Below are 112,175 nucleotides of genomic sequence, written 5' to 3' on the forward strand. Positions count from 1 at the left end.
GCTGCGCGGGAGGTGGTGCCGGGTGGGGTTGTCCAGATTGCGTTGGCCTGTCGGGTCAGGTTGGTTCGGCGGGTGGGATCACTTTCTTGTTGGATGGCCGTGGTGCGTTTTACTTCGGCGGTGAGTTCCCGGTCGGTGAGTGCGGCGATCTCCGGGGCGTAGCCGGACGCGGCTAGGGCGGCCACTTCGGGCGGGGACATCGTTGCCTGTAGCCCCGAAACAGCGATCAGTTCCGGGTGGTCGGCGTGGAGGCGGTGGGCGGCGGCGCTGCGGGCGGCGGCGCGGATCTCTGTCATTCGGAAGCTGAAGCGGATCCGGTCGTCCGGTACCTCCATCCAGGCGCAAACCTTCAGGCACAGCTCGCGGGCGGCGCGTTCGGAACCGTCGTAGCCGGCCGGTACGAAGGTACTGGGCAGCACCGGGCGGCGGCGCAGCGGCTCGACGCCGAAGCGGGCGATCAACCAGTCGAGCGAGTCCTCGATCCACTGCTCCGGTCCACCGGGCAGCAGGACCTTCGGTCCGTAGAGCAGTTCGCGGTCATGTTGCCGACGGCGCCACGCACCGATCAGATTCATACCGAAACTGACGCGGCCGCCCGGATCCGCGTTCCATCAGAAACGGACGGCTACTTCAGCAGGAGCTTGCCGAGGCGGCGGGAGGCGACGTACATGCCGAAGGTGCCCATCGCGGCAAGGTAGAACGCGTGGATGAGCAGGAACCAGCTCACGTTGCCCGTGCTGAAGGCGCGCTCGAGAACGACGCCTTGGTAAAGCGGGGTGATCTCCACCAACCAGCGGATCGCCCCCGGATACGTCTCGACCGGGTAGAACGTTGCCGAGAACAAGAACATCGGCATGATCGTCAGTTGGACGAACTCGAAGTCCTGCCAGCTGCGCATGAACGTGGTCAGCGCCATCCCGGCGCCGGCGAACGCGAACCCGATCAGCACCGCGGCCGGCAGCGCGACAAGCGCCCACCAGGACGAGACCAGCCCCATGATCAGCATGACGACGATGAACATCGCCGAGTAGATCGCCCCGCGCAGCAGCGCCCAGGTGACCTCGCCGGTCGCCACGTCCCACGGCCGCAGCGGCGTCGCGAGGATCGAGTCGTAGAGCTTGGCGTACTTCATCCGGAAGAAGATGTTGTACGTCGAGTCGAAGATCGCGCCGTTCATCGCGGAGCTGGCGAGCATCGCCGGCGCGACGAACGCGGCGTACGCGATCTTCGTCCCGTCGGAGAGCGTGAACGCGCCGACCAGGTGCGCGACGCCGACACCGATCGAGAGCAGGTAGAACACCGGCTCGAAGAAGCCGGAGATGAACACCACCCACGACCGGCGGTAGAGCAGGAAGTTGCGCTCGACGAGGTGCCGTCCGCCACCGAGCCGGACCGGCACGGGGACGACTCGCGCGGCGATGGTCGTCATTTGATCAGCCTCTTCGTGAAGCCGCGAACGGCCAGCCAGGTGCCGGCCAGGAACCAGGCCAGCAGGTAGCCGATGTTGAGCAACGCCAGCCACGGCTTGACCGTGCCGAGGCTCAGGTTGCGGGCCAGATCGACCGCGTGCCAGAGCGGACTCACGTACGCCAGCCACTCGATCCAGTCGGGCAGCTGTGACACCGGAAAGAACGCCCCGGAGAACAGGAACGCCGGGACCACGCCGAACCGGAACACCATCGCGAAGCCGGAGTCGTTCTCCAACGTCGTCGCGAACGCCGCGATCGGGGCCGCGGTGGCCATCCCGACGAGCAGCGCGACCAGCAAACCGAGCGCCCCGAACGGCGACTTCAGCCCGCCGAACAGCGTGATGATCACCAGGAACACCGCGCACGAGGTGAACACCCGGAACGCGATGAACGCGAGCTGCCCGTACACCACGTCGGCCGGCCGCAGCGGCGTCGCGATCATCGAGTAGTAGAACTTCTGCCACTTCAACCCGCTCAGCACCGGGTACGTCGCCTCGCCGACCGCGATCTGCAACGCGGTCGAGGCCAGCAGCCCGGGCGCGATGAACTGCAGGTAGCTGACGCCACCGAGCGCACCGGTCCCGTTGTTGTCCACGAACGACCCGAGCCCGATCCCCATCGCGGCCAGGTAGAGCATCGGCAGCAGGAAGCTGCTGATCATCGTGCCCTGCCAGGTCCGCTTGTAGACGGTCAGCCAGTAGTCGAACATCCGGCGACCGTTCTCCACGGCTACGGCCATCAGTCCACCAACGTCCGGCCGGTCAGCCGGAGGAACACGTCCTCCAGCGTGGAGCGCCGGACCAGCACGGCGGCCGGCTCGAGCCCGCGCTCGTGCACCTGGGCGACCGCACGCTCACCGTCGTCGGTGTAGAGCAGCAACCGGTCGGGCAGCACCTCGATCCGCTGGGCCAGGTCCTCGACCTTGCCGGCCAGCGCGTCGTGGTCCGCGAGCATCACGTCCGGCCCGAACCGGAGCTCGGTCACCTCACGGGTCGAGTAGTCGCGGATCAGGTCGGCCGGAGAGCCCTCGGCCGCGATCAGCCCGCCGTCCATCACCACGAGCCGGTCGCACAGCTGCTCGGCCTCGTCCATGTAGTGGGTGGTGATGATCAGCGTGACGCCGGCCTGTTTGAGCCGGAACAGCTTGTCCCACAGCAGATGCCGCGCCTGCGGGTCGAGGCCGGTGGTCGGCTCGTCGAGCAGCAGCAGGTCGGGTTTGCTGACCAGCGACCGCGCGATCGTCAGCCGGCGCTTCATCCCGCCGGACAGCTCGTCGACCTTGACGTTCGCCTTGTCGGTGAGCGCGACGAACTCCAGCAACTCGTCGGCGCGCAGCCGGCACTCCGCGCGGCTGAGGCCGAAGTACCGCCCGTAGATGGTCAGGTTCTCCCGGACGGACAGCTCGGTGTCGAGCGTGTCGTCCTGCGGGCAGACGCCGAGCCGGCCGCGGATCGCCGGGCCGTCGGTGGCCGGGTCCATGCCGAGGATCCGGAGCGTGCCGCCGCTCGTCGGGGAGACCGCGCCGATCATCCGCATCGTCGAGGACTTGCCCGCGCCGTTCGGCCCGAGGAACCCGAACGCCTCGCCCCGCCACACGTCCAGGTCGATCCCGCGGACCGCCTCGAAGTCGCCGTACGACTTCCGCAGCCCGCGGACGTGCACCAGAGAATCACTCACCTGCCCGACACTAGACGGACCGTCCGACAGTTTCCTCTCCGTTTCCGGAGTACCCGAGCCGCTGCACCGCATAAGCCCGCACCCCGGCCGCCAACCATTCCGGCAACTCCGCGTCGACCGAGGCGATCATCGCCCGCTGATCCGCATTCCTCACCAGCAGATCCGCCAACCCGTAGTAGGTGGAAGGCGTAGCAGGCCAGACCTCCAGCACCCCCAGGTAATGCAGCTCGATCAGCTCCAACCCTTCCGATGAGTCCGGGCTGACACCCCGGTCCCGCGCGGACGCCATGCGCAACAACAAGCGCCGTCCCTCGTCCCCGAGACGCTCGTAGTCCTCCCGCGTCCAGTTGGACGTCTCCCGCACGGCCTTCTCGAAACCCTGGGCGGCCGCGGATCCGTACCGCTCAGCCAACTCGTCCCGCAGCCGATCCCGCGCATCGTTCAACCCCGCGAAGAACTCCTCGTCGGCAACACTCGCGTCCCCCGACAAGCCGGCGATCGTCCGCTCGACCGCACCGAGCACGTCGTCCAACCGCTTCCGCTCGCGCAGCAACTGCTCCCGATGCCCACGCAGCGCGGTCACCTCGTCCTCCTGCTCGTCCAGGATCCGCGCGATCGACGGCAGCGGTACGCCGAGCTCGCGGAGCAGCAGGATCCGCTGCAGCCGGAGCAGCTCGGGACGTCCGTAGTACCGGTAGCCGTTCGCCGCGACGCGCCCCGGCGGCAGCAGACCGATGGCGTCGTAGTGCCGCAGCGTCCGCACCGAGACACCGGCGAGCCGGGCCACCTCGCTGACCGTGCGTTCCACGACACCTCCGGAAATCGGGTTGGAGTATGACGTTACGTCACCCCCTAGCGTCGCCAGCATGGCATTCACGATCCTGCACACCCGGCTCGTCGACCGCGGTACGCCGCTGACCGCGGACTGTCTGCGGGTCGCGGACGGTCGCATCCTCGCGATCGGCGGTCCCGACATCGCGCGACCGGACGACGTACTCGTCGACGGCACCGGTACGACGCTGCTCCCCGGGCTGATCGACGCGCACGTCCACCTGGCGCCGGGCAGCACGCAACTCGCCGCGACGTACGGCGTGACCACCCAGCTCGACATGTTCAGCATGCCCGAGGTGATCGCCGCGGAGACGCCGCGCTCCGCCTTCTTCACGTCGAGCATCGGGGCGACCGCGCCGGGCGGCCACCCGACGATCGCCTTCCCGCCGCTCCCCTATGTCACCGGTCCGGACGACGCGAAGCGGTTCGTTGCCGACCGCATCGCGGAGGGAGCCGACTACCTGAAGCTGATCTACGACGACGGCGCCGGCGCAGGGATGAGCATGCCGACGCTGGACGCGCCGACGGTACAGGCGCTGACCTCCGAGGCTCATGCGCACGGGCTGACGGTCGTGGCTCACGTGTCGACGGCGGCCGCTGCCGTCGAGGCGGTGGAGTGCGGGGTCGACGTACTCGCGCATGCGCCGTCGGATCTCATGTCCCCCGCTGACATCGAGGCGGTCGCCGGTGTGGCCGTCATCGCGACGTTGGGCATCGTCGACGGATTCAACGGGCCGTCCGGGCGGCTGCCGTTGCTGGACGAGCCAGAGCTGATGGCACGGATGCCTGCGCGCTGGCGGCGTGTGCTGGACGGTCAGTCGCGTCGTTGGATGCCACCACAGCCGCCTGACGGTGCGGGGGCTCGGGCGAACACGCTGGCGTTGCTACGGGCCGGCGTACGCATTCTTGCCGGTACGGACGCGCCCAACCCGGGCCTGGTGTTCGGGGCGTCGCTGCACAAGGAACTGGTTCACCTTGTGCGCGCTGGGCTCAGTCCGGCCGACGCGCTCGTTGCTGCGACCAGTGCACCGGCCGAGGTGTTCAAGCTGACAGACCGTGGGCGGCTGACAGTCGGGGCTCGCGCTGACTTGCTACTGGTCGACGGGGACCCACTGGTCGATATCACTGCGACACAACGGATTCGCCAGGTCTGGGTCGGTGGGGAGGCACCGGCTCCGTACGCGGGTACTGCGACAGAGCTCGCCACGATCCACTTCCTCGGCGAGACCACGGAGCGCATTGTGAGCACTCTGAAGAAGTTGTGGCCCGGACTGCCCTCGCCAGAGGACGTGCGGCGGGAGGACGGCGAACTGCTGGGCCGTGTGGTGCCTGTGGCCGGGGGGTGGTTGCCGACGACGGTCTTCGGTGCAGCCCTCGGTCCGGTGAGCGACCGGGACGCCGCGGTCGACGTACTGGAGAAGGAAGGACTCGCGAGTCTGACCGAGACCTGGTGGGCGCGCACGGACGGGCCGGACTGGCACGAGGCAGTACTCATGGAAGCGCAGCCGGATCGCGTCCGGCTGCGCTGGAAGGACCCGCTGCGGGACCAGCCCGCGGCAGGTCAGTGGTACGACGTGATCGACATCGACCTGTCCCGTCAGCCCCTGCCGACGTAGGGCATGCCGGCTGCCATCACGGTCAGCGACGGTACGGCGACGCTCGTCGGGAGCTCCGCGATCCGTACGACGAAGTCCGCCACGATCTTCGGGTCGAACGTCGGCTCGACCGCGATCGAACCGTCCGGCTGGAGCACGCCTTGCTCCATCCGGGCGGTCATCGCGGTCGCGGCGTTCCCGATGTCGATCTGGCAGGCGGTGATGCCGTGCGCCCGGCCCTCCAGCTCGAGGCTCTTGGTCAGTCCGGTGATGGCGTGCTTGCTCGCGGTGTACGCGATCCCCTGCGGCCGCGGTACGTGCGCCGAGATCGACCCGTTGTTGATGATCCGCCCGCCCTTCGGCTGCTGCCGCAACATCAGCGCGTACGCCGCCTGCGCACAGAGGAACGAACCCGTCAGGTTGGTGTCCACCACCCGCCGCCAGTCCTCCTCCGTGACGTCCTCCACGCCCGCGGCCGGCGACCCGGTCCCCGCGTTGTTGACCAACACATCGACCCGCTCGAGCCCCGCGAAGAACCCTCTCACCGCGGCACCGTCCGCAACGTCCAGAACACCCCACCGCACCTCGCCCACGGCGTTGGCCGCCGCCGCGTCAGCGGCTGCTACTGCGGCGGTTTCTTTCAGCTTCTCCTCGGTCCTGCCAGTGACCCAGACCTGAAAGCCTGCCCGCGCGAGCGCCAGCGCCATCTCCCGCCCGAGCCCCGACCCACCTCCGGTCACCACCGCAACCCGCGTCACGAAACGCCCCCTTCTGCCGTCGTAAGCATGAGAGCGATTCTCCTCCACTGCGCAGTGTGACGACCCGGCAACCGAGAGTAAATGAGTGGCGACTCACTTGAAAACCCTGGAAACTCATTTGCGTGTATCACGCAAGCATGTATATGCTTGCAGCATGCAAGTAAACGACGCGTACGCTCCACAGACCCCGATCGAGGGTGTGATGCACGCGTTCACCCGGATCGGGCGCCGGCTGAAGGCCAAGCAACCCGGCGACACGATCGACCACAGCGCGCACGTCGTGCTGTTCGCCCTCCGGTGCAACGGCGCACTGCGGCTGTCCGATCTGGCCGCCCGGCTGGAGCTCGACGCCTCGACCACCAGCCGGCACGTCCGGTCCCTCGAGCAGCTCGGGCTGGTCCGGCGCTCCCCCGACCCCGACGACGGCCGCGCGTTCCGGGTCGAGCTCACCGAGCAGGGTGTCGAGCAGTGGGAGACCAGCGCCCGGCACCGGATGGAGCTGCTGAGCGCCGCGATGGAGGGCTGGTCCGAGGAGGACGTGCAGACCTTCGAACGGCTGATGACCCGCTTCGCGGACGGCGTCGCCGCCCTGACCGAAGCACCGAGCAGCGCCGCCTGGGCCGAGAAGGGGTGGGCCGCGGTCGCACCCCGGCTGCACCAGCCCGCCCGGGCAGAGCGCAGTACCGACACAGACTCCACTGCCGGCGGCGACCCCGACGGCAGCGCGAACCACGACAACAACCTGGAGAGCACCAGATGAGCACCACAGAGCCCGCCACCGCCGGTGGGACTGCACCGACCGACGGTGGTCCCACCTACCTGTCCCACAAGCAGATCCTGGTGATCCTCGGCGGCCTGATGGCCGGGATGTTCCTGGCCGCACTGGACCAGAGCATCGTCGGCACGGCGCTGCCGCGGATCGTCAGCGAGTTCAACAGCCTCGACAAGCTGTCCTGGGTGGTCACGGCGTACCTGCTGACCTCGACCGCCTCGACTCCGCTGTGGGGCAAGATCTCCGACCTGTACGGCCGTCGCCCGCTGTTCATCGCGGCGATCGTCACCTTCCTGGCCGGTTCGGTGCTGTCCGCACTGTCCGGCAACATCGAGCAGCTGATCGGCTTCCGGGCCGTCCAGGGTCTCGGTGCCGGTGGCCTGATGTCACTGGCCTTCGCCACTATCGGCGACGTGATCCCGCCGCGCGAGCGCGGCAAGTACATGGGGTACTTCGGTGCCGTCTTCGGCCTGTCCTCGGTGGCCGGCCCGCTGCTCGGCGGTCTGCTCACCGACGGTCCCGGCTGGCGCTGGATCTTCTGGATCAACCTGCCGATCGGCTTGGTTGCCCTGGGCATCGTCGGTGCCGTGCTCAAGCTGCCGCACGTGAAGCGTTCGCACAAGATCGACTACCTGGGCGCCTCCACGATCGCCGCCGCGGTCACCTCGCTGCTGCTGGCCATCTCCTGGAGCGGTCCGACCAACGGCTGGGGCACCGCCACCACGATCGCGCTGCTGGCCGGGGCCGTCGTCCTCGCCGTCGCGTTCGTGATCATCGAGCTGCGGGTGGCCGAGCCGATCATCCCGATGGACCTGTTCAAGGGCCGGATCTTCTCCGGGTACGCCGGGTACGCGTTCCTGCTCGGTTTCGCGATGTTCGGTGCGCTGATCTTCCTGCCGCTGTACCTGCAGGCGGTCAAGGACCTGTCGCCGACCCGCTCCGGCCTGGCGTTGCTGCCGATGATCGTCGGTATCTTCTCCGCGTCGATCCCGAGCGGCCAGATGATGAGCAAGAGCGGCCGGTACAAGCACTTCCCGATCATCTCCGCGGTCCTGGTCGGCGGTGCGATGGTGCTGCTGTCCACGATCAGCCTGACCACGCCGTACTGGCACCTGGCGATCTTCATGTTCGTGATGGGCGCCGGTCTGGGTCTGTCGATGCAGATCACCGTGACCGCCGCGCAGAACAGCGTTCCCCGGCAGCACATGGGTAGTGCGACCTCGACGATGACCTTCTTCCGCTCGATGGGTGGTGCGATCGGTACCGCGGTCTACGGCGCCGTACTGACCAGCCGGCTGAAGGTCCACCTGGGCGACATCATCCCGAACGCCACGCAGACGATGGTCGACGGACTGGCCAAGGCGGCCAACAGCGTCCAGGCCCTGCACGGGCTGAAGGAGCCGATGAAGGGCTTCGCACTGCACGGGCTGGTCGACGCGATGGACGACGTGTTCCTGGTCTCGCTGCCGTTCCTGGCGATCGCGCTGATCCTCGCGGTCGTCACCCCGGAGCAGCGGCTGGCCGGCCGCAACGACGGCCCGAAGCCCGAGGGCGACGAGTCGCTGGAGGCTTCGGCAGCCGCCGCCATGCACTGACCCAGCACCGACCGAGCACTGACCCTGCACCGATCCGCTTGACCGAACCGATACCAAACCTCGGTTGACCTACCCGACAGCCGTCCTGGAAAGCTTTCCAGGGCGGCTGTTCGGGTTCTGTACACCGTGCGGACCGCCGTCTGACCCTCCCCGGGACTTAGTTTCGTCAGGTACCGAACGACAGGACTGCCGCACGGATGAAGACACTTGACCGGCCGCTGGACGACGACGACCGCGCGATGGCCGACATCGCCGAGGTGCGTGACTGGCGACGCCTGGGCGGACCCCAGACGGGCCAGACCGGCGCCGTGCCCGTACGCCGGCTGATCAAGCGGGTGAAGTCGGCGACCAACTGGAAGCCGTGGCCGATCAACCGCCGGACGGTGATCGACGACCAGCTGGACGGCTGGGGGTTCCTGACCCGGCGGAACACCGAGCTGGCGGTGTACGACGACCAGGTGCTGCCGCACAGCCCGTTCAGCGGCTGGGTCGCGTTCTCGATCGAGGCGTGGGACGTGGACGCTGCGGCCGAGGGGCTCGACGAGCACTGGCCGCAGAAATTCAACCTCGCCTGCCGGCACTGGGGACAGCCCTCGTACGTCGGAGTGGACAGCAAGACCGGGTTCGACGACGACTGGGCGCCCGGTGCCGGGATCGGACGCCGGCACCTGGCCGTCTGGACGCCGCCGGGCGCGGAGATCCACTTGTACAGCAACAGACCGACGCTGAAACCCTTGACCGTGTCGGTGGGTATCAACTATGTGGTCTACCTCAACGAGGAGGGGACATGAGAACAACCGCCCACAGGGACCGCGAGACCCAGCGGGACCTGCTGTTCACCAACGCCGAGGTCCCGGCTCCCAAGGGCGAGCCACACAGCAGCGTCTCGGCCGACTCGCTCACCCGACTCGCCCACCAGCGGCTCTCGGCCACCGGACAGACCGCCACCCAGGCGGCGACGCTGGATCCGAGTATCCGCGCCGGGATGCCGCCGCCGCTGCGGCCCGGCCAGGCGCGGACGCCGGGCACCGGCGAGCGGCGCCCGGGCAACGGCAGCACACCGGGCCTGTCGTCCGGCAAGGACACCCGCGACGGCGGCCGCGGATAGCAGACCGCTCCGCTGGTTGCCGGTGGTTGCCGGTGGTTGTCGTTGGCAACCACCGGATGACCCGCCGCGGATTCTATGGTTTTGATCACAGGCAGCACGTTCGCGACGAAGGGGAAGCACCCCGCATGAAAATCAAGGACAGGCCGCTCGACGCCGATGCGCGCGCGATGGCCGACCTCGCCGAGGTCGAGGACTGGAGCAAGATCGCCGGTCCCGACACCGGCGAGACCGGGTACGAGCTCGTCAAGGCGCTGGTGCAGCGGGTCTCCGGCGAGACCGGCTGGAAGCCGTGGCAGGACGAGCCGGGTACGAACTACGACAACGTCCAGTCCTGGGGTTTCGAGACCTCGCGGGGTACGACGATGATCGTGTTCCCCGGACTGGTGTTCGCGGACGTCCCGGACAGCGGCTGGTCGGCGTACGACCTGCAGCCCGAGGACATCCCGGCCGCCGAGGCCGGCCTGGACGCGCACTGGCCGGAGGCGTTCGCGCTCGGCGTGAAGATCTGGGGCCCGCCGATCTGGGCCAGCGACCGGCGGAACCCGAACTTCGAGGACGAGTTCTGGCCCGGCGCCGGCTTCGACCGCCGGCACCTGTCGATCTGGCCGCGACCGGGCGCCAACATCTTCCTCTACAGCGACCGGCCGACGGCGGATCCGTTGTCCCCGGCTGTCGGGATCAACTACACCGTCTATCTCGACTAGGAGACACCGTGACCAACACGCCAAGCGAGGGCCCGGCGACCACGGGCACCCGGGCGCTCACCCCGGACGAGACCCTGATCGCGACCCGGGTCGAGACCCTCGTCGCGCAGCGGCTGGCAGCCCAGGCGCGGGCGGACGAGCTCCGGCGCCGCTCGCTCGCCGGACGCGCGCGAAGGGTTGCGCCGTACGCCGCCGTGGCCGCCGTCGGCGCCGCCACCGAGCCGGGCCAGCAGGTCCTGTCCGCGGCCGGTGACGCCGCCGTGACTGCCGGCCAGGGAATCGCCGACGCCGGAGTGGCGGTCGGCGACGCCGCTGTATCTGCCGGCGAGGCGGTCGGCGACGCAGCTGTGACCGCAGGCCAGGCCGTCGGCGACGCAGCCGTGACCGCCGGCGAGGCGGTCGGGCACGCAGCCGAGGCTGTCGGGCGGGAAGCGGCCCACATCGGCCAGGAGATCGGTCAGGGCGCCACCGACGCCTACAACGCGAGCGTGCACGGCGTCGAGCAAGCCGCGGGCGCGGTCGCCGATACTGCGACCAGTGCCTGGGACTCCACCGTCCAGGGCGTCCAGGGCGCTGCGTCGGCCGTGTCCGGCTGGGCGGTGGAGACCTGGCATTCGGCGAGTGACGCCGTCACCACGGCCGCGCACGCGGTCGGTTCATGGGCCGCGCAGTATGGCGACCAGATCGCCGCGCACCCCGGTAACGCCGCGGTGACCGCCGGTCTCGGTGCCGCCGCGGTGGTCGCAGCGACCCCAGCGCTCCGGCAGGGGGTCGGCAACGCGATCAAGGCCGTCAGCCGCTGGGCCAGGGACGCGCCGGGCGAGATCGCGCAGAAGGCCCGGTCACTGGCCGTCGGCGCGATGCTGACGTACAACAACCTCCGCGGGATCGATTCGAACCGCGGCGAGTCCGCCAAGGCAACCCACCAGGCGGTCGCCGAAGCCAACCAGATCACCGGTGGCGACCGGCCCCTGCCGAGCGTCGCAGAAGTGCGGGAGGCGCTGGCGGCTCCCGGCAGCGACCCGGCGCTCGCGCCGGCCGGCGGTAAGCAGCCGGAGGCTGCGGTACAAACCGGCCAGGGCACTCAGGGCCAGGGCGCTGCCGAACGCACCGGCGCCGCGGTCGACCCGAAGACCAAGAACGGTCCGGCCCAGGGTCTCTAGCACCGTCGAACCGGCCGTCCCCCAGGGTGGAGGACGGCCGGTTCGTTGTCACTCGGCAGGAGTTGGCCGGACGCGGCGGCGAGGGCGTGGCGGCGGATCGGAGTCGAGGTCGTTGCCGGCCAGGTGGTTGACGATGGCATTGAGGACCGCGGCGGTGGGCACGGCCACCAAGGCGCCGACGATCCCGGCGATGACCACCCCGGCGGCGATCGCGAGGATGACCGCGAGCGGGTGGACGCTGACGGCCCGGCCCATCAGGAACGGCTGCAGGACGTGGGCTTCGAGTTGCTGGACGCCGATCACGACCGCGAGCATCACGATCGCGATGATGGGGCCCTTGGCAACGAGTGCGACGAGGACCGCGACGATGCCGCTGACCAGTGCGCCGACCACCGGGATGAACGCGCCGACGAACACCAGGATGCCGATCGCGCTGACCAGTGGCAGCCCGAGGATCGCGGCGCCGAGCGAGATCCCGATCGCGTCGACCGCGGCGACGATGACAGTGGCTCGGACGAACGCGGTCAGCGACACCCACGCCCGGCGGCCGGACGAGTCGGCCTTCTCCCGGGCGCGCCGCGGGAACAGCCGCACCAGCCATGACCAGATCTGCTCGCCCTGGTAGAGGAAGAAGAACAGGCAGAACAGCGAGATGAACAGCCCGGCCAACAAATGGGTTGCCGTCGTACCGACGGCCGCGGCCTGCTGACCGAGCGCACCGCCGGACGTGAGCTGCTTCTGGGCCTGTTTGTACAGGTTGGTGATGTCCGCGTCGGTCAGGCCGAAGTTGATCCGGGCCAGCTCGCGCAGCTTCTGCACACCTTCGCCGACCTGTTTGGAGAGGTCCTCGAACTGTCCCGCGATCTGCGCGCCGACCAACGTCAGCAGACCCGCGACCACCACGAGTGTCGCGATCACCGTGATGCCCGCAGCGGGACCGCGCGGCACGCGCAGCCGCTGCAGGCCGTTCGTGATCGGTACGAGCAGAGCGGTGAGCAGTGCGCCGACTGTCACCGGTACGAAGACCTCCGACAGGTAGCGCAGCACGTACCCGATGACGCCGACCGCCGCCACGATCACCAGGAACCGCCACGCCCACGCACTGGCGATCTCCATCGCCGGCGTGACGCCGTGGTCGACCCTGGCCGGCCCTGGCGCTACCGCGGACGGACTGACCTCGTCCATTACCTCAGTGTCCGCGACCGGGCTCTCCTCGGTCTCGGTGCTTTCGTCCCGCCCCGCATTGCTCATCCGACCTCCCTGGGGTCATGAGCCTAGTGCCCACGCAGGGCTGATCCATGAATATGCGAGGCCAGGCCTTCGGCTGCCTTCGGGGCGTCGTCGGCGAGCAGGCCGACTGCTGCCAGTACGTAGTCCGTGTCGACGCACACCTCGGCACGTTGCGGTACCAGCCAGCCTTCCTCCTGCGCGTTCGTGCCGATCGCGCCGAGGATCCGGGCCGCCACCTCGGGCGGGTTGTGCCGCAGTACTCCCCCGGATCCGACCAGCAGATCGACCTCGCGCAGATCCTTGCCGGAGCGCTCGATCACCCGTCCGCCAGGCCCGAACACGATCCGCTGCCGTCCCGCATGCCTGCGCAGAGCGACGGTTGCCGCGACAGTCGCGAGCGTCTCGTCGTACCGCCGCTCCTGGTCGCTGTCCGGCAGGTACGACGGGTCCGCGTGGCGCCGTTCCGCGGCCGTCCGCAGGTGCGGGTCATCGGCGAGCCCGGCCTCGACGCCCGCGGCCACCACGGGTACGGCACTCCACCGCATCCCGAGATCGCCTTCGACGGTACGGGTGACGGGATGTGTCGCGACCACCTCGCGGCCGAGGCTCGCGTCCTCCGGGTCGAGCTCGATCACCGAGTGCACGTCGGTCGTCGCACCGCCGATGTCCACGACCGCGACGTCCCCGTGCAGCCCGGCCAGCACCTCGACACCCCGCAGCACGACATCCGGCGTCGCGGCGCGCACCATCCGCGCAAACGCCGGGTCCCGCGACAGGTTCTTCCCGCCGATCACGTGCCGGAGGAACATCTCCCGGATCGCGGCCCGCGCACTGTCCGGCGCGAACACCCCGATCTCCGGTACGACGTTGTCCGCGAGCACATGCGGTACGTCGGCCGCGGTCAACGTCGACGCGATCTCGTCCTGCGCGTCGATGTTGCCCGCGACAACGACCGGCTTCCGCCACTCGTACTTCGCCAGTGTCGTCGCGGCCTGCACCAGGACCTTCGCGTTGCCACCGTCCGTACCGCCGAGCAACAGCACGACATCCGGTCTGTCCTTGCGCAGCTCCTTCTGCGTGGTCGCCGTCAGCCCACCGCTGACCACCGCGACCACGCGACCACCACTGGACAACGCAACCCGCTTACCCGCCTCCGCGGTAACAAGCTCTTCGTTGCCCACGACACCAATCCGCAACCCCCCACCAGCACTGGAACAAGCCAGCACCTCGGCGTTCGGCACGCCCCGGTCCGCCGCTGCCAGTACAGCGCGACACGCGTGCCAGCCGTCCATGACATCGGTGTCGATCGTCGTACGGTGCTCGGCCCGGGCAACCAACTCCCCCGACCCCAGATCGACCGCAACCGCCTTGGTAAACGTCGACCCGAAGTCCACCGCCACCACCAGACTCACCGCACTCCCCCTTCCCACGACGTCATCCGCCCCATCCAACCCACCTCGCCGCCCACCCCGACCACATCGCCGCTCCCGACCAACACCGCCGCGCGCCCTTCCCACGACGTCATCCGCCCCACCCAACCCCACCTCGCCGCCCGTCCCGACCACATCGCCGCTCCCGACCACACCGCCGCGCGCCCGCCAACCCATCCGCCGCTGCCGGCGCTCACAAAACCCGCCCGCCGACCCGCGCAGCGGGTCGGCGGGCGGTTGAGAGGTGGTGTCAGCCGAGGGCGCGTTCCAGGTCTTGGAGCAGGTCGTCGACGGTTTCGATGCCTACGCTGAGCCGGATCAGGTCCGCGGGCACCTCCAGCGGCGTACCGGCGACCGAGGCGTGGGTCATCTTGCCGGGGTGCTCGATCAGCGACTCGACGCCGCCGAGGGACTCGCCCAGCGTGAAGACCTCGGCCTTGTTGCAGATGTCCAGCGCCTGCGCCTCGCCGCCGGCGACCCGGAAGCTGACGATCCCGCCGAACCGCTTCATCTGCTTCGCCGCGGTCTCGTGGCCCGGATGCCCGTCGATCCCCGGGTACAGCACCTGGCTGACCGACTTGTGCCGCTGCAGGAACTCGACCACCTTCTCGGCGTTGTCGCTGTGCCGGTCCATCCGGACGCCGAGCGTCTTGATGCCGCGCAGCACCAGCCACGAGTCGAACGGCCCGGCGACCGCGCCGATCGCGTTCTGGTGGAAGGCGATCTTCTCCGCCAGCTCCGCGTCCCGCACCACCAGCGCACCGCCGACCACGTCGGAGTGCCCGCCCATGTACTTCGTCGTCGAGTGCACGACCACGTCCGCGCCGAGCTCGAGCGGCTGCTGCAGGTACGCCGAGGCGAACGTGTTGTCGACCACGAGCAGGGCCCCGGCGTCGTGCGCGATCTGCGCGACGATCGCGATATCGGCGACGTTCAGCAGCGGGTTGGTCGGCGTCTCCAGCCAGACCACCTTGGTCTTGCCCGGCTGGATCGCGGCCCGGATCGCCTCCGGGTGGGTGACCGCGGCCGGGGTCATCTCGACGCCCCAGTTGCTCAGCACCCGGGAGAACAGCCGGAACGTACCGCCGTACGCGTCGTCGGGGAACACCACGTGGTCGCCAGGCGCGCACACCGACCGGATCAGCGTGTCCTCGGCGGCCAGGCCGCTGGCGAACGCGAAGCCGCGGTTACCCGCCTCGATCGCGGCGAGACACTCCTCCAGCGCCGTCCGGGTCGGGTTCGCCGACCGGGAGTACTCGTAGCCGTTGCGCAGCCCGCCGACGCCGTCCTGCTTGTAGGTGCTGGTCGCGTAGATCGGCGGCACCACCGCACCGGTCGTCGGGTCGGGCTCGTTCCCGGCGTGGATGGCAAGTGTCTCGAAACCGTACTGGCGTTCCTTGTTCACCGGACCAGCGTACGGCCTGGTCTGCTGGAGCCACGCACGCCGTCCACACCCCGGTGACGCAGCGGAACCGGGTTGTCCACAGCTGCGTCGATTCAGGTGGCGGGTGACCCGAGCCAGCACCTAAGTTTGCGCAGAGACGATTTCCGCCAGTGACCGGGCAGGAAGGACGACAAGGCCGGATGAAGACGCAGGACAGGCCGCTCGACCAGGACGACCTGGCGATGGCGGACCTCGCCGAGATTCCGGACTGGACCGCGCTCGCGGGTCCGGACGGCGACGAGTCCGGCCCGGAGGTCGTGCGCGCGCTGGTGTACCGGGTGATGGGTCAGACCAGCTGGCAGCCCTGGCCGCTGCAGCCGGGCGAGATCATCGACGCGGAGATGGTCTCCTGGGGCTTCACCACCCGGCGGGGTACGACGATGATCGTCTTCGACGGGCTGGCCTTCCCGGACTGCCCGGACAGCGGCTGGTCGGCGTACGACATCGGCCCGGACGACATCGCCGCCGCCGAGGCGGGGCTGGACGCGCACTGGCCGGACCACCTGGCGCTCGCGACCCGGCACTGGGGAGAGCCCGACTACGTCGGTGACGACAGCCTCCCGGACTTCGTGGACGGCTGGGAGGTCGGCGCCGGCGCCGGACGGCGTCATCTCGCGGTCTGGCTGCGCGAGGGCGCGGAGTTCCATCTGTACAGCACCAAGCCCAGCAAGGACCCGCTGACGACGGCTGTCGGGGTCAACTACGCGGTCTACATCGACTAGGAGACCCGATGAGTGACACGACGCCACAGCCGTTGAGCCGCCGCGACCAGCGCCGCGCCGAGCGTGCTGCTCGCGGCGCTCAGAGGGCCGCGCGCAAAGAGACCCGGAACGCTGTCCGAACGGGCCGCAAGCAACTGAAGGCGGCCTACTCGATCGCCGCGTCTCACCGACGCCGCATCGACCCGAACATTCGCGCGCAGATCGGTCACGCGAACATGACCGCCGCGGACCTGCAGGTGCTGGCGGCCGCGAGTGTCGACGCACGCTTCGATCCGGGTCAATACGGTCAGCACGCGCGCGGACTGGTCCAGAACGTCCAGACCAGGGTGGCTCGGCGGGGGCCTGCGCCGCGGGGATCCCTCGCCGCTCGGGCCAATCCGATGTCGCGCTGGAACAAGGATCGGCGCGCCGGGACGAAGGCGCTGAAGCAGGCGTTCACCCAGGCGGCGCGAGACGCGAAGAAGATGGACGCGGGCGTACTGGCCGCCATCGGACGCTCGCCGATGAACAGCCTCCAGCTCGCCGCGCTGGCATCGGGCCGGGTCGCCGGCGTCTTCCAGCAGCCGGGCCAAGGCCAGCAACGTCAGGGCCAGCAAGGTCAGGGCCCGCAAGGTCAGGGTCAGCAGCAGGGCGCCGGACGGGTGCAGCAGCCGCAAGGGCAGGCGCAAATGCTCCAGCCCCAGAACGCCACCCGGCAAGCTCCGGCGCCACAGCAGGTGAACCCGCAGATCGAGGCGCTCCAGGCACAGGTCATCGCACTGCAACAGCAGATCATCCAGATGCAGACGCGAGAGATCTCCCTTATGGAGCAGACCCTCCGCCTGCAAACCCCCATGCAGCAAACCCTGCAGTCGCAGGCACAGGTTGTGCAGCAGGCCGGCGAGCAGACCCCGCAGACGCAGACGCCCCAACCCGACCAGACCCGCCAGCAAGCCCCCGCCCTGGACGACAACGTCCGCCTCGACAACCCCATCATCCCCGACCAAAACCCACCCGCCCAGCAGCCAGGCACCAACGACCCCACCCGCACCGAACAAACCCCCGGCGCAACCGAACCCGCCCAGCCCACCCTTGCCGAACCCAACCAGCCCACCGTCGGCGAGGCGCAGACCGGCCAGCCCGCAGTAGGCGAAGCCGCCACCAGTCAGCCCGCAGTCGCCGAACCCGGCCAGCCCACAGTCGGCCAGGCGGAGACCGGCCAGCCCGCGGTCGGCGAAGCCGAGACTGGCCAGCCCGCAGTGGACGAACCCGGCCAGCCCACGGTCGGCGAGGCAGAGACCGGCCAGCCCGCAGTGGGCGAAGCCGCGATCGGTCAGCCCGCAGTCGGCGAAGCCGTGACCGGTGAGGCGGTAGTCGGCGGGAATGAGCCGCAGCCGGTGTCGACCAGGGCGCAGGAGTGGGCTGCTTCGGCGCGGGGCGAGAACGAGTTCAACGGCGAAGCGCCCGAAGCAGGCCAACCAAGAGCCACCACCGCGGAGCCGGCAGCCCAGACCGCAGAACCAGCCGTCACCACCGAAGCACCCGACGCCGCCCAGCCCACCCAAACCCAACAGCCAGAGGTCGCCGGCCAGCAACCACCAACACCCGGCCAGCCCGCAGTCGCCGGACAGCAACCGGCAGCTCCCGGCCAGCCGACCGTCGGCGGACAGCAGCCCCAGGTCAGCGGCCAGCAGCCCCAGGTCAGCGGCCAGCAGCCGCAGGTTGCCGGACAGCGGCCTCAGGTCAGCGGACAGCAGCCCCAGGTCGGCGGGCAGCAGGCTCCTGCGGGTGGGCGGCAGGAAGGGGGCCGGCGGCTGCCGGTGCCTGCTGCGACTGCTGGTGCTGCCGGGGCGAAGTCATCGGCGGATCTGGATACGAAGTTCGCTCAAGACATCGCGTTGGGTGGCCAGTCACCGCTCAACAGCGTGTCGACGCAGCGGGCGGAAGGCGCGGTGGAAGCCGGCACGGACAAGTCCACGACTGGAAAACACACCGGCCAGGCGACGCGGACAACCGACACCCCGTCGAAGGGCTAACACCGCCCCAGCACCGCCTGTCAAGCCCCGCACCACCGCACCACCAGGTGACCTCCGCAGCACCGCACCCACCGCGAGCCGACCGCCCGCACCACCGCCGTACCGCACACCGCCGTACCGCACACCGCCGTACCGCACCACCGCCGTACCCCACCACCGCCGTACCGCACCCACCGCGAGCCGACCGCCCGCATCACCGCCGTACCGCACACCGCCGTACCGCACACCGCCGTACCGCACACCGCCGTACCGCACACCGCCGTACCGCACACCGCCGTACCGCACACCGCCGTACCGCACACCGCCGTACCGCACACCGCCGTACCGCACACCGCCGTACCGCACACCGCCGTACCGCACACCGCCGTACCGCACACCGCCGTACCGCACACCGCCGTACCGCACACCGCCGTACCGCACACCGCGGTACCCCACCACCGCGGTACCCCACCACCGCCGTACCCCACCACCGCCGTACCCCACCACCGCCGTACCCCACCACCGCCGTACCCCACCACCGCCGTACCCCACCACCGCCGTACCGCACCCACCGCGAGCCGACCGCCCGCACCACCGCCGTACCGCACACCGCAGCACGCGCACCCACCGCGAGCCGACCGCCCGCACTCCGCAGTACCGCACCAACTGAACACGGATGCACGGAGAGCGCCGGCCGGGGAGGGTGGCGTTCTGGGTTTTAGAAGTCGATGAGGTGTAGGACGGTTTCTACTGGGGTGCCTTCGGTGAGGTTTTCGGCGTGGCGGATCTGTTTTTTGAGGGGGAGGATGTACGTGCCGTCCTTGGTCGGGAAGACCGAGGTTTGCCAGCTGCTCCCGCCGACCGCCACCGCGACTCGGACCGAGCCGAAGCCTCGGCGCCGGCCCTCGGTCAGGTCGGTGATTTCGTCGCTGATGTCCTCCGGCACCGTCACGAAGTACCACGAGCCCTCGCCCGGCCACAGCCACAGCGGTGCCGTGAACTCGTACCCACTCACTCGGCCGTCGTCACGCATGGGAGCAGTCTGACCGACCCCACCGACACAACCCCAGCTACTCCTGCTTCAACCGCACCGTGAAGATCGGGAGCAGGACGTGTACCAACGGCCCGATCGACAGCGCGTAGACGACAGTGCCGACCCCGATCGACCCGCCCATCAGGAACCCGGTCGCGAGGACGGTCAGCTCGAGTGACGTACGGACCAGCCGGACACTCAGCCCGGTACGCCGTACCAACCCCGTCATCAGCCCGTCGCGCGGCCCCGGCCCGAACTGCGCGCCAATGTACAGCGCGCCGGCCAGCGCATTGAGTACGACGCCCGACAGCATGAACACGATCCGCAGCCACAGTGCGTGTGGGCGATCGACCGTCGCCAGTGTCAGGTCCGTGACCAGCCCGATGACGATCGCGTTGCTGATAGTGCCGAGCCCGGGCCACTGACGCAGCGGGATCCACGCGAGCAGTACGACGAAGCTGACCGCGATCACCACGGTCCCGAAGCTCAGCGAGACGTGCTTCGTGATGCCCGAGTGGAACACGTCCCACGGATCGAGCCCGAGATTGCCCTGAATCATCAGGCCCATCGACGCGCCGTACAGCGACAGGCCCGCGTACAGCTGGACGAGCCGGCGCGGCAGGTGGCCTGCTTTCAGCTGCTGGATCGGGTTGATCGGAGCGAGTTGGCGCGGCGGGGCAGCGGAGGTGGCGGTCACGTACTCCAGTGTCCGGACCAAGTGGCCTGGTATTCGATAGCCAATTACGGGATAGTGGACTGCATGCAAGCGCGCTACCTCCCCGCCAGTACGTTGACCGGCCTGCTCGGCGAGTGGGCCGATGGGACCGGTCCGGCGTACCGGGTCCTGGCCGAGCGGCTCCGGCTGCTCATCGCGGACGGGCGGATCATGCCCGGCTCGCGGCTCCCCAGCGAGCGCGAACTGACCGACGCGCTCGGCGTCAGTCGTACGACGGTGGCGTCGGCGTATCGCGAGCTGCGCGACAGCGGGTACCTGACCAGCCGGCGCGGATCCGGGAGCGTGACCGCGCTGCCCTCGAAGGTCGAGCCCGAACTCGGACGGCACCACGCGCCGGGAATCGACACCGAGGGGCTGTACGACTTCACCTGCGCGGCGCCCTCCGCCGTACCAGGAATCAGTACGGCGGTCGCAACCGCCGCTGAGGCCCTGCCGCTGCACCTTGCGACGCCGGGGTACCACCCGCAGGGCCTGCCGGTACTGCGGGCCGAGATCGCAGCGGCGTACGGCGAGCGCGGGCTGCCGACGTCCGCGGACCAGATCATCGTCACCGCCGGGGCGCTCGCGGCGACGTCGATCGCGGTCCGCGCGCTCACCCAGATCGGCGACCGGGTGCTGACCGAGAGCCCGACGCACCCGAACTCCGTCGACGCGATCCGGCGCAGCGGCTGCCGTGTGGTCGCGGTCCCGATGTCGCCCGGCGGCTGGGACTTACCGTTGCTGGAAGCAACCATCCGGCAGACCGCGCCACGGGCCGCCTGGCTGGTGGTGGACTTCCAGAACCCGACCGGTTTTCTGATGCCGGCGGGTGACCGGCAGCGGCTGGCGCGGGCGTTCGCGCGGGCGCGGACGACGGCGATCGTGGACGAGACGCTGTTCGAGCTGTCGCTGGACGGGCAGGAGATGCCGCCGCCGTTCGCGTCGTACGACCCGGACGGGGTGATCACGGTCGGGTCGGTGAGCAAGTCGTTCTGGGGCGGGCTGCGGATCGGCTGGATGCGCGTGCCGGAGGCGCTGGTCGCCCGGGTACTGGACGCGCGGGCGTCGATGGACCTCGGCGCGCCGGTGCTGGAGCAGCTGGTGGTCGCGGATCTGCTGCGCCGGCGGTCGACGTTGTTGCCGGAGCGCCGGGCCGCGCTGGCTCGCCGGCGGGACGCGCTGGCAGCCGCGGTCTCGGCCGAGCTGCCGTCGTGGCGGTTCCGGCTGCCGTCGGGCGGGCTGTCGTTGTGGTGCGAGCTGCCCGAACCGGTCGGCTCCAGCCTCGTCGGCGTTGCCCAGCGCAACGGCGCCCTGCTCGTCGCCGGCTCCCGCTTCTCCCCCGACGGCGGCCTCGAGTCCTTCATCCGCCTCCCGTTCACCCTCGACGAGGACGCCCTGCGCGACGGCGTACACCGGCTGGCCGAGTCGTACGACTCCCTCACCGTCACCCCCACCCGCCGTAGCGGGGTGATGATCGCGTGATGGCGGGCCACACGTGATCGTGCCGTAAGGGGTGTGGGGAAGGCTCGGTTTACCAGGGGCGTTGAGGGACTATGAGAGTCACACTGCGAGAGGCGTGAGAATGTCGTTCTTCACCCGCAACACCGCCATGGTCGAGCCACAGGCCGCACTGCCCGGCCGGCCCACCCCCGGCTTCGCCGTACCCGACGAGAACATCGTCCTGCACACTCCGCAGACCGCCGCCGCGCCTGAGGGCTTCGAGGAGGTCTGGTTCGGCACGGGCTGTTTCTGGGGTACCGAGGAGATCTTCTGGCAGCAGCCCGGCGTGTACACCACCGCCGTCGGGTACGCGGGCGGTTACACCCCGAACCCGACGTACGAAGAGGTCTGCACCGGCCGCACCGGCCACGCCGAGGCGGTCCGCGTCGTGTACGACCCGACCAAGACCACCTTCACCGACCTGCTGAAGGTCTTCTGGGAGACCCACGACCCGACCCAGGGCATGCGCCAGGGCAACGACCTCGGTTCGCAGTACCGCTCGGCCATCTACTACACCACCGACGCCCAGCGCACCGAGGCCGAACGCACCCGCGACCTCTACGCCCCCGTCATCAAGCCCCGCGGCTACGACGACATCACCACCGAAATAGCCCCCGCCCAAACCTTCTACTACGCCGAGCCCTACCACCAGCAGTACCTCCACAAAAACCCCAACGGCTACCGCTGCCACAGCAACACCGGCGTACCGTTCCCGGCTGACAACTGAGGGCTCTGACGCGAGGAGCCGTCTACTCCCTGGTCTCAGGCGTCGCTTCGGTGAGCAACGCAATCCGCCGGCGGAGCCGCCTGGGCCAGTACCACCGGGCGTACAGGAGTCCCGCAGCCACGGGTGCACCCAACAGCTCCCACGGGGATCCGCCGGCGGCTCCCGCAATGGTCCCGAGCAGTATGGCCGCCGGCACGATGATGAACAGCCAACGAGTCCGGCCGGTGTAGCTCTCGAGATATCGGGACGCGATGCGCAGGGCCGCCGACCGGACCTCGTCATCTTCAGGCGCGGGACCACCCGTTGCAGCGCGCTGGGCGAGGCGGGCCTTCTCAGCCGATATGTCACCTTCTGCGTCCTTCAACCCTCGACGCCACCTGGCGCTCCACCAGCCCATCGCCAATCCGAAGGGGACGCCAGTGACAATGACCCCTACGCCAGCGGCCGTCCAACTCGACCCGTCGTGCTTGATGAAGGCACCCATCGCCACCCCGAACAGGACGCCGCCCAGCACACCTAGAATCCACCCAGGGACCTCGACCGGCTCGCTCCGCATGTGCTGATCATCGGCCAGAGCCAGCCCCGGTGTCCCGCTCTATCGGCGTGGGCGGCGGGCTAGGTGGATGTGGATTTGGGCGTCTAGTTCTACGGTTTCGGGGAGGGCCTGGAGGGTTTGGCGGAAGAGTTGGGCTCGGTCGGTGGGGTGGAGCATTACGTATGCCGAGACCGTGGAGAGTTGTCCGATGTAGTCCTGGGCGGTTGTCGTCACGCGGCGTTCGATCACCGACTGGCGGACATCGGTGAACCACTCGGACTGCTGGAGCTCGGTGCCCGGCCACTGCATCGGGCGATCCGCGGAGGTGCCGTCGGGCGACGGGACGCCGTCGTCGTTCAGGTACGGCGCACGCGCCGCGCGTACTGCCTCCTTGAGGGCGGGGTCGGCCAGCTGGATCGGTACGCCGAACGATGCGAACACACCGCCCGGCCGAACGAGCGCGGCCATCCGGTCCCACCGGCCCTCGGGTTTGGTCCAATGCAGCGCGGCAGCCGCGTACACCAGCTCGTACGACGGCTCGAGCGGCAGGTCCTCGAACGCCGCTTGCACCGTCGTGACGGTTGCCGGCACATGTTTGCGCAACTCCGCGAGCATGGCCGGGTCCGGATCGGTCGCCGTGACCGCGATCCCCGCCTGTGCGAACAGCCGGGTTGCCTTGCCCGTCCCCGCGCCGATCTCGAGGGCAGTCCGGATCGGCCCACCGGCGTACGCGGTCACCAACTCAAGGAGTTCCACGGGGTACCCGGGGCGGAACCGCTCGTACGCCTCTGCCACCGTCCCGAAGCTCAGCGCACGCTCAACCATGCGGGCATCCTGGCACCTTCCACGCCGCACCGCCCGCCATTTACGAGCAACCCGGAACGGACCAGCTGTAGTTGGCGCTCGTGTCTTACGGTGTCCGGGTGAAGAACGATGACCGCCGCCTGCGCCGGTTGGTGGTGGGTGACGTCACCTGGCGTTGGACGGTCCGTCAGCGTGTGGGGCGCACGTACGGCTTGACGCTCGCCCTGTTTCCTGAGGGCACGCAGCGCCGGCTGGTCTTCGTGTTCCGGCCCGGCCCGGACCGCGTCGTCTCGAACACGTACTTCGATGCCGGGGCCTTGATGCGCCTGCCGGATCGCAGCTATCTCAACCTTTTCGAGCCTGGAACTGTTCGCCGGCTCCTGGATGCGGCGACGTCGACGCTTGACCCGTTCGGAAGCGAGCCGGTAACCGAAGTCGACGGTTGGCCGTACTTCGACGCAGTCGTGGACTCAGCCGGCGCATAAGACGCGGTGGCAGGCCGGGATCGATGCGCAACTACCAGGACAATGGCCCCGGGTAGCGTTGCGACCAGGGCGAGTACGCCGTACACGACCGCGACGGTGAAGCCCAGCGAAGCGCCTAGTCCGACAGAGCTGAAGGCCCAGGCGGCCGCGCCCTCGCGCGGACCCCATCCTGCGATGTTCGTCGGCAGCGCCGAGGCCGTCAGTACGACCAATGCCACAGGCAACAACCGGCTCAGCGACAGCGAGGCGCCGGTCGCGCGGACGGCGATCAGGAACACCGCGGCGTGGCCGAGCACGACGAGCGCAGAGGCGAGCAGGATGCCCGGCCCGGCCCGCGGCGCGAGGATCGCGTTGCGCAGGTCGCTGGTGAAGCCGCGTCCGAGCCGCGACGTGAGGCGACGGTGATTCAGGCAGAGCAGTGTGATTGTCAGCGCTGCGGCGACGACGAACGTCACGGTGACCAGCCGAACGATGGCCGGCCACGGCAGCAGGAACAGTGCACCGACCGTCAGCACGAGCTGCACCGCAAATCCCGACGTTCGCTCCCACGCGACCGCTCGCAGGCTTCGGCCCAGGTCGCCGAGCACGCGTCCGTGGCGCACGGCGCGGTGTACGTCGCCCAGCACTCCGCCGGGCAGCGTGGCGTTGAGGAACTGGGACCGGTAGTACGCAGCCACCGCGGTCCGCAGCGGCAACTCGACGCCGAGCCCGCGGGCGACGAGCCTCCACCGCCACGCACAGCACAACGTGGTCAGCGAAGTGATGGCGAACGCAGCAGCGAGCGGCCAACCTGTGGTCAGCCGGAGCCCGTGCACCAACGGGCCCGTCCCCATTCGCCACAGGAGCACAGCGAGGATCGCCGCGCCACCCGCCGCGCGTGCCCAGGTCCAGATCGTTCGGCTGATGGTGGTTCCCATCTCGTAGTCGGGCGTCGTACGAGTAACACCGTCGCCGGCTGAACCGGTGCGACGCTGTTCTCGTATGACCGTCGTACCCATAGATACGGAGGCACTGTGCGTCTGGTTCGGGGTCAGGTGAACAAAGGCACCCTGATCGGTCCGCTCACCGGCTTTGCATGCCTGCTCGCATTACTCGGCGTACTCACGGCGCTCGCCGGCCTCGACGTCGTCGGCTGGGCAGCCGGCCTCGCCTCCGGGGCAGGTCTTGCCGTTCTGCTCGTCCGTGCGATGGCGAATCACTGTCGGGACCGGTTGGCGCCCGCTGACACAGTGACACTGACCCGCGCGGTCCTCGCCTGCGGGGTCGCGGCGCTCACGGCGGCGTCGTTCGGCGGCGAGGCATCGGTGGCGATCCTCGTCGTACTCTCGACGATCGCGCTGGTCCTCGACGGGGTGGACGGTCAGGTCGCTCGGCGTACCGGCACCGCGTCGGCGTTCGGGGCACGGTTCGACATGGAAGTCGACGCGTTCCTCATCATGGTCCTGAGCGTGTACGTCGCCCGTACGACGGGCTGGTGGGTGCTCGCCATCGGCGCGGCCCGGTACGCGTTCGTGGCCGCAAGCTGGGCGTGGCCGTGGCTGCGCGGCTCGCTCCCGCCCCGCTACTGGGCCAAGGTGGTCGCCGCGATCCAGGGCATCACGCTGACCGCCGTGGCAGCCGGTTTCCTGCCCCATGCCGTGACGGTAGTGGTGGTGCTGATCGCGCTGGCACTGCTGACCGAGTCGTTCGGCAACAGTGTCTGGAGGCTGTGGCGGCTGGCCGGAAGCCCGCACTTCACTCGTGCCACCGTGACGTCGGCGCTGGCGGTAGTCCTGGTCTGGGCAGCGCTGATCGTGCCGGATCACACCAGCGGCCTCACATTCCTCCGGATCCCGCTCGAGGGCCTGGTGTTCGTCGTACTCGTCTGCGTCCTGCCGTCGAAACCGGCGCGGATCCTCGCACTGATCAGCGGCTTCCTCCTCGGGGTGCTCATGATCCTGCGGCTGCTCGACCGAGGCTTCTACTTCGCCTTCGACCGCGCCTTCCACCCCGTGTACGACGCGGCGTACGCCGGCTCAGCGCTGGGCCTGCTCGGTGACTCGATCGGCCGCGTTGGAGCGCTCGCCGCCTTCATCGCAGCCGGACTGCTCCTGGTGGCGCTGCTCGTACTGCTGCCGCTGTCGGCGCTGCGGGTGACCCGGCTCGTGGTGAGACACCGGCGGCCGGCGGCCCGGATCGTCGCCGTCCTGGCCGTGATCGCGATCGTGCCGGCGCTGACCGGCGCCGGGCCGCAGCCCGTACGAGCGATCGCCTCGACCTCCGCGGCTCGGCTCGCCACGCAGGTCCGTGACGACCTTCGCGACCAGCGGGAGTTCGCGAAGGCGCTACAGCAGGATGCCTTCCGCGACGTCCCGGGCAACGACTTGCTGACCGATCTGAGAGGCAAGGACGTACTCCTGGTCTTCGTGGAGAGCTACGGGCGCACGGCACTCGACTTCCCCGTGGTCGGGTCGGCGCTCGAGGCCGGGGACCGGCGGCTGCAACAGGCGGGCTTCTCTTCGCGCAGCGGCTACCTCACCTCGCCGACCTTCGGCGGCATCAGCTGGCTGGCGCACTCCACGTTGCAGTCCGGGCTGTGGGTGAACAGCCAGCAGCGGTACGACCACCTCGTCACCCTCGATCGGCTCACTCTCACCGAGGCGTTCGGTCGCGCGGGCTGGCGGACAGTCGCCGACGTACCGTCGAACGACGAGGACTGGCCGGTGGCGAAGACCTACTACCACTACGACATGGTTTACGACCGCCGGAACGTGGGGTATGCCGGGCCGACGTTCAGCTATGCCTCGATGCCTGACCAGTACACCCTGGCCGCACTCCAGCGGCTGGAGTTGGACAAGCCGAACCGCGCTCCCGTCATGGCCGAGGTCGACCTGGTTTCCAGCCACACGCCCTGGGCGCCGCTCCCCCGGCTGGTCGACTGGAACCAGGTGGGCAACGGCTCGATCTTCGACCCGATGCCGGCCGAGGGCGACTCCCCCGAAGACGTGTGGCGACAGCCCGACCGGGTGAAGCCGGCCTATGCACAGTCCATCGCGTACTCGCTCGACGCGCTGACGTCGTTCGTCCAACAGCTCCACGACCGCAATCTGGTACTCGTCGTCCTCGGCGATCACCAGCCCGCCAGCATCGTCTCGGGCAACGGGGCAAGCCACGACGTACCAGTGAGCATCATCGCCGCCGATCCAACCGTCACCAATCGAGCAGCGACCTGGGGCTGGCACCCCGGCCTGCGCCCCACCGCCAACGCCCCGGTCTGGCCCATGGACACCTTCCGCGACCGCTTCCTGACCACCTACAGCCGATAATCTTGGCCGAGTTGTCGGATCGGGGATCGGTGGTTCGTGGTGGGGGTGTAGGGGCGGTCGAGGGGCCGGTCCGTTGAGGAGGAGTTATGGCTGAGTATCTCGTTGCGTTCAACGAGGAGTGGGTGCCGGACCACACGGAGGCGGAGCTGGCGGGGAAGTCTGCTGCGTTGCGGCCCTTGTTGGAGGAGATGCGGGCTGCGGGGGTGCTGATCTTCACGGGTGGCCTGGACCCGGACGCGCCGGTGTACTCGGTGGACGTGTCCAGCGGTGCGCCGCTGTTCACCGACGGCCCGTACGTCGAGTCGAAGGAGCACCTCGGCGGCTTCGCCGTACTGAACGTGCCCGACGACGAAGCCGCGCGCTACTGGGCAGGCAAAATCGCCACCGCCTGCGGCTGGCCCCAGCAGGTACACCAGTTCCGCGTCCCGAAGAAGCATTAGCGATGATGGGCCGGTGCCGATCGCCGCAACGCATGAGCTGACCGCCGAGACGCTGACCGGGCCCGGCCGGGTGATCCTGCTCAACGGGACGTCGAGTTCGGGGAAGACCACGATCGCCCAAGAGCTGATGAACACGCTCGACGGGGTCTGGTACCACCTGAAGATCGACGACTTCCACCGGATCCGGGCCCGCCGCGAGTGGACCGACGAGACGTTCCTGCCGGTCTTCCAACGGACCGTGCTCGGGTTCCACCGTGCCGTCGCAGGGATGGCGTCGGCCGGGAACGACGTGATCGTGCGCGCCGCCGTACAGTTCCCCCTCGTCCACGAGCACGGCGTGTACGACGTGGAAGTGGACTCGGAGGAACTGTCACCGGCCGAAATGCGCCGCGGCCGTCGGCGCTCGTCTCAGCGACGGGCCGCCGACAGCCTTCGAACGGCTCAGAGCCTCCCGTCAGCCGGCTCGGTAGAGGGAGCCGCCCCCGGATATGGCGATTGCGGTACGGCGGCCGCCCACGTTCAGGTTGACGATGAAGGTTGTGCCGGACTGGTGGATCGAGTAGGTGACCGTGCCGGTGGAGCGGACCGGGACCACGAAGGACAGGATCGATGCGGTCTTGCCGGAGCGGGCCAGGAGCAGGGTCGGGGCGGACCGGCGGGTGAAGCTGGTCGGGTATTGCCAGCCCTGGATCGGGTTGGTCTGGGCCTGCTTGATCAGGATCGCGCCGGCCGGCAGCGCCTGCTTGAACGGCACCTGGAACAGGATCGTCCGGGTCGAGTCACCCGGCGCCATCGCCACCGCGGTGGTCCGTGAGTACACCGTCGCGCGCTGGTCCGGCGGCAGGTGCCACAACGTCTGGAACGCCTGCGCAGTACGAGCCGACGCACGGTCCCAGACCACCATCAGATCCGGGTCCTTCAGCACCAGCACCGAGCGGACCCGACTGACGCCACTCGCCGGCGCATCCGCGAGAACGTACGACTCCGACGTGTCCTTCACCGCGTACGACGTCAACCGCGTCACCGGATTCAGCGGCGTCGACATCGGCGTCGTGAGCACACTGTGCGCGCTCGGGCTGACGGCCCATGTCCGGTACGCCCCGGCGTTGTACGCCGCGTACCCGCCGTCCACGATGATGTCCCGCCCGCGCGCCGTGTACGTGATGCTCGTGTGGTCGAGGTGCCCGTGGAACGCCCGCGCCGCGCCGTACCTGATGCTGTACGTCGACTCGCCCGTGAACCCACGCGCCGGATCAGTCCCCCACCCGGTGCGGCCGAACACGTATCCGTTCGAGTAGACCCCGATACGCCACGGCGGCACCGTACCGGACTTACCGAGCGACCCGGCGTACTCCATCGGCGTCCCGCTCCACGGGTACGTCGGCTGAACTTCGGTGTCCCCGAGCTGATGCAGCTTGCCGAGCGAGTTCGTTGCCAGTGCCAACCATTTGGCCAACAGTGCCCGCCTGGTCGAGATCGTCGTACCCGGATCGACGCCGCAGTTCTGCAGTACCGCGATCGCGCGGCCCCAGAGCGAGTAGTTGAACGACGCGTACCCGGTCGACTGTTCGTTGGTCGACCCCTGCGCGTCGATCGAGGTGGTGATCCCGGCCGCGAGGCGCTGCTGGGCAAGGTTCTTGTAATCGGTCCGGCCGAGCGTGCAGCCGACGCCGAACAGCGCGATGCTCTCGTCGGTACCGTGGTTCCATGCCCCGCTCCAGTAGTTCGTGAGGAACCGGGCGTGGCTGAGCAGCGCCGCGTCGACCCACGCGTACGACGCCGGCAAGGCACTGACCTGCAACCCGCTCAGGATCGCCTGGCGGAGACAGATCAGCACGTTCGTGCGGTGCATGGTCGACTCCCACGCGCCGACGTTCGCCTTCCACGAGTACGGATTGTCGCGGTACCAGTCGTACGCGATCGTGTTCACCCGGGCCAGCGCGGTCAGATCACCCTTGCCAGCGGCAACGATCCCCTGCCCGAGCCAGCGCAGCGAGTGGAACCACATGTACCAGCTCGCGTTCTTGTACGGGTTCAGCGACCAGTTGATGTTGCCGCCGCCGGTCCCGACCTTGTACGCCGCATACGGGCCCCAGGCAAACTTGTCGGCGTACAGGTTCGCCAACGGATTGGTTGCCTCGATCCCACTGAACCCGGGACACGCGTAGTGCGGCGCCGCGAGCGCCTGCAGTCGCGCCGTACCGATGTCCGTCGCGGGCGGCGCGGTCGCCGGTACGACGTTGCTCGCACCCGGGACGAACTGCGCCTGTTCAGGATCCGCCGGCGCCGGCACGATCGTGATCCCCGGATTGTCCCGCGGCTCTCCTTCTGCCGTTCCGGCCCCCAGCAACACAACAGCGATGCCCACGGCCAGGACGGCCGTTCCCCTGAATCGCATGAAGTTGTACCTCTCCCCCATCGTCCCCGGACACCCGGCGACGGTCTCCTGAGCGGACAGGCGCACCGCACGCGCGGCACACCGGACCACGGCAGCCCATGGGGGCGGTCGGCTCGCCGAGGTTTGTCTTTCCCCTTGCAAACCTCGATGCAGCGAGACGACCAAAGGTTACGAAGCGCCAGGAGATCCTCCCGGCGCTTCGGTTCAGCTTCAGTTCACTTCAGTTCATTGGTTCAGCCCATCGTTTTCTGGCCGTCGATGGTTTCCCGGATGATGTCGGCGTGGCCGGCGTGCTGGGCGGTTTCGGAGGCGATGTGCAGGAAGGCCATCCGAACGGTCCAGAAGACGCCCGGCGGCTGCCACGGGGCGGCCTGGAGTTCGTACTTGGCGTCCAGGTCGAGGGTGCGGACCAGTTCCTCGGTGGTGGCGGCGACCTTCTCGTACTCCGCGAGTACGTCGGCCAGCGTCTCGCCCTCGACGAACCGGAACTGGTCCTGCCAGGCGGCGATCACCTCCGGCGTGAACTCGGTCGGCGCCGTCTCGCCCTTTCCCTGGGCGAACTCCGCCCAGTGCTGCTCGACCGTCATCACGTGCTTGATCAGCCCGCCGACAGTCAGCTCGCTCTTGGTGCTGCGAGTGGTCGCCTGCTCGTCGGTCAGGCCCTGTGCGGTGTGGCGCAGGAAGCCGCGACGGGTGGCGAGAAGGTCCAGGATGTCCGCCCGCTCACCGGAGACGGTCTGCTCGTTTGTCGTCATGCCCAGACGATAACGGCCAATAGCGGTCAGGTACTGACCTCTACGAAATCCCGTGGCATGAGATCTCCTCCGCGGAGCGACCTCCATCTAGCGTGTCCTAGGGGCGGCGAGCACGTCGCATCCGGTCCGAGCTCTAGGGGGTTCATCGTGGGCATGATCACCACCGGCGACGGTACGGAGATCTTCTACAAGGATTGGGGGACGGGACAGCCGATCGTCTTCAGTCACGGCTGGCCGCTGTCGGCCGACGACTGGGACAACCAACTGTTGTTCTTCCTGTCGAAGGGGTACCGCGTCGTCGCACACGACCGGCGCGGGCACGGGCGGTCGTCGCAGACGGGCGACGGTCACGACATGGATCACTACGCGGACGACCTGAAAGCGGTCGTCGACCATCTGGACCTGCGCGACTGCATCCACGTCGGCCACTCGACCGGTGGTGGCGAGGTCGTGCACTACCTGGCCCGGCACGGCGAGGACCGGGCCGCCAAGGCCGCGTTGCTCTGCGCGGTCCCGCCGCTGATGGTGAAGACCGAAGCGAACCCCGAGGGCCTGCCGAAGGAGGTCTTCGACGGCTTCCAGGCGCAGCTCGCGGCGAACCGCTCCGGCTTCTACCGCGATCTCGCGGCCGGCCCGTTCTACGGGTTCAACCGCCCCGGCGTCGAGTCCTCCGAAGCGACCATCGAGAACTGGTGGCGCCAGGGCATGATGGGCGGCGCCAAGGCGCACTACGACGGCATCGTCGCGTTCTCGCAGACCGACTTCACCGCGGACCTGCAGCAGATCACGCTCCCGGTCCTGGTCGTGCACAGCGAGGACGACCAGATCGTGCCGTACGCCGACTCCGGCCCGAAGGCGGCGGCGCTGCTCAAGAACGGGGTCCTGAAGACGTACAAGGACCTCCCGCACGGCCTGCCCACCACGCACGCCGACGTGGTCAACGCCGACCTGCTGGAGTTCTTCCAGTCCTGACATCCCCCCGTGACGGCTCGCGCACGACCTTGCGCGGGCCGTCACGGCCTGTGCCGAGGTGTTGTGCGGGGACGGTCGGCAGGAGCAGTGTCGATACGCCTAGTTGGACCGGGAACCGGTCCCGGCCCGCTGGTCGTCCCGGGGAGGGATCATGGGCAGACCACGCCTCGTCATCGCTTCCGTCGCTGCCTTCGCAGCCGCCCTCTGCGGCGCCGCGGTCGCTGCCTACGCGGCCCCCGCCACCGAGGTCACGGTCGGGAGCCCGCCGTCGCCGTTCTCGCAGAACAAGCAGAACGAGCCTGCGGTGGCCATCGACGCGCACGATCCGTCGGTCGTCGTCGCCGGCGTGAACGACGAGATCGACATGGAGTCGTGCGCGGCCGGCGACCCCAGCACGTGCCCGTTCACCCCCGGCGTCGGCGTGTCCGGGGTGTACTTCTCGTTCGACAGCGGCCGGAGCTGGACGCAACCGACGTACACCGGCTGGACGGCCCGCGACTGCCTCGGCCCGGCGCCCTGTACGCCGCACGTCGGTCCGATCGGGACCCTGCCCCACTACTACGAGGCCGGGCTGGTCTCCGACGGTGACCCGGGCGTCGCGTTCGGACCGCGCCCTGGCCCGGACGGCACGTTCTCCTGGGCCAACGGCTCCCGTTTGTACTACGCGAACCTGACCGCGAACTTCTCCGCCGTACGGAAACTGGAGACGTTCCGCGGCGCCGAGGCGATCGCGGTGTCGACCGCCGACAACGTCCGCGCCGCGGCGGCCGACAACGCGTCCGCCTGGACCGCTCCGGTGATCATCTCGAGGCAGTCGTCGACGACGTTCTCCGACAAGGAGCAGATCTACGCCGACAACGCGGCGAGCAGCCCGTTCTTCGGGCACGTCTACACCTGCTGGGCGAGCTTCCGCAGCAACAGCCACGGAAACGCCTTCCCCGTACCGCTGATGGTTGGGCGCTCGGCCGACGGCGGCCGTACCTGGACCACCCGTCAGGTCGGGCCTGCCACGAGCAACGGCATGAGCCAGCAGCCCGACGGTTGCACCGTACGCACGGACAGCCAGGGCAACGTCTACGTGTTCGGCGTCGGCGTGCGCAATGGCACGAGCCTGCAGTTGATGTACAAGTCGACCGACGGCGGCGCGCACTTCACTGGCCCGACCGCGGTCGCACCAGTGGTCGAGCCCGGCGTTTTCGACCCGGTCGAGGGCCGTCCGGTGATGGACGGTATCGCCGGCGCCCGCGTCGACCTGGCCGGCGCACCGAGCGTCGACATCGCGAACGGCCGCCCGACCGGCGCCGGCGCGACCAACGAGATCTTCATGACCTGGGCAGACGGCCGCGCCGGCCTGAACCACGAACAGCTGATGCTGACCTGGTCGCGGAACGGCGGCGCCACCTGGGCGGCACCGACTCCGGTCGCACTGACGGCCGGCGATCGCCCGTTCTTCACCGCACCGGCGGTGTCCCCGGACGGCACCGACCTGTACGTCGTCCACAACTCGCTCACGACGCCGTACCGCACCAACACGACGGATCCGCGTGGCCTGATCGGCGAGGTGCTGCACGCGAACGTCGCGGGCGGCACGCCGTCGGGCTGGACCACGCTCGAAACCACCCCCGGTGGCGACCCGCGAGGCAGCAGTGCGAACAGCCTGACCTCGGAGTTCCTCGGTGACTACGTGTACGCCGCGGCGACGAACGACTTCGCTGTCGCCGTCTGGAACGACGCCCACGCCGCGGGCGTCTGCCCGTCGATCAACGCGTACCGGGCCTCGCTCTACACGGCGAGCCCGCTGCCTGCGCCGAACGTGCTCGGCACCTGCCCGGCAACCTTCGGCAACACCGACATCCTCGGTGGCAGCTACCCGGACCCGACGCCCTGATCGGGGCTGTGGAGGGCGCCGCTGCCGGCGCCCTCCACTGGTAAAACGGCTTGCCGGGGCGCTAAAGCTCCAGCAGGCTTGCGGTCATGATCGGGTTGGAGATCCGGCCGTTGCGCGACGACGATCCGCCGGTGATCGCGGCGGCGTTCGAAAAGCTCGGGTGGCCGAAGCCCGAGAGTCAGTACCGGCGGTATCTCGAGGAACAGGCCGCCGGGACGCGGGACGTCCTGGTCGCGACGGTCGACGGGGCCTACGCCGGCTACGTGACGGTGCGCTGGGAATCGCCGTACGAACCGTTTGCCGGCATTCCGGAAATCCAGGACTTCAACGTGCTGCCGAAGCTCCGCCGGCAGGGCATCGGGTCGGCGCTGATGGACGCGGCCGAGGCGCTGGTCGCGGAACGGTCCCCCGTGGTCGGAATCGGGGTCGGGCTGTACCCGGACTACGGGCAGGCGCAGCGGATGTACGTCCGCCGCGGCTACCTGCCCGACGGGCGCGGCCTGATCTACGACGGTCGGCAGGTGCCGCCGATGGAAATGGTCCGCAACGACGACTCCGCAACGCTGATGTTCACCAAGACCTTGAGGTAGCGTCGGTCAGGTGCGTGCCGTCGAGTACTCCGTGACCGGTGAGCCCGATGTCCTGACCCTCGTGGACAGGCCGATACCCGAGCCTGGGCCCGGAGAAGTCCGGGTCCGGATCCGCCGGTCGGGCGTCAACCCGACCGACTGGAAGTCGCGCCGGGGCAGCGCCGCCGGCACGCCGGTCGAGCCCGCCCAGGTACCCAACCAGGATGGCTCCGGCGACGTCGACGCGGTCGGCGAAGGGGTCGACGCGGCGCTCCTCCGACAGCCCGTGTGGATCTGGGAGGCGGCGTACCAGCGGCCCGCGGGTGGTACGGCGCAGGAGTACGCCGTCGTACCGGTGCGCCATGTGGTGCCGTTGCCCGAGTCCGCGTCGTACGACCTCGGGGCTTCGCTCGGCGTACCGTTCCTGACCGCCCACCGCTGCCTGACCGTGACCGAGGACGGGCCGGACCACCTCGGCCCGGGCAAGCTCGCCGGGCGGACCGTACTCGTGGCCGGTGGTGCCGGGGCGGTCGGCAACGCGGCGATCCAGCTGGCGCGGTGGTCGGACGCCACGGTCATCACGACCGTCAGCAGCCCCGAGAAGGGCAACCTCGCCGGGCTGGCCGGTGCGGATCACGTCATCAACTACCGCCAGCAGGACGTGGCCGCCGAGATCCGCGCGATCGTGCCGCACGGCGTGGACACGATCGTCGAGGTGTCGCCCGCGGCGAACGCGGCCATCGACGCCGCGGTGATCGCGACGCACGGCTCGGTGGCGGTCTACGCGACCGACGGCGGCGAAACCATGGAACTGCCGGTCCGGGCCTCGATGATCCCGAACGCCCGCTGGCAGTTCGTCCTGCTCTACACCGCTCCCGACTCCTGGCGCCCCCGAGCCCTCGCCGACGTCTCCGCCGCCGTAGCCGCAGGCGCGGTCCGGATGGGCCCCGAAGCCGGACTCCCCCTGCACCACTACCCCCTCGATCAGGCCGCCGCCGCCCACACGGCCGTCGAACAATCCGTCGTAGGCAAAGTCCTGATCGACGTCACCTGAGCAACTGCTAGGTCAGTTCGTCGCCGTGGCGGTGGAAGACTTTCCAGGTGTCGTTTTCCTTTCGGTAGAGCTGGGTGACGCGGAGGGTGTAGGTGCGGGGCTCGCCGTTCCAGCTGACCGAGGAGTGCTCGTAGCCGATCGTGTAGGCGAAGTCTCCGATCGCGTCCGCGGAGAGCAGTTCGACGTCCGACGAGGTGCAGTCCGAGAAAGCCTTGGCCAGCAGGTCGAACAGGGGGTCGGCCTCGGCCGAGGTCTTGGCGGTCTTCCAGGCCCCGAACACGGTGACGGGGTCCTTCGTCGACCACAGTGCGCGGCGTGGTTCGGCGTCACCGTTGTGCAGCGCGACCTCAGCGGGGCGCCACTCGTCGTCGAACCACTGCAGAAAATCTGTTCGCTCGCTCATACCTACGATGACAGCCCCGCGCGCCCGCCGACGCCAGGGATCGCGTTCCCGCGCGACCGGGAAAACGCTCGACGGACCGGGATCCACGAGACTGCTATCAAGGCACCGGAGATCCACAAGGTGCCGCGCGGGCCGATGGTCGAGCCGGCCACGCCCCCGAGCAGTGCGCCGAGCGGGAACAGCCCCATCAGGACGAAGCGCATCGTCGCGCCCACCCGCCCGAGCAGCCGCGCCGGCACGATCCGCTGCCGCAACGACACGCTCGAGATCGCGTAGACGATCTGGCCGAGTTCTCCCGCCGCGAATCCGATGATCGCGAGCACCACGAACCATCCCGGTTGCGCGAGGGGAACCAGCAACCCGAGTACGCCGGCAACGACCAGCGAACCCCAGATGATCCGCTCCGAACCGAACCGCCGCGCCAGCCGCGGCGTCACCGCCGCCCCGAGCATCGCCGTCGCGGAACCGGCCGCCAGCACCACTCCGATCCACGCCGGCGTCAACCGCAGCGTACGAACCAGGAACACCAGGTTGACCGCCGACGCGATCGCGAACGCGAAGTTGTTGACGGCGCTGGTGACCGCGATCGCGCGCAGCACGGGATGCCGTACGACGTACACCAGGCCCTCGCGGATCTCGTGCCACAGCCCGCGCGATTCCCGCCGTACGACCTCCTCCGGAGCCCGGATCGCCAGCAGGGCGACCGCCGACACAACGAAGGTGACTGCCTGGATCAGTACGACGTTCGCGGCGCCGATCGCGGACACCAGCCACCCGCCGGCGCCCGGGCCCGCCACCTGCCCTGAGGCTCGGATCGTCTCCAGAGCAGCGTTTCCGGCGAGCACCCGCTCCTTGCCGACGACCGACGGCAGGTAGCTCTGGTACCCGACATCGAAGAACACCCGCGCGAACCCGGTCAGCAGGGCCACCACGATCAACTGAATCAACGTCAGTACGCCGAACAACGCCGCCATCGGGATCGAGCCGAGCAGCACGGCCCGGACAAGATCGCTCGCCACCAGCAGCGGGCGCCGCCGGAAGCGATCGATCCAGGCCCCGGCCGGCAGCCCGATCAGCGCGAAACCGATCGTGCTCGACGCGGACACCAGCCCGAGCTGGAACGGCGTGGCGCCCAACGACAGCACCGCCAGCAGCGGAATCGCCACGCCGCTGACCTGCGCCCCGAACTGACTGGTCGTCTGCCCGACCAGCAACCACCGAAAATCTCTTGTCACGACAACCTCCGCAGGGACCGGATGGGAACCCCACCCGCCTGCAGAAATTCGTCGCTAGGGGTGGGGCACATTACCGGCCCCGCCACGCGAGGTCAATGCGCTTGGAACACGCCCGAAGCCCGGTACGCGGCGTGCAGCCCGAGCACCACCTCGGTCGGCGGATGCAGCGGACCAGGCGGCGCCGCGAAGAACCCCGCCTCCAGCACTTCGTCCTCCCCCGGCCGCAGCGTCCCGCTCCACCGCCGCGCCTCGAAACACAGGGCAAAGCACTGCACGACGTCGCCGTTCGGGTAGGTCAGAGTGTGGACATCCGGGAGCGACAGGCTTGCGAAGGGGACGAGATCCTCTTCGGAGACCTGCAGGCCGGTTTCCTCGGTGAACTCGCGGGCCGCCGTACTGCGGAAGGTGTCGCCGGGTTCGGCGCCGCCGGCGGGGAGTTCCCACAGGCCGGAGTCGCGGCTGCGCTGGAAGAGGATCCGGTCGTCCGCGTCGATCGCGAGGACCTGCGCGCCCGGCATCAGCAGCAGGCGGGAACCGACGTCACGACGGAGCTGGGCGAGGTAGGAGTCCACGGATGAGAGGGTAGGGACGTGGACTGGGTACGGCGGCGGGCGGGATCTCTGCTGGGGCTGGGACTGATCGGCGGGCTGGTGTGGACGGCAGTCGTCACGTTGTCGCAGCCGAGCGGGTTCGACCCCGGCGAGTCCTGTGCGCGCAAGCTCGGCGTGGTCGACGGGGTAGCGCGGACGAGCTGGTTCCCACCGTCGGCGAGCTGCGTGTCCGGCACCGAGGTGCACCAGTACATGTCGACGACCAAGTCGGCAGTCCTGTCCGTGATCGGCGTACTGCTGCTGATCTGCCTAGTCATCGGGCTGGTGCTGTCCGTACAGCGGCTCACCGGTGAGCCCGGACCGACCCTGACGGCGGACGGTGTCGACCTCAGACGCCGGAAGCGGTCACACCTGCTGTTCGGGGCGCTCGACCTGGCCGTGGCCTACGCGTTCGTCACGTTCCTGACCGTGCTCGCCATCGTTTTCGGCGAGTTGCCCGGTGGATTTCTGGTCATCGCGGCCGCGCTCGTCGGACTGAGTGCGTTCTGCACGGTGCTCGACCGGCACATGGGTCCGTTGCCGAGTACGGCGCTGGAATCGCGCCGGCGCGGGACGGTGGTAGGCGTCGGGACGTACGGCGTGGTCTTCGCGACGACTGCGCTGTCGGGGCAGCTGCCGTTCTTCCGGTTCTGGGCGATTCCGGTCGGTGGGATCGCGTACGCCGTCATCGTCGCGGTGCAATGGTCGCGGGCCACGAGCACCACGCAGGTTCAACATTCCGGCTGACCCGGAACACGTTTTCGGGATCGTACCGGCACTTCACCCGAGCGAGCCGCTCGTAGTTCCTCGGCCCGTACTCGGCCACCAGCCGCGCCTGCCCCGCCTGCAGGCACGGATCCTCCAGACTCACGCCGTACCCCTCGACCACCCACGACGCGTCCCGGTACACCACCGGCCAGTCGCCGCGCCGGACACCCCGCGGCCACAACGCCAACCAGGCCCCGGCGCCCATCCCGTGGGCGTCATCGCACAACGCCGACACCTCCGGATCCGGAAATGCCGGAAAGTACCGTTCCGAACACGCTTTCCAACTGCCCGGACCGAGGGCGGGCTGCAGGTTGGCGTACGGCGTCTCGCGGAGCATCGTCGTTTCGGGCGACAGGGCAAACATCGGCGCGAAGACGGCCGCGGTTTCCTCGGGGCCGCCGAGGTACACCGCGATCGCCCGCACCACCGGACGCGGATCATTGACGAGCAGCACCCCGCCTCCTAGCGACGACGGCGCACCGGTCTCGATCAGATCGCGGTACGTACGGATCACCGTCGGAGCCGCCGCAGCCGGCCAGGTCAGGACGGCAAGGGTAGTGGTCGGTACCTGGGTGAGCCGGAAGGTCAGCGCCGACGCCACCCCGAAGTTCGCGCCACCGCCGTGCAGAGCCCAGAACAGATCGGTGTTCCTGGTCTCGTCGGCGATCAGCAACTCACCGGCAGCGGTGACCAGCTCGACCGAGATCAGCGCATCGGCTGCCAGGCCGAGCTTCCGCTCGAGCCAGCCCGAGTGCGCGGACAGTGCTGTCTCCGCGATTCCGGCCGTCGTGTCCCGCCCGCCCGGCGTCAGCATGCAGAACGGTTGCGTCGCGCGGTACAGGTCCCGCCACGTCGCGCCACCGCCGACCCGAGCGATCCGCGCGTCCAGGTCGAGCTGGACGCTGTTCATCCGCTGCAGATCCAGCCGCAGACAGTCGCCCAGCTCGTTCTGCACGGCGTACGTGACCGCGGCCTGTACGTCGGCGACGGTCTCGCACTGCGCTGTCAGCGCAAGCTGAGGCGCCCCGAGCAGCACACCCCCGAACCCCCGTGGACGCATGACGTCCTCCCCCTCACTCCCCCAGTGATGCCCCGATCGTGCGGCCGGCAACGGGTTCGGTCAACAGGTGACTCACAACCGGGAGCCCCCGGTCGCGTCGAGCGTCTGACCGGTCACCCAGCGCGCGTCGTCCGAGGCGACGAACGCAACCACGTCCGCGACTTCCTCGGGCGTGCCGACGCGGTCGAAGACCGAGTACGCCGCGGCTGCCCGAGCCGCGTCCGGATCGGCCAACCAGCCGTTCATCGCGGTGTCGATGATGCCTGGGGCAACAGTGTTGACAGTGATCCCGCGTGGCCCCAGCTCCTTGGCCAGCGCGAGCGTCAGCGTGTTCAGCGCTCCCTTGGTCATCGAGTACGCGGTGTCCTCGGGGAACGCGATCCGGGTCACGCCGGATCCGATGTTGATGATCCGCCCGCCGTCGCGCAGTCGCGGAATCGCCTGCTGGACAAGGAAGAACGGCGCCTTCGCGTTCACCGCGAACAGCCGGTCGAACCACTCCGGCGTCACTTCGGCCAGCGGCAGGTGCCGTCCGATCCCAGCGTTGTTGACCAGGATGTCGAGGCCGTCGGCGTGCCCGTCGAACTCCGCCCACAACGCGTCGAGCGGCTCCCCGAGCTCCGCCTTCACCAGGAACCCGTCCCCGCCGGCCGCAACGATCTCGTCCAGCACCAGCGCCGCCTCGGCGTCAGACCGGCCGTAATGCACCCCGACCCGGACCCCGTCCCGCGCCAGCCGGAGCGCGATCGCCCGCCCGATTCCCCGGCTGCCACCCGTCACCAATGCCGTCCGCATCCCACAATCCTTTCTCTAACGATCACTACAGAAAGGACCGTAACACATTCTCTAACGATCGCTATAGAATGTCCGCATGACCGAACCACGACGCGGCCGGCCGCGCTCCTTCGATCGGGAGGCAGCCCTCGAACAGGCGCTGCAGACCTTCTGGGACCGTGGGTACGACGCCACCTCGGTCACCGACCTGACCACCGCCCTCGGCATCGGCGCGCCGAGCCTGTACGCCGCGTTCGGCGACAAGCGCAAGCTCTTCGACGAGGTCGTACGGCGCTACCAGGACACCCACGGCGCGTTCACGTCCCGCGCTCTCGCGGAAGAACCGACGGCCCGCCGGGCGATCGAGCGGATCCTCCGCGAGGCCGCCTCGGAGTACGTCGGCCGCGGCTGCCTGATCATCAGCGCCGCCCAGAACACCGTCCCCGCATCGCACGAGGTCGCCGAGCAGCTGCGGTACATCCGGCAGCACAACCGCGACGTACTGCAAGACCGCATCCAGCAGGACGTCGACGCCGGTGAGCTCCCGGACGGCACCGACGCCAAGACGCTGGCGACCTTCTTCGCCGCGACCATCCAGGGCATGTCCCAGCAGGCGCGCGACGGCGCGACGCAGGACGATCTCATGGCGGTCGCGACCACTGCCCTGAACGTCTGGAGGTAGGTAGGGTCGAAGGCGTGACCAATACTGCGGTGATCGGTGCGGCGGACCAGGTTCTGACCGAGGAAGAAGTGACGGCGTTCATCGGAGACGCCCTCGCCGGCGCCGGGCTGGAGGGCCGTAGCGTCTGCGTGATCGTCCCGGACGCGACCCGCAGCTGCCCGCTGCCGCTGCTGCTCAAAGCGGTCACCCAAGCCCTGAAGGGCAGTCAGGTCACGATCTTGGTTGCCCTCGGCACCCATGCGGAGATGACGCCGGAGCAGCTCCGCAGCCACCTCGGCGACGACTACCCGAACGTGATCAACCACGAGTGGTGGAAGCCGGAAACGTTCGCCGACCTCGGCACGATCGGCGCGGACCGGATCGGCGAGATCTCCGACGAGATGCTCCGCGACGAAGTACCGGTACGGCTGAACAAGGCTGTCGTCGAGCACGACGTCGCGCTGGTGGTCGGGCCGGTGTTCCCGCACGAGGTGGTCGGGTTCTCCGGCGGCAACAAGTACTTCTTCCCGGGCGTCGCCGGCCAGGAGGTGATCGACTTCTCGCACTGGCTCGGCGCGTTGATCACCAGTTCCCACATCATCGGTACGCCGGGCATCACGCCGGTCCGGGCGCTGATCGACGAGGCCGCCGCGCTGATCCCGGCCGAGAAGCTCGCGTTGTCCGTGGTCGCCCAGTCCGGTACCGACAAGCTGCACGCGATCGCGTTCGGCGACACCGGCGAGTCGTGGCGCGCCGCCGCCGAGATCTCCGCGCAGACCCACGTCCGCTACCTCGACCACCCGGTGCAGCGCGTGGTCTCGGTGATGCCACCGAAGTACGCCGACATCTGGACCGCGGCGAAGGGGTTCTACAAACTCGAGCCGGTGGTCGCGGACGGCGGCGAGGTGATCCTGTACGCGCCGCACGTCACGCAACTCGCCGCGATGCACCCGGAGATCGAGCAGATCGGGTACCACTGCCGCGACTACTTCCTCGGCCAGTGGGACAAGTTCCGCGACCTGCACTGGGGCGTGCTCGCGCACTCCACGCACCTGCGCGGCGCGGGCACCTGGGACCCGGCCAGCGGCGAGCACCTGCGCGTCCAGGTCACGCTGGCGACCGCCATCCCCGAGGACGTCGTACTCGCGGCCAACCTCGGCTACCTCGACCCCGCGACCGTCGACCTGGCCGCGTACGAGGCCGACCCGGACACGTTCGTCGTACCCAACGCCGGCGAGACCCTGTACCGCCTCAAGGCCTAGCCGCTGCGCGTAACCCGCCGGTAACCTGAGCCGCTATGACAGACGTGGTCATCATCGGGTCCGGGTTCGCCGGGTTGTGCATGGGCATCAAGCTCAAGCAGGCGGGCTGCGAGGACTTCGTCATCCTGGAGAAGGCCGACGACCTCGGCGGCACCTGGCGGGACAACACGTATCCGGGCTGCGCCTGCGACATCCCGTCGTACCTCTACTCGTTCTCGTTCGAGCAGAACCCGCGCTGGACCCGGATGTTCGCGCCCTGGGACGAGATCCTCGCGTACCTGCGGCACTGCGCGGACAAGTACGGCATCGCCGACAAGATCCGGTACGGCGCCGAGGTGACCGAAGCAGTGTTCGACGAGGCGAGCGGGCGCTGGACCGTTACGGTCAACGGCGACGAGACGATCGACACCCAGGCGCTGGTGGCCGGCGTCGGCAGTCTGCACCGCCCGAAGCTACCGGACATCCCAGGGCTGGATTCCTTCGCCGGTACGACGTTCCACTCGGCGCAGTGGGATCACAGCCAGGACCTCCGCGGGCGGAACGTCGCGGTGATCGGGACAGGTGCGTCGGCGATCCAGTTCGTACCGCAGATCGCGCCGCAGGTCGCCCAACTCGACGTGTACCAGCGCACGCCACCGTGGGTGACGCCGAAGCCGGACCGCGCGATCGGCCGCTGGGAACGGAAGCTGCACGAACGTTTCCCGGCCGGCCAGCGCACGATCCGGAACGCGATCTACTGGGGTCTCGAGGGCCGCGGCGCGGGCTTCGCCGGGAACCCGAAGTTGATGAAAGGCCTGGAAATACAGGCGAAACGGCACCTGCACAAGCAGGTCACCGATCCGGAGCTGCGCGCGAAGCTCACGCCCGACTACCAGATCGGCTGCAAACGGATCCTGATCTCGAACGACTACTACCCGGCACTCGCCCGGCCGAACGTCAGCCTGGTCACCACGCCGATCGCGCGGATCACCCCGACCGGCGTCGTCACCACCGACGGCACCGAGCGCGCCTGCGACACGATCGTGCTCGGCACCGGCTTCGACGTCTCCGCGAACCTGACCCGGATGCCGATCCTCGGCAAGGACGGCATCGACCTCGCCGACCACTGGAAACGCAACGGCATCGGCGCCCACCTCGGCATCACGGTCGCCGGCTACCCGAACCTGTTCCTGCTCGTCGGCCCGAACACCCTCCTCGGCCACTCGTCAATGGTCTTCATGATCGAGGCCCAGGTCCGCTACGTCATGCAGGCCCTCCACCTCCTCCGCCGCCACAACGCGACGTACGTCGAAGTCCGCGAAGACATCCAGAACCGTTTCGTAGGCGACGTCCAATCCGAACTGAACACCACCGTCTGGCACTCAGGCTGCACCAGCTGGTACCTGGACACCTCCGGCCGCAACTCCACCATCTGGCCCGAATGGACCTTCACCTACTGGCGCCGCACCAAAAAACTCGATCCAGCAGCCTTCGCGATCGTCCACTAGGCAGGCTCGCGTCCATTAGGTGATCTCCCGGACTCCTGTAGTAGGAGTCCGGGGGTGCGGGTGTACGACCTTGGGATGAGCGGAAGACCGGTCCGGCGGCCGATGTCTGGGCGGGTCAGCTGAAGGACTCTTGAGGCATGGACATTCTTCAGATCGCAGGTGCCGCAGTCGTGGTGATCGGTATCGTGATCACCGCGCTGATCGCCATCATCCCGTCAGTCGTAGACCGCTAGAACTCAGTCGGCGGACAGATGGACCAGTAGGTCCTGCCGGGTCAGCACGCCCACCGGCTTGCCGTCGTCCAGGACCATCAGGGCGTCCCGACCCTCGAGCAGCTCGACCGCCTTGGTGACCGGTTCGCCGGCGCCCAGGGACGGCAGTGCCGGGTCCATGTGCTGCTCGACGATATCGGCCAGCCGCGCCTTGCCGGAGTACAGCGCGTCCATCAGCGTCCGCTCCGACACCGCGCCGGCCACCTCGGCCGCCATCACCGGCGGTTCGGCCCGGACCACAGGCATCTGGGACACGCCGTACTCGCGCAGGATCGCGACCGCCTCGGCGATCGTCTCGTGCGGGTGCGTGTGCACCAGCGGCGGCAGACTCCCGTCCTTGCCGGCCAGCACATCACCGAGCGTAGTGCCCTGCCGGGAGTGCGCGAGGAACCCGTACTGCGCGAGCCAGTCGTCGTTGAACACCTTCGTCAGGTAGCCGCGGCCACCGTCCGGCAGCAGTACGACGATCACCGCGTCCGGGTCGTCCACCTCGTGCGCGAGCCGGATCGCCGCCGCGGCCGCCATCCCGGCCGAACCGCCGACGAGCATCGCCTCCTCGCGGGCGAGCCGCCGGGTGAGCGCGAACGAGTCCGCGTCCGACACCTCGATCACCCGGTCGGCGATCTCCCGGTCGTACGTGTCCGGCCAGAAGTCCTCGCCGACGCCCTCGACCAGGTACGGCCGGCCGGTACCGCCGGAGTACACCGAACCCTCCGGGTCGGCGCCGATGATCTGCACGCGACCGTTCGACACCTCCTTGAGGTACTTCCCGGTGCCGCTGATCGTGCCACCGGTGCCGACACCCGCGACGAAGTGCGTGATCTTGCCGTCGGTCTGCTCCCACAACTCGGGACCCGTGGTCTCGTAGTGCGAGCGGGGGTTGTTCTGGTTCGCGTACTGGTTCGGCTTCCAGGCGCCCTCGATCTCGCGGACGAGGCGGTCGGAGACGTTGTAGTACGAGTCGGGGTGCTCGGGGGCGACCGCGGTCGGGCAGACGACCACCTCGGCGCCGTACGCCTTGAGCACATTGCGCTTGTCCTCGCTGACCTTGTCCGGGCAGACGAACACACACTTGTAGCCCTTCTGCTGGGCCACCATCGCGAGCCCGACACCGGTGTTGCCGGAGGTCGGCTCGACGATCGTGCCACCGGGCTTCAGCTCGCCCGAGGCCTCGGCGGCCTCGACCATCCGGACCGCGATCCGGTCCTTCACCGAGCCGCCCGGATTGAAGTACTCGACCTTCGCGAGGACGAGCGGCTTGGCACCGTCGGTTGTCTTGGTCAGCCTCACCAGCGGGGTGTTGCCGACGAGGTCCAGGAGTGATTCTGCGTAGCGCACGATCTTTACTGTAGTGATACGGACTGCTTTGCCCTATTTTCACTTGCGTCGGAGTAACAGCGTGTAATCCTTGACTCATGAGTAGAGCCAGGGCAGCCAAGAAGCTGGCCCAGGCCGCAGCCTTCGGGGGCGGGGGACTCGGACTCATCGGTGCCACGTTGTACGGCGTACTGACCGCAGAGGCCGAGTACGCGAAACGCGTGATCGGACCGATGCGCTACTACCCGACTCCGGGCAACGGTCTGTACGGCCGGCATCCGGGACATCCGATCACGTTCGCCATGCTCGGCGACTCCAGCGCCGCGGGGTACGGGACCGACTCGCCGGACGAGACGCCCGGGGTGCTGCTCGCCTCCGGGCTGTCCGACCTGGCCGAGCGGCCGGTGCGGCTCGTCGACGTGTCGAAGACCGGCGCGAAGTCGACCGACCTCGCGGCGCAGGTGGACACCGCGCTGCAGGCCGGGCCGCACATCGCGGTGATCCTGATCGGGGCGAACGACGTGAAGGCGAAGATGCCGCCGTCCACGTCGGTCCGGTTGCTGTCTGCCGCGGTCCGCCGCTTGCGCGCCGCCAACTGCGAGGTGGTGGTCGGTACCTGTCCGGACCTGGGCGTGGTCCGGCCGATCGTGCCGCCGCTGCGGTGGGTCGCCCGGTCCTGGAGCCACCGGCTGGCCGCCGCGCAGACCATCGCGGTCGTCGAAGCAGGCGGCCGTTCGGTGTCTCTGGGCTCACTGCTCGGCGAGGTGTTCCGGACCAACCCGTCGATGTGGGGCCGGGACAACTTCCACCCGTCCGCGACCGGGTACGCCGCTGCCTCCGCGGCGCTGCTGCCGTCGGTCGCGGCCGCGATGGGGATCGGGTCGGACTCGTTCGTACACCCGGAACCGTTCCGCGGCGAAGCGATCCTCCCGGTCGCGCAGGCCGCCGTACAAGCAGCTCGCCGTCCCGGCACCGAGGTCGCCGCCACCGAAGTCGCCGGCCGCGAACGCGGCCCCCGCGGCCGCTGGGCCGCCCTCCGGCACCGCCGCCGCCATCCCAAGGCCGAGGTCGAACGCGTCGAGGAACCGTTCTCGGAAAACCCGGAAAGCGTGCCGGTCGGCCATTGAGGTCGCGCGCGGGACCTCTCTAGTTGTTGGACTTGTGCGTCCGCTGAGCGGGGACTTTCATGTCGGGAGTCTTGCCTCCGGGCAGCCGGGTGGTGCACAGTCGATAACTACGCGGTACCCCGATGACGGGAGGCGAAGATGGGCTTGAACCACTCCGAGGAGACGCATCAGCGTTTGGTGGAGGCCGTGCCCAGATGCACCGGACGCGCAATGACCGAGTGGTTCCAGCTGATGAACGACGGACCGTCGTTCCTGCGCTTCGACGACAGAGTGAGATGGCTTGCCGGCGAGTACGCACTCGCGCACGGGCACGCGACCGCCATCGTCCACGAGTACGACCTGGTCAAGGCGCACCGGCGAATGGGCTGAGCCGCATCCGAAGGAGAAGACTCGAAGACCTGCCCTTTCAGGTGGAGGGGCAGGTCTTTCGCGTTCTGATCAGGACCTCGTTTCCTTCCGGATCGGACACCAGGCCGACGTTTTCCCCGGTGAGCTCGAAGTGGATCCGGTTGCGTTGCGAGCGCGGCTGTTCCAACTGCTGAAAGAAGAGCACGGGATTCAGCCCGCGTGGATCGTGGATGTCGTTGACGCCGGGCCTCGGATCCTCTTCGTAGCCGAGCAGTTCGGTCCAGAACGTCCGTACGGCTGGAATGTCGAGCGCGTCGATGCCGAACTGCACGAACCGCAACGGAGCCGGATCGGCTTCCAGCCCGAAATCCTTGGCCGCACCCTCAATCTGCTGGGCGAGCGCGACGAACCTCGGATCTGCGCCGCCGTGCTCGTCCTCCCAGGCGTCCTTGGCGCTGGCGATCGTCACACCTTCGTGGCGTACGTCGAGCTGCAGCGGAATGCCGGCGTCATCGGCCAGCTCAGCCACGGCGATCACGAACCGCGCCGGCGCGTTCGGGTAGAAGACCATCGCGCTGAACAACGCGTACCAGTCGGTGGTTCCCGCCAACAGCTCGCCCGGCACCAGGTCCACCTCGTTGCCTTCGCTGTCGGCCAACATCACTCCGAACGGTCCTGACGGCTCCCGTCCGGCCCGCGCTTGGACGACTTGCTCCTCCGGGCGAACGACGTCGACATGGATCCGGTTCCGCAGCGGCCGAGGCTCGTCGAGACGCCGTACGGAAAACGTCGGATGTCGCCGGAGGGTGTCCTCGCCGAGCACTCCGTCCCAGAAGGCCTGGACGGCGACCGGGTCGGCCGCCTCGATCACCACGTCGAGCGTCTGGAGTTCCCCGCGGGTCAGCCCGAGCTTGCGAGCGGCCTCCGCAACGGCCGGGTCGTCCGCCCACACCCGCACACCGCTTGCCCGTACGTCGACATCCCCGGCAACGGCTGCCGCCAAAGCGGCACCGGCCGCGTGCGAGGGCGCGTCGTACCAAGCAGTCACCGAGGCAGCCGCCGGAGCAGTCGTCGTCGCTGTCGTCATGCGAACCACGGTAGAACCGGAACCGGACGACCCCCGTCCGGAACCGCAGGTCGCGCCGCCGGAATTCCTCAGCCCGGCGGATGCACAATGGCGCTCTCGGGAAAGGAGCTGCGGGTGAGTTTCACCATGCTGGCGGTGGTTGTCGCGGTCGGTTTGGCGGGACCCGTACTGGCGCTGCGGCAGGGCTGGCACATCCCGGTCGTGCTCGGCGAGCTGATCGCCGGGGTGATTCTCGGGAAAACCGGGATCGGGTACCTGACCGCCTCTGACCCCCGGTTCACGTTTCTCGCGGACATCGGGTTCGGACTGGTGATGTTCGTAGCCGGCACCCACGTTCCGGTGCGAGACGACAGCCTGCGGCGGGCGATCCGGCCGGGCCTGCTGCGCGCAGTGATCACGGGCGCCCTGGCGACCGCCCTCGCGTATGCGCTCAACGCCGTCTTCGACACCGGCCACATCGCCTTGTACGCCGTACTCATGGCCTCGTCCTCGGCCGCGCTGATCCTGCCGATCGTCGACTCGCTCGGTCTCGGTGGGCGTTCCGTGGTGGAGCTCCTGCCCCAGGTGGCGATCGCCGACGCCGCCTGCATCGTCGCGCTACCGCTCGCGATCGACCCACCGCATGCGGGCCGCGCGGCGCTGGGTGCGCTCGCGGTCATCGCGGCTGGGGTGATCGTGTTCTTCCTGCTGAACAAGGCGGAGAAGTCCGGCGTACGGCGTCGGGTGCACGACGTGTCCGAGGACCGCCGGTTCGCGGTGGAGCTGCGGATCAGCTTAATGGTGCTGTTCGCGCTGGCGGGGCTGGCGACCGCGACGCACGTGTCGATCATGCTGGCCGGGTTCGTGCTCGGCCTCGCGGTGGCGGCGGTCGGTGAGCCGCGGCGGCTGGCGCGACAACTGTTCGCTCTCACGGAAGGTTTCCTCGGGCCGGTGTTCTTCGTCTGGCTCGGGGCGTCGCTCGACCTGCGGGAGCTGGGCACGAAGCCCGAGTTCATCGGTCTCGGCGCGGCGCTCGGCATCGGCGCGGTGATCAGCCACTTGTCCGGCCGGCTGACCGGCCAGCCGCTCAGCATCGGCGCGCTGGCGTCGGCGCAGCTCGGCGTACCGGTGGCCGCGGCCACGGTCGGTACGTCGCTGCACGTCCTCCAACCGGGTGAACCGTCGGCGTTGCTCCTCGGCGCGCTGATCACGATCGCGGTCAGCACCGTCGCGGGCGGGATCGCCGTACGACGCGGCCTGGTGGCGGAGAAGGCGGCGGCGAAATGACCGGCTCGCCCGCGGCGCAGACGGCGGCGTACGAGAAGTGGCTGGCGTCGCGGATTCCCGTCGTACCGGAGGATCTGGCCGTCAAACACAAGGAACTCGCGGCGGATCCGCTGCGCTTCCTGCGCGGGACGTACTACCTCTGGCTCGAGCGCGTCGCCGTACTCGCCCCGTCCGTGCTCGAGGGTCCGCAGGTGCCGGCCGTCGGCGATCTGCACGTACAGAACTTCGGGACGTGGCTCGACCACCGCGGCGTCCGGCGCTGGGGTGTGAACGATCTCGACGAGCTGGCGTGGGGGCCGCCTGCGATCGATCTGCTCCGGCTCGCGGTCTCCGCGGTACTGACGCCGGAGGTGGCGATCAGCCCGAAGCGGATCTGCCGGGTCGTTCTCGACGGCTGGCTGTCCGCCAAGCCGGGCCGGGCAGTGGATCTCGCCTCACCGCAGGCCAAGCACCTGCGGGCACTCGTCCCGAAGCCGGTAAGCGCCGAGCGGTACTACGGCAAGCTCAAGGACGGCCCGCCCGCGGATCCGTCCGTCCTCCCGGCTGCCGTACGGAAGGCCGTCGACGTCCCCGATCCGTCCTGGCATCGGCGTCTCGCCGGGACCGGGTCGCTCGGTCATCCGCGGCTGGTCGCGGTCGGTCGCGAGCTCGCGCGCGAGGTGAAGGTCGTCGGGCCGCCGACCGTCGAGTTCGTGGACGTCGGGTTGCAGCCGGACGAGCTGCTGTACGGGCGGATCCTGAGCACCGTCCGCGGGCCGGATCCGATGCGCCGGATCTCCGGCTGGCAGTTGCGTGCGCTCTCGCCGGACGTGGAGCGGATCACGATCGAGTCGCTACGCCCGCGGGACGTGGAACTCGTCCTGACGTCGATGGCGCGCGCGGCTGCCGACGTACATGGCGCTGTTCCGCATCACCTGAAGGACGCGCGGCTGTACGTCGAGACGCTGCCGGCCGGCTGGTTGGTGGGGGCGACGGAGCGGTTGACCGAGGACGTGAAGGCTCAGTACAAGCAGTACGCCGGCAGGTGAGAACGCCGGAAGGGCCGGCCCACCTGGACCGGCCCTTTCGTTGACCTGCTGGATCAGTCGCCGCCGCGGAGGATGGCGAGGATGCGCAGGATGTTCCAGTACAGCCAGACGAGCGTGACGGTCAGCGCGAACGCCGCGCGCCAGGCCTCGTTCTGCGGGGCGCCCTGGCGGATGCCCTGCTCGACCAGGTCGAAGTCGAGGATCAGGTTGAACACCGCGAGACCCGCACCGATCGCGGCGAACAGCAGACCCATCGGGCCGAAGCCGCCGATGCCGGTGCTGACACCGAACAGGCTGAGGATCAGGTTGATCACCAGCACGCCGGCGAAACCCATCGTGCCGATCACGACCATCCGGGTGAACTTCGGCGTCACCTTGATCGCGAAGTACTTGTACGTCGCCAGCGTGAGGCCGGCCGTCACCATCGTGGCCAGCACGGCCTGCACGATGATGCCGGGATCACCGACCCAGTGGGCGATGAACTTGCTGCCGATTCCGAGGAACACGCCCTCGGCGACGGCGTACACCATCAAGAGCGCCGGGTTCACCTTGCGGGAGAACGACAGCACCATGGCGATCGCGAACGCGACCAGCGCACCGGCGAGGAACGCCGGGGTGACGAGTGCCGCCGGGACCGTCCACCACGCGACCGCGGCGGACGCCACGACCACGGCAAGGGTGATCGCGGTCTTCACGATCACGTCGTCGAGTGTCATGGGCCGGCTCGCGGCGGGGGCCTGCGGCGGCATACCGCCGTATCCGTAGGGAGCCGGCTGACCGTACGGAGCCGCGCCCGGATAGGCCTGCCCGTGGCCAGGCGCAAACGCATCCGACCGGTTCAGCACCGGGTTACTGCTCTGCATCTCTCCTCCTGATGACCCACATCCGGGGCCGTATCGAGATACTACGACCCCTTCCTGAACACAATCTGAGAATCACCCCTGATGTTTCCCAACCGAAACCCCCTGAAATACCACGGATTTGTATCGGGTATTGATGGAATTTTGTGCAGGGATCAGACGTGTGGGTCGACGGGTTCTCGGGTGGTGAGGGCGGCGCCTACCTGGTCGGCGAGGGCTACGGCTACCAGGCGTTGTTCGAGGTCTGGGCGGGCGATGCGGGTGGCGGCGGTGAGGAGGAAACGGCCGCGGACCTCGCCGGCGTGCTGGACGGTCAGCTCGATCTCGGCGTTCGTCGGCAGGCCGTCGCGATCCACCTTCAGCACGTGGGCTCCACGAGTGACCGATCCGTCCGGGTTCAGCCGCGGTCCGCCGCCACGATTGCTGCCGGCAACGAACTTGACGTGATCGATGCCCAGTACGGCGACGAGTTCGGCACGGACCTGTTCGATCAGGTCGTCGGCGGAGGCACCGGCGGCGACCGCCTGGGAGGTGGTGATGACGCCGTCCAGGTAACCGCGCCGGCGCGACGCCTCCGCTTGTTGCCCGCGGCCCCAGATCGCGATCTCGGTGACCGCGATCCCGATCAGCAGCAGCAGTACGGCCTGTTCGACGTCGTTGCTGTTGTCGATCGAGAAACTGTCGTACGGAACGGTCAGGAAGAAGTCGAACCAGATCGCGCTCGACACCGCCGCGAGCACCCCGGCGAGCCGGATCCCGAACACCGCGACCGCGACGATCACGACCACCAGCACCAACGCGGCGTTCGCATTGTCGAAGTGCTCCCGAAACGGAATCAACAACCCACAAACCGCCGGCGGAGCCAGCAACGAAGCAGTCAAGACCGGAGCCCGGTAGTTCTCCACTCCCCTATTGACGCCCATCAACTGCACCAGATCAACAGTTCTCACAGGAGTCTGCTAACGCTAGCGTGATTGCCATGCCGGAGATCGCCCGTACCCGCCCCGCCGAGGACGCCGATGAGCGCGGCACGGTGACCGGCCTGCTCGACTTCCTGCGGGCGACCGTCGAGCTGAAACTGAGCGGTCTCACCGAAGAGCAGGCGTTCGCGCGGCCGGTACACCCGTCGGCGCTCACCCCGGGCGGGATCATCAAGCATCTGACGGGGGTGGAGCGGTTCTGGTTCGCGATCGACTTCGCCGGCCTGGACGTCGAGTGGCCGTGGAGCGACGAGAACCCGCATGGCTGCTTCCCGATCGAACCCGGCGACACGGTCGACGGACTGCTCACGGCGTACCGAGCCGAATGTGCACGCTCTCGCGAGATCACTGCGGCGGCGTCACTGGACGACCAGGCACGGTCGGAGGGAATGGAGTGCACCCTGAGATACGCCGTCGTTCACCTGATCGAGGAAACAGCCCGTCACGTCGGCCACCTCGACCTGCTCCGCGAATCCACCGACGGCCTCGTCGGCGAATAAGGCGAATAACCGGTGGCCGCGCGCCGGGCGGCTGCGTAGGTTGCCGAACATGTACCGACTCCGGCCCGCAAAGCCGTCCGACGCCGAGTTGCTCGCTGACGTGACGCTGGCAGCGACCCGCGCCCAGGGGCGCCTCGCGCCGGACTTCGACGAGCTCGCCTGGCGCAATGGTTTCGTCGAGTGGACGCTCGAGTCGATCGCGGATCCGGCGACGGACCTGTACGTCGTCGAGGTGGGAGACCGTCCTGCCGGGCGATTACGTGTCAGCCGCACGCCGGACGCCGTCGAACTGAACGGCATCCAACTGCACCCCGACATCCAGAACCACGGCATCGGTACGGCGATCCTCAACGCCCTGCAGGACGAGGCGACCCGACGCGGCGTACCCCTGCAGCTGAGGGTCGAACGCGACAATCCGAACGCCCGCCGCCTCTACGACCGCCTCGGCTTCACCAGAACCGCCGAGGCCGACACCGAGGACGTCCTCCAATGGACCAAAGGCGTCGAGCAGAACCGTCTTTGGAACGCAGAGGTCGCCGAGAAGTACGACACGCCGGGTACTGGGATGTTCGCGCCGGAGGTGATCGAGCCGACCGTCGACCGGCTGGCGGAGCTGGCGGCGGGTGGGCGCGCGCTCGAGTTCGCGATCGGCACCGGGCGGGTCGGGATACCGCTGTCCAAGAGGATCCCGGTCAGCGGTATCGAGCTCTCGACCGCAATGATCGACCAGCTACGCACCAAGGACGAGACGATTCCCGTCGTCGTCGGGGACATGGCCAGCGCGCAGGCGCCGGGCGAGTTCTCGCTCGTCTACCTGGTCTTCAACACCATCTCCAACCTGCTCACCCAAGAGGAGCAGGTCGCCTGCTTTCGGAACGCGGCCCGGCACCTCTCCCCCGGCGGCCGCTTCGTCATCGAACTCTGGGTCCCCGAACTCCGCCGCCTCCCACCCGGTATCCCGGCTACGGTCGGCGTCGCCGAACCCGGCTACATCCTCCTGGACACGTACGACGTACTGAATCAGCACGTCGTCTCCCACCACTTCCACTTCGGCGAGGGCACCGAGGCGCAACTCGGCCGTACGCCGCACCGCTACATCTGGCCCGCCGAACTGGACCTCATGGCCCAAATCGCCGGGTTCACCCGCGAATCACGGCACGCGGACTGGTCCGGAGACCGTTCACCGCCGAATCACCCTCCCACGTAACCGTTTACCGCCTCGCCTGACGGGTTGCGGAGGTCCCTCGGGTGGGGGATGTTCGGTGGGTGAGATCACCCGGCAGAGGGTTTGTGAAATCTTTCACGAGCCCTTAGCGTTGAAGTGGACATGAAGTCGGAGATCCGCTCAGGGAGAGTGAACCGCATGACAGCCCAGGTGCCGCACATCCTCGTCGTCGGGGGCGGCTACGTCGGGATGTACACCGCGTACGGCCTGCGCCGGGCCGCCCGTCAGGGCCGGATCCGGGTGACAGTGGTCGACCCGCGGTCGGTGATGACCTACCAGCCGTTCCTGCCGGAAGCCGCGGCCGGATCGGTGGAGCCGCGGCACGTCGTGGTGCCGCTGCGTAAGACCCTCAAGGGCTGCCGCGTGGTGACCGGCCGGGTGACCGGTATCGACCACGCCAACAAGGTGGCCCGCGTGATGCCCGAAGAGGGTCCGGAGTACGAGCTCGCCTACGACCAGATCGTGGTCGCGCTCGGCTCGATCGCCCGTACGCTGCCCATCCCCGGCCTGGCCGAGGAAGCGACCGGGTTCAAGAACGTCGAAGAGGCCATTGCCCTGCGCAACAAGGTCCTGGACCGGCTGGACGTTGCCTCGTCCCAGCCCGACCCGGCGCTGCGCAAGTCTGCGCTCACCTTCGTCTTCGTCGGCGGCGGGTACGCCGGTGTGGAGGCGTTCGCCGAGCTCGAGGACATGGCCCGCTACGCCACCCGGTACTACGACAACATCAAGCCCGAGGACATGCGCTGGGTGCTCGTCGAGGCCACCGGGCGGATCCTGCCCGAGGTCGGTGACGATCTCGGCAAGTACACCGTGAACGAGCTCCGCAAGCGGAACATGGACATCAAGCTGGAGACCCGGCTGGAGTCCTGCGAGAAGGGTCACGTGATCCTCAGTGACGGCGACGAGTTCGACGCCGACACGATCGTCTGGACGGCCGGTGTGAAGGCCAACCCGGCACTCGCCGCGACGGACTTCCCGCTGGACGAGAAGGGCCGGATCAAGACGCTGCCGAACCTGCGGATCGAGGGCGTCGACGACGCCTGGACCGCCGGCGACAACGCCGCCGTACCGGACCTGACCAGCGAGACCGGCGCGTTCTGCGCCCCGAACGCGCAGCACGCGGTCCGGCAGGCGCACCGGCTGGCCGCGAACATCCTCCGGGTCGTCGACGGGCAGCCGCCGCAGGACTACAAGCACAAGTACGTCGGCTCGGTCGCGAGCCTCGGCCTGCACAAGGGCGTCGCCCAGCTGTACGGCGTGAAGGTGAAGGGCTGGCTCGCCTGGTTCCTGCACCGGACGTACCACGTGTCCCGCGTGCCTACCCTGAACCGGAAGGCCCGCGTGATCCTGGACTGGACGCTGGCGCTGTTCTTCCGGCGCGAGGTGACCAGCCTGGGCAGCCTGCAGACCCCGAACGAGGAGTTCCACCGGGCCATTCGGTCCTAGGGCAGTCGTAGCAACACACCTGATCGGCCGGGCCTCCAACTCGCCGGGGGCCCGGCCTTCTTTTTCTTCGCGCTATTCGTGCAGCAGGTCGGCGTCGTGCACGAGCAGCGCGATCTGGACGCGGTTGTTCAGGTCGAGCTTGGTCAGGATGCGCGAGACGTGCGTCTTCACGGTCGGCACGCTCAGGTAGAGCGTCGCGCTGATCTCGGCGTTCGACTTGCCCTCGCCGACCGCCACGGCGATCTCGCGTTCGCGCTCGTTCAGCTGCGCGAGCCGGGCAACCGCCTTGGACTTGCGGTTGTTCTGGCCGGTGTCGGCCACCCGGGTGATCAGCCGCTTCGTGACGGCCGGCGACAGGACGGGTTGGCCGGCCGCGATCCGGCGTACCGACTCGACGATTTCCGCGGGCGGCGTGTCCTTCAGGATGAACCCGGCCGCGCCGGCGCGGAGCGCCCGGAGTACGTGCTCGTCGGCGTCGAACGTGGTGAGGATGACGACCTCGGGCGCGCCCGGACGGCGGCGTACGGCCTCGGTCGCGGTCAGGCCGTCGGTACCGGGCATCCGGATGTCCATCAGGATCACGTCCGGCGCGAGCCGCTCGATCAGCCCGTGGATCCCGGACCCGTCGCCGGCCTCGCCGACCACCCGAATGTCCTCGGCGCCGCCCAGCATCAGCTTGAGCCCGGCACGCAGGAGTGGATCGTCGTCGACGATCAGAACCCGAATGGTCATGCGGGCCACGGTAGCCAGGCGTACAGGCGGAACTCCCCGTCGGGGGTGCGGCCGTGTTCGAGCCGGCCGTCGACGAGCGCGGCCCGTTCGCTGAGGCCCTTCAGACCTTGGCCGTCGCCGCGGCGGCGGTTCGGTGCCGGGTTCCGTAGTTCGACGGACAATCCGTTGCCCGGGGCACCGATCACGCTGATCGTGACGGGTTCGCCCGGTGCGTGTTTGACCGCGTTCGTCAGTCCTTCCTGGACGATCCGGTACGCCGTACGCCCGACGTGCTCGGGCATCGGGCCGGCCGCGTCGAGGGTCAGCTCGACCGGGATCCCCGCCTCGCGCGAACCTGCCACCAGTCCGGGCAGGTCCGAGAACGCCGGCTGCGGCAGTTCTCCGACGGGCGCCCGCAGTACGCCGATCACCTCGCGCAGGTCCTGCAACGCCTGGTGGGCGCTCGCGCGGATGATCTCCGCCGCGCCGGCCACCTCCTCCGTGGACGCGTCCGGGCGGTACGCCAGCGCGCCCGCGTGCACGCTCAGCAGCGACAACCGGTGCCCGAGTACGTCGTGCATCTCACGGGCGATCTCCTCCCGCGCCCGGAGCTGCGCCTGCTCGGCCTGCAACGTCGCCACCGTCTCGGCGCGATCGGCCCGGTCGCGCAACGTCTGCAGGAGCTGCCGGCGCGAGCGGATGTACTGACCCCAGCCGGCGAGTGCGACGTACAGGATGACGGCGATGATGAGCAGCGTCTTCCAGTCCTGCGTGTGCCGGATCCGGACGTAGACCACCGTTGCGAACAGGTTTGCCGCGAAGACCCAGATCGACGTCCGCCACGGCTTGTGCACGGCAACGGTCATGATCAGCACGAGCGTCGGCCCGGAAGCGGCATCGGAGTACATCGAGATGGCCGCGGCGAGCAGCGCGAGCTGGACCGGCCAGCGGCGACGGAACCAGAGCGTCAGGCACAGCGCCATCCCCGACCAGAAGTCGACGACGAGCAGCGGGTGCGGCACCGGATCGGACCGGCCGTCGGTGTAGGTGAACAGCGCGAGCAGGATCGCGACCACGAACGCGACACTGTCCACGACCCAGTCGCGGGTGCTGCGCTTCGGGCTCATGAGACGAATGTAGCGGTGTGTAAGCGTTCTCCGGGGGCTTCGCGGTTGTCCGGATACCGAAGTCGCGTCCTCGGCTACTTAGGTCGCCCGGTAGGTTTCCGGCATGAGTCAGCTCGCAGTCACCGTCATCGGCCCGGACCGGCCGGGCATCATCGCGGACGTCACCGAAGCCTTGGCCGGTACCGGGGTCAACCTCGAGGACTCCACGATGACGCTGCTGCGCGGCCACTTCGCGATGATGATCGTCTGCGCCGGACCGTTCGACGAGGTGAAGTCCGCGCTCGAACCGCTCCGCGGCGAGCTCGTGATCACCGTCCGGAAGATGGGCCCGGAGCACGAGCACGCGCCGATCGGGGCGCCGTACATGCTCAGCGTGCACGGCGCAGACCGCCCGGGGATCGTGGCGGCGGTGACCCGGATGATCGCGTCCGCGGGCGGTACCGTCACCGACCTGTCGACCCGGCTGAGCGGCGGGCTGTACGTCCTGACCGCCGAGGTCGAGCTGCCGCCGTCGGCCGAACTGGACACGCTGAACCGGGCGCTCGAGATCACCGCCGAGGAGCTCGGCGTGGGCGTGACGCTACGACCGGCGGAGAGCGACGAGCTGTGATCACCGATTGGTCCCCTGCACTGCTGGAGGTCCAGGGCTCGGTGCTGGACGTCGTCCGCGCACCGCACCCGGTACTCGCGACCGAGAGCGCGCCGGTCGATCCGCTCGACCCGGAGATGATCCAACTCGCCGCCGACCTGATCGCGACCATGCGCGTCTCCCCCGGCTGCGTCGGCCTCGCCGCGCCGCAGGTCGGAGTCGCGGCGCAGATGTTCTCGCTGGACGTGAGCGGTCACCCGAAGACGCGTACCTGCCACGGCGTCTTCGTACTGTGCAACGCGGTCGTCGTCGAGGCCTCCCGCAACGAGAAGGCCCGCGAGGGCTGCATGTCCGTACCGGACTTCACCGGCGACGTGAAACGCGCAACCCGGCTCACGGTCGCCGGTGTCCTCCCCGGTACGACGGAACAGGTCACGATCACCACCGACGCCTTCGAGGCCCGCGCCCTGCAACACGAGATCGACCACTGCAACGGCAAACTCTTCCTCGACCGCGTCGCCGGCGCCCACGCCGTGTACCCCCGCAAGACGTACCAGTAACGTACTCTCGTCCCCGGAGCCCGGGTGGCGGAACGGCAGACGCAGCGAGCTTAAACCTCGCGGCCCTAACAGGCATACGGGTTCGAATCCCGTCCCGGGCACAAACACCCCCCGCACGCTCCGCCGGCACTCCGTCGCTCCGCTCCTCCCGCGCCCGCTCCACGCACTCCCACCCACCCCCCGCTTAGCGCGGTCCGTGTGTTCCGGCTGCCGCCGGGGAGTTGCGGCTACCGCCGCGTATTGCCGGCTGCCGCCGGCGGATTTGCGGGCTTGCGCCCGCGCGTTCCGGGCTACCGCCCGCGAGTTCGCGCTTCCGCGCGACAAGCCGCCCGTGGCGCGGCGTACCCGACGCGAGGAGGCAACCTAAGCATCGATCCCCGCGCCGTCCACGCAGCGTCACGCCCATCAGATCTGCAATGGTCCCACCGACGGCCGCAGCCTCAAGATCACCCCACCCGCTCCATCGCTGCACCATCAACCACCAGGGGCACCGACGCCAAGCCTCCGAACTCTGACAGCGTCTCCAGGTCTTCAGGACGCGGCCGTCCAGGGCTTGAAAGCCTCCGCGCGCTTGACACCTTGCACGTCAACTTATGTCCGCCACGAGCCCGCGCGACGGAAGAGAACAGTTTTCTGAGAGATTGCGGACAGGGTGTCCTGAAGCATCGGAACGGCTAGCTCTCGGGCAATAGCGTCAAACAAGTATGCCTGCTCTGGATGCAGCTGGCTGTCGAACATTTGAGGTTTGTATCGCACCAGGGACGATGCGTAATATGTTAGCGCGTAACGGGCGAAGGCTGGCGGCATTGGGAGCATTCGAGTCTTATACAGACTGGGTGCGATCCAAGCATCGGAATCTTCAGAACTCTGCGTACCTAGGATGTCATCAATATCGAATATGATTCGGGTGGTAGATACTGGAATTGCATTCACGCCTCGAGCGTCAATTTTCCTCAGCGATTCATGAAAGGTTAACGATCGGCTGAATGCGCGACTGAGAGCGAAATGATCCCTCCAGTCTGGCGGACGCTCGACCTCTTCGAAGTTTCGGGCAAGCAACTTCCGAGTAGCATTGTTGCCGCTCGGAATACCCGGGTCCGCTATCGCGATGAGGGACCATGCCTGCTCCGCATCTCTTGCAAGCATTTGGAAGAGCCCAGAGACTTGACAAGTTCCACCGTCTACGGTGCTGAGTTGGGAGGCGATTTCAGGGATCTGGGTTAGAAGTCTTGCGACTGGCAGTCTTTCACCGATCCGAATTGTCTTGCCAAGGCGTCGTTCGTAGAGTAACCGAAAGATGCCATCCCTCACGATGAGGGCGTCGCCAGACACTGTCTTCGCCGCGGTTGGACTAAAGCTCAGGCCGTGACCGATCCGCCGATCCACGATATTGCCTGCATGCGTGTCGAGTAGTTCTGCCTTTGCGAAATTCATCATTGCGTAGTAATAGAGTAGAGCCGCTGATCTGTTCGGAACCAACTGCGCGGCTTGAAAGTTGCTTATCGCCTGTCGGGTGTAGTTCCGGAATTCACGCCAAAGGGCATTGCGTTCTGCAATTGTTCCGGGGAAACGCGCTCTGCCGACCTTGGCGATTTCAGAGTGCGTGCCGAGCGTCTCTAGGATGTAGGCAACCGACGCAGATTCGCCGACCGTCATGCCACCGGCGGTCGAAGGTGGGACTAGCACCCAATTCGAGTAAGGCCGAGCAGGACGAATAGACATACCAGGGATGCTCCCAGACTCAGCCGGATGGCGGTAGGCGGGACGACCACTGGCCACGCATCGCGAACAGCCGCTTGGCCAACTCCAGACGCCCCATCAATTCCACAGGGACTCCAGCCGGCCGCCTTCGATCGGTGTGTCAGACCGACGAACAGGCGTGATGTGTGCGGCCGATCCAGGCCCTGGGCCTAGCCACAACGCGCAACGAGATGGGAAGGGTCGGCACGCCGCCGGGCGCTGGCGGACAAGGAAGATTCTTGGAGCGAATCACCCGCAACAAGTGTGTCCTCAGCCAACTCGTCACAACGAGAAGCGGCGAAGATGCCTTGAAGATCAGGGGGTCGGCGCAGCGCGGAGTGATTCGCCGGCAAGCCCCCACCCAAAACATGGAAGAGGTCGTGGTTGCATCCGCGGTTGCAGCTCAGTCCGGTTCGGGCCAGTTCAGATGGTGCGCAGCGTGCTGGACAAGCGGTGGACGGACGCCGAGGGGCTCCGGCGGACACCGCCTGATCGAATTTAAAACCGCTGCCCTTACAGGTATACGGATTCGAATCCCGTCTCGGGCACCGTTAGCGGAACAGGCCGATGAAGTAGGCCAGGATCAGGGTGTCGAAGATGAGGGCTAGCCAGGCGAGGGTTTTGCCTCGTTCGCCGTTCCAGCGCATTGCTCTCAGGGCTTGGATGGCGAGGGTTATTGAGAGGGGCATGCAGAGGAGAGCGGTGGGGAGGGCGGCGACTGCCTTGGCGTTGATGGGGCGTTTCTGGTTCTGCTCGGTGTAGGGGCCGTGGTACGGCGGGGCGACGTACGGGTCGGGGATGTCTTGGTAGGTCGGCTGGTACGGCGGATCGTTGTACGGCGGGGCTATGAACGGGTCCGTGTAGGGCGGCTGGTACGGACCGGTGGACCATTCGAAGGGGTCGGTGGGTGGGTCGTCGGGAGGGGGTTCTGGTGGGCCGTCGAGGAGTTGGGCGTAGGCGGCGCGGCGGGTTGGATTGGTGAGGATCTCGTAGGCGCGGTTGAGTTTGGCCTGGTGGGAGGGGTCGCCGCCTACGTCGGTGTGGTGGCTGCGGGACAGCTTGCGGTAGCTGCGGCGGATTTCGTCGGCGTCGGCGTCGCGGCGTACGCCGAGGAGGGTCCAGGGGTCGGCGCCGTCCAGGTCGCGGAAGTCCCGGCTCGGGTTCATCGAGCGATGTCCGCCTGGTAGCAGACCAGGTGCCAGGCGGCGTGCTTCGGGTCGGCTCCGGCGGGCAGCGTGCGGTGCCCGGACGCGAACGTGACGGTGCGGTCGCCGGCCAGGTACAGCCACAGGTTGAGGTCTTCCTCGTTGCCGTAGTAGTACGACCGGTAGTGCTTGATCGGCTGCGACCCGAGGAACGGCGTCTGCAACCGCTGCTGCGCCTCCAGCGGAAGGTTGCCGAGGACACCGCGCATGTACGAGGTCAGCTCGAGCTGCGGTGCCGCCGGCGGCTGCTCGCCCTTTCCCCGGGACAGCAGGCGGGTCCGTGGGCGGGTCGGCAACTGCTGTACGACGGCGTGCTTGAGGCTCGACGGTACGAACGCGTCGACGTGTACGGTCTGCGTCCTCTGACCCTGCTGGTTGACCTTCGGCGTTGTCACGGCGAGCCCGTTCGTGCCGAGGACCACGGCGTACGGGCGGTCGCGCTCACGCTCGTGCCAGTCGGCCCACCACTCGACGGCGGGTCCTACCTTGCGCTCGATGTACGCCTTGACGTCGTTGGACAGCTCCGCCCACCAGTGGAACCGGTCCGGTCCCTCGATGAATCCGAGCGACCCCGCCTCGTGCGCCGCCGGAACGGCCGCTCCCTGTGAGCGCTCAACACCACCAGCAGGCCGCCGCGCGGCCGGGAAGCCCCGAGACTGCTCGGGCAGATTCTCACGACTCATGCGCGCCCGTCTGCATAGTGGAGAGCCTCCAACACCGCGGGGGGCACGGTCAACTCACCTTCGGCGTACCTGTGGACAACTCCTTCGCCCGGGTCAGCACAGCGTCGGTCATCGCCTCGGTGAGCTTGCCGGTGAAGGTGTTCTGCTGGCTCGGGTGGAAGCAGCCGAGGACCGTGACCTCGCCGTACGGCGTCAGGATCCGGTATTCGACGCCGTGCCCGAACTTCGGCCGTGGTCGCGGTACGTCGGCTCCGAGCGCGATCAGTCCCGCGAGCAGAGCGTCGTACCCGAACTTGCCGAGGCAGATGATCGCGCGGGTGCTGGGGAGTACGAGCTCGAGCTCGCTGCGATACCAAGGAGCACAGGTATCGCGCTCTGATGGCGTCGGTTTGTTCAAAGGCGGCGCGCAGCGGACGGCCGCGATCATCCGGGTCCGGATCAGCTGCAAGCCGTCGCCCGCATGTTCGCTAGTTGGTTGGTTCGCCAGTCCGACCCGGTGCAGCGCGGCGAACAGCCAGTCGCCCGAACGGTCACCGGTGAAGACGCGACCGGTCCGGTTCCCGCCGTTCGCGGCCGGGGCGAGACCGACGATGAGGATCTCCGGCTCGGCCACGCCCCAGCCCGCGATCGGCCGGCCCCAGTACGGCTGGTCCGCGAACGACTTGCGCTTGCCGACGGCAACATCTTCGCGCCACTGCACCAACCGCGGACAGGCCCGGCAGACCGACACCCGGGCGTCCAGCTCCGCGAGGTCATCGGTCGCGGCGAGCTCCACGACCTCGCCGGGATTGTGCGCCACCGGCGTGTCACTCGCCGCCGGATCCTCCGGCCAGCCCGTCCCCGGCGGCACCGGACTCTCGAACAACTCCCCCGTCAACGGATGCCGCAGCTTCATCCCACCAGGTTAGTGCGGCGGTTGGGGAGGATCGTGCACCCGATTCGGGCGAAAATCCTCCCCAACCCGGCGCGGTCAGGCAGCCAGCTTCTCTTCGGGGCGGGGGACGACGGTCGGGGGGGACAGCCGCCGGGCAGCCGGGATCGCCAGCGCCAGTACGACGGCCGCGGCGGCGAACGCGGACAGCAGGTAGAACGTCGTGGTGAAACCGGCCTCGGTCGGCAGACCTGACCGCTGGACGTGACCGGTGATGATCGAGCTGGCCAGCGCCGTACCGATCGAGCCGCCGATCGTCCGGATGTTGGCGTTCATGCCGGTGGCCACGCCGGTCTGTTCGCGCGGGACGTTCTGCACGATCAGGCTCGTCATCGCGGCGTACGCCAGGCCGAGCCCGACGCCGAACAGCGCGGTCGACAGCGCGACCTGCCACTGCGCGTCGTGGAACCGCGCGAACATCAGCGCCGCGATCAGGATCATCGACGACCCGGACACCACCTGCGTCTTCGCGCTGAACCGGGCCGCGAGCGGGCCGCTGAACGAACCGGCGACCGCCATCGTGACCAACATCGGCAGCATCAGTAGACCGGCCTGCGTCACGCTCGCACCGAAGCCGAACCCGGCCGCCTTCGGGATCTGCAGGAACTGCGGGACGAACGCGTACACCGCGAACATCGCGGCACCGAACAGCAGCGCGACCAGGTTCGTGGTCAAGACCGCCGGGCGGCGCATCATCCGCATGTCGATCAGCGGGTTCCGCGACCGGAGCTCGACCGCGATCCAGCCGGCGAACAGTACGGCGGCCAGCGCGAACAGTCCCGTCGTACGCAAGGAACCCCAGCCCCACGAGCGGCCGGTGCTCAACGGCAGCAGGAGCGCGATCAGCCATCCGGACAGGAACGTCGCGGCCAGCCAGTCGATCCGGCCGGGGACGCGGCTCGGGGACTCCGGGACGTAGCGCCGTACCAGCACGGTGGCGATCGCGACCACCGCCATCGGGATCCAGAACAGCCAGCGCCAGCCGAGCCACTCCACGATCGGGCCGGCGAGCACGATCCCGAGCCCGCCGCCGGCGGCGATGATGGCCGAGACGACGCCGACCACGGACGGGACACGCTCAGCCGGGAACTCGTCCCGGATGATGCCGAACGAGAGCGGGAACACGGCACCGCCGACGCCCTGGAAGATCCGGGCGGCGATCAGTACGCCGACGTTCGGCGCGAGGGCCGCGATCAGGCAGCCGATGGCGAGCGCGGCGAGCGCCACGAACAGCGTGCGCTCCTTGCCGGCCATGTCACCGATCCGGCCGAGCAGTGGGGTCGCCACGGAGACCGAGAGCAGCAGTGCGGTGAACACCCAGGTGACCGTGCCCGGGGTGGTGTGCAGGTCGTGCTGGATGACGGGCAGCGCCGGGCTGACCAGCGACTGCAACATGGAGAACGAGGCAACCACGGTGGCGAGGACCGCCAGCGTCACCCGTGGGTTGCCGGACCTGATGACAGGCATGCGGAAGTTCCTTCGGAACGGGAGGTGCCACGCGCCGGGACCCGGCGCGGATTTCCCCGGCCTGATAAAGTCGAGGTATGCCTCCACTATAACGGAGGGATGCCTCCGGTACAACCTGGTTAAGGTGAGCAGATGGTGAGCGAGAACAGGCCGGCGTTGCAGGTCGACGTACGGCGGCCGCAGCGGGCGGACGCGCGGCGGAACTTCGACGCGCTGCTCGCCGCCGCCCGGGACGCGTTCGCGACCAAGGGCGTGGGGGCGTCACTGGAGGACATCGCCCGCCAGGCCGGTGTCGGCATCGGCACGCTGTACCGGAACTTCCCGACCCGTCAGGACCTGCTCAACGCGGTCTACTTCGGCGAGATCGAGGAACTGTGCATCGCCGCGGACGAGGCGGCCGACCTGCCGCCGTGGGAGGCGCTGACGACCTGGTTGCAGCGCTTCGTCGGGTACGCCGCGACCAAGCGCGCGATCTGGGAGTCGCTGAACCGCGAGGCCGACAGCTTCCAGACGGCACGCGAGGCGATGTACGCGGCCGGTACGCCACTGTTCGAACGCGCCCAGGCGGCGGGCGAGGCGCGCACGGACGTCTCGTTCGACGACTTGCTGCGAATGGTCAGCGGCCTGACCGCCGCCGGCTTCGTCGACCAGGCCCAGCGTGACCGCGTCCTGGCCATCGCCCTGGACGGCGTCCGCGCTAGGTGAGGGAGAGGGCGACTCCGTCGAGGATGTCGTGTTCGGAGACCGTGAGGGTTTCGATCGGGAGGCGGTCGACCAGGCGTTGGAGGATGAGGGCGCCGGCGCCGATCACGTCGACTCTGCCGGGGTGGATGGAGTGGACCTTGGCGCGGTCCTCGTGGGTCGACTCGGTCAGCCAGGTGGTGGTGGCGCGGAGTTGAGCCTTGGTGAGGCGGGCGTGGTGTACGGCGGTTCGGTCGTACTCGGGGAGGTCGAGGGCTACCGCGGCGACGGTGGTGGCGGTGCCGGCTACCGCGATCAGGGCGCGGGCTTCGGGCAGTGGGACTGTGGTGGTGTCGAGCAGGGCGTCGATGTCGTGGGTGATGGCCGCAAGCTCGTCTACGGACGTCGGGTCGGTCGTGACGTGGCGTTCGGTCAGGCGTACCGAACCAATGTCGAGAGACTGGGCCGCTCGGACGCCGGTCGCGTCGCCGAGGACCAGTTCGGTGGAACCGCCGCCGATGTCTGTCACCAGGTACGGCGCTGGGAGGTCCAAGGCGGCGGTGGCGCCGCGGAAGCTGAGCTCGGCTTCCTCCTCACCGGAGATGATTTCCGGTCGTACGCCGAGGCGCTGTTCGATGCCGTCGAGGAAGGCGTCGCGGTTGCTGACGTCCCGGGCGGCGGAGGTCGCGACGAAGCGGATCCGGCTGACGGCCTGGGACTGAACAACAGCCGCGAAGTCCTCAGCAGCCTTGAACACCCGCGCCAGTGCCTCCGGCGCGAACGCACCCGTCGCATCCACACCCTGCCCAAGCCGCACGATCGTCATCCGACGATCCACCTCGACCAGTTGACCGTCGGCCAGGTCCGCAATCAGCAGACGGATCGAGTTCGTCCCACAGTCGATTGCGGCGACGCGGTCAGACACAGGGGCCCCGGCGGCCCCAGTCCTCGAGGGCTTGGAGGGTTTCGTCGCCTAGGGGGTTCACGCCGGGGCCGGCTGCCAGGGAGTGGCCGGCCAGGACGTGGAGGCATTTGACGCGGGTGGGCATGCCGCCCGCGGTGATGCCGGCGATTTCTTCGACGTGTTCGATCGACTCGCGGTGGGCGAGATACGACTCGTGGGCGGCCCGGTACTTCGCGGCCAGTTCGGAGTCCTCGGCGAGGCGGTCGGTCATGTCCTTCATCAGGCCCGACGACTCCAGCGTCCCGATCGCGGACGCGAGCCGCGGGCAGGTCACGTAGTACGTCGTCGGGAACGGCGTACCGTCCGGCAACCTCGGCTCGGTCTCGACCACGTCGGGGAGACCGCAGCTGCAACGGTGCGCGACCGAACGGATGCCCCGCGCGGTCCGGCCCAGCTGCTTGCTGACTGCTTCTTGGTCGGTAGGGCTGACGCTCACCGGGTCACCTTAGGCGACGGGGTGATGAGCTCCGCCGGCGTGGGCGTCGGGGTCGGCTTGGCGGCCGGCGCCGGCGGTGTGCCCGCACCCTGCACGCTCCCCCACAGCTTCGTGTACCAGGTCGGCTTCTGCGTGTCCGCCGTACCGTCCGAGGGCGCCGTCGGCTCCGGTGGGGCCCCGAGCGGCTTGCCGTCCGCGCCGATCACCCGGTACCCGACCTCGCCCGGCATCACCCAGCCGAGCCGCTGCCGCGCCTGCGCCTTCACATAAGCGTCGTCGCCCCAGCGGGTGATCTCGTCGTTCAGCTCGCCGACCCGCTTCTGCCGGTCCCGGATCTCCTGGTTCAGCGCGCTGATCTGCTGGTGCTGGTCGAACCACACCCGCAGGCTCTGCGCGTACGACACGATCAACGCGCCCAGCACGAGCAGCACAACGGCCGCCCGCCCGGTCAGGTTGCGCGACCCCCGGGTCCGCACGGGCTCGGCCGGCGTCCCCGCCGTACGGCGCTTGGGGGCCTCGCCCCGCCGGGCCGGTGGACGCGACTGGGTCCGGCTCGACGGACGCGAGCCGGGGCGTGCACCGGAATCCCGACGGGACGGCATACGGCGAACCTCCGAAAATGTCAGCCCTGGAAGCGCGGGAAGGCCGAGCGACCGGCGTACGTCGCCGCGTCGTCGAGCTCCTCCTCGATCCGGAGCAGCTGGTTGTACTTCGCGACCCGGTCGGTCCGCGCCGGAGCGCCGGACTTGATCTGGCCGCAGTTGGTCGCCACCGCGAGGTCGGCGATCGTCGTGTCCTCGGTCTCGCCGGAGCGGTGGCTCATCATGCAGGTGAAGCCGCTGCGGTGCGCCAGGTCGACGGCGTCCAGCGTCTCGGTCAGCGAGCCGATCTGGTTCACCTTGACCAGCAGGCTGTTCGCCGCCTTCTCGGTGATGCCGCGCTGCAGCCGCTCGACGTTGGTGACGAACAGGTCGTCGCCGACGATCTGGATCTTGCTCCCGAGCTGACCGGTCAGGCTCTTCCAGCCCTCCCAGTCCTCCTCGTTCAGCGGGTCCTCGATCGAGACGATCGGGTACGAGGCGACCAGGTCGGCGTAGTACGCGATCATCTCGTCGGCGGACTTCTTGCCGCCCTCGAACGCGTACACGCCGTCGGTGTGGAACTCGCTCGCCGCGACGTCCATCGCCAGCGCGATGTCCTTGCCCGGCTGCAGGCCCGCCTTCTCGATCGCGGTCAGGATCAGGTCCAGCGCGTCCCGGTTGCTCGGCAGGTCCGGCGCGAAACCGCCCTCGTCGCCGAGACCGGTGGACAGGCCGCGCTCCTTCAGCACCGCCTTCAGCGCGTGGTAGACACCCGCACCCTGCATCAGCGCCTCGCCGTACGTGGCCGCGCCGATCGGGGCAATCATGAACTCCTGCACGTCGACGTTGCTGTCCGCGTGCGCGCCGCCGTTGAGGATGTTCATCATCGGCACCGGCAGGACGTGCGCGTTCGGGCCGCCGACGTAGCGAAACAGCGGCAGGCCGGAGCTGTCCGCGGCCGCCTTCGCGACCGCCAGGCTGACGCCGAGGATCGCGTTCGCGCCGAGCTTGGCCTTGTTCGGGGTGCCGTCCAGGTCGAGGAGCGCCTGGTCGATCAGCCGCTGCTCGTGGACGTCGTACCCGACGATCTCCTTGTCGATGTCCTCGAGGATCGCGGTGACGGCCTTCTGGACGCCCTTGCCGCTGTACCGCTCCTTGTCGCCGTCGCGCAGCTCGACGGCCTCGAACTGGCCGGTGGACGCGCCCGACGGGACGGCCGCACGGGCGATGGTGTCGTCGTCGAGCAGAACCTCGACCTCGACAGTGGGGTTGCCGCGCGAGTCGAGGATCTCGCGCGCGCCGACGGCCTCGATGGTGGCCACATTGACTCCCAAGTTCTCGATGACGAATCGCTGCTGAGCCTAGTCCCCAGACCACCAGCCTCAGTGGACCGCGTCGGTCCTAACGATCGCATCCGGAGGTACCTCGCGCGTCAGTAACACTCCGTTGGGGGCCCGATAGACCTCCAAATCCCTGCAATCCACGCCCAGCAAGACTTCTACGCTCGTCCGCCGGCCGACATGACTGTCCTTCGCGGGTGCGAGATGGATGTGGGTACGACGTCCCGGCTTGAGCCCCTCTCGCCGGATTGCGGGCAGAGCGCCCCGATTGGTGCCGTGCCAGAGAAGGTCGTCGGGGTACACGCGTTCCCAACTGTTCTCCAACGCTTCACGTGTCACCGGCATGTTCTCGAGCGAATGGCCCTGGCAGGCGCGGATCCGGTCGCCGTCGACCTGCAACCGTTGTTTGTCGTTCTCGCGAACGGCCAGATCCAGGCGGTCGCGCGAGAGGTTGAGGAGTCGCAGCACGTCAGGGATCGCAGCCCAGCCGTCCGCACTCATCGTGAGACCGCGTTCACCCGCCGTGTGGCGCAGCAGCTTGGAGATCGCCCGGCTGTCGCGGCTCACGCCAGCACACCGCTACCTCTGAGCGTGGATCAGCACCACTGGGGGCCGACGACGCAGCCGGGTTGGGATGGTGTGGCGGAGGCGGGGGTTGTCCCGCCTGCTACTGCCAGGAGCACAAGTGCGGCGAACGCGGTCAACTTCTTTGCCATTTCGATCCCCAGACGACTCAGACTGCTCAACGCTTTCCCCGACTATCCCTCACCGGTCGGCTATCTGTCTCGCCCAATACCGAACGAACGCCGAGCGTCCTCCAGACCCTTCTGGTTCTCGGCGGGGCTGGAGATACCAGTGAGGAGGTTGGTGCTGATGCGCCACGCGAAGTAGCCGGCCTGCACGGCGTACCGGACGCGGAGGAAGACATCGAGGCAGCGGTCGATCTCGTCGGTCAGGTCCGGACGGCGTTCGAGGTACGCCGGTACGACGTCACGCCCGACGTATATCACCGCCGACGCGACGTCGTACAGAATCGGGCCGCGCATCGCGCTCCCCCAGTCGATGAGCGCGACCCGCCCGTCGGCCTGCCGCCGGAACGCCTCCGCGGCCGGGTCGCCGTGCAACCAGGCCCACGACACCGGGCCGAGGGCGATCGCGTCCGCCACCGCGCCCTCGACGGCCGGCCGGATCCACGGCGCGAGATCCAGCGACTCCTCGAACGGCAGCAGCAACCCGAGCCAGTCCGCGGTCTCACCGGACGCGAGCGGCGCGGCCGAGTGCACCCGACCGAGCACGTCACCGATCTCCACCTGATCGGAAGGCGCCAACTCCTCACCGTCGACGAAATCCAGTACGGCGACCTGCCGCCCGTCCACCCGCTCCACCAGCCGCCCACGCTTGCTCACCCGCGGCCGACCGCTGATCACCCCCGCATCGTCCAGCCGAACCGCCAACTCCAGCCCCGGCTCGAACGCAACATCCCCAGCCCCGACCACCTTCAACACAACCCGTTCCGAACCACAAACCGCCAGCCAGGTCGCCGAGTTCATCCCACCGGTCAGCACCTCCACCCCGGAAACCTTCAGATCCCAGTGCTCCCGCAGTACCTCGGCGACGTCCACGGGCCACACACTGCCAGGCATCGACGAGAGGCGCCGGTGAATTTCAGTCGAGCAGGCCGGTGCGGTGGGCGACGGCGGTGGCTTCGGTGCGGGTGGCGACGCCTAGTTTGCGGAGGATGCGGGCGACGTGGGTGGCGACGGTGTTCGGGGAGACGAACAGTTCGCGGGCGATCTCGGCGTTGGACAGGCCGCGGGCGAGGGTTCGCAGTACGACGACTTCGCGCTCGGTCAGGCCGTGGGCCGCGGGCTCCTCGCGGACCGCGGACAGGCCGGCCCGTTGGGTGAGTTCGTCGATCTCGGCGAGCAACGGGGGCGCGGACAGCTGGATCCCGATCTCCCGGGCCTCGTCCAGGCGGCGGCGCGCGCCCGGTTTGTTGTTCGAGCGCAGGGCGGCCGCCGCGCCGCCGACCAGTGTCAGGGCCAGCTCGTGGACGTCGTACGCCGTACGCCAGGCGTCGACCGCCGCGTCCCACGCCGCGACCGTACCGGCCTCGAAGGCGTCCCCGGTCCGCAACACCGCATCGACGATCGGCCAGCGATCCGAGTCGGGCAATCGCTTCCGGACCAGTCCCGATCGCGCCGGCACCTGCCGCCGTCGGCCGGACGTGGTCCGTTCCAGCCGTAGCGCCGCGAGGTAGAGCCGGGCCGTGACCACGACATCGGCGGCCGGCCAGTCCGACATGACATCCATCGCCTCGGCGAGCAACCGATCGGCCGCCGGAACGTCGTCGTTGCCGACGGCAAGCGCCATCTGGACCGGCAGGCGCTGCAACCCGACCTCGCTCGCCGCGCCGGACGGCGGCACGGCCATCTGCGCGAGCTGGTCAGCCGCCTCGTCGTACCTGCCACGCCGTACGGCGATGACCGCGACCTCCAGCCGCAGCGACGCCTCGTACCAGGGCGGCGGACCGTCCGCGAGCGCGTTGTCGACCAACTCGAGGGCCTCGTCCCAGCGACCCAACGAGATGAGCACCTCCGCCCGGTTCTGCGCCAGCATCGAACCCCTGGCACGCATCCGGCCCCACTGCTCCGCTTGCTGCTCGGCCCCTTCGAGCAGAATCACCGCTTCCTCGGGACGCCCGGCATCGGCGAGCGCGCGACCTTCCCATTGCAGCGACGTGAGATACGTGTGGTGGTCGCCGCAGGCTTCAGCCGCCCGCCGCGCGTCCTGCATGAGCTCCTGAACCACGCCCGGGCCGCCGTCCGTGTGCAGCGCGACACCGCCAACGGCCAACCGCGCATCGGCGAGCGCCTGGTCGTCACCGATGCTCTCCGCCAGGTCGAGCGCCTGCGCCGCATGCCGGCTCATCTCCGGTCCGGGTGTGCCGACCAACTCGGTGAAGGCCAGACCGGACAGCAGCCGGCTGCGCAGTACGTCGTCGACACCTTCCGGTACGAGTTCCACCGCGCGCGACAGGTCGTCACTCCCACTGCCGTCGATCCGGCAGCGCAGCAGGCCACGCAGCCGCAGCAGCCGAGCCACTCGTAGCGGTTCGGCAACTGGATCGATGGCCGCCAGCGCGGCGGTCGCGTGCTCGACCCCGGTGTGTGAGCGACCGGTGGCGTACGCCGCGGCTACGGCCAACTCCTGTACAGTTGCCCGGCTGACCCCGATGTCGTCCGAGTCGGACCACAACTCGAGGACTCGGCCGAGCAGGTTCAGCTGCTCGTCGTACGCGTACTGCCGCTCGGCCGTCGCAGCAGCCTGCCACGCCGCCATCAACGCCTTGTCCGGTTGCCCAGCCACGCGCCAGTGCTCGGCCAGCGCCGCCGACGACTCGGACCGCGCCTCGATCACCGACGCGAACCGTGCATGCAGGCGACGCCGTTCTCCCGGCAGCAGTGCGCCGTACACCGCCTCCCGGATCAGGTCGTGCCTGATCACGTAGTCGGTGTCGAGCACGGCGAGCTGGTGACGCTCGATCAGCTCCCGTACGGCGTCGTCGACCGGCTCGCCGGCGACCTCGGACAGCAGGTCGTCCGGCACCGCGCCGCCGGCCACCGCGATCATCGCGAGCACCTTGCGCGCAGCGGGCGAGAGGTCGGTGACTCGGCCGAGCAGCAGCTCGGTGAGCCCTTCGGAGGAGTCCGCGCCGGATGCGTACAGCGCTTCGACGAAGAGCGGGTTTCCGCTGCTACGACGGTGGATCTCGCTGCTGGTCAGGGCATGTGGGGCACGACCGTCGAGCGCTGCGAGCAGCTCGCTGACCTCCTGTCGGCCCAGTGGGGCCAGCTCGAGGCGGACCACTTCAGCACGCCGGCCGAGTTCGGACAGCAACTGCCGGGTGGGATGTCCTGAGGGCAGCTCGCCCGTACGTGTCGTAGCGATCAGCAGTACGGCGGAGGTGCCGAGGTTCCGTACGAGGTACACGAGTAGCTCGCGGCTGGACGCGTCTGACCAGTGGAGGTCCTCCACGACCAGGACCAAGGGGCGTTCGGCAGCCACCCCCGCGAGCAGGCCGAGCACCTCGCCGAACAGCCGGACGTGACCCGCTGGTCGTTCCGGCAGTTCCGACAGTTCCGGCAGCCACCCCGCGAGCGCGGTACCGCCGGAGGGCAGGGCCGCGGCGAGGCGGTCCGGGCCCCACTCGCGCAGCAGGTTTCGCAGGATCGCGAGGAACGGCGCCCACGGCGTACCATCCGCGCCGAGTTCGAGGCAGCCGCCGGTCAGCACCATCGGGTCGCCGTCGAAACCCGCGACCGCGGTCGAAACGAGGCGGGACTTCCCGATCCCGGCCTCCCCCGAGACCAGCACGGTGACGGGCTCTCCGGTACGAGCCCGTTCGTAGGCTCCGCGCAGCGCGGCGAGCTCGGCTCTGCGATTGATCAACACCGGACTGACAGCGGCCCCCATGCGGGTCATCCTCGCATCCCCCGGGTTCCGGACGAGATGTCGTCAGGTCTGGTGACGACTCGGGGGCGGGCCTGCGGCGAGAGTTTGAGAAACAGCCCGAACTCCCGAGGAGAACATCATGAATCGCACCGTGGTCGGCAACATCTCGCTGTCGCTCGACGGCCGCGTCAACGGCCCCGGCGGGGACTACGACATGAGCTGGATCGCCCCGCACGCCGTCACGCCCGCGTCGCTGGCGCACATGATCCGCGTGACATCGCCTGCGACCACCGCGCTGCTCGGCCGGAAGAACTACCAGGGCTTCGGCGGGTACTGGCCGACGGTCGCCGACGACGAGACGGCGCCGGCGGAGAGCCGCGCGTTCTCACGCTGGCTCAACGAGGTCGAAAAGGTCGTCTTCTCGACCACCCTGTCCGAGGCCCCGTGGGAGAACAGCCGCATCGCCGCCACCGACCCAGTCGCCACGGTCAAGGAACTCCGCCAACAGGAGGGCGGCGACATCGTCGTACTAGCTAGCTCCACCGTAATCCGCACCCTCCTCGCCGCCGACGCCCTCGACCGCCTCTCCATCACCCTCTGCCCCGAACTGGTAGGCGTCGGCGTCCCCCTGTTCGACGAAACCACCAAGCCCTCCTCCTGGACCCTCACCAACTACACCCCCACCGAATCAGGCGCCCTCTGCCTCCAATACGACCGCCCCCACCCCGCCTAACCCCACCACCGGCTTGCCCCACCCCCACCGCCCCGCCCCACGACCGCTCGCACACCACCTGACCCCACCACCGGCCCGTCACACCACCAACCGCCCCGCCGCACAACCCCCCACACCACCAGACCCCACCGCCAACCCCTCACACCCCCAACCGCCCCACCCCACAACCACCCCCACACCAGCCGACCCCCACCAGCTCGTCCCCCACCGACCGTCCCCCGCACAAACACTCGACACCACCACCGGGTCGCCTCACTCCCGACGCCCCTCTGCACGACCGCCCCACACACGACCCGACGACACCACCGGGTCATCACACCACTGACCGTCCCGCCGCACAACCGCCCACACACCACCTGACCCGGCACCGGGCCGTCACACCACCAACCGCCCGCCACACAACCACTCGCGCACCACCGGACACCCCTGGCGGGTTGTTTCAGCACTGACGTCCTGCAACAGGCCATCGCCGAAACAACCCACCAGCCGCCAGCTGATGAACTCGCCCTCCCCGCCCGAGGGGGCCGGCGCGTCGGTGGGTGCGGGCGGGTCGGCGGGTGCGGGCGGGTCGGCGGGTGCGGGCGGGTCGGTGGGTGCGGGCGGGTCAGCGGGTGCAGGCACGGGGCCTCGGGGGGCGGGCGCAGGTACGTCGGCGGGCGCGGCGCATCGGCGGGCGCGGCGCATCGGCGAGTGCGGATGCGTTCGCGGGTGCGGATGCGTTCGCGGGTGCGGATGCGTTCGCGGGTGCGTCGCGTGAGGGCGCGTTCGCGGGTGTCGCGGGGTGCGGGTGCGGTCAGGTGTTTTCGGCGGCGCGGATCTGGTCGGTCAGCGCGGCTACAGCGGTCCGGAGCGCCTGCTCGGCGTCGACCCCGGCCGCCCGGGCCTCCCGGACGATGGCCAGCAGTTGCTGACCGATCCGCTCAGCATCCCGTCCCGCGTCGGACGGGGTGACCGCATCCGCGGGCGAGGGCGCGTCGGCGGGTGCGTTGACGGGCGCGGATGCGTCGGCGGGCGCGGGTGTAGGCGCGTCGGTGGGGAGGATCTTGGTGGCGCGGCCTAGGACTTTGTCTGCCAGGGCTAGGGCGGGGAGGGCGAGGGGGATGCCTTCGAGGACTGAGGAGCGTTGTTTTTCGGCGGCTTTGATGGTTTCCCAGTTGGCTTCGACGGCGGCGGCGTCCGCGGCGGCGACGGTGCCGAACACGTGCGGGTGGCGGCGGATCAGCTTCTCTACGATGCCGCCGGCGACGTCGTCGATCGTGAAACCTTCGTCGCCGTCGTCCTCGGCGACGCGGGAGTGGAAGGCGACCTGGAGGAGCAGGTCGCCGAGCTCCTCGCGGAGGTGGTCGCGGTCGCCGGTGTCGATTGCCTCGAGCGTCTCGTACGTTTCCTCGAGCAGGTACTTCGCCAGGCTCTCGTGCGTCTGCTCCTGGTCCCACGGGCAGTTCCGCCGTAGCCGGTCCATCACCCGGACCAGGTCGATCAGCCTGGATCCCGGTACGTCGTACGAGCCATGCAGGATCTCCACGTCGTACGCCGGCCGCGGCTCACGCGCCAGCTGGTCCGCCACCACACGCAGCAACCCGGGCTCTCCGTCGTCGCCGGCCAGCCAAGCGACCGCTCGCCCGGCCGAGGCCGCAGCCGAAAGCCAGCCCCAGTGCTCGGCGACCCCGCCGTCAACCTGCGTGACAGCAAGCCCTGACCCGACCACCGCCTGCACATCCGCCCGCAGCACCCGCTCCGCCCCAGCGGGCGGGGGAAGGGACGAGGCGGGGGTCGATGGGTCGCCGGCGGGCGTGGACGAGGAGCCGGCCGCACCACCGGCGAGGTCGAGCGTGGACGACGAGCCAGCCGCACCACCGGCAGGGTCGGGCGTGGACGAGGCCCCGGCCGCACCACGGGCGGGGTCGGGCGTGGACGAGGAGCCGGCCGTACCGCCGGCTGGGGTACCTGCTGCGCCGATGGCGAAGGCCGCTTCGAGGGCTTGCCAGGCGGCGCGGGTGAGTAGGCCGGGCGCCACCCGGGGGCTGGTCAGCAGGATCGTGACCCGGCCGGCCTCAGCTGCGTCCTCGGTCACCGGAAGGTGCTCAGCCCTGGCCCTGGCCTTGGCCTTGGGCTTGTTGGGCGGCGTCTTGGGCGGCCTTGCGCTTGGCGGCGGTCTGCTCGGACTCCTTGGACAGCGAGCCGGAGATCGTGCTGTCGAGGGTGCCGTCGCTCCACTTGCCGAACCGCGGGGCGATCTCGACGTCGATGTTCTTGGCCGCGTCCCGGACCGCGAGGACGCCCTGCTGCAGCTTGGACTGGTCCTGCAGGTCCTTCACGGTGCCACCGACGAGCTTGACGGTGATCATCGACGCCGTACCGACCGCGTTCAGGAAGTCGCGCGTCTTGGGGTCGCTCTGGAACTTCGAGAACATCGCCTGGTCGTCACCGACCGCGTTCAGTGCCGCGGCGCTGGTCTCGGCCGGGCTGACCGTGATCGACTTCTGCTGACCGACCTCGGCGACCAGCGCGTTGCTGACCAGCGTGTTCAGCGCGGCGGTCGAGTTGAAGTTCTGGCCCAGCGCCGTGGTGACCGCCCGCGAGGTGCTGTCGACGTCGCTGACGCTGATCTCGGTCTTGCCGACGACGGCCGCCGCGCCCGGATGCGTGCCCGCCGCGCAACCGCCGGTCAGCAGCACGATCGCCGCCACCGCACCGAGTGCCCGAAGCCGTGTGCTCACCGAAATCTCCTCGTATCTCACTAAAGGTCTACGCCGGCACCACAATAGGTTCGGCGATCACGTCGTCGATCAAGCGGGTGCACCACTGCAGCAGCTCCTGGTCACGGAGCGGCTGACCGCCGATCTGCCGGGTGGCAGGTCTCGGCACCAGAATGGTATGCAACTGCAGCTTCACCAGACTCTTCGGGTACAGCCTGTTCAGCCGCAGCACCTTGGAGTCGGGCAACTCGACCGGCCCGAACCGGATCAGGTTGCCCTGCAGCGTGACGTCGTGCAGCCCCGCCCGCCGGGCGTGGTTGCGGAACTTCGCCACCTCGATCAGGTTCAGCACCGGCTGCGGGATGTCGCCGTACCGGTCGTGCAGCTCCTCGACCAGCTCGGCGATGCCGTCCTCGTCGCGAACCGCTGCGAGCCGCTGGTACATCTCCAGCCGGAGCCGCTGCGACGGGATGTAGTCGTGCGGCAGGTGCGCGTCGATCGGCAGCTCGATCTTGACCTCGGGCTCTTCGGCCTGGGTGTCGCCGCGGTACTCCGCGACCGCCTCGCCGACGAGCCGTACGTACAGGTCGAAGCCGACGTCCGCGATGTGCCCGGACTGCTCGCCGCCGAGCAGGTTGCCGGCGCCGCGGATCTCCAGGTCCTTCATCGCGACCGCCATCCCGCCACCGAGGTCGGCGTGCTGGGCGATCGTGGCGAGCCGGTCGTGCGCGGTCTCGGTGAGCGGCTTCTCAGGCGGGAAGAAGAAGTACGCGTACGCGCGTTCCCGGCCGCGGCCGACGCGCCCGCGCAGCTGGTGCAGCTGGGACAGGCCGAGCAGGTCGGAACGCTCGACGATCATCGTGTTCGCGTTCGAGATGTCGATCCCGGACTCGACGATCGTCGTACACACGATCACGTCCGAGCGCTTCTCCCAGAAGTCCTGGATGACCTGCTCGAGCGTGTGCTCGTTCATCTGCCCGTGTGCCACGCTGACGCGTGCTTCCGGTACCAGCTGGCGGATCCGGGCAGCTGCCTTCTCGATCGTGTTGACCCGGTTGTGGACGACGAAGACCTGACCCTCGCGGAGCAGTTCGCGCCGGATCGCGGCGGTCACCTGGTGTTCGTCGTACGCGCCGACGAACGTCAGCACCGGGTGCCGTTCCTCCGGCGGGGTGGCGATCGTGGACATCTCGCGGATGCCGGTGATCGACATCTCCAGCGTCCGCGGGATCGGGGTCGCGGACATCGTCAGTACGTCGACCGCGGTCCGCAGCCGCTTCAGCTGCTCCTTGTGCTCGACGCCGAACCGCTGCTCCTCGTCGACGATCACCAGGCCGAGGTCCTTGAACTGCACCTCCCCGGACAGCAACCGATGCGTACCGATCACGACGTCCACGGACCCGTCGGCCAGACCGTCGAGCGCGTCCTTGGCCTCCCGGTCGGTCTGGAACCGTGACAGCGCCGCCACGTTCACCGGGAACGCCGCGTACCGCTCGGTGAAGGTCGCGTAGTGCTGCTGCACGAGCAGTGTCGTCGGCACCAGTACGGCGACCTGCTTGCCGTCCTGCACCGCCTTGAACGCGGCCCGGACAGCGATCTCGGTCTTGCCGTATCCCACGTCTCCGCAGACGATCCGGTCCATCGGCATGACGCGTTCCATGTCGTGCTTCACGTCGTCGATGGTGGCGAGCTGGTCCGGCGTCTCCACGAACGGGAACGCGTCCTCGAGCTCGCGCTGCCACGGGGTGTCCTTCGCGAACGCATGCCCCTTGGTCGCCTGGCGCGCGGCGTACAGCTTGATCAGCTCGCCGGCGATCTGCCGGACGGCCTTGCGGGCGCGGCCCTTGCGCTTGGCCCAGTCGCCGCCGCCCATCTTGTCCAGCGTCGGCTGCTCGCCGCCGACGTACCTCGTGACCTGGTCGAGCTGGTCGGTCGGTACGTACAACCGGTCGCCGGGCTGGCCGCGCTTGCCCGGCGCGAACTCGATCACGACGTACTCGCGGGTCGCCTTCTGCGAACCGGTGCCGACGGTCCGCTGCATCATCTCGACGTACCGGCCGACACCGTGCTGTTCGTGCACGACGAAGTCGCCGGGCTGGAGCTCGAGCGGGTCGATCGTCTTCTTCCGCCGCGACGGCATCCGTTGCGCCGAACGGCGTTCGGCCGCCGACCGCTGGCCGGCCAGGTCGTTCTCGGTGAGTACGGCGAACTTGATGCCGTCGGCAATGAACCCGTGGTCGAGCTGACCCTGCGAGATCAGTACGACGCCCGGCTCCGGGATCTCCTCGATGCCCTCGACCGCCCGCGCGGGCAGCTCGGCCTCGGAGAACACCTCGGCCAGCCGCTGCGCCGGACCGTGTCCTTCGGTCACGCAGACGACCCGCCAGCCGTCGCGCAGCCAACCGCGGATGTCCTCGGCCGCCCGCGCGGTCTCACCGCGGTACGGGTCGACCTCGTGGACGGCAAGGATCCTGCTGGTGACCGCGCCGGCCTCGGTGTCGATGTCGAACGCGATCCGCTCGCCCATCGAGTCCCGCAGCTCGGGACCGTCAACCGGAGCGGCCGCGAACGGCGACAGGCTCCACCACGCGAGGCCCCTGCTCAGCGCCTGCGAACGGACGTCGCCCAGCGACATGTACGCCGCCGCGCCCAGGTCGATCGGGGCCTCGCCACCACCCGCGGCGGCGGCCCACGACGCCTCCAGGAACTCCTGGCTGGTCGCGACCAGGTCGTGCGCCCGCGCCCGGACCCGCTCGGGGTCGCTGACGACGACGTGCGTACCGGCCGGCATCAGGTCGACGAGCAGCTCCATCTTGTCGACCAGCACCGGCGCCAGCGATTCCATGCCCTCGACGGCGTGGCCCTCGGCAAGCTTCTCGAACAGCTCGGCCAGCTCGGGGTGCTCCTTGGCGAGTACGCCGGCCCGCGCGCGGACCTCGTCGGTGAGCAGCAACTCCCGGCACGGCGGCGCCCACAGGCCGTGTTCGGCGATCTCGAGCGAGCGCTGGTCGGCGACCGCGAAGTACCGGATCTCCTCGACGTCGTCGCCGAAGAAGTCCACCCGCAGCGGGTGTTCCTCGGTCGGTGGGAAGACGTCGATGATGCCGCCGCGGACCGCGAACTCACCGCGCCGCTCGACCAGGTCGACCCGGTGGTACGCCGCGCCGGCGAGGCGCTCGACGACGTCGTCGAGCTCGACCGTGTCGCCGACGTGCAGCTGGACCGGCCTCAGGTCCGCGAGGCCCGCGACCTGTGGCTGCAGGACGGACCGCACCGGCGCGACCAGGATCCTGATCGGCCCGGTCGTCTCGTCGGACGGGTCGGGGTGCACGAGACGACGCAGTACGGCGAGTCGTCGGCCGACGGTGTCCGAGCGAGGGCTCAGGCGCTCGTGCGGAAGGGTTTCCCAGGCTGGGTAGTACGCGACTGTGCCCGGCTCCTCGACGAGGCACTGCAGGGCCTCGGTGAGCTCCTCGGCTTCGCGGAATGTGGCGGTGACAGCCAGAACCGGGCGGTCGGCGCCCTTCGCGGCCGCGGCGATCGCGGCCAGCAGGACCGGGCGCACCGGGCCGGGCGCGCTCAGGTCGAGGGTCGTGGCGCCGTCGGAGCGGGCGTCACGGACGGCCTCGGACACCACCGGATCGGTGATCAGGGTGTCGACCAGACCGCTGAGCTTCACGAGTTGTACTTCCCTTGGGTTGCTTCGAGGCCGTCGGTGAGCAGGCATTCGACGGCGTCCGCGGTCCGGTCCACGGCGAACGGGAGGTCCTTGCGTTCAGCCGCGGAGAACTCGTTGAGGACGAAGTCGGCGGGCGCCTGCCGGCCCGGCGGACGACCCACACCGAACCGGACTCGATAGTACTCACCGGTGCCAAGCGATTTCCGCACCGATTTCAGTCCGTTGTGGCCGTTGTCGCCGCCACCGAACTTGCACCGCAGGACGCCGAAGTCGATGTCCAGTTCGTCGTGTACGACGACCAGGTTGGCCGGGTCGAGCTTGAAGAACTTCAGCAGCCCCGACACCGGCCCGCCCGACTCGTTCATGTACGCACGGGGCTTGGCCAGTACCGTCCGCAGGCCGCTGATCCGGGTCTCGATCACCTCGGCCTTGACCTGCTTGCTCTGCTTCCACTTCGCACCGGTGCGGGCAGCCAGCTCGTCGGCGACCAGGTGCCCGATGTTGTGCCGGGTGCGGGCATACGAAGGGCCGGGATTCCCCAGTCCGACGACCAACCACACGTCGTCCGCCACGGATCCCGGCCCTCCAGAAAGTTCGGCTGTGCTGCTACCGAGCTGCAGACTACTCGGCGGTGGCGGCCACCGGCTCGTCGGCAACGGTCGGCTCGTCCCGCTCGATGCCGGCCTCGGCCTCGGCCTCGGCGAGCTCCGCGTCGACCTGCTCGGCGGTCGGCTGGGCGGTGACGTTCACGATCAGGGTGTCCGGCTCGATCGCCAGCGTGGTGCCGGTCGGGAGCTTCAGGTCGGAGGCGTGGATCTGAGCGCCGATCTCCAGGCCCTCGATCGACACGGTGACACCGTCGGGGATGTGCGTCGCCTCGGCCTCGACCAGGATGCTCGGCGCCTCGAGCACGACCAGCGCGTCGCTGACGGCCTCGCCCTCGAGGTGCACCGCGATGTCGACGTGGACCTTCTCGCCGCGGCGGACGATGACCAGGTCGACATGCTCGATGAAGCCCTTCAGCGGGTCCCGCTGGACCTGCTTCGGCAGCGCGAGGTGCGACTCGCCGCCCTCGACCTCGATCATCAGCAGGGCGTTCGCGGTCTTCAGCGCCAGCATGGTGTCGTGACCGGGCAGCGTGATGTGCACGGGGTCCGTGCCGTGGCCGTACAGCACGGCGGGGACCTTGTTCTCCCGGCGGATACGGCGGGCAGCACCCTTGCCGAACTCCGTACGCGATTCGGCTTGGATCTTGACCTCGGCCACGACTGAACTCCTCAAAAGCGTTGCGGTGATCTGTTGTCTGGATAACTCGGCTGCGGCCTCAGCGGGCGCCTGCTGACCCCGGAGAAGGCGTCAGGCAACGAACCACCGCGTCGATCACGGAGCCGCGCCCTGCACTTCTCGGGGGGCGTCCCTCGCCGAGGCAACCAAAACAGTCTACCCACGACCGCGCCCAGACGGGAAATCCGTCGCCCACCGGCACTTTGCTCCACCTCCGCCCCCGTCCAGGTCACCCGTTTCCGGCCGTCGAGCCGCCGAGTCGTGGGAATGGGCGCGGAATCGCGGAGAATTCGCGCCTCTTCTCACGACTCGGCGAAGGGGGTAGTGCCATTCGCCACGACTCAGTGTCAGCTGAGCCGGGTCCAGACATCGCGGAGCGCGCGGGCCGCGGCACCCTCGAGGCCGGCGTCGTCGAGCGTCTCGGCCAGTTCGTCGAACTCCGGCCCCCAGCGCCAGGCGACAGCCCGGAGCTGATCGGGCAGGTTCGGGTCCTTCAGCGAGCCGCCGTCAGCGCGGGTCTGCTGGGCGACGAGCGCGGCTGTCACACCGTGCTTCTCGGCCAACTGGAACGCCAGGACGGCGAGCGCAGCCTTGCCCTTGTTGTAGAGCGCGTACGACGACTTCGCGGCACTGGCCGCACCCGGTTCCGCGCCGACGACCATCGGCGTCACCGCCGTACCGGCCCACAACGCCGCGACCTGGTCGGCCGCCGTACCGGACAGCATCAGATGCGTCGGACTCGGTCCACCGGTCGGCGGCGGTCCGACCACGCCGGCGTCGACGAACGTCGCATCGGGTACGGCGGACTGCGCCTCCCGCAGCGACGCCGGCGACAGCGGATTCGCCTCGACGTACAGGCCCGCGAACCCTTCCCGCCCGACCTGCTGCGCGATCTCGACGGCGCCTTGCGGGGCGCACGAACAGAGGACGACGTCGGCGTGGCGGACTGCCTCTGCGAACGGCGTACCGATCAGGCCCGCCTCATCGGCGCGTACCTTCGACGCCTCGCTGCGGCCGTCCGGGACCCAGTGCACCGCGTGCCCGGCGACCACCAGTTGAGCAGCGAGCTTGGACCCCATCGCACCGGGGTGGAACACCGCGATCCGCATCCGCCATCCGATCGTTCGATCCGGTCAGTCACCGCCAAACCTATGCCAGTGACGGCCCGCGCCGAACGGTTGCCAGCTCGCCCGATGCGGGTGCAGCGTGGAAGGAACAGCGGCTCTCAGGGGGAGGGTTCCATGAGCGAGAACGCGTTCGGGCGCCGCCAGGCGCTGCGGGGTGCGGGAATTGCGGCAGGAGGAGTAGCGGCGGCCGGTCTGGCGACCGCGGCGCCGGCGATGGCCGACGGAGGCCACGGCAACGGATTGCTCGGTAGCTGGATGTGTGTGCGGCAGGACACCGGGTCGTCCGACAAGATCCGGTTGGTGCTGAGTTTCGCGGGCGGCGGGGTGGTTCTGTCGCACGACATCAGCCCGGCGGGGCCGCCGTTCACCGGTACGTGGGCCGCGCAGGGGAAGTCGTTCCGGCTGACCATGTGGACCGGGGCGACCGGCAACCAAGGTCCGGGCTCGGTCGGTCCGACGATCCGGGTACGGGCGTGGGGCTCGGTGTCGCACGGCCGGCTCACCGCGAAGTACCAGGTCACCGTGTTCGCGCCGATGAGCGAAACCCAGGTCATCGACTCCGCCACCGGCACCGTGACCGGCCGCCGAATCAGCGCCTGACCGAGCGCCGGATCACCGCCTGACCAGCGGCCGGATCAGCGCCCGCCGGGCGCCGGGCCGACGCCTGCCGGGTGGTGCGGCCCGGCGTCGGGACCCCTCGGGATCGGCGCCGGGTGCCGGGCAACGGCGTACGACGCGCGTACGACGGCTCGCCCGGCGCACGCCGGCGTCCGGGGCTCCGTCGGCAAACCGTTCGGCGTCAGGCGCGGCCGTCGAAGAGGCTGGTGACCGAGCCGTCCTCGAAGACCTCGCGGATCGCCCGGCTGATCAGCGGCGCGATCGACAGCTCGGTGAGCTTGTCGAAGCGGCGCTCCTCGGCGATCGGCAGCGTGTTCGTGACGATCACCTCGCTGGCATGGCAGTTCTTCAGCCGGTCCACCGCGGGACCCGACAGGATCGCGTGCGTGGCCGCGATCACCACGTCCGCGGCACCGTCGTTGATCAGCGCGTCGGCGGCCTTGGTGATCGTCCCGGCGGTGTCGATCATGTCGTCGACCAGGATGCAGACCCGGCCCTTGACCTCACCGACGACCCGGTTCGCGACGGTCTCGTTCGGCCGGTCGATGTCGCGGGTCTTGTGGATGAACGCCAGCGGTGCACCGCCCAATCGAGCCGACCACTGCTCGGCGACCTTGATCCGGCCGGCGTCCGGCGAGACCACAGCGAGCTGCTGGTCGCCGTACTTCTCCGCGACGTACGAGCTCAGGATCGGCAGCGCCATCAAATGATCGACCGGACCGTCGAAGAAGCCCTGGATCTGTGAGGTGTGCAGGTCCACACAGATCAGCCGGTTCGCGCCCGCGGTCTTGAACAGGTCGGCCATCAGCCGGGCCGAGATCGGTTCGCGGCCGCGGTGCTTCTTGTCCTGCCGGGCGTACCCGTAGAACGGCAGCACCACGGTGATCCGCTTGGCCGACGCCCGCTTCAGCGCGTCGACCATGATCAGCTGCTCCATGATCCACTCGTTGATCGGCGAGGTGTGGCTCTGGATCACGAACGCGTCGCTGCCCCGGACCGACTCCTCGAACCGGACGTAGATCTCGCCGTTGGCGAAGTCGTACGCCTGGGTCGGCACCAGGCCCGACCCGAGCTCGGTGGCCACCTCCTCGGCGAGACCGGGATGCGCCCGGCCGGAGAAAACCATCAGGTTCTTCTCGGTGGTTCGTTTCATCCCGCTCATCGCCCGCGCCTCCCGTTGTCCTTCTCAGGCCTGCTGCTCGTCCGATTGGCCGGCCGGCTGCTGCTCCGGCTGCTCGGCCAGTGCCGCTTCCGCCGCCGCAGCGGTCTTGGTGCCGGCCCGCTTGCGCGCGACCCAGCCCTTGATGTTGCGCTGCCGCCCGCGGGCGACCGCGATCTCGCCGGGGCCGACGTCCTCGGTGAGCGCCGTACCGGCCGCCAGGTACGCGCCGTCGGCGATCGTCCGGGGCGCGACGATGACCGAGTTGCTGCCGATGAACGAGTACTTGCCGACGTGCGTGGGGTGCTTCGCGACGCCGTCGTAGTTCGCGAAGATCGTGCCGGCGCCGATGTTCGCGCCCTCGCCGATGGTCGCATCGCCGGCGTACGTCAGGTGCGGGACCTTGGCGCCGTCGCCGATGGTCGAGTTCTTGGTCTCGACGAAGGTGCCGATCTTGCCCTTCACGCCGAGCCGAGTGCCCGGGCGCAGGTAGGCGAACGGGCCGACGGACGCGCCGTCGCCGATCACCGCGAGCGAGCCGTGGGTGCGGATGATGGTCGCGTTCTCGCCGACCTCGACGTCGGTCAGCGTGGTGTCCGGGCCGATCGACGTACCGCTGCCGACCACGGTCGCGCCGTGCAGCTGGGTGTTCGGCAGCAGCGTGACGTCACGGGCCAGGTCGACGGTCTGGTCGACCCAGGTGGTGTTCGGGTCGACGATCGTGACGCCCTCGCGCATGTGCTTGAGGAGGGTGCGGCGGTTCAGCTCGGCGCGGAGCGTGGCGAGCTGGACGCGGTCGTTCACGCCCTCGGTCTGCATCGCGTCGTCGGTCACGTGCGAGCCGACCCGCTTGCCGTCGCTGCGGGCGATGCCGAGGACGTCGGTCAGGTACAGCTCGCCCTGCGCGTTGTCGGTGGTGAGGCGGCTGAGACCGTCACGGAGCGTAGCGGCTTCGAAGACGTAGATGCCGGCGTTGATCTCGGTGATCGCTCGCTGCTCCGGGGTCGCGTCCTTGTGCTCGACGATCGCGGCGACCGTACCGTCGGTGTCCTGCACGATCCGCCCGTAGCCGGTCGGGTCGGGGACCTTCGCGGTCAGCACCGTGACGGCGTTGCCGTCCTTGTCGTGCGCTGCGACCAGGTCGTGCAGCGTCTCCGCCTCGAGCAGCGGAACGTCACCGGATGTGACGATCACGGATCCGTCGAAGGTGTCCGGTACGGCGGTCAGACCGGCCCGTACGGCGTCGCCGGTACCCAGCTGCTGCTCCTGGACGGCGGTCCGGGCCTCCGGGTCGATCTGCTTCAGGTGCTCCTCGACCAGCTCCCGGCCGTTGCCGACCACGACCACGAGGTGTTCGGGGCTGAGCGCCCGGGCGGTGAGCACAGCGTGACCGACGAGACTGCGCCCGCCGATCTCGTGCAACACCTTCGGGGTCGCCGATTTCATCCGGGTTCCCAGACCGGCGGCCATGATGACGACCGCCGCGGGGCGATGGGAAGTCACGCGGTCTTCTCCTCGAGTTCCCTGCGAGTTCTTTCAACCAGTATCAGCACAGGCACCCGAAACAGCGCCCGCGCAAGCCTACTTGCTCCCCGGAACCACCACACGCCACCCCAGCCGAGAGCGATCTCACGCCCCCTCCCCCCGCACCCTGCCGCCCGCGGACGCGCGGCCGACGCGGCTGCACCTCGACGAGAGCGATCGGACGCACCTCGACCTGTGGGTCGAGGACTCGACGCAGGAGGCCGAGGTGGACCGGCAGATCGGCCTCGGCGCGGAACGGATCGAGTGGAACTACCCGCCGGACGCCGACTTCGTCGTCCTGAAGGCTCCCGACGGCACAGTCTTCTGCGTCATCTCCTGAGGAGCGCGGTGACCTCGGGGGTGTTGAAGAGCTTCGCCGTCAGCGGGACGTGGCTGTCACGGTCGTACGGGTCGTCGTCGTGCACGTTGGCGATGAGCAGCGAGTACGCGCAGCGGTAGACGAGCAGCTGTACGGCGTCGTACCCGAGCCGATCCGCGAACGCCGCGTCGTACGCCGCCTCGACCTCGCGGACCCGTGGTGACCACAGATCGATGACACTCGCCGCCGCGGCCGCCTCGAACACCGGGTCGCCCGCCATCGTAAGCAGCCCGAAATCGAGCAAGGTCACAGGCCGCAGGTCGTCGTCGACGAGGATGTTCCCGCTCGTCACGTCCCCGTGCACGAGCCGCGCGTCGGGCTCCTTCATGTCTTCGAGGAGCTTCAGCAGTGTGTCGACCTTCATCTCGAAGTCGTCGATGACGGGCGTGAGCTTCGCGGCGAAGCGCTCGGTACGCCGTCGTACCAGCCCGCTGATCGCGTCGGTCCACGACACGTTCCCGGCCCGGAACGGGTCGGTTTCGTCCAGTACCGCCAACCGCACGTCCGGCGGTTCCACGTGCGCGAGCGCCTCGACGACCTCGACCACACAGTCCCGGCTCCGCTCCCATCCCACCTCGCCGTACGGCGCCGCGACCTGGTACAACGGCCGGCCCGGCAACTCCTCCTCGACCGTCACCCAGTGCGTCCCCGGCCGGTGCAGCTCGGACATCCGCGGAGTCGCAAACGGCAGCCGCCCGTCGATCGCTGCGTAGAACTCCATCAACGTCCGGAGCTCGCGCTCCTGCGCGTGGAACCAGACCTTCGCGACCTTCCCCCCGCCGAGCCGGTACACGACCCCCTGCATCCCGATCGCCAACTCCTCCGGCTCGCGGTAGCCCAGCGCGTGCAGTTCTTCGGCGTACGACATGATCGCGACCCTACTGGCCCAGAACCCTTCAGCTGAACGGGTTTTTGTCGGTGGCCCCTGGCAGGCTCCGTGCATGGGTGAGTTCGTGGATGTCGGGGACGTGACGTTGTTCGTGCATGAGCTCGGACGACCTCGCGGGAGACCTTCCGTAGTGGTGATGCACGGTGGGCCGGATGTTGGGCATGGCTACCTCGTGCCCGGGTTCGAGCCGTTGGCGCGGGATCACCACGTGGTGATGTTCGACTTCCGCGGCTGTGGGCGAAGCAGTCGCGGGCTACTGGACGACCAGCTTCAACCGGAGTACGTCATCCGCGACACCCATCGGCTGATCTCGCGGTTAGGGCTCGGGGAGGTCGACCTGGTCGGGTTCTCCACTGGCGGGCGAGCTGCGATGCAGTTCGTCGACACACATCCGGAACAGGTACGGCGGCTGGTGCTCGCGTCGACGTCGGCGTACCCGTTGTCGGACTGCGAGCCGTACCTGGCCGACGGGCCCGAGTACCAACGCCGCCAACGGATCGAGGACGAGGCGAACGGGGCGCTGCGCAACTCGACGGTGTTCGTGTGGGACCTGGAGCGGGCGCCGAAGTACCTGCGACTGCTCGAGTCCCTGGACACCGATCTCGGCGACTGGTCTTTCGAGCGGGCGCAGCCGTGGTGCACCCGCGAGCCCGAGGACATTCTCCGCGACTTCGCCGGACCGATCCTCATTCTCCATGGTGAAAAGGACATGGGCTTCCCCGTCCAACTTGCCCGCCGGCTGCACGCCGCGGTCCCGAGCCGGTTGGAGGTGATCCCCGACACCGCCCACATGTGCCACTTCGAACAGCCCGAGATCTGGGCTGACCACATCCGCTCGTTCCTCGCCGCCTGAAATCGGGTGGCGCGGCGCCGTGGCGCCGTTGAGAATCAGCGGAACTTTGCGCTCTTTGTCAGGCCGTCCTGTGAGGCGGTGTGTGTCCCGCGAGGCACGAGAAGGAGATGGTTTTGGTGGGACGTTTCCGCCTGCCCAAAGGTCCGGTCAGATCGCTGGGCGCGGCCGGGCTGTTGAACAGTGTCGGTGATGGCGCGTTCGCGACGATCAGCGTGATCTACCTGGTGCAGTACGTCGGGTTGCCGGCTCACCAGGTCGCGGTGGGGTTGACGATCGCGGGCGCGGTCGCGCTGCTGGTCGGCGTACCGCTCGGGATGCTCGGAGATCGCGTCGGCCCGCGGCCGGTGTTCGTCGGGCTGTGCCTGGTCGAGGGGTGCGCGGTTCTCGCGTACGGCGTGGTCGGTGGCTGGTGGTCGTTCCTGGTTGTTGCTGTCCTTGCGGCGACTGCGACGCGGGCGACCGCTGGTGTGCGGAACGGGTTCATCGCGCACCTGACGACAGGTGCCGAACGGCTGAGGACCCGTGCGTTCCTGCGGTCGGTGAACAACACCGGCACCGCGATCGGCGCGGCGCTCGGAGGGATTGCGCTGCTCGGATCCTCGGAAGCGCTGCTGCGGCTGCTGTTGGCCGGGGACGCACTGACGTTCGCGATCGTGGCGATCGTGGTTGGGCGGATCCCGTATCGCCGGAGTCGGTCGGGTTCGGTTTCGGGAGGGCTGCGGTTGGTTGTCGGCAACTGGCCGTTCCTCGCCGCGAGCCTGTCGCAAGGGCTGCTGTCGATCAACTGCACGCTCCTGACCGTCGCGCTTCCGCTGTGGATCGTCACGCGGGCCATCGTTCCGAACGAGACGATCAGCTTGCTGGTCGGCGGTTCCACCGTGCTCGGCATTCTGCTGCAGGTGCCGGTGAGCGGCCTCGCGGACAGCCCGCGCGGAGCGGTACGCAGTACGGCTGCTGCTGGCGTACTGGCCGCGGCGGCTTGCCTGATCTACATGACGTCCGCGGGCGCAGGTCGTACGGCGGCGTTGGTGCTGCTGTGCGTGGGAAGCGCCGTACGGCTGTTCGGCGAACTGCTGCAGACGTCGGGTGGATGGTCGATGTCGTTCTCAGCGCCACCGCCGGGTCGTGAATGCACCTATCAGGCCGTCTACTCCAGCGCATTCACGGTGGCCACCGCCCTCGGCCCCTTACTCGCCGGCTGGATCGCCTCTGAACCCGACGGCCGCGGCTGGCTGACCGCCGCCGTCCTCTTCGCCGTACTCGGCCCCCTCGCCGCTGGTGCCAGCGCAGCGGTCTTCCGCGACCGGGCAGTCACGTAGGCTCCGATCCGTGCTGGAGACGCGCCTCGACCTGGACCGGATTCGTGCGGCTCGACAGGTGATCGATCCGGTGTTCCTGGACACCCCGTTGTACCGGTGCGAGGCGCTGGAGCCGTTGCTCGGATGTTCGGTGAACATCAAGCTCGAAACCGCCAATCCGGTCCGCAGCTTCAAGGGCCGCGGCACCGAGGTCGTCGCGGATCACCTGGTCCGCAGCGATTCACGCGCCGTGGTGTGTGCGAGCGCCGGCAACCTTGGCCAGGCGCTGGCGTGGTCAGGCCGGCGCCGCAACCTCGACGTCACCGTCGTTGCCTCCCGCTTCGCGACCCCCGCCAAACTCGACCGCATCCGCGCCCTCGGCGCCACCTTGGAACTGGTCGACGGCGACCACGAGCTGGCCCGCGACCGAGCCGCAGAAATCGCCCACCACCAGGGCATCCGCCTCCTCGAGGACAGCCTCGACCTGGAAACCTGCGAAGGCGCCGCCACCATCGCCCTGGAACTCGTCGGCTCCCTCGAACCGAACGCCGCCGTACTGATCGCGCTCGGAGGTGGAGCAATGGCGACGGGCATCGGTTATGTCCTGAAGATGCTGGCCCCGGATGTCGAGGTGATCTGCGTACAACCGCACGGCGCGCCCGCCCTCACCCTCTCGTGGCACCAACGCCGCGTCGTCACCACCGAAACCACCAACACGATCGCCGACGGCGTAGCCGGCCGCCGCCCCATCCCCGAGGTCCTCAACGACCTCCTGCTAGTCGCCGACGACGCCGTACTCGTCGAAGAATCGTCGATCCTCAAGGCCATCCGCCTACTCCACGACCAAGCCGGCCTGATCACCGAACCCTCCGCCGCCCTAGGCATCGCCGCAGTCCTCGAGTCCCCCACCCGCTTCACCAACCGCCCCATCACCACCATCATCTGCGGCAGCAACGTGGACCAGTCCAAGTACCGCAACTGGCTCACCGCCTGATGTGAACGAGCCGCCACAACCACAGGTACGAGTAGGTCGTCACGTGCGACGGCGGCTTCCCCATCCGCGGTGCCAGTACTCGGCATCCTTGGAGCCGACCCGGACGATCGCATCGGGCGCAGGTACAGCCGGCCACAGCTCGACGAGATACCAATCGAGTACTCCGTCTGCGGACCCGGCGTCGCGTCCGGCGTCCCGGCCGCGGGCGCTCACCCGAACCCGATAGCTTCCAGGCGCCACTCCGGGGAGTATGCCGCCCATCCCGGCCCATGACGACCAACCGACCTCAGCCCCGGGCGGTACGACGATCGAGACCTCGACGACGTCTTCCCACACCGCGTCCGCGTCCTCCGGAACCGCATCCAACAACACGATCCGCACCGCGGAACCCCCGGATCTCCGCGCGAAATGCAGAGAGATCCCGACCCCGGACGCGGCCCCGACGAGACCGTTCGACTGCCCGGCAAACCACCTGTCCGCATCTCCGTCGAACCCGAACTCCCCCCACCCCACGTCGAACTGCCCGTAATCGGTCTTAACCACGCGATCCATCAGCACACGTCCCACCCTCGGCACCGTACGCCGATCAGCCCACCACGGCCGGGAATCCACCACACTTGGTCCGTGGGTATTGCTGCGTACGTGCTCGTGCTGCTGGTTGCGGTGGTGCTGAGCGCACAGCTACTACTCCTCACCGCACGACGCCGACCCCTCAACAGCCGCCTGCGCGACCTCGCCACAGGAGGCGACTCGTTCACGCTCCTACTCGCTGGCCTACTCACCCTCGGCGCGATCGGAGCCTTCGTCGGGAGCCTCGCGGGCACTCCCGCGACTGGCGCATCCGTAGGCCTACTCGCCGCCTTCCTGAGCTGGACAGTCGCAGTAGTCCGAGCTCACCGCCGCCCTCAACCACCGGCGCGCCACCGATGATCAGCACGAGTACGACGCTGCTCGGCCTCTCTCAAGCGTTCTGGTTCGCGGCCCTGGTGCTCCTCGCCGTACGCCGAGCCGTCCGCCCCCGCGCCCTCGTGACCTCCGCCCTGGGCCTACTCATCTCCGTCGTCATCTCTACCACCGCCACCCCACCCGCAATCGCAGTCCCACTCGGCGTCACGGTAGGCACCGCCATCGCCGTAATCTTGTCCCTCGCCACTCGCCACGCGATTACCTTCACCTGGTCCCCCAACACCAAGTACTACGCCGACAACCACCCCACCCCAGCCGAAAACCCCCTCCTCGCAGCAACTGCCCTGTACTTCTGCATCGGCGCACTCCTCCTGGCACTCACCTAGCCCACGACGAATCACGCTCTCCGTCCCCCGCGACGAGAGCGCCTCAGGAGTTGCCGCACCACCAGAAGGCGAAACGATCCACCTCCCGACTGTCGACGGTTCCGTCGACCTGTACGCCGATCCCGCCGGCCTCCGCGACCTAGCCCGCTGGTGCCTGTCCCTGTCCGACCCGCCCGTACCCGCTAGAACCCACATCCATCTGGCCGCTGTGCGCCCCGAGCGGGCAATAGGATGGCGGTTTCCGGTTGGGTGATGGGGAGATATGGCACCTGAAGTCGTTGCCGCCATTGTCGGGGCGTTGGCGTTGCTGGTTACGACCTGGCTTCAGGTGCGGCGGGGTGATGCGGGGCGCAATAGTCAGTTGAAGGCGGATGCGGAACTGCTCCGGTTGCTGCCCGAGGACAGTACGGCGCGCCCGCTGCTGCTGTCGCACGTGGACAAACGCATCCGAGCAATGGTCGACGGCCAGCGGATCGAGCGGCGCGACCCGACCGGCATCGCGATGGGGGTGTCCTTGCTGATCATGAGCGCTGCCCTGGGTGTGGTGTCGGCCAACAACGGTGGCTGGTGGTGGGCGCTCCTGGTACTTGCCACACCACTCGCCCTGTTCGGCGTCATCCTCCTGGTCAGCGGCGCCGAACGCGTAGAACGCGACGCCGGCGGCCGCCCCGTCACCCGCCAACCAAACACACCCCACCAGAACTAGCCGCGTCGACCAGCACCCGCCGCAGATCCCAAAGCCCAGTCGTCGGGCGCTCCCGGTCCCGCCTAGCCTGCGCCCATCTCCGCGTTCCGCTGGGTGTTGAGGACTGCATCAGATGCGAAAGCCGGGCGTCGGACTTCGCCGAGGCGATTGACTTGCTCAGTTCCGGCACCACTTGGCCGTCAGCGAAGCCGGTACAGCTGCGCCGCGCGGGCCGAGGCGAGCAGACCGACGGCGGCGGTGACCAACAGCAGGAGAACTCCCCAGCCGACGGCCCATGAGATCAACCCGGCCGACGCGACCGTGTGGAAGAGGTCACCGTCGAACAACCCGGACAGGAAGCTGATCAGGCAGAACACGCTGAGCACGACAGCGGCGACCAGGCCGACCGGAGGCCGGGCGTTGCGTGCCGCCAACCAGGCCAGGACGAGTTGCGCTGCCCCGATCGGCAGCGGAACTGTGGATTTCGCATTGAACCCCCAGGCCTCGTCCCCAGTGTTGACACCCGAGGCGACGACGAAACCACCGATCACGTCGCAGACGATCAACACCAGCATCGAGAGAATAAGAGCGCGCCCGGAAGCCACCGCCGGCATCGCCCGAAATCGATGGAAGGCTCGAGGTTCATCCGGACCCGGCCGTCCGCGCATGGACAGAGCATGGCACCACAACTGCTCATCCGCATGTACGTGCGCCGTTCAGGCGGTCGGCGGGCTGTGTACGTGATCGTGCTGGTGGTTGCGGTTGTGGTGAGTGCGCGGGTGGTGCTTCTGCCGGAATCGCGGCCGCTCGATCACCGACTGCGCGACCTCGGCAGAGAGCGTGACTTGTTCGGGATTCTCGTCACAGGTCTTCTCACGCTCGGCGCCGCCTGCGCGCTCGGGGGCCGGCTCGCGGGCACTCCAGTGGTCGGCACGAGTATGGCGCTGCTCGGCGTCTCCCAAGAGCTCTGGTTCGCCGCACTCGCGGTCTCGCCGTACGCCGAGCCCTTCGTACACGCGCCTCCTAACTCCCAATCATGGAAACCGATTCGGGTCTGGCAATCGGTGATGTTCTGTGCGCAGGGTCAGTTGTGAAGACAGAACTTTCAGCGATGTACGAACGGCGTGCCAGTTGGCCGCTCACCGCCGCCGCGGTCGTGTTCCTGGTGGTCTATGCATGGCCGATCCTGCAGCCCGATCTGCCGGCCGGGGTGGTTCGCGCCTGTTCGATCGTCAACGTCGCGATCTGGATCATCTTCGGCGTTGACTACCTCGTCCGCCTGGCGCTTGCGCCCAACAAGCTGCGGTTCATTCGTGGCCATGTCCTCGACATACTGGTTCTCGCCCTGCCGCTGTTGCGGCCGCTGCGAGCCGTCCGAGCTACAACGGCCCTAGCGCGACTAGGACGAGCTGCGGTCACTTTGCGGGGTCAGACCATCGCGTACGTCGTCGGCGCCGTCAGCCTCCTCGGCTTCGTTGCGGCTGTAGCGGTTCTCGACGCCGAACGCAGCAGCGCGGACGCCAACATCAAGTCCTTCGGTGACGCTGCCTGGTGGGCCGCCACTACGATCACCACGGTCGGCTACGGCGACCGCTTCCCGACGACGGCAGAAGGCAAATGGGTCGGCGCCGCGCTGATGATCGGCGGCATCGCGCTGGCGGGGACCATCACGGCCGCACTGGCGTCATGGTTCGTCGAACACATCGGCGACGTCGAACGGGCGGACGCGAAACCCAGCACCAGCTCGAAACCCTGACCGCCGAACTCCGCGCTCTCCGCTCGGAACTCACCGCCGGACACAGCAATGCCAACCCGCCACAACCGCCGCATTCATGAACTTCCGCGCCAGGCAATCCGTTGGCAGGCAGCCTCGCCCCAAGGCGTCTAGGATGCGGGCATGTCGTCCGAGTCGCAGATCTTTCGCTCGCGTGCAGCGATCATGGCCCAGTTCTGGCGGGCGTTCGCTGTGGCATCTGCGGCGACGGCGGGCGCGGCTGGGCTCGGTCTTCTCATCGGCGCGGTGCCGGGTTGGCTCAGGTGGCCGACGCGCTTGGTGGCTCTCGCATCACTCGTCCTCTGCCTGATCAGGTGGTCCGACGCCGCGGAGTACCTCGCAAAGGCAAAGGGCATCTACCACCCCATGTACGGCGTCCTCGGCCCGCTCGGGCTGCTCATGGTCGTGCTCACCAGGTCGACGAACAAGTCCTGACCCCGGCAAACGCCCGTTCAGAGCCGGGGTGTGGTTGGCTCCCCCGCCAGCGGTCAGCCGCCAGGTAGCCGGCGACGTCTACAGCCGTCCACGGTTCTTGATAGCAAACCCGTTAGCAATGATGGTCAGCTCTGGCGACGTCTCGCTCACTCGGCGGCTGGTCCGTGATCGCCAAGTCGAGCTGCACGATCCTGTGCCCGTGCGACCCGAATCAGCCACAAGCCGAGGGTGGGCACGGTCAGGATGCCGATGGCAGCAACAATGCGGATGGGCCACTCTGACCTGACGGTCAGCACCCAGACCAGAGCGATCACTACGGCCAGTCCTCCACTGCCAAAGAGGAGTGCACTGGCTATGACGCGCGACCTTGTCCAGGGAGTCGGCCTAAGTGGAGTCCGCGCCATCTTGTAGAGGACAGCCCCGTTGGCGATTGCCAAAGCCATGGGCCAGAGCGCCGCCCGCGGATCATCGGTCACGACGAGACCGATGGCTACGACGACGAGACCGAGAACCGCAACCCCGAGCAGGACCTGTGGGCTCTTCACGGACGAATGGTAAGCGTCCGACTGGACGACAGAGCGGCTGCGTAGCTCGCGCAGCCACCTCAGCCGTGACCACCGTCTGAGGCGGAGAGAGCCGCAGGGGTGCCAGCGGAACGAGCAGCCGACGAGCCCCGCGAGCCTGCAGGCGAGCGAAGCGAGCAGCTCCGCGCAGCGGAAAGACCCGGCGCCAGCCGGGAGGTCCGCGCAGCGGAAACAGCCGGCGGCAGCCGGGAGGTCCGCGCAGCGGGAAAGGCGGCGTTGAGCCCGGGGGTGGGTGGGGGTCGTGGAGCGGGCGCGGTGAGGAGAGGAGCGACGAACGTAGCGGCTGCGTAGCGAGCGGGGGTCGTCTGTGTCCCAGAGCGTGGGGTCGCGTGGACCCCATACCCGGTCTGTTGAGCTCCCCCGCCAGGTTTCGATCCTGGTCTTCGAGATTCAAAGTCTCGCGGGCTGCCGATTACCCCACGGGGGATCGTGGTTGCCGGGACAGTTTGCCATGAGTGGGGTGGATGACACGCTCAGGGGTTCCAACCTACGGGTCCGTAGGTTACGGTGGCGTAGGTAAGGACCGCTGAACGAGGGAAGAACAGCTATGACTCCACCCACCGCGACCCTGCCGGACGCGCCCACCCGTACCGCGCCGGTCGACGACGTCGATACCGGAACGCTGGGTGGTGAGCAGAAGCGGCCCTGGGAGCAGGTGGCGCTGGCGTTGTTCATCGGGATCCCGTTCCTGGCCGTGCTGGCGGCCGTGCCGATCGCCTGGGGTGGGCTGCTCGGCTGGCGGGACGTCGTACTGGCGGTCGTCTTCTACACGATCGCCGGCCACGGGATCTCGATCGGTTTCCACCGGCTGTTCACGCACAAGTCGTTCAAGCCGAACCGGGCGCTGAAGATCGCGCTCGCGGTCGCCGGTTCGCTGGCGATCGAGGGGCCGGTGATCCGCTGGGTGGCGGACCACCGCAAGCACCACAAGTTCTCCGACCGCGACGGCGACCCGCACAGCCCGTGGAAGTACGGGAACACGCTGGGCGCGCTCACCAAGGGTTTCTTCCACGCGCACGTCGGCTGGTTGTTCGACACCGAGCAGACCCCCCAGCGGCAGTACGCGCCGGACCTGCTGCGGGACAAGGACATCATCAAGGTGTCGCGCATGTTCCCGCTGCTGGTCGCCGTGAGCATGCTCGCGCCGGCCGTCATCGGCGGCCTCTGGTCCTGGTCCTGGACTGGCGCCCTGACTGCATTCTTCTGGGCGAGCCTGGTCCGGATCGCGCTGCTGCACCACGTCACCTGGTCGATCAACTCGATCTGCCACACGATCGGCGACCGGCCCTTCAAGAGCCGTGACAAGTCCGGCAACGTCTGGTGGCTGGCCATCCTCAGCCAGGGCGAGTCGTGGCACAACCTCCACCACTCCGACCCGACCTGCGCGCGGCACGGCGTACTGAAGGGCCAGCTCGACACCTCCGCCCGGTGCATCTGGTTCTTCGAGAAGCGCGGCTGGGCGAGCGATGTCCGCTGGCCGGTGCGCGAGCGGCTCGAAGCCCGCCGTACCGACGCCACCCCACGTACCCTCAAAGCGGCCTGACCGGTAAAACTCCCACCGGCAACAGACGAAGTACGGCATGATGCTGACGTGATCACGACGTGACGGAACCCAAACCGCGGCGATCCGGCCGGATCCGGATGACCAGTGCCGAACGTCGCGAGCAACTCATCACCATCGCCCGCGGGCTGTTCGCGCAGAAGGGATACGAAGCCACCTCAGTGGAGGAGATCGCGCATCGCGCCGAGGTCTCCAAGCCGGTCGTCTACGAACACTTCGGCGGCAAGGAAGGCTTGTACGCCGTCGTCGTCGATCGCGAGGTCCGCGCGCTGCTGGACGGCGTCACCGGCGCCCTGACGGCGGGCCGTGCGCACGAGCTCGTCGAGCAGGCGGCGCTCGCGCTGCTCGACTACATCGAGAACAACGCCGACGGTTTCCGGATCCTGGTCCGGGACTCGCCGGTCGGGTCGGCGACCGGTTCGTTCATCTCGATCCTCAGCGACGTCGCGACCCGGGTCGAGCACATCCTGGCCGAGGAGTTCAAGCGCCGCGGCCTGGAGCCACGGAACGCCCCGATGTACGCGCAGATGCTGGTCGGCATGGTGGCACTCACCGGCCAGTGGTGGCTGGACGCCCGCAAACCGAAGAAGCCTGACGTCGCCGCCCACCTGGTCAACCTCGCCTGGAACGGCCTCTCCGGCCTCGAGGCCAAACCGACACTGTCGACCAGACCGCACAAGTAGCCAGGAGTCGTACGCCGACATCAGCCCGCGGCATGACCCCCGACGGCGCGCCGGCCCGTACGCTGGCGGGCATGACGGGGATGTTGACCGCGCGGCCGCTGCCTGCCCGGAGCAAGGCGTTCGACCTGCTGCTGGCCGGCGGTCTCTGCATGGTGTTCGGGTTCCTGTCGCTGGCCCAGGCACATTTCGGCGGTCTGCTCACGTTCGGCATGCTGGTCCCGCTGATCTGGCGGCGGACCCACCCGGAACTCGTGTTCTTCGCGGTCTGCTCGGTCGCCATCCTGCAGTGGCTCGTCGGCGTCGAACTGCAGCCCGGCAACGTCGGCCTGCTCGTCGCCCTCTACGCGATCACGGTGTACGGCGACGTGCGCCTGAGCCGGATCGCCCTCGGTATCGGCGGCCTCGGCGTACTGATGGCCGTCTCGCGCTACTGGGCCAACTCGGACTGGAAGCAACAGGTCACGACGATGGGCGGGCTGGCCGCGCTCGTCTTCGGCGTCTGGGCCTTCGGCGAGCGCCGCCGGACCCGTGGCCTGTACGTCGCTCAGCTCGAGGAGCGGGCCGCCCAGCTCGAACGCGACCGCGACCGCGAGTCGAAACTCGCCGTCAGCAACGAACGGACCCGGATCGCGCGCGAGATCCACGACGTGGTCGCGCACGGCCTGTCGATCATGATCGTCCAGGCCGACGGCGGGCTGTACGCCGCGGACCAGTCGCCCGAGGCGGCGAAGAAGGCGCTCGCGACGATCGGCGACACCGGCCGTGCGAGCCTGACCGAGATGCGCAAGATGCTCGGCCTGCTCAAACAGGACGAGCAGTCCGACCTCGGCCCGCACCAGGCCCGCCCGCAGCCGGGCGTCTCCAGTCTCCCGGAGCTGATCGAGAACGTCCGCGACGCGGGTCTCGCCGTCGAGTACACGGTCACCGGTCAGCCCCGCGAGTTGCCCGCGCTGCTCGGGCTCACGGCGTACCGGATCGTCCAGGAGGGGCTGACCAACACGCTGAAACACGCCGGGCCGGGAGCGCGTACCTCCGTCACGCTGGACTTCGGGCGCGAGATGCTGACGGTGGTGGTCACCGACGACGGCCGCGGGGCCGGGGTCGCGCCGAGTACGGATCCCGGTCACGGTCTGGTCGGGATGCGGCAGCGCGTCTCGGTCTCGGGCGGTACGGTGAGCGCCGGACCGAAGGCCGGCGGCGGTTACGAGGTGATCGCCCGGCTGCCGTACAACCTGCCCACCGGAGGGTTAGTGAGCGAGCGAAGCGAGTGAGCCATCAAGACAGCTCAGCTCCCTGTCACGCCGGAACCGAGCGAAGCGAGGTGGAGGCGTGACAGACGACGTCATCCGCGTGTTTCTTGTCGACGACCAGGAACTCGTGCGAGCGGGATTCACGATGCTGGTCGATTCGCAGGCCGACATGCGGGTGGTCGGGCAGGCGGGCGACGGCGGCGAGGCGGTCGAGAAGATCCAGGTGACCGCCTGCGACGTCGTGCTGATGGACGTCCGGATGCCGCGGCTGGACGGTGTCGAGGCGACCAGGCAACTACAGTCGTTGCCCCAGGCACCCAAGGTGATCGTGCTCACCACCTTCGACCTCGACGAGTACGCGTTCGCCGCGATCAAGGCCGGCGCGGCGGGATTCCTGCTCAAGAACACCCCACCGGCCGATCTGCTCAACGCGATCCGCCAGGTGTACTCCGGCGACGCCGTCGTCTCCCCCAGTACGACGAAACGCCTGCTGGAGCACTTCGCCGGGGCGCTCCCGGACGCGGCCACCGAGCGGCCGGACCTCAAGGACCTGACGGCCCGCGAGCGCGAGGTCCTGATCGAGGTCGCCCGCGGCCTGTCGAACACCGAGATCGCCAAGCTCTTCACGTTGTCCGAGGCAACCGTCAAGACGCACATCGGCCGGATCCTGGCCAAGACCGGCCTCCGCGACCGGGTCGCCCTGGTCGTCCTCGGGTACGAGACCGGCCTGGTCAAACCGCACAAGTAATACCCAGGTCGTACCCGGAGTCCAGTCTGCGGTCCGACGAGATCGGGCGCGCCGGTCACTACCTTCGTCAGCAACGTTCAGTTGAGCTGAGGAGTGACATGAGTTTGCAGACCGGGCAGCCCGCGGTCGGGCGGTTGCGGCAGGACGGGGAGCCGCGGACGGCGATCCGGGCCCACGAGCTGCGCAAGGTGTACGGACAGGGCGACACCGCGGTGGCGGCGCTGGACGGCGTCGGGGTGGACTTCGGCGTCGGCCGGTTCACCGCGATCATGGGCCCGTCCGGGTCCGGCAAGTCCACGTTGATGCACTGCCTGGCCGGGCTGGACACCCCCACCAGCGGCCAGGTGCTGCTCGGCGAGACCGAGCTGACCCAACTGGCGGACGCGGAGCTGACCAAGATCCGGCGGGACCGGATCGGGTTCGTCTTCCAGTCGTTCAACCTGCTGCCGATGCTGTCGGCGAAGGACAACATCCTGCTCCCGCTCGAGCTCGGCAACCGCAAACCCGACCAGCAGTGGCTGGACACGCTGATCGACGTCCTCGGCCTGCAGGACCGGCTCACGCACCGGCCGTCGGAACTGTCCGGTGGTCAGCAGCAGCGGGTCGCGGTGGCCCGGGCGCTGGTCGGCCGGCCCGAGGTCGTGTTCGCCGACGAGCCGACCGGCAACCTGGACTCCCGGTCCGGCGCCGAGGTGCTCGGGTTCCTGCGCCGCTCGGTCCGCGAGTTCGGCCAGACCGTGGTGATGGTCACTCACGACCCACTGGCCGCGTCGTACGCCGACCGGGTCGTGATGCTTGCCGACGGCAAGTTGGCCGGCGAGCTGCAGCAGCCCACCCCGGAGAGCGTCCTGGACGCGCTGCGGCAGCTGGGGGCCTGACGTGCGACGATCACTCCTCTCCTCGCTGCGCGCCCACCTGGGCCGCCTGGTCGCCGCCTGCCTGGCGATCGTCCTCGGGGTCGGGTTCGGTTCGCTCGCGATGATCGTGCACTCGTCGGCGTCGCACGGCATCGACCAGACGATCGGAGCGCAGTACAAGGGCGTCGACGCGGTCGTCTACCCGGAGAGCGCGTCGATCTCCCCGGCCGACATCGCCGCCGCGCACCGGCTCGGCCAGGCGTCGTCGGTGATCACGCTCACCACGGCGTACATGAACGTCGCGTTCCCCGACCTGGTCCGCCCGGTCGGTACCGAGATCGACGCGCTCTACGACACCAGCGTGATCGCCGGTCCTGGTACGTCGTCCGGCCGGTTGCCGACCGCAACGAACGAGATCGCGCTGCCGGCCCGGCTGGCGGCCAAGCACAAGGTCCGGATCGGCGACCAGCTGCGGATCGACTCGTACGACGGGAAGTCCTGGACGCTGCGTGTCGTCGGCCTGGTCGACGACACGAACTCGGTCGGTACGGCGTCCGCGGTCGCCACCGCCGCCGCGGTGAAGATCTTCGCGCCGGACGCCTTCATCCGTGGGATCGGGATCGCGGCCAAGCCGGGTGTGACACAGCTCCAACTCGCCGACGCTGCCCGTGGCGTGGTCTCGGACGGCCTGCAGGTGTACACCGGCAAGGAGTTCGTGCAGCACGAGATCGAGGGCTACACGCACGGCATCGACGTCCTCGGTGGTGTGTTCGGGATGTTCGCGCTGATCGCGCTGTTCGTCGCCTGCCTGGTGATCGGCAACACGTTCACGATCGTGATCGCGCAACGAACCCGCGAGATGGCGTTGCTGCGCTGCGTCGGCGCGTCCCGGCGGCAGGTGTTCACGTCGGTCCTGGCCGAGGCGGCCGTGGTGGGCCTGGCCGCGTCCGCGATCGGCGTCGTGTTCGGTGTCGCCCTGTCCGCGTTGGCGCTGACGCTGTCCCGCGAGTTCGACTGGGGTATCCCGCCCGTGCCGCTGCACCTCGACGTCGCGTCGGTGTTCGTACCACTGCTGCTCGGTACCGTGGCCACACTGATCGCGGCCGTCGTACCGGCGCGGCGGGCGACGAAGGTGGCGCCGCTGGCCGCGCTCCGGCCGGAGACTGCCCCGGCGGCCGCGTCCAGGGCCGGCGTACTGCGGTTGCTCGCGGGCTTCCTGCTCCTCGCAGGTGGTGGTGTGCTGCTCGTGGCCGGTGCCGCGATGCATCAGGTGATCATCGGTGCCGCGGGCGGCGCGATCTCCTTCCTCGGCATCCTCGCGGTGGGTGCGCTCCTGGTACCGGCGCTGATCCGCCTGATCGGCGCGCTCCCGGCGCGCAGTGGCGGCGTACCGGCCCGCATCGCGGTCGCGAACGCGATCCGGAACCCGAAGCGGACGGCGGCAACCACCTCGGCGCTGTTGATCGGCGTGACGCTGATCAGCCTGACCTGTGTCGGGATCGCCTCGGTGCAGAAGACGTTCGACGTGTCGATGAACGGGCAGTACCCGGTCGACCTGGTGGTCACGGCGTACAAGGAGAAGATGCCGGCGACCGCCGAGCAGCAGCTCCGCGACATCAAGGGCATCACCCAGGTGGTCCCGGTCAGCTCGGCGGACGTCAAGGCCGGCGGGCAGGACATGACGATCACCGGCATCGACCAGGACAAGGCCGGTTCGGTGATCCACAACGCGGCCCTTGCCGGGCAGCTCAAGCAGGGCACGGCGCTCGTCGCGTACCACACGATGGAGGCGCTGAAACTCACCGAGGGCTCACAGCTCACGCTGGTCTCCGGTCAGCACAAGCTCAGCCTCACGGTCCGGATGTCGGTCGGGCACCTCGACCCGATCACGATCACCTCGGCCGATCTCGCGAAGCTGGCGCCGAACGCGGCGACGACGGGGTACTGGCTGGCCGCCGACCCGAAGGCCGACGGCCCGAACGTGATCGACGCCGTCCAGCAGTCGATCCCGACCGTGAAGGACCTCGGCGTCGAAGGCGGTCTGGCCGAGCGGTCGACATACACGAAGATCTTCGACGTCCTGCTGATCGTCGGGATCGGCCTGCTCGGGGTTTCGGTACTGATCGCGCTCGTGGGCGTCGGCAACACGCTCAGCCTGTCGGTCTTGGAGCGGACCCGGGAGAACGCGCTGCTCCGGGCGATGGGTCTGTCCCGCCGTCAGCTCCGCCGGATGCTCGCGGTCGAATCGTTGCTGATGGCACTGGTCGCGGCCGGGCTGGGAATCGTCCTCGGGCTGGTCTACGGCTGGACCGGGACGAGCGCGCTGATGGGCGGTCAGACGGTCACCGGCGGCGTCGAGTACGCCGTACCCGGGAAGCTGCTGATCGCGATCGCCGCGGTCGCCACGGTCGCGGGTCTGCTCGCCTCGGTGCTGCCGGCCCGGCGCGCGGCGAAGGTCGCGCCGGCCGGGGCGCTGGCGACCGAGTGAGCCGGCGGCTCGCCCGGCTTGAGGGGGCCGGGCGAGCCGCTCGTACTAAACGATCTCCACCCGATTCCCGTGTCCGTCGGCGGTGTGAAACCGCCGGCGGCCGGGAATCGTCTCGTTGTCCCACTGGACCGGATAACCGAGGCCTGCCAGCCGTGCAGCCAACGCGTCCAGATCGTCCACGGCCAGCGCCGGATGTGCCTTCTTCGCAGGCGTGAAGTCCTTCTCCACACCGACGTGGATCTCCGCGGCACCGGCCTTGAACCAGCACCCGCCGCGCGGCTTCAGCAGCTCCGGCTTCTCCACCTCGGTCATCCCGAGCGCGTCGCGGTAGAACGCCCGCGCGACGTCCTCACCACCGGGCGGGCAGGACACCTGTACGTGATCGAGTCGCATCATCGCTCCTTGTGCGCGACGGCGAAGATCCGGCGGAACGGCAACACTGTCCCGTACGGCTTCTGCGGATAGGCCTCGGCCAACCGAGCGCCGTACTCAGCTTCAAAAGCAGGCCGTACGTCGTCCGGCAGCGACTGCAGCACCGGGCGTGCCCCCGTCCCCTTCACCCATTCGAGGACGGCGTTGTCGCCGGCGAGCACGTGGAAGTATGTCGTCTCCCACGCGTCGACGCGGCACCCCAGCGCCGACAGCGCCTCGATGTAATCCGCCGGCCCGGGTACGTCGGGCCGCAACGACGCGTCCTTCGCGTACTCGGCGTACGGCGGCTTGTTCGCCAACTCGCGGAGGATCGCGTGCGACGGTGCATCGCCGTTGCCCGGGATCTGGATCGCCAGCCAGCCACCCGGCCGCAACGCGCGGACGAACCCCGGCAACAGGTCGAGCTGCTCCGGGACCCACTGCAATGTCGCGTTCGTGACGATCACGTCGAGGTCGTCACCGGACCACTCGCGGACGTCACCGAGCTCGAAGCTCAGGTGGTCGTCGGCGTACTGCGCGGCCGCTTCGAGCATCTGCGGCGAGCTGTCGATCCCGCGGATCGTCGCCTCGGGCCAGATGTCCCGCAGGGTCGCGGTCAGCGCGCCCGGACCGCAGCCGAGGTCGACGACACTCCGTACGTCGGTGGCCCCGATCCGGTCGACCAGGTCGCGGAACGGTCGCGCCCGCTCGTCGGCGTACGTACCGTACTGCTCCGGACTCCACACCGGTGACCTGCGCATCGTCGTGCACCTCCCTGGAAATTTATCTTGATGTCGAGATACTCTAGACCCGCCAGTTGTCTTGATGTCAAGAGTCTTGATCGGTACGCTCGTGGCCATGGACGACGAGGTCGATCGGCTGATCGAGGCCTGGCGGCGGGAGCGCCCCGACCTCGACGTGGCTCCGATGGAGGTGCTCTCCCGGGTCAGCCGGTTGGCCCGGCACCTGGACCGGGCCCGCAGCCAGGCCTTCGACGCGCACGAGCTGGAATCGTGGGAGTTCGACGTCCTCGCCGCCCTCCGCCGAGCCGGTACGCCGTACCGCTTGTCGCCGGGGAAATTGCTCAAGGAAACCCTGGTCACGTCCGGCACCATGACGAACCGGGTGGACCGGCTGGCCGCCCGCGGGCTGGTCGAACGGCTTCCGGATCCGAACGACCGGCGCGGCGTGCTCGTCCAGTTGACCCCAGCCGGCCGGGACAAGGTCGACGCCGCGATGGCCGGCCTGCTCGCCCACGAACGCACGCTGCTGGGCGGTCTGAGCGACCGCGACCAGCAGCAGATCGCCCGCGCCCTGCGCGAACTGGTCCGCCCGTTCGAAAACCATTGAGAAGAACAAACGCTTTACAGCCGGGCGACAAAGTGGCCGGCCCGGGCGGGCAAAGCCGAATTGCGCCGGAATTATCCGAAAAGACGAACGTCACTTCGGCCCTGCCCGGTTCGTTGCTAGTTGCAACAAGATCGAGAGGCTGCTGTAGCCGACACCACTCACAGTCCGCACTATGGTCGTCACAATCAGTAGCCAACCGATTTTCGGCGGCAAGAGGTGGTCCGCCGAAAGTGGCCGCGCGGTGTCCGGGGCTCGGGGCCCGAACAACGCCGGCCGGCACGGGGCCCGCTCACCCAGCAGCTCGGCGCACCCCTCCGAATCACAGGGGATCGGAGGGTGCGCCGCGCGCTTTCCCTTACAGCGTTACTGTTCCGCGCGCTCCGCGGCCTCGAACCAGGCCAGCTCCAGCTCGCCGCGTTCGTCTGCGAGCTTGCGGAGCTCGGTGTCCAGTTCGGCCAGCCGGCCGTAGTCGCTGGCGCTCGCGGCCAGCTGGTCGTGCAGCTTGGCCTCGGTCTCGGTGAGCTTGGCGAGCTGCCGCTCGATCCGGTTCAGCTCCTTCTTCGCCGCCCGGGCCGCTGCCGCGTCAGCCGTCGGACGTTCAACCACCTGGGTATTAACGGCGTGCGGCAAATCCGCGGACACTTCCGCCGCCGGGGTCGCTGCATTGGCCGCCGGCCGCCGTGGAATTCCGGCGTCGAGTTCCTCGAGATACTGCTCGACACCGCGCGGCAGATGCCGGACCCGGCCGTCGCCCATGATCGCGTAAACCATGTCGCTGACCCGCTCCAGGAAGTACCGGTCGTGGGTGACCGTGACGACCACGCCCGGCCAGCCGTCGAGGAAGTCCTCCAGCACGGTCAGCGTCTCGACGTCCAGGTCGTTGGTCGGCTCGTCCAGGATCAGCACGTTCGGCTCGTCCAGCAGGATCCGCAGCAACTGCAGGCGGCGCCGCTCGCCACCGGACAGGTCCGAGATCCGCGTGGTCAGCTTGTCGCCGGTGAACCCGAACCGCTCGAGCAGCTGTGACGACGTCAGCTCACCGCCCTTGCCCGCGAGCGCCGCCGTACGGCGGATCGCGGTGATGTGGTCGAGGACCGTGACGCTCTCGTCGATCTCCTCGAGGTTCTGCGACAGATTGGCGAACCGGACCGTCTTGCCCTGCTTGACCACGCCGTGGTCGGGCGGGAGCTGTCCGGTGAGGACCTTCAGGAAGGTCGTCTTGCCGGCGCCGTTCGGACCGAGCAAACCGATCCGGTCGGCAGGGCCGAGCCGGAACGTGACGTGGTCGAGCATCTTCCGGTCGCCGTAGCTGAAGCTGACGTCCTCGGCATCGAACACGTCCTTGCCCAGGCGCGAGGTCGCCAGCTGGGACAGCGCCAGCTTGTCGCGCGGCGGCGGCTCGTTCTCGATCAGGGCGTTCGCGGCGTCGATCCGGAACTTCGGCTTGCTCGTCCGCGCCGGTGCGCCGCGGCGCAGCCAGGCCAGCTCCTTGCGCAGCAGGTTCTGCCGCTTCTCCTCGCTGACCTGAGCGGAACGAGCTCGCTCTGCCTTCGCCAGCACGTACGCCGCGTAGCCGCCGTCGTACGACGTGACGCGGCCGCCCTGGACCTCCCAGGTGTTCGTGCAGACGGCGTCGAGGAACCAGCGGTCGTGCGTGACGACGACCAACGCGCCGGCCCGATCGACCACGTGCTCGGCCAGCCAGCTGACGGCCTCGATGTCCAGGTGGTTCGTGGGCTCGTCCAGAACGAGCAGGTCGACCTCGGTGAGCAGCAGCCGGGCCAGCGACGCGCGCCGGCGTTCACCACCACTCAGACTGCCGACCAGCGCCTGGTGATCGACCTCGCCGAGCAAGTGCTCCATCACCGAGCGTGTCCGTGGATCGGCCGCCCACGTGTAGGTCTCGACGTCACCGAGGACCGCGTGCAGCACGGTCTGCTCCGGGTCGAGGTCGTCGCTCTGCCCGAGGTACCCGAGCCGCAGGTCCCGGTTGTGGGTGATCCGGCCGCTGTCGGGCTCCTCCCGGCGCGCGAGGACCTGCAGGAGGGTCGACTTGCCGTCGCCGTTGCGCCCGACCACGCCGATCCGCTCGCCACGGCCTACGCCGAGACTTACCGAGTCGAGCAGGGTGCGGGTCCCGAAGCCCTTGGAAACAGCTTCCAGATTCACCAAGTTAGCTACCGCCATAACGCGCCCAAGAGTAGCCGACGCCGGCGGGCGTGCCAGGATCGTCCGAGTGCTGACTGCTCCATGGCTCGATGGCCTCCGTTTGGGCGAACCGATCTCCGCCGTTCCGCTCGAAGGTGGGTACGCGAGCAAGACCTTCCGGGTGCGGACCACGCGGGGCCGCACGGTGGTCGTGAAGACGCAGGACGACGTACCGGCGGACCTGTACGCGCTGGAGGCCGACGGGCTCGACGCACTGCGCACGCCGGGCGGGTTCGCCGTACCTTCCGTTCTCCGGGTGACGCCGACGTACATCGTTCTGACGGACCTCGGTACGTCGGAACCGTCGCCGACGTACTGGGAGGACGCGGGGCGGGCGCTGGCGCTGCAGCACCAACGGACTGCGGACAGGTTCGGGTACTACCGGGACAACTACCTCGGCGTACTCGCGCAGCGGAACCCGTGGACGACGGACGGGCACGCGTTCTTCGCGGAGCACCGGCTGCTGCGGTACCTCGAGGAGCCGAACTGTCACCGCCAGCTCCCGGCCGAGGACCGCCGCCGCCTGGAACGAGTCGCCCATCGGCTCGGGGAGCTGATCCCGCCGCAGCGCCCGTCCCTGCTGCACGGCGACCTGTGGCACGGGAACCTGCTACCCGACCTGACCGGAAGGCCCGCACTGATAGACCCGGCGGTGTACTACGGCTGGCCCGAGGCCGAACTGGCCACCTTGCTGATCTACAACCAGGTCTCGCCCGTCCTCTTCAAGGCCTACGAGGAGGTCCATCCGCTGACCTCCGGGTGGCGCGGCCGGCTGCCGCTCCTGCACCTGCGTGAGCTCCTCTGCATCACCGCACACTCCCCCGACCGGCCGGAAACCGTCGCCGAGATCTCCTCCATTCTCAAAGACTTTGATTGAGGTGCAGCAGGTACTGCTTCTCGTTGAGCGGGTTGCCGTCGGTCCGGTGCCGGATCGGCGGAGCACCCGGGACCGGGCTGTAGCTGTCGAAGCTGGTCGCCAGGAGCGCTTCGCCGCGGCCGAGGTGCGGCAACTGGGCCTCGAAGGCGTGCGTGGTCGCGGCCGGGATCGTGCCCTCGAGATGGGTCCGGTCGACGAGCGAGACGACCCCACGGTGTTCGGCGACGTGCGCCATCATCCGCGCGACTGTGTCCGGCGGCACGTCCAGCTCGAAGTGATTCAACGGCTCGAGCACGGTCGTCCCCGCGGCGGCGATGGCCTGCATCAGAACGACGGGGACGAGGCGCCGGAAGTCGGCCGCAACGGTGACCGGACTCCAGTACGCGGTGTGGATCAGGTCGACCCGGATGTTCGGGATCTCCCAGCCGTACAGGCCCTGGTGCAGCGTCTGGCGGACCGTTTCCTCGATCGCGGTGTGGAACGCCCGCGGCAACCCGCCGAGCTCGACCTCCAGCTCGTACTCGATGCCTTCGGCAACTGGTGAGACGCGGAACCCGACACCTGCTGCCCACGGGCCTTCGGTGATCTCGCGGATCGCCTCGCCGGTGCCGTTCAGCCGTTCGACGTGGATCGGGGTCGTCTCGCTGAACGTGACGTCGACGCCGTACTCCGACTCCAGCAGCGAGGCGATCACCTCCTTCTGTACCTCGCCGTACAGGCTGACCGTGATCTCTTCGGCCTTGCGGATGCGGATCAGCGGATCCTGCTCGGCGAGCTGCGTCAGCGCCTGGAACAGGCGCACTCGGTCCCGTGCGCTCACCACGGTCTCCAGCGTCGGCGGCGCGAACAGCCTTTGCGTGTACGTCGTCCGTACGCCGAGCTGATCGCCGATCCGGATGTCCTTCAGGCCCCGCAGCGCGACGATCTGCCCGGCCTCGACGCGGTCGACGGGCGTCCGGGCGCCGTCGGCGTACAGCTCGATCCCGCTCGGACGGGTCCGGTACTCCGGGCCGTCGACCGGATGGACCGCGACCGGCGTACGGGCGGTGAGGCTGCCGGAGACGATCCGCGCGGACGCGAGCTTCTGGCCGGCGGCGACCCGCTCGACCTTGAAGACGCGCGCGCTCAGGTCGTCGTTCGGCGAACCGGTTGCGCGCGGCAACCAGGTGCGGATGCCGTCGATCAGCTCGTCGATCCCGACGCCGGTCATCGCGGATCCGAAGTACACCGGATGCGCTGCGGCGCTCGCGACCTGGTTGGCCAACTCCGCCACCTGGTCGGCGGTACCTTCGAGGTACTGCTCGAGGAACTCGTCGTTGCGCTCGGCAAGGATCTCGCCGAGCTCGCTGCGCTGGGTCGGCAGCGGTACGACGGTCGCGGCGCGGGTGCCCAGCTCCGGCACCGTCTGCATCGGTACGGCGGCCGGCGTGAGCAGGCGGCGGATATCGGCGAGCAGGTCGTCGTACCGGGCGCCGACCCGGTCGGTCTTGTTCACGAACAGCAACGTCGGGATCCGCAGCCGGTCCAGCGTGCGCATCAGCAACCGGGTCTGCGGCTGCACGCCCTCGACCGCGGAGATCACCAGCACGGCGCCGTCGAGCACCGACAGCGCCCGCTCCACCTCGGCGATGAAGTCCGAGTGTCCGGGCGTGTCGATCAGGTTCATCGGCAGCTCCCCGAGCCGGAACGCCACCACCGCGGAGCGGATCGTGATCCCGCGCTTGCGCTCCAGGTCCATCGAGTCGGTCCGGGTGTTCCCGTCGTCGACCCGGCCGACCCGGTCGACGACCCCGGCCGCGAACAGCAGCCGCTCGGTCAGGCTGGTCTTACCGGCGTCGACATGCGCAACAATGCCCATCGTCAAAGATTTCAAGAGTCCTCGCGAACGCGTCGAAACGATCAATACCGATGCGGTAGATCGATCCGCGGCGCATCCCGGTCTCCTGTCAGTCGATGAGAGCTCTTGCTGCGACGCTAGCACCAGCCCCCGGCCGTGACGAACGTATTTTCAGGCCTCGAGGATGGGCACGTCGTACTTCTGGATGAACCGGTCGCGGGTCACCAGCGTCAACTTCTCAGCCAGCGCCTGCGCGACGAGCATCCGATCGAACGGATCCCGGTGGATCATCGGCAACATGCCCGCCAGGACTGCATGCGTCATGTCGATCGGCAGCGCTCTCAAACCACTCTGCTCGGCCCATTCAGCCAGATCGTCCGGCAGGTCGATCTTCCCGGCCGCCGCCTTGATCGACAGCTCCCACATCGTCGCCGCGCTGACGTAGACCTCCAGCTCGGTGTCGATCCGCTCCTTCAAGTCGTCCGCGAGCTCGTCGCTGTCCTGCGCCCACCAGAGCAGCACATGGGTGTCCAGCAGCAGCCGAGCAGTACCCGGCGACGCGCTCACGACAGCAGGCCGAAGTCGGCGGCGATCTCCTCGTTCACCTCGGCCGAGTCCCAGTCGTGGGCGTAGCTGATCCGGCCGGCCAGCGAACCGCGCCCCGTCCGCCGCCGCACATCCGTCAGGGGGACGACCTTGGCGACTGGCTTGCCCGCCCGGCTGATGACGACGGTCTCACCGTGCTCGACCCGTTCGACGATCCGGGACAGCTGGGACTTCGCTTCATGCATGTTGTACTGCGCCAGCTCACTCATCCGGCCTCCTTAGCCCGCCTAGCTAAGTGTACTACCGGCTGACGATGGCCGGGAGGATGCGGGCGCCGGGGACGGGGCCTTCGGCTTGGCGGACCATCCGGCAGAGGCCGGATTCGGCGAGGTCGACGGCCAGGTCGACGGCGCTGCGGCTGTCGGCGGCGAGGAACAGGCAGGTGGGGCCGGAGCCGGAGATCTGGGCGGCCAGGGCGCCGTGGTCCAGGCCGAACTGGAGGGTCTCGCCGAGTTCCGGGCGGAGCGCGAGCGCGGCCGCCTGCAGGTCGTTGCTGAGGGCAACCGCCAACGCACCGGGCTGGCCGGACAGCAGCGCCGACAGCAGCTCCGGGCGGACCTGCGGCGGCTCGACCCGGCGGAGCGGGCGCATCCGGTCGAGTTGCCCGTACACCTCCGGCGTGGACAACCCGCCCTCGGCGATCGCGAACACCCAGTGGAACGTGCCGCGGGACATCACCTCGGTGACCTGCTCGCCGCGGCCCTGACCGAGCGCGGTGTGCCCGACCAGGCAGAACGGTACGTCGCTGCCGAGCTCGGCCGCGTGGTGCTGCAGCTCGGTCTGGGTCAGCTGCAGGCCCCACAGCCGGTTGCACGCCACCAGCGTCGCGGCCGCGTCGGTCGACCCGCCGGCCATCCCGCCCGCGACCGGGATCGTCTTGCGGATCGTCAGGTCGACGCCCTCGTCCACGTCGTACTCGGCCTGCAGCAGCTGCGCCGCCCGGACCGCGAGGTTCGTCTCGTCGGTCGGTACGTCGTCCGCGAAGTCACCGGAGATCTCCACCGAGACCTCGCCGTCGTCGTCGCGCAGTACGGCGGTGACGTCGTCGTACAGGGCAACGGCCTGGTACACCGTGGCGAGCGGGTGGAACCCGTCGGGGCGCGGCGGACCGACCGACAGACCGAGATTGATCTTGGCCGGCGCCCGCACCGTGACCTCAGCAGAAGGTGACACGTCGGACAGGCTAGTGCCTGGCACCGGCCAGGGCGGCGAACTGCTCGATGCTGAGCATCTCGCCGCGGAGTTGTGGGTCGATGCCGGTGGTTGCGAAGATCTCGTCCAGGCGGGCGCGGTCGGGCAGCCAGCGGGCCAGTGCGGAGCGGACCGTCTTGCGGCGCTGCGAGAACGCGGCCTCGATCACGGCGAACGTCTGCTCGCGGGTCGCCGCGGTCGCCGGCGGGTCGCGGCGTTCGAACGCGACCAGCCCGGAGTCGACGTTCGGGGCCGGCCAGAACACGTTCCGCCCGATCGGCCCGGCCCGGCGCACCTCGGCGTACCAGGCGGCCTTCGCGGACGGTACGCCGTACGTCCGGGAGCCGGGCGGCGCCGCCAGCCGGTCCGCCACCTCGGACTGCACCATCACGAGCCCGTGCCGCAGCGAGTCCGAGACCTCGAGCAGATGCAGCAGGACCGGTACGGCGACGTTGTACGGCAGGTTCGCGACGCAGGCGGTCGGCGTACCGATCTGGTCCGGACCGACGTCCATCGCATCCGCCTCGACCACGGTGAGCTTGGCGGCCTGTTCGGGGGCGTAGGAGGCGACTGTCGACGGGAGCGCCTGCGCGAGCAGCGGGTCGATCTCGACCGCGGTGACCGAGTGCCCTTCGGCGAGCAGCGCCAGCGTCAGCGAACCGAGGCCCGGGCCGATCTCCAGCACGTGCTCACCCTCGGTGAGGTCGGCGGCGCGGACGATCCGGCGGACGGTGTTCGGGTCGATGACGAAGTTCTGGCCGCGCTGCTTGGTCGGGCGGACCCCGAGCGCGGCGGCCAGCGAACGCACATCAGCCGGACCGAGCAATCTCGGTCCGGCTGCTGTGGATGAATCCGACGAGCTCACGTGAGCCAGTGTGTCAGGCTCACGCCTTCTTGCCGCACACCGGCCACGCCCCGTACCCGCCGCGGTCGGCCTTGACCTTCTCCGCGATCGCGATCTGCTGCGCCTTCGACGCACCGTTGGCGTTGTTGGCGTACGCCGTACCGCCGTAGGCCGCCCAGGTGCCGTGGTCGAACTGCAGACCGCCGTAGTACCCGTTGCCGGTGTTCGCGGCCCAGTTGCCGCCGGACTCGCACGCGGCGATCCGGTCCCAGGCACCGCTGCCACCCGTGCTGGTCGCCGGCGGCTTGGTGTCGGTCGTCGTGGTCGTCTCGGCCGGCTTCGGCTTCGTACCGACCACGACCTGCTCGTCGACCGCCTGAGTGACGACCTTCGACGCGACCACCTTCGTGGTCGACAGCT

At 68.9% G+C, this 112,175-nt stretch carries 113 protein-coding genes, 2 tRNA genes and 1 pseudogene (2 of these 116 cut by a window edge); 54 read left to right on the forward strand and 62 right to left on the reverse strand.

All coding sequences use genetic code 11. From position 1 onward, the window contains the following. The 5 genes in view from FB475_RS07710 to FB475_RS07730 are tightly spaced (at most 50 nt apart) and all read right to left on the reverse strand, a layout consistent with a single transcriptional unit that may run on beyond the window. Positions 1 to 575, reverse strand: partial view of a hypothetical protein gene (locus tag FB475_RS07710; RefSeq protein WP_141853866.1) — the 5' portion only. Its footprint begins 937 nt before the window's first position; the window shows 575 of its 1,512 coding nt (coding positions 1-575); its start codon is at positions 573 to 575; its stop codon lies beyond the left edge, outside the window. Between the two features lie 50 nt (positions 576 to 625). After that, a complete protein-coding gene (locus tag FB475_RS07715; RefSeq protein ID WP_141853868.1) occupies positions 626 to 1,429 on the reverse strand; it encodes an ABC transporter permease in 804 nt (267 codons plus the stop codon). Then, positions 1,426 to 2,208, reverse strand: coding sequence for an ABC transporter permease (locus FB475_RS07720; RefSeq protein WP_141853870.1), 783 nt, complete (start codon positions 2,206 to 2,208; stop codon positions 1,426 to 1,428). The genes FB475_RS07715 and FB475_RS07720 overlap by 4 nt, the downstream gene beginning before the upstream one ends. After that, positions 2,208 to 3,146, reverse strand: a complete 939-nt coding sequence (locus tag FB475_RS07725) for an ABC transporter ATP-binding protein (RefSeq protein ID WP_141853872.1) — start codon at positions 3,144 to 3,146, stop codon at positions 2,208 to 2,210. The genes FB475_RS07720 and FB475_RS07725 overlap by 1 nt, the downstream gene beginning before the upstream one ends. A gap of 10 nt (positions 3,147 to 3,156) precedes the next feature. Further along, positions 3,157 to 3,954, reverse strand: a complete 798-nt coding sequence (locus FB475_RS07730) for a MerR family transcriptional regulator (protein ID WP_185759132.1) — start codon at positions 3,952 to 3,954, stop codon at positions 3,157 to 3,159. A gap of 58 nt (positions 3,955 to 4,012) precedes the next feature. Between FB475_RS07730 and FB475_RS07735 the strand changes: the two genes are divergently transcribed. Then, positions 4,013 to 5,593, forward strand: a complete 1,581-nt coding sequence (locus FB475_RS07735) for an amidohydrolase family protein (protein ID WP_141853876.1) — start codon at positions 4,013 to 4,015, stop codon at positions 5,591 to 5,593. Here the strand turns inward: FB475_RS07735 and FB475_RS07740 are convergent. Next, positions 5,575 to 6,330: an SDR family oxidoreductase gene (locus FB475_RS07740; protein ID WP_185759134.1), complete on the reverse strand. Its 756-nt coding sequence runs from the start codon at positions 6,328 to 6,330 to the stop codon at positions 5,575 to 5,577. The genes FB475_RS07735 and FB475_RS07740 overlap by 19 nt on opposite strands. A gap of 154 nt (positions 6,331 to 6,484) precedes the next feature. Here FB475_RS07740 and FB475_RS07745 point away from each other — a divergent pair, with 154 nt between their 5' ends. The 6 genes from FB475_RS07745 (at position 6,485) to FB475_RS07770 (ending at position 11,672) form a co-directional block, all read left to right on the forward strand. After that, complete coding sequence (locus FB475_RS07745; protein WP_141853878.1) at positions 6,485 to 7,090, forward strand: MarR family winged helix-turn-helix transcriptional regulator; 606 nt, start codon at positions 6,485 to 6,487, stop codon at positions 7,088 to 7,090. Then, positions 7,087 to 8,697, forward strand: coding sequence for an MDR family MFS transporter (locus FB475_RS07750; protein ID WP_141853880.1), 1,611 nt, complete (start codon positions 7,087 to 7,089; stop codon positions 8,695 to 8,697). Before FB475_RS07745 ends, FB475_RS07750 begins: the two co-directional genes overlap by 4 nt. Positions 8,698 to 8,894: 197 nt before the next feature. Then, a complete protein-coding gene (locus FB475_RS07755) occupies positions 8,895 to 9,488 on the forward strand; it encodes a hypothetical protein (RefSeq protein WP_141853882.1) in 594 nt (197 codons plus the stop codon). Then, positions 9,485 to 9,805, forward strand: coding sequence for a hypothetical protein (locus FB475_RS07760; protein ID WP_141853884.1), 321 nt, complete (start codon positions 9,485 to 9,487; stop codon positions 9,803 to 9,805). The genes FB475_RS07755 and FB475_RS07760 overlap by 4 nt, the downstream gene beginning before the upstream one ends. A 125-nt stretch (positions 9,806 to 9,930) precedes the next feature. Then, positions 9,931 to 10,509 (forward strand): hypothetical protein, encoded by a 579-nt coding sequence (locus FB475_RS07765; RefSeq protein ID WP_141853886.1) that lies wholly within the window; start codon positions 9,931 to 9,933, stop codon positions 10,507 to 10,509. Positions 10,510 to 10,517: 8 nt separating this feature from the next. Beyond that, on the forward strand, positions 10,518 to 11,672 hold the full coding sequence (locus FB475_RS07770; RefSeq protein ID WP_141853888.1) for a hypothetical protein: 1,155 nt from the start codon (positions 10,518 to 10,520) through the stop codon (positions 11,670 to 11,672). 48 nt (positions 11,673 to 11,720) lie between these two features. Here the strand turns inward: FB475_RS07770 and FB475_RS07775 are convergent, their stop codons facing one another. From FB475_RS07775 to FB475_RS07785, 3 genes are all read right to left on the reverse strand, one after another. Next, complete coding sequence (locus tag FB475_RS07775) at positions 11,721 to 12,923, reverse strand: AI-2E family transporter (protein ID WP_141853890.1); 1,203 nt, start codon at positions 12,921 to 12,923, stop codon at positions 11,721 to 11,723. A 23-nt stretch (positions 12,924 to 12,946) separates the two neighbouring features. After that, positions 12,947 to 14,314 carry a glutamate mutase L gene (locus tag FB475_RS07780; RefSeq protein ID WP_141853892.1) on the reverse strand — a complete coding sequence of 456 codons (1,368 nt, stop codon included), beginning with the start codon at positions 14,312 to 14,314 and terminating at the stop codon, positions 12,947 to 12,949. A 268-nt stretch (positions 14,315 to 14,582) separates the two neighbouring features. Continuing rightward, the gene (locus tag FB475_RS07785; RefSeq protein ID WP_141853894.1) at positions 14,583 to 15,737 is read right to left on the reverse strand and encodes a cystathionine gamma-synthase; all 1,155 of its coding nucleotides are present in this window, start codon (positions 15,735 to 15,737) and stop codon (positions 14,583 to 14,585) included. A gap of 179 nt (positions 15,738 to 15,916) precedes the next feature. On the opposite strand from FB475_RS07785, the gene FB475_RS07790 reads away from it, so the two are divergent. Beyond that, positions 15,917 to 16,498, forward strand: a complete 582-nt coding sequence (locus tag FB475_RS07790; protein ID WP_141853897.1) for a hypothetical protein — start codon at positions 15,917 to 15,919, stop codon at positions 16,496 to 16,498. A gap of 32 nt (positions 16,499 to 16,530) precedes the next feature. Continuing rightward, positions 16,531 to 18,513 carry a hypothetical protein gene (locus tag FB475_RS07795; RefSeq protein ID WP_141853899.1) on the forward strand — a complete coding sequence of 661 codons (1,983 nt, stop codon included), beginning with the start codon at positions 16,531 to 16,533 and terminating at the stop codon, positions 18,511 to 18,513. 20 nt (positions 18,514 to 18,533) lie between these two features. On the opposite strand, the gene FB475_RS07800 is transcribed toward FB475_RS07795, so the two are convergent. The 3 genes from FB475_RS07800 to yczE all read right to left on the reverse strand — a co-directional run bounded on the left by FB475_RS07800 (position 18,534) and on the right by yczE (position 20,222). Next, on the reverse strand, positions 18,534 to 19,100 hold the full coding sequence (locus FB475_RS07800) for a hypothetical protein (RefSeq protein WP_141853901.1): 567 nt from the start codon (positions 19,098 to 19,100) through the stop codon (positions 18,534 to 18,536). Between the two features lie 110 nt (positions 19,101 to 19,210). Beyond that, positions 19,211 to 19,525: a DUF1905 domain-containing protein gene (locus FB475_RS07805; RefSeq protein WP_141853904.1), complete on the reverse strand. Its 315-nt coding sequence runs from the start codon at positions 19,523 to 19,525 to the stop codon at positions 19,211 to 19,213. 37 nt (positions 19,526 to 19,562) lie between these two features. Beyond that, positions 19,563 to 20,222: a membrane protein YczE gene (yczE, locus tag FB475_RS07810; protein WP_141853906.1), complete on the reverse strand. Its 660-nt coding sequence runs from the start codon at positions 20,220 to 20,222 to the stop codon at positions 19,563 to 19,565. 63 nt (positions 20,223 to 20,285) lie between these two features. Here yczE and yczR point away from each other — a divergent pair, with 63 nt between their 5' ends. Together yczR and msrA are read left to right on the forward strand one after the other, a co-directional pair. Beyond that, entirely contained in the window at positions 20,286 to 21,722 is a 1,437-nt protein-coding gene (gene yczR / locus FB475_RS07815) for a MocR-like transcription factor YczR (RefSeq protein ID WP_141853908.1), read from the forward strand. 100 nt (positions 21,723 to 21,822) lie between these two features. Next, complete coding sequence (gene msrA, locus FB475_RS07820; RefSeq protein WP_141857867.1) at positions 21,823 to 22,467, forward strand: peptide-methionine (S)-S-oxide reductase MsrA; 645 nt, start codon at positions 21,823 to 21,825, stop codon at positions 22,465 to 22,467. Between the two features lie 22 nt (positions 22,468 to 22,489). On the opposite strand, the gene FB475_RS07825 is transcribed toward msrA, so the two are convergent. From FB475_RS07825 to FB475_RS07840, 3 genes are all read right to left on the reverse strand, one after another. Further along, entirely contained in the window at positions 22,490 to 23,023 is a 534-nt protein-coding gene (locus tag FB475_RS07825) for a hypothetical protein (protein WP_141853910.1), read from the reverse strand. A gap of 39 nt (positions 23,024 to 23,062) precedes the next feature. Then, positions 23,063 to 23,827: a class I SAM-dependent methyltransferase gene (locus FB475_RS07830; RefSeq protein WP_141853912.1), complete on the reverse strand. Its 765-nt coding sequence runs from the start codon at positions 23,825 to 23,827 to the stop codon at positions 23,063 to 23,065. Positions 23,828 to 24,146: 319 nt separating this feature from the next. Further along, entirely contained in the window at positions 24,147 to 25,208 is a 1,062-nt protein-coding gene (locus FB475_RS07840) for a lysylphosphatidylglycerol synthase transmembrane domain-containing protein (protein ID WP_202878279.1), read from the reverse strand. Between the two features lie 96 nt (positions 25,209 to 25,304). On the opposite strand from FB475_RS07840, the gene FB475_RS07845 reads away from it, so the two are divergent. The 3 genes and pseudogenes from FB475_RS07845 to FB475_RS38340 all read left to right on the forward strand — a co-directional run. After that, positions 25,305 to 27,596: a CDP-alcohol phosphatidyltransferase family protein gene (locus tag FB475_RS07845; protein WP_238332021.1), complete on the forward strand. Its 2,292-nt coding sequence runs from the start codon at positions 25,305 to 25,307 to the stop codon at positions 27,594 to 27,596. 86 nt (positions 27,597 to 27,682) lie between these two features. After that, positions 27,683 to 28,036 (forward strand): YciI family protein, encoded by a 354-nt coding sequence (locus FB475_RS07850; protein WP_141853916.1) that lies wholly within the window; start codon positions 27,683 to 27,685, stop codon positions 28,034 to 28,036. Positions 28,037 to 28,106: 70 nt separating this feature from the next. Beyond that, positions 28,107 to 28,331 (forward strand): annotated as a pseudogene (locus FB475_RS38340) (phosphotransferase-like protein); the annotation flags it as partial. A gap of 159 nt (positions 28,332 to 28,490) precedes the next feature. On the opposite strand, the gene FB475_RS07860 reads toward FB475_RS38340, so the two are convergent. Then, a complete protein-coding gene (locus tag FB475_RS07860; protein WP_141853918.1) occupies positions 28,491 to 30,434 on the reverse strand; it encodes a heparinase II/III domain-containing protein in 1,944 nt (647 codons plus the stop codon). Positions 30,435 to 30,667: 233 nt separating this feature from the next. Further along, positions 30,668 to 31,189, reverse strand: a complete 522-nt coding sequence (locus FB475_RS07865) for a DinB family protein (protein ID WP_141853920.1) — start codon at positions 31,187 to 31,189, stop codon at positions 30,668 to 30,670. 153 nt (positions 31,190 to 31,342) lie between these two features. Between FB475_RS07865 and FB475_RS07870 the strand changes: the two genes are divergently transcribed. The 4 genes from FB475_RS07870 (at position 31,343) to FB475_RS07885 (ending at position 35,672) form a co-directional block, all read left to right on the forward strand. Further along, on the forward strand, positions 31,343 to 32,161 hold the full coding sequence (locus tag FB475_RS07870) for an alpha/beta fold hydrolase (protein WP_238332265.1): 819 nt from the start codon (positions 31,343 to 31,345) through the stop codon (positions 32,159 to 32,161). A 151-nt stretch (positions 32,162 to 32,312) separates the two neighbouring features. After that, positions 32,313 to 34,049, forward strand: a complete 1,737-nt coding sequence (locus tag FB475_RS07875; RefSeq protein ID WP_141853924.1) for a sialidase/neuraminidase family protein — start codon at positions 32,313 to 32,315, stop codon at positions 34,047 to 34,049. Positions 34,050 to 34,135: 86 nt separating this feature from the next. Continuing rightward, positions 34,136 to 34,639: a GNAT family N-acetyltransferase gene (locus FB475_RS07880; RefSeq protein WP_141853926.1), complete on the forward strand. Its 504-nt coding sequence runs from the start codon at positions 34,136 to 34,138 to the stop codon at positions 34,637 to 34,639. Positions 34,640 to 34,649: 10 nt separating this feature from the next. Then, positions 34,650 to 35,672, forward strand: a complete 1,023-nt coding sequence (locus tag FB475_RS07885; RefSeq protein WP_141853928.1) for an NADPH:quinone reductase — start codon at positions 34,650 to 34,652, stop codon at positions 35,670 to 35,672. Between the two features lie 7 nt (positions 35,673 to 35,679). Here FB475_RS07885 and FB475_RS07890 read toward each other — a convergent pair whose 3' ends face one another. The 3 genes from FB475_RS07890 to FB475_RS07900 all read right to left on the reverse strand — a co-directional run bounded on the left by FB475_RS07890 (position 35,680) and on the right by FB475_RS07900 (position 37,882). Next, positions 35,680 to 36,075, reverse strand: a complete 396-nt coding sequence (locus tag FB475_RS07890; RefSeq protein WP_141853930.1) for a nuclear transport factor 2 family protein — start codon at positions 36,073 to 36,075, stop codon at positions 35,680 to 35,682. Positions 36,076 to 36,077: 2 nt separating this feature from the next. Then, positions 36,078 to 37,310: an MFS transporter gene (locus tag FB475_RS07895; protein ID WP_238332022.1), complete on the reverse strand. Its 1,233-nt coding sequence runs from the start codon at positions 37,308 to 37,310 to the stop codon at positions 36,078 to 36,080. 92 nt (positions 37,311 to 37,402) lie between these two features. After that, the gene (locus FB475_RS07900; RefSeq protein ID WP_238332023.1) at positions 37,403 to 37,882 is read right to left on the reverse strand and encodes an NUDIX domain-containing protein; all 480 of its coding nucleotides are present in this window, start codon (positions 37,880 to 37,882) and stop codon (positions 37,403 to 37,405) included. Between the two features lie 18 nt (positions 37,883 to 37,900). Between FB475_RS07900 and FB475_RS07905 the strand changes: the two genes are divergently transcribed. Continuing rightward, a complete protein-coding gene (locus FB475_RS07905; RefSeq protein WP_141853934.1) occupies positions 37,901 to 38,647 on the forward strand; it encodes a hypothetical protein in 747 nt (248 codons plus the stop codon). Here the strand turns inward: FB475_RS07905 and FB475_RS07910 are convergent. Continuing rightward, entirely contained in the window at positions 38,586 to 39,728 is a 1,143-nt protein-coding gene (locus FB475_RS07910; protein ID WP_141853936.1) for an FAD-binding oxidoreductase, read from the reverse strand. The two genes, FB475_RS07905 and FB475_RS07910, sit on opposite strands and share 62 nt — an antisense overlap. Before the next feature lie 72 nt (positions 39,729 to 39,800). Then, positions 39,801 to 40,523, reverse strand: a complete 723-nt coding sequence (locus FB475_RS07915; RefSeq protein WP_141853938.1) for an SDR family oxidoreductase — start codon at positions 40,521 to 40,523, stop codon at positions 39,801 to 39,803. 76 nt (positions 40,524 to 40,599) lie between these two features. Here FB475_RS07915 and FB475_RS07920 point away from each other — a divergent pair, with 76 nt between their 5' ends. From FB475_RS07920 to FB475_RS07930, 3 genes are read left to right on the forward strand one after another with little or no spacing between them, the layout of a single operon-like run. Beyond that, positions 40,600 to 41,184: a TetR/AcrR family transcriptional regulator gene (locus tag FB475_RS07920; protein WP_141853940.1), complete on the forward strand. Its 585-nt coding sequence runs from the start codon at positions 40,600 to 40,602 to the stop codon at positions 41,182 to 41,184. 14 nt (positions 41,185 to 41,198) lie between these two features. Next, positions 41,199 to 42,425: a lactate racemase domain-containing protein gene (locus tag FB475_RS07925; RefSeq protein ID WP_202878280.1), complete on the forward strand. Its 1,227-nt coding sequence runs from the start codon at positions 41,199 to 41,201 to the stop codon at positions 42,423 to 42,425. A gap of 35 nt (positions 42,426 to 42,460) precedes the next feature. Continuing rightward, positions 42,461 to 43,912, forward strand: coding sequence for a flavin-containing monooxygenase (locus FB475_RS07930; protein ID WP_141853942.1), 1,452 nt, complete (start codon positions 42,461 to 42,463; stop codon positions 43,910 to 43,912). Between the two features lie 236 nt (positions 43,913 to 44,148). Here FB475_RS07930 and FB475_RS07935 read toward each other — a convergent pair whose 3' ends face one another. After that, positions 44,149 to 45,522: a cystathionine beta-synthase gene (locus FB475_RS07935; protein WP_141853944.1), complete on the reverse strand. Its 1,374-nt coding sequence runs from the start codon at positions 45,520 to 45,522 to the stop codon at positions 44,149 to 44,151. Positions 45,523 to 45,599: 77 nt separating this feature from the next. Here FB475_RS07935 and FB475_RS07940 point away from each other — a divergent pair, with 77 nt between their 5' ends. Both FB475_RS07940 and FB475_RS07945 read left to right on the forward strand, forming a co-directional pair. After that, entirely contained in the window at positions 45,600 to 46,628 is a 1,029-nt protein-coding gene (locus FB475_RS07940; protein WP_141853946.1) for an SGNH/GDSL hydrolase family protein, read from the forward strand. A gap of 138 nt (positions 46,629 to 46,766) precedes the next feature. Beyond that, the gene (locus FB475_RS07945; RefSeq protein WP_141853948.1) at positions 46,767 to 46,997 is read left to right on the forward strand and encodes a DUF4287 domain-containing protein; all 231 of its coding nucleotides are present in this window, start codon (positions 46,767 to 46,769) and stop codon (positions 46,995 to 46,997) included. A 37-nt stretch (positions 46,998 to 47,034) separates the two neighbouring features. Here FB475_RS07945 and FB475_RS07950 read toward each other — a convergent pair whose 3' ends face one another. After that, on the reverse strand, positions 47,035 to 48,063 hold the full coding sequence (locus tag FB475_RS07950; protein WP_141853950.1) for a VOC family protein: 1,029 nt from the start codon (positions 48,061 to 48,063) through the stop codon (positions 47,035 to 47,037). Between the two features lie 114 nt (positions 48,064 to 48,177). On the opposite strand from FB475_RS07950, the gene FB475_RS07955 reads away from it, so the two are divergent. Both FB475_RS07955 and FB475_RS07960 read left to right on the forward strand, forming a co-directional pair. Next, positions 48,178 to 49,329: a cation:proton antiporter gene (locus tag FB475_RS07955; RefSeq protein ID WP_141853952.1), complete on the forward strand. Its 1,152-nt coding sequence runs from the start codon at positions 48,178 to 48,180 to the stop codon at positions 49,327 to 49,329. Next, the gene (locus FB475_RS07960) at positions 49,326 to 50,357 is read left to right on the forward strand and encodes a DUF2252 family protein (protein ID WP_141853954.1); all 1,032 of its coding nucleotides are present in this window, start codon (positions 49,326 to 49,328) and stop codon (positions 50,355 to 50,357) included. The genes FB475_RS07955 and FB475_RS07960 overlap by 4 nt, the downstream gene beginning before the upstream one ends. Before the next feature lie 53 nt (positions 50,358 to 50,410). On the opposite strand, the gene FB475_RS07965 is transcribed toward FB475_RS07960, so the two are convergent. Then, complete coding sequence (locus FB475_RS07965; RefSeq protein WP_141853956.1) at positions 50,411 to 51,220, reverse strand: Bax inhibitor-1/YccA family protein; 810 nt, start codon at positions 51,218 to 51,220, stop codon at positions 50,411 to 50,413. Positions 51,221 to 51,372: 152 nt separating this feature from the next. Beyond that, on the reverse strand, positions 51,373 to 52,167 hold the full coding sequence (locus tag FB475_RS07970; protein ID WP_238332025.1) for a DUF4118 domain-containing protein: 795 nt from the start codon (positions 52,165 to 52,167) through the stop codon (positions 51,373 to 51,375). 29 nt (positions 52,168 to 52,196) lie between these two features. On the opposite strand from FB475_RS07970, the gene FB475_RS07975 reads away from it, so the two are divergent. From FB475_RS07975 to FB475_RS07990, 3 genes are all read left to right on the forward strand, one after another. After that, the gene (locus FB475_RS07975) at positions 52,197 to 52,697 is read left to right on the forward strand and encodes a DinB family protein (RefSeq protein ID WP_141853958.1); all 501 of its coding nucleotides are present in this window, start codon (positions 52,197 to 52,199) and stop codon (positions 52,695 to 52,697) included. Between the two features lie 49 nt (positions 52,698 to 52,746). Further along, the gene (locus FB475_RS37465; protein ID WP_238332026.1) at positions 52,747 to 53,904 is read left to right on the forward strand and encodes a bifunctional GNAT family N-acetyltransferase/class I SAM-dependent methyltransferase; all 1,158 of its coding nucleotides are present in this window, start codon (positions 52,747 to 52,749) and stop codon (positions 53,902 to 53,904) included. Between the two features lie 156 nt (positions 53,905 to 54,060). Beyond that, on the forward strand, positions 54,061 to 55,368 hold the full coding sequence (locus tag FB475_RS07990; RefSeq protein ID WP_141853960.1) for an NAD(P)/FAD-dependent oxidoreductase: 1,308 nt from the start codon (positions 54,061 to 54,063) through the stop codon (positions 55,366 to 55,368). 72 nt (positions 55,369 to 55,440) lie between these two features. Here the strand turns inward: FB475_RS07990 and FB475_RS07995 are convergent, their stop codons facing one another. Both FB475_RS07995 and FB475_RS08000 read right to left on the reverse strand, forming a co-directional pair. After that, a complete protein-coding gene (locus tag FB475_RS07995; protein ID WP_141853962.1) occupies positions 55,441 to 56,100 on the reverse strand; it encodes a response regulator in 660 nt (219 codons plus the stop codon). Continuing rightward, on the reverse strand, positions 56,097 to 57,206 hold the full coding sequence (locus FB475_RS08000; RefSeq protein WP_141853964.1) for a sensor histidine kinase: 1,110 nt from the start codon (positions 57,204 to 57,206) through the stop codon (positions 56,097 to 56,099). Before FB475_RS08000 ends, FB475_RS07995 begins: the two co-directional genes overlap by 4 nt. A gap of 103 nt (positions 57,207 to 57,309) precedes the next feature. On the opposite strand from FB475_RS08000, the gene FB475_RS08005 reads away from it, so the two are divergent. From FB475_RS08005 to FB475_RS08015, 3 genes are all read left to right on the forward strand, one after another. After that, entirely contained in the window at positions 57,310 to 57,816 is a 507-nt protein-coding gene (locus FB475_RS08005; protein ID WP_141853965.1) for a glycine cleavage system transcriptional repressor, read from the forward strand. After that, positions 57,813 to 58,355 (forward strand): peptide deformylase, encoded by a 543-nt coding sequence (gene def / locus FB475_RS08010; RefSeq protein ID WP_141853967.1) that lies wholly within the window; start codon positions 57,813 to 57,815, stop codon positions 58,353 to 58,355. The genes FB475_RS08005 and def overlap by 4 nt, the downstream gene beginning before the upstream one ends. Before the next feature lie 18 nt (positions 58,356 to 58,373). Beyond that, a tRNA-Leu gene (locus FB475_RS08015) sits at positions 58,374 to 58,456 on the forward strand. 490 nt (positions 58,457 to 58,946) lie between these two features. Here the strand turns inward: FB475_RS08015 and FB475_RS08020 are convergent. From FB475_RS08020 to FB475_RS08040, 5 genes are all read right to left on the reverse strand, one after another. Beyond that, entirely contained in the window at positions 58,947 to 60,011 is a 1,065-nt protein-coding gene (locus FB475_RS08020; RefSeq protein ID WP_185759137.1) for a YaaC family protein, read from the reverse strand. Positions 60,012 to 60,646: 635 nt separating this feature from the next. Continuing rightward, positions 60,647 to 61,261, reverse strand: a complete 615-nt coding sequence (locus FB475_RS08025; RefSeq protein WP_141853971.1) for a DUF4190 domain-containing protein — start codon at positions 61,259 to 61,261, stop codon at positions 60,647 to 60,649. Next, a complete protein-coding gene (locus FB475_RS08030) occupies positions 61,258 to 61,983 on the reverse strand; it encodes a hypothetical protein (RefSeq protein ID WP_141853973.1) in 726 nt (241 codons plus the stop codon). Before FB475_RS08030 ends, FB475_RS08025 begins: the two co-directional genes overlap by 4 nt. A gap of 49 nt (positions 61,984 to 62,032) precedes the next feature. Next, positions 62,033 to 62,878, reverse strand: a complete 846-nt coding sequence (locus FB475_RS08035; protein ID WP_141853975.1) for a uracil-DNA glycosylase — start codon at positions 62,876 to 62,878, stop codon at positions 62,033 to 62,035. Positions 62,879 to 62,953: 75 nt separating this feature from the next. Next, complete coding sequence (locus FB475_RS08040; RefSeq protein WP_141853977.1) at positions 62,954 to 64,381, reverse strand: MFS transporter; 1,428 nt, start codon at positions 64,379 to 64,381, stop codon at positions 62,954 to 62,956. A gap of 135 nt (positions 64,382 to 64,516) precedes the next feature. Here FB475_RS08040 and FB475_RS08045 point away from each other — a divergent pair, with 135 nt between their 5' ends. Then, positions 64,517 to 65,086 (forward strand): TetR/AcrR family transcriptional regulator, encoded by a 570-nt coding sequence (locus FB475_RS08045; protein WP_202878281.1) that lies wholly within the window; start codon positions 64,517 to 64,519, stop codon positions 65,084 to 65,086. On the opposite strand, the gene FB475_RS08050 is transcribed toward FB475_RS08045, so the two are convergent. The 7 genes from FB475_RS08050 to FB475_RS08080 form a co-directional block, all read right to left on the reverse strand. Continuing rightward, on the reverse strand, positions 65,079 to 65,987 hold the full coding sequence (locus tag FB475_RS08050) for a Ppx/GppA phosphatase family protein (RefSeq protein WP_202878282.1): 909 nt from the start codon (positions 65,985 to 65,987) through the stop codon (positions 65,079 to 65,081). The genes FB475_RS08045 and FB475_RS08050 overlap by 8 nt on opposite strands. Continuing rightward, positions 65,980 to 66,462: a DUF501 domain-containing protein gene (locus FB475_RS08055; RefSeq protein ID WP_141853981.1), complete on the reverse strand. Its 483-nt coding sequence runs from the start codon at positions 66,460 to 66,462 to the stop codon at positions 65,980 to 65,982. Before FB475_RS08055 ends, FB475_RS08050 begins: the two co-directional genes overlap by 8 nt. Further along, positions 66,459 to 67,064 (reverse strand): FtsB family cell division protein, encoded by a 606-nt coding sequence (locus FB475_RS08060; protein WP_141853983.1) that lies wholly within the window; start codon positions 67,062 to 67,064, stop codon positions 66,459 to 66,461. Before FB475_RS08060 ends, FB475_RS08055 begins: the two co-directional genes overlap by 4 nt. Positions 67,065 to 67,084: 20 nt before the next feature. Beyond that, positions 67,085 to 68,365 (reverse strand): phosphopyruvate hydratase, encoded by a 1,281-nt coding sequence (eno, locus tag FB475_RS08065; protein ID WP_141853985.1) that lies wholly within the window; start codon positions 68,363 to 68,365, stop codon positions 67,085 to 67,087. Positions 68,366 to 68,425: 60 nt separating this feature from the next. After that, on the reverse strand, positions 68,426 to 68,950 hold the full coding sequence (locus FB475_RS08070; protein WP_141853987.1) for an RNA 2'-phosphotransferase: 525 nt from the start codon (positions 68,948 to 68,950) through the stop codon (positions 68,426 to 68,428). 209 nt (positions 68,951 to 69,159) lie between these two features. Beyond that, a complete protein-coding gene (locus tag FB475_RS08075; RefSeq protein ID WP_185759139.1) occupies positions 69,160 to 70,005 on the reverse strand; it encodes a phosphotransferase enzyme family protein in 846 nt (281 codons plus the stop codon). A 43-nt stretch (positions 70,006 to 70,048) separates the two neighbouring features. After that, the gene (locus FB475_RS08080; RefSeq protein ID WP_141853991.1) at positions 70,049 to 72,868 is read right to left on the reverse strand and encodes a helix-turn-helix transcriptional regulator; all 2,820 of its coding nucleotides are present in this window, start codon (positions 72,866 to 72,868) and stop codon (positions 70,049 to 70,051) included. Positions 72,869 to 72,977: 109 nt separating this feature from the next. Here FB475_RS08080 and FB475_RS08085 point away from each other — a divergent pair, with 109 nt between their 5' ends. Then, a complete protein-coding gene (locus tag FB475_RS08085) occupies positions 72,978 to 73,571 on the forward strand; it encodes a dihydrofolate reductase family protein (protein ID WP_141853993.1) in 594 nt (197 codons plus the stop codon). 793 nt (positions 73,572 to 74,364) lie between these two features. Here the strand turns inward: FB475_RS08085 and FB475_RS37470 are convergent. From FB475_RS37470 to FB475_RS08125, 6 genes are all read right to left on the reverse strand, one after another. After that, positions 74,365 to 75,645 (reverse strand): nucleoside triphosphate pyrophosphohydrolase, encoded by a 1,281-nt coding sequence (locus FB475_RS37470; RefSeq protein ID WP_238332027.1) that lies wholly within the window; start codon positions 75,643 to 75,645, stop codon positions 74,365 to 74,367. 10 nt (positions 75,646 to 75,655) lie between these two features. Further along, positions 75,656 to 76,291: a SurA N-terminal domain-containing protein gene (locus FB475_RS08105; RefSeq protein ID WP_141853995.1), complete on the reverse strand. Its 636-nt coding sequence runs from the start codon at positions 76,289 to 76,291 to the stop codon at positions 75,656 to 75,658. Positions 76,292 to 76,319: 28 nt separating this feature from the next. Continuing rightward, positions 76,320 to 79,949, reverse strand: a complete 3,630-nt coding sequence (mfd, locus tag FB475_RS08110; RefSeq protein ID WP_141853997.1) for a transcription-repair coupling factor — start codon at positions 79,947 to 79,949, stop codon at positions 76,320 to 76,322. Continuing rightward, complete coding sequence (gene pth / locus FB475_RS08115; RefSeq protein WP_141853999.1) at positions 79,946 to 80,521, reverse strand: aminoacyl-tRNA hydrolase; 576 nt, start codon at positions 80,519 to 80,521, stop codon at positions 79,946 to 79,948. Before pth ends, mfd begins: the two co-directional genes overlap by 4 nt. Before the next feature lie 49 nt (positions 80,522 to 80,570). After that, entirely contained in the window at positions 80,571 to 81,215 is a 645-nt protein-coding gene (locus FB475_RS08120) for a 50S ribosomal protein L25/general stress protein Ctc (RefSeq protein ID WP_141854001.1), read from the reverse strand. Between the two features lie 365 nt (positions 81,216 to 81,580). Next, a complete protein-coding gene (locus tag FB475_RS08125) occupies positions 81,581 to 82,342 on the reverse strand; it encodes a DUF1932 domain-containing protein (RefSeq protein WP_141854003.1) in 762 nt (253 codons plus the stop codon). A gap of 132 nt (positions 82,343 to 82,474) precedes the next feature. On the opposite strand from FB475_RS08125, the gene FB475_RS08130 reads away from it, so the two are divergent. Continuing rightward, positions 82,475 to 82,960 carry a hypothetical protein gene (locus FB475_RS08130; RefSeq protein ID WP_141854005.1) on the forward strand — a complete coding sequence of 162 codons (486 nt, stop codon included), beginning with the start codon at positions 82,475 to 82,477 and terminating at the stop codon, positions 82,958 to 82,960. Positions 82,961 to 83,159: 199 nt separating this feature from the next. Here the strand turns inward: FB475_RS08130 and FB475_RS08135 are convergent, their stop codons facing one another. After that, positions 83,160 to 84,140, reverse strand: a complete 981-nt coding sequence (locus FB475_RS08135) for a ribose-phosphate diphosphokinase (RefSeq protein WP_141854007.1) — start codon at positions 84,138 to 84,140, stop codon at positions 83,160 to 83,162. A gap of 24 nt (positions 84,141 to 84,164) precedes the next feature. Then, positions 84,165 to 85,640, reverse strand: a complete 1,476-nt coding sequence (gene glmU, locus FB475_RS08140; protein ID WP_141854009.1) for a bifunctional UDP-N-acetylglucosamine diphosphorylase/glucosamine-1-phosphate N-acetyltransferase GlmU — start codon at positions 85,638 to 85,640, stop codon at positions 84,165 to 84,167. Between glmU and FB475_RS36680 the strand changes: the two genes are divergently transcribed. Further along, positions 85,609 to 86,001 carry a VOC family protein gene (locus FB475_RS36680; RefSeq protein WP_185759333.1) on the forward strand — a complete coding sequence of 131 codons (393 nt, stop codon included), beginning with the start codon at positions 85,609 to 85,611 and terminating at the stop codon, positions 85,999 to 86,001. The genes glmU and FB475_RS36680 overlap by 32 nt on opposite strands. Here FB475_RS36680 and FB475_RS08145 read toward each other — a convergent pair. Next, positions 85,991 to 86,908 (reverse strand): phosphotransferase family protein, encoded by a 918-nt coding sequence (locus FB475_RS08145; protein WP_185759141.1) that lies wholly within the window; start codon positions 86,906 to 86,908, stop codon positions 85,991 to 85,993. The two genes, FB475_RS36680 and FB475_RS08145, sit on opposite strands and share 11 nt — an antisense overlap. Before the next feature lie 73 nt (positions 86,909 to 86,981). Between FB475_RS08145 and FB475_RS08150 the strand changes: the two genes are divergently transcribed. The 3 genes from FB475_RS08150 (at position 86,982) to FB475_RS08160 (ending at position 90,074) form a co-directional block, all read left to right on the forward strand. Then, positions 86,982 to 87,782, forward strand: a complete 801-nt coding sequence (locus FB475_RS08150) for an alpha/beta fold hydrolase (protein WP_185759143.1) — start codon at positions 86,982 to 86,984, stop codon at positions 87,780 to 87,782. A gap of 116 nt (positions 87,783 to 87,898) precedes the next feature. Beyond that, on the forward strand, positions 87,899 to 89,101 hold the full coding sequence (locus tag FB475_RS08155; protein ID WP_185759145.1) for an MFS transporter: 1,203 nt from the start codon (positions 87,899 to 87,901) through the stop codon (positions 89,099 to 89,101). Between the two features lie 10 nt (positions 89,102 to 89,111). Further along, positions 89,112 to 90,074 (forward strand): threonine ammonia-lyase, encoded by a 963-nt coding sequence (locus tag FB475_RS08160; RefSeq protein ID WP_141854017.1) that lies wholly within the window; start codon positions 89,112 to 89,114, stop codon positions 90,072 to 90,074. 39 nt (positions 90,075 to 90,113) lie between these two features. Here the strand turns inward: FB475_RS08160 and FB475_RS08165 are convergent, their stop codons facing one another. Continuing rightward, positions 90,114 to 90,626 carry a hypothetical protein gene (locus FB475_RS08165; protein WP_141854019.1) on the reverse strand — a complete coding sequence of 171 codons (513 nt, stop codon included), beginning with the start codon at positions 90,624 to 90,626 and terminating at the stop codon, positions 90,114 to 90,116. Positions 90,627 to 90,698: 72 nt separating this feature from the next. Here FB475_RS08165 and FB475_RS08170 point away from each other — a divergent pair, with 72 nt between their 5' ends. The 4 genes from FB475_RS08170 (at position 90,699) to FB475_RS08180 (ending at position 92,072) form a co-directional block, all read left to right on the forward strand. Then, on the forward strand, positions 90,699 to 91,004 hold the full coding sequence (locus FB475_RS08170) for a hypothetical protein (protein WP_141854021.1): 306 nt from the start codon (positions 90,699 to 90,701) through the stop codon (positions 91,002 to 91,004). Further along, on the forward strand, positions 91,001 to 91,366 hold the full coding sequence (locus FB475_RS08175) for a hypothetical protein (protein ID WP_141854023.1): 366 nt from the start codon (positions 91,001 to 91,003) through the stop codon (positions 91,364 to 91,366). Before FB475_RS08170 ends, FB475_RS08175 begins: the two co-directional genes overlap by 4 nt. A 109-nt stretch (positions 91,367 to 91,475) precedes the next feature. Continuing rightward, the gene (locus tag FB475_RS38345; protein ID WP_420359221.1) at positions 91,476 to 91,619 is read left to right on the forward strand and encodes an Imm32 family immunity protein; all 144 of its coding nucleotides are present in this window, start codon (positions 91,476 to 91,478) and stop codon (positions 91,617 to 91,619) included. 9 nt (positions 91,620 to 91,628) lie between these two features. Continuing rightward, positions 91,629 to 92,072, forward strand: coding sequence for a MerC domain-containing protein (locus FB475_RS08180; RefSeq protein ID WP_141854025.1), 444 nt, complete (start codon positions 91,629 to 91,631; stop codon positions 92,070 to 92,072). Positions 92,073 to 92,251: 179 nt separating this feature from the next. Here the strand turns inward: FB475_RS08180 and FB475_RS08185 are convergent, their stop codons facing one another. Further along, on the reverse strand, positions 92,252 to 92,626 hold the full coding sequence (locus FB475_RS08185) for a hypothetical protein (RefSeq protein ID WP_141854027.1): 375 nt from the start codon (positions 92,624 to 92,626) through the stop codon (positions 92,252 to 92,254). A 102-nt stretch (positions 92,627 to 92,728) separates the two neighbouring features. Here FB475_RS08185 and FB475_RS08190 point away from each other — a divergent pair, with 102 nt between their 5' ends. From FB475_RS08190 to FB475_RS08200, 3 genes are all read left to right on the forward strand, one after another. Then, entirely contained in the window at positions 92,729 to 93,145 is a 417-nt protein-coding gene (locus tag FB475_RS08190; RefSeq protein WP_141854028.1) for a hypothetical protein, read from the forward strand. After that, entirely contained in the window at positions 93,088 to 93,807 is a 720-nt protein-coding gene (locus tag FB475_RS08195) for a potassium channel family protein (protein WP_202878284.1), read from the forward strand. The genes FB475_RS08190 and FB475_RS08195 overlap by 58 nt, the downstream gene beginning before the upstream one ends. Before the next feature lie 141 nt (positions 93,808 to 93,948). Next, positions 93,949 to 94,260, forward strand: coding sequence for a hypothetical protein (locus FB475_RS08200; protein ID WP_141854030.1), 312 nt, complete (start codon positions 93,949 to 93,951; stop codon positions 94,258 to 94,260). Positions 94,261 to 94,406: 146 nt separating this feature from the next. On the opposite strand, the gene FB475_RS08205 is transcribed toward FB475_RS08200, so the two are convergent. Beyond that, positions 94,407 to 94,805 carry a hypothetical protein gene (locus FB475_RS08205; RefSeq protein ID WP_141854032.1) on the reverse strand — a complete coding sequence of 133 codons (399 nt, stop codon included), beginning with the start codon at positions 94,803 to 94,805 and terminating at the stop codon, positions 94,407 to 94,409. Positions 94,806 to 95,199: 394 nt separating this feature from the next. Then, positions 95,200 to 95,271: transfer RNA gene (locus tag FB475_RS36685), tRNA-Gln, on the reverse strand. Between the two features lie 120 nt (positions 95,272 to 95,391). Between FB475_RS36685 and FB475_RS08210 the strand changes: the two genes are divergently transcribed. From FB475_RS08210 to FB475_RS08235, 6 genes are all read left to right on the forward strand, one after another. Then, positions 95,392 to 96,387 (forward strand): acyl-CoA desaturase, encoded by a 996-nt coding sequence (locus tag FB475_RS08210; RefSeq protein ID WP_141854034.1) that lies wholly within the window; start codon positions 95,392 to 95,394, stop codon positions 96,385 to 96,387. A 59-nt stretch (positions 96,388 to 96,446) separates the two neighbouring features. Then, a complete protein-coding gene (locus tag FB475_RS08215) occupies positions 96,447 to 97,088 on the forward strand; it encodes a TetR/AcrR family transcriptional regulator (RefSeq protein ID WP_141854036.1) in 642 nt (213 codons plus the stop codon). A 71-nt stretch (positions 97,089 to 97,159) separates the two neighbouring features. Further along, positions 97,160 to 98,359, forward strand: a complete 1,200-nt coding sequence (locus FB475_RS08220) for a sensor histidine kinase (protein ID WP_238332028.1) — start codon at positions 97,160 to 97,162, stop codon at positions 98,357 to 98,359. 58 nt (positions 98,360 to 98,417) lie between these two features. Beyond that, the gene (locus FB475_RS08225; protein WP_141854040.1) at positions 98,418 to 99,086 is read left to right on the forward strand and encodes a response regulator transcription factor; all 669 of its coding nucleotides are present in this window, start codon (positions 98,418 to 98,420) and stop codon (positions 99,084 to 99,086) included. Positions 99,087 to 99,184: 98 nt separating this feature from the next. After that, positions 99,185 to 99,964 carry an ABC transporter ATP-binding protein gene (locus FB475_RS08230; RefSeq protein ID WP_141854042.1) on the forward strand — a complete coding sequence of 260 codons (780 nt, stop codon included), beginning with the start codon at positions 99,185 to 99,187 and terminating at the stop codon, positions 99,962 to 99,964. Between the two features lies 1 nt (position 99,965). Next, positions 99,966 to 102,431, forward strand: coding sequence for an ABC transporter permease (locus FB475_RS08235; RefSeq protein ID WP_141854044.1), 2,466 nt, complete (start codon positions 99,966 to 99,968; stop codon positions 102,429 to 102,431). 45 nt (positions 102,432 to 102,476) lie between these two features. On the opposite strand, the gene FB475_RS08240 is transcribed toward FB475_RS08235, so the two are convergent. Next, positions 102,477 to 102,824: a VOC family protein gene (locus FB475_RS08240; protein ID WP_141854046.1), complete on the reverse strand. Its 348-nt coding sequence runs from the start codon at positions 102,822 to 102,824 to the stop codon at positions 102,477 to 102,479. Beyond that, a complete protein-coding gene (locus FB475_RS08245; RefSeq protein ID WP_141854048.1) occupies positions 102,824 to 103,603 on the reverse strand; it encodes a methyltransferase domain-containing protein in 780 nt (259 codons plus the stop codon). Before FB475_RS08245 ends, FB475_RS08240 begins: the two co-directional genes overlap by 1 nt. 97 nt (positions 103,604 to 103,700) lie before the next feature. Between FB475_RS08245 and FB475_RS08250 the strand changes: the two genes are divergently transcribed. After that, positions 103,701 to 104,192 carry a MarR family winged helix-turn-helix transcriptional regulator gene (locus FB475_RS08250; RefSeq protein ID WP_141854050.1) on the forward strand — a complete coding sequence of 164 codons (492 nt, stop codon included), beginning with the start codon at positions 103,701 to 103,703 and terminating at the stop codon, positions 104,190 to 104,192. 363 nt (positions 104,193 to 104,555) lie between these two features. On the opposite strand, the gene FB475_RS08255 is transcribed toward FB475_RS08250, so the two are convergent. Beyond that, positions 104,556 to 106,379 carry an ABC-F family ATP-binding cassette domain-containing protein gene (locus FB475_RS08255; protein WP_141854052.1) on the reverse strand — a complete coding sequence of 608 codons (1,824 nt, stop codon included), beginning with the start codon at positions 106,377 to 106,379 and terminating at the stop codon, positions 104,556 to 104,558. Between the two features lie 49 nt (positions 106,380 to 106,428). On the opposite strand from FB475_RS08255, the gene FB475_RS08260 reads away from it, so the two are divergent. Further along, positions 106,429 to 107,277, forward strand: coding sequence for a fructosamine kinase family protein (locus tag FB475_RS08260; RefSeq protein ID WP_185759147.1), 849 nt, complete (start codon positions 106,429 to 106,431; stop codon positions 107,275 to 107,277). Here the strand turns inward: FB475_RS08260 and FB475_RS08265 are convergent. The 6 genes from FB475_RS08265 to FB475_RS38070 all read right to left on the reverse strand — a co-directional run. Next, positions 107,261 to 109,135: an elongation factor G gene (locus FB475_RS08265; RefSeq protein WP_185759149.1), complete on the reverse strand. Its 1,875-nt coding sequence runs from the start codon at positions 109,133 to 109,135 to the stop codon at positions 107,261 to 107,263. The genes FB475_RS08260 and FB475_RS08265 overlap by 17 nt on opposite strands. A 150-nt stretch (positions 109,136 to 109,285) precedes the next feature. Further along, entirely contained in the window at positions 109,286 to 109,681 is a 396-nt protein-coding gene (locus tag FB475_RS08270; RefSeq protein WP_141854058.1) for a type II toxin-antitoxin system VapC family toxin, read from the reverse strand. After that, complete coding sequence (locus FB475_RS08275) at positions 109,678 to 109,929, reverse strand: type II toxin-antitoxin system Phd/YefM family antitoxin (protein ID WP_141854060.1); 252 nt, start codon at positions 109,927 to 109,929, stop codon at positions 109,678 to 109,680. Before FB475_RS08275 ends, FB475_RS08270 begins: the two co-directional genes overlap by 4 nt. Before the next feature lie 31 nt (positions 109,930 to 109,960). Beyond that, positions 109,961 to 110,893 carry a 4-(cytidine 5'-diphospho)-2-C-methyl-D-erythritol kinase gene (locus tag FB475_RS08280; protein ID WP_141854061.1) on the reverse strand — a complete coding sequence of 311 codons (933 nt, stop codon included), beginning with the start codon at positions 110,891 to 110,893 and terminating at the stop codon, positions 109,961 to 109,963. A 10-nt stretch (positions 110,894 to 110,903) separates the two neighbouring features. Beyond that, a complete protein-coding gene (rsmA, locus tag FB475_RS08285) occupies positions 110,904 to 111,776 on the reverse strand; it encodes a 16S rRNA (adenine(1518)-N(6)/adenine(1519)-N(6))-dimethyltransferase RsmA (protein ID WP_141854063.1) in 873 nt (290 codons plus the stop codon). Positions 111,777 to 111,795: 19 nt separating this feature from the next. After that, positions 111,796 to 112,175 carry the end of a resuscitation-promoting factor gene (locus tag FB475_RS38070; RefSeq protein WP_141854065.1) on the reverse strand. Its footprint extends 751 nt past the window's final position, so only the last 380 of its 1,131 coding nucleotides appear in the window; the start codon falls outside the window, past its right edge; it ends in the stop codon at positions 111,796 to 111,798.

It is taken from the genome of Kribbella jejuensis, from assembly GCF_006715085.1.
In the GTDB taxonomy this organism is placed as follows: Bacteria; Actinomycetota; Actinomycetes; order Propionibacteriales; family Kribbellaceae; genus Kribbella; species Kribbella jejuensis.

What these genes read in the sequence shown, in the direction of transcription:
- FB475_RS08165 (WP_141854019.1), bottom strand. Translation starts at nt 90,626, where the DNA reads ATGGATCGCGTGGTTAAGACCGATTACGGGCAGTTCGACGTGGGGTGG.
- FB475_RS07910 (WP_141853936.1), bottom strand. Translation starts at nt 39,728, where the DNA reads ATGCGTCCACGGGGGTTCGGGGGTGTGCTGCTCGGGGCGCCTCAGCTT.
- FB475_RS08175 (WP_141854023.1), top strand. Translation starts at nt 91,001, where the DNA reads ATGATCAGCACGAGTACGACGCTGCTCGGCCTCTCTCAAGCGTTCTGG.
- FB475_RS08005 (WP_141853965.1), top strand. Translation starts at nt 57,310, where the DNA reads ATGAGTCAGCTCGCAGTCACCGTCATCGGCCCGGACCGGCCGGGCATC.
- FB475_RS07940 (WP_141853946.1), top strand. Translation starts at nt 45,600, where the DNA reads ATGAGTAGAGCCAGGGCAGCCAAGAAGCTGGCCCAGGCCGCAGCCTTC.
- FB475_RS36680 (WP_185759333.1), top strand. Translation starts at nt 85,609, where the DNA reads ATGACGACCGCCGCGGGGCGATGGGAAGTCACGCGGTCTTCTCCTCGA.
- FB475_RS08060 (WP_141853983.1), bottom strand. Translation starts at nt 67,064, where the DNA reads ATGCCGTCCCGTCGGGATTCCGGTGCACGCCCCGGCTCGCGTCCGTCG.
- FB475_RS08040 (WP_141853977.1), bottom strand. Translation starts at nt 64,381, where the DNA reads ATGCCTGTCATCAGGTCCGGCAACCCACGGGTGACGCTGGCGGTCCTC.
- FB475_RS08035 (WP_141853975.1), bottom strand. Translation starts at nt 62,878, where the DNA reads ATGAAGCTGCGGCATCCGTTGACGGGGGAGTTGTTCGAGAGTCCGGTG.
- FB475_RS07915 (WP_141853938.1), bottom strand. Translation starts at nt 40,523, where the DNA reads ATGCGGACGGCATTGGTGACGGGTGGCAGCCGGGGAATCGGGCGGGCG.
- FB475_RS07715 (WP_141853868.1), bottom strand. Translation starts at nt 1,429, where the DNA reads ATGACGACCATCGCCGCGCGAGTCGTCCCCGTGCCGGTCCGGCTCGGT.
- FB475_RS08085 (WP_141853993.1), top strand. Translation starts at nt 72,978, where the DNA reads ATGAATCGCACCGTGGTCGGCAACATCTCGCTGTCGCTCGACGGCCGC.
- FB475_RS08200 (WP_141854030.1), top strand. Translation starts at nt 93,949, where the DNA reads ATGTCGTCCGAGTCGCAGATCTTTCGCTCGCGTGCAGCGATCATGGCC.
- yczR (WP_141853908.1), top strand. Translation starts at nt 20,286, where the DNA reads ATGCAAGCGCGCTACCTCCCCGCCAGTACGTTGACCGGCCTGCTCGGC.
- FB475_RS08000 (WP_141853964.1), bottom strand. Translation starts at nt 57,206, where the DNA reads ATGAGCCCGAAGCGCAGCACCCGCGACTGGGTCGTGGACAGTGTCGCG.
- FB475_RS08145 (WP_185759141.1), bottom strand. Translation starts at nt 86,908, where the DNA reads ATGTCGTACGCCGAAGAACTGCACGCGCTGGGCTACCGCGAGCCGGAG.
- FB475_RS07825 (WP_141853910.1), bottom strand. Translation starts at nt 23,023, where the DNA reads ATGCGGAGCGAGCCGGTCGAGGTCCCTGGGTGGATTCTAGGTGTGCTG.
- FB475_RS07790 (WP_141853897.1), top strand. Translation starts at nt 15,917, where the DNA reads ATGAAGACGCAGGACAGGCCGCTCGACCAGGACGACCTGGCGATGGCG.
- FB475_RS07840 (WP_202878279.1), bottom strand. Translation starts at nt 25,208, where the DNA reads ATGGGAACCACCATCAGCCGAACGATCTGGACCTGGGCACGCGCGGCG.
- FB475_RS07920 (WP_141853940.1), top strand. Translation starts at nt 40,600, where the DNA reads ATGACCGAACCACGACGCGGCCGGCCGCGCTCCTTCGATCGGGAGGCA.
- FB475_RS08265 (WP_185759149.1), bottom strand. Translation starts at nt 109,135, where the DNA reads ATGGGCATTGTTGCGCATGTCGACGCCGGTAAGACCAGCCTGACCGAG.
- FB475_RS08125 (WP_141854003.1), bottom strand. Translation starts at nt 82,342, where the DNA reads ATGCGGATCGCGGTGTTCCACCCCGGTGCGATGGGGTCCAAGCTCGCT.
- FB475_RS08220 (WP_238332028.1), top strand. Translation starts at nt 97,160, where the DNA reads ATGACGGGGATGTTGACCGCGCGGCCGCTGCCTGCCCGGAGCAAGGCG.
- FB475_RS07990 (WP_141853960.1), top strand. Translation starts at nt 54,061, where the DNA reads ATGACAGCCCAGGTGCCGCACATCCTCGTCGTCGGGGGCGGCTACGTC.
- FB475_RS07850 (WP_141853916.1), top strand. Translation starts at nt 27,683, where the DNA reads ATGGCTGAGTATCTCGTTGCGTTCAACGAGGAGTGGGTGCCGGACCAC.
- FB475_RS08195 (WP_202878284.1), top strand. Translation starts at nt 93,088, where the DNA reads ATGGAAACCGATTCGGGTCTGGCAATCGGTGATGTTCTGTGCGCAGGG.
- FB475_RS08080 (WP_141853991.1), bottom strand. Translation starts at nt 72,868, where the DNA reads ATGACCCGCATGGGGGCCGCTGTCAGTCCGGTGTTGATCAATCGCAGA.
- FB475_RS07880 (WP_141853926.1), top strand. Translation starts at nt 34,136, where the DNA reads ATGATCGGGTTGGAGATCCGGCCGTTGCGCGACGACGATCCGCCGGTG.
- FB475_RS07775 (WP_141853890.1), bottom strand. Translation starts at nt 12,923, where the DNA reads ATGAGCAATGCGGGGCGGGACGAAAGCACCGAGACCGAGGAGAGCCCG.
- FB475_RS07870 (WP_238332265.1), top strand. Translation starts at nt 31,343, where the DNA reads ATGATCACCACCGGCGACGGTACGGAGATCTTCTACAAGGATTGGGGG.
- FB475_RS07930 (WP_141853942.1), top strand. Translation starts at nt 42,461, where the DNA reads ATGACAGACGTGGTCATCATCGGGTCCGGGTTCGCCGGGTTGTGCATG.
- FB475_RS08130 (WP_141854005.1), top strand. Translation starts at nt 82,475, where the DNA reads ATGAGCGAGAACGCGTTCGGGCGCCGCCAGGCGCTGCGGGGTGCGGGA.
- FB475_RS08185 (WP_141854027.1), bottom strand. Translation starts at nt 92,626, where the DNA reads ATGCTGGTGTTGATCGTCTGCGACGTGATCGGTGGTTTCGTCGTCGCC.
- FB475_RS07755 (WP_141853882.1), top strand. Translation starts at nt 8,895, where the DNA reads ATGAAGACACTTGACCGGCCGCTGGACGACGACGACCGCGCGATGGCC.
- FB475_RS08230 (WP_141854042.1), top strand. Translation starts at nt 99,185, where the DNA reads ATGAGTTTGCAGACCGGGCAGCCCGCGGTCGGGCGGTTGCGGCAGGAC.
- FB475_RS07890 (WP_141853930.1), bottom strand. Translation starts at nt 36,075, where the DNA reads ATGAGCGAGCGAACAGATTTTCTGCAGTGGTTCGACGACGAGTGGCGC.
- FB475_RS08255 (WP_141854052.1), bottom strand. Translation starts at nt 106,379, where the DNA reads ATGGCGGTAGCTAACTTGGTGAATCTGGAAGCTGTTTCCAAGGGCTTC.
- FB475_RS37465 (WP_238332026.1), top strand. Translation starts at nt 52,747, where the DNA reads ATGTACCGACTCCGGCCCGCAAAGCCGTCCGACGCCGAGTTGCTCGCT.
- FB475_RS08245 (WP_141854048.1), bottom strand. Translation starts at nt 103,603, where the DNA reads ATGCGCAGGTCACCGGTGTGGAGTCCGGAGCAGTACGGTACGTACGCC.
- FB475_RS07760 (WP_141853884.1), top strand. Translation starts at nt 9,485, where the DNA reads ATGAGAACAACCGCCCACAGGGACCGCGAGACCCAGCGGGACCTGCTG.
- FB475_RS08030 (WP_141853973.1), bottom strand. Translation starts at nt 61,983, where the DNA reads ATGAGTCGTGAGAATCTGCCCGAGCAGTCTCGGGGCTTCCCGGCCGCG.
- FB475_RS08020 (WP_185759137.1), bottom strand. Translation starts at nt 60,011, where the DNA reads ATGACGGTCGGCGAATCTGCGTCGGTTGCCTACATCCTAGAGACGCTC.
- FB475_RS07830 (WP_141853912.1), bottom strand. Translation starts at nt 23,827, where the DNA reads ATGGTTGAGCGTGCGCTGAGCTTCGGGACGGTGGCAGAGGCGTACGAG.
- FB475_RS07860 (WP_141853918.1), bottom strand. Translation starts at nt 30,434, where the DNA reads ATGCGATTCAGGGGAACGGCCGTCCTGGCCGTGGGCATCGCTGTTGTG.
- FB475_RS07865 (WP_141853920.1), bottom strand. Translation starts at nt 31,189, where the DNA reads ATGACGACAAACGAGCAGACCGTCTCCGGTGAGCGGGCGGACATCCTG.
- FB475_RS08275 (WP_141854060.1), bottom strand. Translation starts at nt 109,929, where the DNA reads ATGAGTGAGCTGGCGCAGTACAACATGCATGAAGCGAAGTCCCAGCTG.
- FB475_RS07750 (WP_141853880.1), top strand. Translation starts at nt 7,087, where the DNA reads ATGAGCACCACAGAGCCCGCCACCGCCGGTGGGACTGCACCGACCGAC.
- FB475_RS08180 (WP_141854025.1), top strand. Translation starts at nt 91,629, where the DNA reads ATGGCACCTGAAGTCGTTGCCGCCATTGTCGGGGCGTTGGCGTTGCTG.
- FB475_RS08240 (WP_141854046.1), bottom strand. Translation starts at nt 102,824, where the DNA reads ATGCGACTCGATCACGTACAGGTGTCCTGCCCGCCCGGTGGTGAGGAC.
- FB475_RS07765 (WP_141853886.1), top strand. Translation starts at nt 9,931, where the DNA reads ATGAAAATCAAGGACAGGCCGCTCGACGCCGATGCGCGCGCGATGGCC.
- FB475_RS07995 (WP_141853962.1), bottom strand. Translation starts at nt 56,100, where the DNA reads ATGACCATTCGGGTTCTGATCGTCGACGACGATCCACTCCTGCGTGCC.
- FB475_RS08190 (WP_141854028.1), top strand. Translation starts at nt 92,729, where the DNA reads ATGGCACCACAACTGCTCATCCGCATGTACGTGCGCCGTTCAGGCGGT.
- FB475_RS08025 (WP_141853971.1), bottom strand. Translation starts at nt 61,261, where the DNA reads ATGAACCCGAGCCGGGACTTCCGCGACCTGGACGGCGCCGACCCCTGG.
- FB475_RS07720 (WP_141853870.1), bottom strand. Translation starts at nt 2,208, where the DNA reads ATGGCCGTAGCCGTGGAGAACGGTCGCCGGATGTTCGACTACTGGCTG.
- FB475_RS07875 (WP_141853924.1), top strand. Translation starts at nt 32,313, where the DNA reads ATGGGCAGACCACGCCTCGTCATCGCTTCCGTCGCTGCCTTCGCAGCC.
- FB475_RS08135 (WP_141854007.1), bottom strand. Translation starts at nt 84,140, where the DNA reads ATGAGCGGGATGAAACGAACCACCGAGAAGAACCTGATGGTTTTCTCC.
- msrA (WP_141857867.1), top strand. Translation starts at nt 21,823, where the DNA reads ATGTCGTTCTTCACCCGCAACACCGCCATGGTCGAGCCACAGGCCGCA.
- FB475_RS08250 (WP_141854050.1), top strand. Translation starts at nt 103,701, where the DNA reads ATGGACGACGAGGTCGATCGGCTGATCGAGGCCTGGCGGCGGGAGCGC.
- FB475_RS07745 (WP_141853878.1), top strand. Translation starts at nt 6,485, where the DNA reads ATGCAAGTAAACGACGCGTACGCTCCACAGACCCCGATCGAGGGTGTG.
- FB475_RS07805 (WP_141853904.1), bottom strand. Translation starts at nt 19,525, where the DNA reads ATGCGTGACGACGGCCGAGTGAGTGGGTACGAGTTCACGGCACCGCTG.
- FB475_RS08150 (WP_185759143.1), top strand. Translation starts at nt 86,982, where the DNA reads ATGGGTGAGTTCGTGGATGTCGGGGACGTGACGTTGTTCGTGCATGAG.
- FB475_RS07975 (WP_141853958.1), top strand. Translation starts at nt 52,197, where the DNA reads ATGCCGGAGATCGCCCGTACCCGCCCCGCCGAGGACGCCGATGAGCGC.
- FB475_RS07945 (WP_141853948.1), top strand. Translation starts at nt 46,767, where the DNA reads ATGGGCTTGAACCACTCCGAGGAGACGCATCAGCGTTTGGTGGAGGCC.
- FB475_RS07965 (WP_141853956.1), bottom strand. Translation starts at nt 51,220, where the DNA reads ATGCAGAGCAGTAACCCGGTGCTGAACCGGTCGGATGCGTTTGCGCCT.
- FB475_RS07950 (WP_141853950.1), bottom strand. Translation starts at nt 48,063, where the DNA reads ATGACGACAGCGACGACGACTGCTCCGGCGGCTGCCTCGGTGACTGCT.
- FB475_RS08210 (WP_141854034.1), top strand. Translation starts at nt 95,392, where the DNA reads ATGACTCCACCCACCGCGACCCTGCCGGACGCGCCCACCCGTACCGCG.
- FB475_RS07960 (WP_141853954.1), top strand. Translation starts at nt 49,326, where the DNA reads ATGACCGGCTCGCCCGCGGCGCAGACGGCGGCGTACGAGAAGTGGCTG.
- FB475_RS07735 (WP_141853876.1), top strand. Translation starts at nt 4,013, where the DNA reads ATGGCATTCACGATCCTGCACACCCGGCTCGTCGACCGCGGTACGCCG.